Consider the following 109651-nt stretch of genomic DNA (forward strand, 5'->3'; position numbering starts at 1 on the left):
GAAGCTTGCCCGAAAAAAGCATGGCCGGGCACCATGCCGCCAGCAGCACGCCGAGAAACAGCTTGAACAGCTGAACGTCAAGTTGCGGCAACAACAAAAGACCCAGCGGAAGCCCGAGCAGGCCGCCGGCCAGGAAGGGCAGCAGTCGCTTCCAGTCGGTCACGCGGCTGACCGTGAAAGCCGCCATGACCTGGCCCACAAGCCCGCCGAACACCGCCATGACGGCCGCCAGCTTCGGGTCTATGGCCCAGGCCCAGAAAGACATGGCCACCAGGCTGAAGCCAAAACCCGACAGGCCCTGGACAAAGCCCGCCGCCGCCGCGCCCACAATGATCAGGACGAGCGTGGCGTCCATGCGGCGGGCAAAGTGGCGTGGAGCAAGAGAAGCGTTTTAAGCGTAGTCGCTCACCGGCACGCAGCTGCAGAACAGGTTGCGGTCGCCGTAAACGTTGTCGACCCGGCCCACGGGCGGCCAGTACTTCACCAGCTTGAGCGAAGCCAGCGGGAAGGCACCGGTCTCGCGCGAGTAAGGCCTGTCCCAGTCGGCGCCCAGCAGGCTGGCCGCGGTGTGCGGTGCGTGCTTGAGCGGGTTGTTGTCCTGCGGCCACTGGCCGGCTTCGATCTTGCGGATCTCGTCGCGGATGGCGATCATCGCGTCGATGAAGCGGTCCAGTTCTGCCAGGGTTTCGCTTTCGGTCGGTTCGACCATCAGCGTGCCGGGCACGGGGAAGCTCAGCGTGGGCGCGTGAAAGCCGTAGTCCATCAGGCGCTTGGCCACGTCCTCGGCGCTGACGCCGCTGGTTTCTTTCAGTGGGCGCAAATCGAGAATGCACTCGTGGGCCACATGGCCGTTTTCGCTGGCGTACAGCGTGGGGTAGTGGTCTTTGAGGCGCGAGCTGATGTAGTTGGCGCTCAGGATGGCGACCTCGGTGGCTTGCGTCAGGCCCTCGGGGCCCATCATGCGGCAGTACATCCAGCTGATGGGCAGCACCGCGGCATTGCCCAGCGGAGCGGCCGAGACGGCCCCCACACCGTTGACGGGGATGCCGGCCGTCGCATGGCCGGGCAGGTAAGGCACCAGGTCGGCCACCACGCAGACCGGGCCCACACCCGGGCCGCCGCCGCCGTGCGGAATGCAGAAGGTCTTGTGCAGGTTCAGGTGGCTCACATCGCCGCCGAACTCGCCCGGTGCGGCCACGCCGACCAGCGCGTTCATGTTGGCGCCATCCACGTAGACGCGGCCGCCGTGGCTGTGCACCATGGCGCAGAGTTCTTTCACCTGCGTTTCAAACACGCCGTGCGTGCTGGGGTAGGTGATCATCACGCAGGCCAGGTTGTCGCTGTGCTTTTCGCACTTGGCCTTGAGGTCGACCATGTCGACGTTACCCTGCGCGTCGCAGGCGGTCACGACCACGGTCATTCCGACCATCTGCGCGCTGGCCGGGTTGGTGCCGTGGGCCGAGGAGGGAATCAGGCAGATGTTGCGATGGCCCTGGCCCTTGGCTTCATGGAAGGCCTTGATGACCAGCAGGCCCGCGTATTCGCCCTGCGAGCCGGCGTTGGGCTGCAGGCTGATGCCGGCATAACCCGTGGCCTGGCACAGCCAGTCGCGCAACTGCTTGTCGAGTTCGGCATAGCCCTGCAACTGTTCGGCGGGTGCGAAGGGATGGATGTTGGCGAACTCGGGCCAGGTGATGGGAATCATCTCGCTGGTCGCGTTGAGCTTCATGGTGCAGCTGCCCAGCGGGATCATGCTGCGGTCCAGCGCCAGGTCCTTGTCGCTCAGCATGCGGATGTAGCGCAGCATGCCGGTTTCGGAGTGGTGGGTGTTGAACACCGGGTGTGTGAGGAAAGGCGTGGTGCGGCGCAGGTCGGCGGGAATCAGCGACTCCACGCCTTTTTCGAAGGCGCTGACCACGGGAATCGTCTGGCCGGGTTTGGCGAAGAAGGACCAGAGCAGCTCGATGTCCTTGCGGCTGGTGGTTTCGTCCAGCGACACGCCCAGGTGGTTGTTCAGGCGAAAGCGCAGGTTGGCACCGGCCTTGCGCGCGCGCTCGGCGATTGCATTGGTCGCCTCGCCGGTCTTCACCGTCACGGAATCAAAAGCGCCGGTGTTGGTGATTTCATAGCCGAGTTCCTGCAGGCCGCGCACGAAGACGGCGGTGTAGGCGGCCACACGTTCGGCGATGCGCTTGAGGCCTTGCGGGCCGTGGTAGACCGCGTACATGCTGGCAATGACGGCCGGCAGCACCTGCGCGGTGCAGATGTTGGAGGTGGCTTTTTCGCGGCGTATGTGCTGCTCGCGTGTCTGCAGCGCGAGGCGGTAGGTCGGGTTGCCGTGGCTGTCGACGCTGACGCCGACCAGGCGGCCCGGCAGCGAGCGCTTGAACTCGTCGCGGCAGGCCAGGTAAGCCGCGTGCGGCCCGCCGTTGCCCATGGGCATGCCGAAACGCTGGGTGTTGCCCAGCACGATGTCGGCGTCCCATTCGCCCGGCGGCGTCAGCAAGGTGAGCGCCAGCAGGTCGGCCGCGACGCACAAGGCCGCGCCGTCGACATGGGCCTGGCCCGCGAGCGGACGCAGGTCGTGGATGCTGCCGGTGGTGGCCGGGTACTGGGCCAGCACGCCGAAGTAGTCGCCCTCGGCCATGAGCAGGGGCAGGGTGGCCGAGGCCGTGCTGACCTTGACTTCAATGCCCAGCGGTTTGGCGCGGGTCTGGATCACTTCGATGGTTTGCGGATGGCAGTCACCGGCCACGATGAAGACATTGCTCTTGCTTTTGACGCTGCGCTTGGCCAGGGTCATGGCTTCGGCGGCGGCGGTGGCCTCGTCGAGCATGGAGGCGTTGGCGATCGGCATGCCGGTCAGGTCGCAGACCATGGTCTGGAAGTTGATCAGCGCCTCCATGCGGCCCTGTGAAATCTCGGCCTGGTAGGGCGTGTAGGCCGTGTACCAGGCGGGGTTCTCGAGGATGTTGCGCAGGATCACGCCCGGCGTGCAGGTACCGTAATAGCCCTGGCCGATGAAGTTCTTGAACACCTGGTTCTTGGCCGCGATGGCCTTGAGCTGCTTGAGCGCGGCGGCTTCCGTGACCGGGGCCGGGATGGCCATGGGCGTGCTGCGCGCGATGGAGCGCGGAACGATCCCCTCGACCAGCTCGCGGCGCGAGGCCGAGCCCACGATGCTGAGCATGTGGACTTCGTCGGTCTCGTCAATGCCGATGTGGCGCGCGATGAATTCGGAGGGGTTTTCAAGGTCGCCCAGGGGCTTGGCGGTTTGCATCAACATGTCGGGTCCCGTGTCAGGCTTGGCAGCCAGGAGTCAGAAAACAGAGAAAAGGATAGTAAAAAATCAGGCCGAGAAAGCCGTGTAGCGGGTCTCGTCCATCAGCGCGTCAAGCTGCGATGGGTCGGACAGCTTGATCTTGAAGAACCAGCCGGCGCCCATGGGGTCGCTGTTGGCCAGCGACGGGTCGTCCTTCAGGGCTTCATTGATGGCCGTCACTTCGCCGCTCACGGGCATGTAGACGTCGGCGGCGGCTTTCACCGACTCGACGACGCCGGCGGTTTCCTTCTGCGCGAAGGTCGTGCCCACGGCGGGGAGGTCCACAAACACCACGTCGCCCAGCGCATCCTGTGCATGCACGGTGATGCCGACGGTGGCGATGTCGCCTTCAATCTTGAGCCATTCGTGGTCTTCGGTGTATTTGACGGTCATGAGAATCTCCAGGGGTTAAGGGGTGGGGACGGCAGGGGTCAGCCGCGGAAGTAGCGGTTGGGGACAAAAGGCATGGCCGCGACTTCCATGGGCACGGGTTTGCCGCGCACGATGGCGTTCACGCGGGTGCCCAGGGCGGCGAATTCGGGTTTCACATAGCCCATGGCGACCGGCTGGTTGATCGTGGGGCCCAGCAGGCCGCTGGTGACTTCACCGATTGAAGCGCCGTCGGTGCTTTGCAGTTCGGTGTGGTCACGCACGGGCACGCGCTCCAGCGCCACCAGGCCCACGCGCTTGCGGGCCAGCGTGGCGGGGTCGGCCAGTTGCGCCAGGATTTTGTCCGCGCCCGGGAAGCCGCCGGCGCGCGCGCCGCCCGTGCGCCGCACTTTTTGCATGGCCCAGTTGAGGCTGGCTTCGACCGGGGTGGTCGTTGTGTCGATGTCGTTGCCGTAGAGGCACAGGCCCGCTTCCAGGCGCAGCGAGTTGCGCGCGCCCAGGCCTATGGGCTTGACCTCGGGCTGGGCCAGCAGCGCGCGCGCCAGCGTCTCGGCTTGCGAGGCGTGCACCGAAATTTCAAAGCCGTCTTCGCCGGTGTAGCCGCTGCGCGTGAGGAAGCAGTCGCAGCCCGCGACGCTGAAGCGCCCGCCGGTCATGAACACCAGCTTTTCAACACCTGGGGCCAGGCGCTGCAACGCGTTGACGGCCTGTGGGCCCTGCAGTGCCAGCAGCGCCATCTCGGGCATGGGGATGACCTGGCAGCGCGAGCCGATTTTGGCCTGGATGTGCGCGATGTCGCCTACCTTGCAGGCACCGTTGACAATGACGAAGATGTCGCCGCCATTCGCGTAGTCGCGGTTGAAGAACATCAGGTCGTCGATGATGCCGCCTTCGTCGTTGAGCAGCAGGCCGTAGCGCTGCTTGCCGGCGGGCAGGTCGATCACGTCGACCGGGATCAGTGATTCGAGCGCCGCCGCGGCGTCGGCACCCACCAGGCGCAGCTGGCCCATGTGCGACACGTCAAAGAGGCCGGCGGCCTGGCGCGTATGAAGGTGTTCGGCCATCAGCCCTGCGGGGTATTGCACCGGCATGGAATAGCCCGCGAAGGGCACCATGCGCGCGCCAAGCTCCACATGCAGGTCGTGCAGCGGCGTTTTCAGCAGGGTTTCAGGTACGGCGGAAGAGGTGGACGAATCGGACAAGACATTCTCCGGGGGGGGCAAACAGGTTCATGGCCCTGAGAACCTGAACAGGTTCTCATCCCATGGGCTGCCCCTGCTGTCCACTTTACCTGAGAGATTCACCCGGCGATGCGGATTTGCTCCTTCGGTGGGTCGTCTTGAAAACGGCCTCTCTCCAGTAGGGAACGCCTTGCCGCGTGGTGCGCCGCAGGGCGGTTGCCAGTCCTTTTGCCTGAGCGTTCAGTGCACCAAAAAGGGTTGCCCCGGGGTGTACGTGCGCCTTCGGCGGTTTTCGCTGGGAAAACTCTCTCCTGACCCCGCCGAGTGTAACTTAGGCCGCCCCCAAGACCCTCCCGGCGATGCTGGCCAAGTCTTGCGTCCTGTTCTTCTGGGAGAGGCGGGGTGAGGGCCGCAGCCTTCAACACGCGCAGCGAAATATCAGGCGCCGACAGCCCCCATCCCTGCCTTCCCCCAGCGGGGGAAGGAGCAAAACCAAAAGACACGACTGCAGCGCACCGTTTCTTTCTTACTCCCTCTCCCTCTGGGAGAGGGCAGGGGTGAGGGCCGCGGCTCATGCATGAAAACTTGGGGTATTTGCGCCGCCGGCCCTCACCCCAACCCTCTCCCCAGGGGGAGAGGGGGTAAAACCTCAGGGGTTTGGTCGCGGCTCTCAGGTCGCTACGCCACGATGTCTATGTGCTGCGGCAGCAGCATGGCGATGCGCTCGCTGATGGAGTCGGCACGCTCGTGGCCCGCGATTTTTTCGATTTCTTCGATCATTTCGCGCGAGGCGGCCAGCATGCTGTCGCGGTCCTTGGCGTTGCGCAGCGCTTCGCGAAAGCGCTCGGCCATCACCGGGTCGCGCCGGGCGAACATGCGCTCGCAGATGTCGAACAGGAACATGCGGGTGGTGGCGAGCGAGCGCTTGCCCTCAAACTGGTCGGCCGACACCTGGATGGCCTGCGTGGTTTCGGGGCTCGGGAAGTTCTGCAGCTGGGCGGGTGTGGGTTTGGGAGCGGGCGCCGGTGCGGACGTTTTGCCCGGGTGCGCTTCCAGAAAGCCATCGCGCAGCAGGCGCAGGGCGATAGCCTCGCCGTCGCCGTCAAACAACGGGCGGAAGTCCTGGGCGGACTTGCTGCCGTCGGCCATCAACAGCAGGGTGCGCTCGCGCTGGCCTAGCGTTCTCACGCCGGGCTTGAGCTCGGCGCGGGCACGGTCGGTTTTGTGGAGCTGCATGGGATTTCATCCTGAAATGAAAACCCGAGCATGCCGGCCCGGCGTGACAGCTTCGTGAATCCCCTTCGGGACCGGGCTATTTGGCGTAAACCAGGTCGCGCAGGCCCAGCGAGAGTTGCGGGACGTAAGTGATCACCATCAGGCAAGCCAATATGACCGCTACAAAGGGCAGCAGGTGCGTCACGATGCGGTCCAGCGAAATTCTGGCGACGGTGCAGGCCGCGAACAGGTTTACGCCGAAAGGCGGCGTGATCATGCCGAGTGCGAGGTTGACCACCATCACCAGCCCGAAGTGCACCGGGTCTATGCCGAAATGCACCGCCACCGGCGCCAGGATGGGCGCCAGCACGATGATGGCGGCGCTGGTCTCGATGAACATGCCGATGATGAACAGCGCGGCGTTGACGCCCAACAGGAAGAGGGCGGGCGACTTCAGCACCTCCTGCAGCCAGTGGCCTATGGCGTCCGGCACGCCGGCGCGGGTGATCAGGAAGGCGAACAGCCCGGCGTTGGCGATGATGAACATGATCACGGCGCTGGAAATCACCGACTTGCGCAGGATGACGTAGAGGTCCGCCAGCTTGATCTCGCGGTAGATCACGATGCCGACGACCAGCGCGTAAAACACCGCCACCGCCGAGGCCTCGGTCGGCGTGAAGATGCCGCCGTAAATGCCGCCCAGAATGATGACCGGCATCAGCAGCGCCCAGCCGGCCTGCCAGGTGGCCTTGCCGAAGCTCAAGCGGCCGTCGCCGTCCTGTTTGCCCCAGCCCTTCCAGCGGCAGTACAGGTGCACAAACAGCATCAGTGCAAAGCCGATCAGCAGGCCCGGGCCGAAGCCGGCGATGAACAGTTCACCGATGGAGACCTCGGCGCTCACGCCGTAGAGGATCATGGGGATGGACGGCGGGATGATCACGCCCAGCTCCGCGCTGGTGGCCTGCAGGGCCGCGGCATAGGCCGTGGGGTAGCCGTGCTTGATGAGCGCCGGGATCAGGATGGCGCCTATGGCGAAGGTGGTGGCCACGGACGAGCCGGAGACGGCCGCGAAAATCATGCAGGTCAGCACGCAGGTCATGGGCAGGCCGCCCTGGACGCCTCCCACGATGCTTTTGGCGAACTCCACCAGTCGGCGCGAGATGCCGCCGGTTTCCATCAGGTTGCCGGCCAGGATGAAGAAGGGAATCGCGGCCAGCGGAAATTTGTTGATCGAGGAGAACATCTCCTTGACGGAGATCAGCATGTTGGCGTTGGATGCCTGGATGCCGAAGATGGATGCCAGGCCTATGGACACGGCCACCGAGACGGTGAGCGCAAAGCACAGCACCATCGTTGAAATCATCACCGCGGTCATACCGGGCCCCCACGGTCACTCACTTCGTGTGTTCCCTGCCCCCCGAGGGGGCCGTTGCGCCTGCGGCCCGGCAAAGCCGGTTCCGCGGCCCATGCTTGAAGGTGAAATCCAGCTTCTGTTTTCATTGTGCGGTTTCCAGTTCGTTGCGCTGCGGATCCAGCAGGTTGCCGATGATGCCGATCACGCAGAACATGCCGCCCACGGGCATGGCCACATAGCCCCAGAACATCGAGACCGACTCCAGCCCCGCCATCGACTGCACCTGGCCGCGCAGCGAATAGTCCCAGCCCCACCAGACAATCACGGCGACCAGCGCCAGGGCGGCCAGGCAGACAAACCAGTCCAGCACGCGCCGGATGCGCGGCGGGCTCCAGCGGTAAAGCACGTCCACGCTGACCATGGCGCCCTGCCGGAAGGCCATGGGGATGCCCATGAAGACCATCCAGATCAGGCTCAGGCGGATCAGGATTTCGCTCCATTCGGCGGGCTGTTCCAGGACGAAGCGGGTCACGATCTGGAACATGCCGAGCGCCGAGGCGATGACCAGCATCAGGCAGGCCACCAGCATCGAGAAGCCGGTGGTCCACCGTTCAAATGTGAGGAAGGCTTGTTTCATGGGGGGCCATGGATAAGAGGGATATGGAAAACGCCCGCGAGTGCTATGCCTGCGGGCGCCTTCGGTGGCAAATGGGCGCAGCCGGGCCAGGTCGAAACCGGCCGGCCGTGTACCTTATTTGTAGTTGCGGATCGCGTCGATGTTCGCCTTGCCGAACTGCTTCTCGAACTCGGCATTGACGGGTGCCAGCATGGCGACGAATTTGGCCTTGTCGACGTTCTCGATCACGGTCATGCCCTTGGCGCGCAACTCGGCCACGCCGTTGGCATCGTCCTGGTCGACGCGCGCGCGGTTGGCCTTGGTGGCCTCCTTGGCCGCATCGACGAAGGCCGTCTTGTCGGCGGCGCTGAGCTTGTCGAAGGCTGCCTTGTTCATCACGAAGATGCAGGGCGAATAAACGTGGCCGGTCAGCGACAGGTGCTTCTGCACCTGGTCGAACTTGGCGGACATGATCACGGACAGCGGATTTTCCTGGCCGTCGACCGTGCCTTGCTGCAGCGCGGTGAATACCTCAGGAAAGGCCATGGGCGTGGTGATGATGCCCAGGCCTTTGTAGGCCGCGATATGCACCGGGTTTTCCATGGTGCGCATCTTCAGGCCCTTGAGGTCTTCCGGCAGCTTCACGTCGCGCTTGCTGTTGGTCATGTGGCGAAAGCCGTTTTCGGCCCAGGCCAGCGCCTTGAAGCCCTTGGCGTCGAACTTGGTCAGCAGGTTCTGGCCGATGGGGCCGTCGAGCACCGCGCGTGCATGCGCCTTGTCGCGGAACAGGAAGGGCACGTCGAGGATCTTGGTCTCGGGCACGAAGTTGGGTATGGGGCCGGTGGACGAGAAAGCCAGTTCCTGGGTGCCCAGCTGCACGGCTTCAATCGATTCGCGCTCGCCGCCCAGTGCGCCGTTGTAGAAGGTCTGGACCTTGTAGCGGCCTGCGGTGCGCTTTTCGACCTCCTTGGCAAAGGTGTCGATGGCCACGCCCTGGTGCGAATTCTGCGCCGTGGAAATGCTGATCCGCATGGTTGTCTGTGCGTTTGCCGCCGCGATGAAACCCAGGCCCAAAGCCATGCCGAGCAGCAGTTTTGAAATTTTCATGATGTCTCCAAAATAATCGTTGTTCAGAAAATCCGCGACTACGGCATGCAGCCGTATGCACACCTATTATTGCGCCGACGCCTTGGACACGGTGCGCGGGTTTTCGCTTAAGTAAGCCGCAATAATGCTGTCGAAGTCGGGGTCAGGCAAGAGGCCCAAGCCCCGGGCGCGGGCGGCGTCTATGACCGCCGGCCAGTTGGCCACGATATTGGCGATGGCAGGGTCCGGCGTCCAGTCGATGAGGCCGGCGGCCTCTTTACCGGCCACGCGCTCCAGCGCCGCGGCCATCTCGCCGACCGTGGTCTTCAGCGCCGGCAGGTTGATCGCCGTACGCGCACCCCACTCGGCATCATTGGCCTCCGCCGCGCGCACCAGCCCTTCAATCGTTCGTGCCGGAGAGGCCAAAGCCACGGCCGTTTCGCGCGGCACCGGGCATGCGGCGCGCTGGCCCGCCAGCGGCTCGCGGATCATGCCGCTCAAGAAGCTGGAGGCCGCGCCGTTCGGTTTGCCGGGCCGCACGCTGACGGTCATCAGCCGCACGTTGCGCCCGCGTATAAAACCCTTGCGCGCGTAATCCGCCACCAACTGCTCGCCAATGAATTTCTGGATGCCATAGCTGTTCTGCGGCGTCGGCAGCGTCCTGTCGTCGATCACCGGCGGCAGGGGCTGCGCAGGCGAATTGCCGAACACCGCGAGCGAACTCGCGAACACCACGGTGGGAGAGCTGCCCAGCTTGCGGCAGGCCTGCAGCAGCGCGCGCGTGGCGTCGACGTTGCTGCGCATGCCGAGGTCGAAGTCGGCTTCGCACTCGCCGCTGACGGCCGCGGCCAGGTGAAACACCAGCGCGTCGTCGGCGCGTACGACCTGCGATGCCGTATCGCTGCTTTCGAGGAGTTCGTTAAGGTCGCCGACCACCGCGCGAATCCGAGGGTCTGCTGCCAGGGCTGCGGGCGGTGCTACTCGGTCGACCAGTGTGATGGTCTGTATGGTTTGCGGCGCGGCGCCTGCAAGGGAAAGTTTTCCCTGTTCGAGTAGCTGGCGGGCCAGCCTCGCACCCAGGAATCCGGCGCCGCCGGTGATGACAATATTCATGTGTGTTTTGTCTCCGTCATGACTGTTCTTGGTCTCCGCAGCTTGGCGCCCGGCGTGCCGCACAGTTTAAGCCAGGCCATGTTTCCACGAAGGCGGAGAGTCGGCTCCCGTGACGACGGTCATGAATGCGATGCTCAAACAAACCGAATGGGTTGATTGGTTGCACTCGTCCGTATTGAGGAGGCGGTAAGCAGACTGTCCGCCTAGAATCGGTTTGCAGAGGCTTGGTCCTTTTCATCGACCTGAGAAAAACTCAAAATGAACAACAAGTCTTTCCTTCGCGGACTGCCGACTCTTCTCTTTGTCATTGGTGCAACGCTTGCCATTCCAGTTGAGGCCAAGCAGTGCACACCATCTGGCATTTTCTTTCGTTCGCACGGCGACCAACTGAAGATCGAGTCTGTTGATTCAACGGGAAATCCGAACACCGCGGGCTTTCGCCTCATCGTCCTGGGTAACATGTTTCAAGACGCACCAATACAAGCAAAGGCAGAGGGAGAGATAGCCCTAACCGAAGATCACTGTCTTGGTGTCTATAGCGGGGGAAATTACTGTACGCTGATCTTTGAGTTCTTGCCAAAGTCAGCAAAGATTCACCAAATTGGCACCTGCTTGACTGGCGCGGGAGTAGACCCAGATGGAACATTCCACAGAACGTCCAAGCCCGAACGCTACTTGCCGTAGCCTCGCAGGTCAAACCTTATGACTACAGTTGGTAGCTCGCCCATCGGATTTGGAGACCTCGTACGAGTTCGTGACACGGACGAGACGAGGGCCGTCGGAATCGCTGGCGTTCTCGGTTCCGTTTACGGAGAGACCACACCCTCCGTGACAGAAGTGGATGTAATCGGAACCTCGACTGATGACTTTGCTTTGAATGTTCAACCCCAAGAGGGGAGCGCATTTTGGATTGTCTTGGACTTGCTGGAGTTTATTGATCACGGTGCTGATACTGAGATCGTCGTTGGCAATGTACGGGCGGTGCGCCGCGCGGATGGCGAGTGGGACGAATCGACGATCAAGCCGGGCACACCATGGTGGAAGTTTTGGTAGCACGCGACAACAGATCAATCGACACGAACTTGTCCGTAGGTATTTAGGGGCTGTGCAATGCGGTCCAACCCCCATCAAGCCGGTGCAGCCTTCGCCTCTTTCGCCTTAGCCCTCGAACCAGTCGTGCCCAGCAGCCACAGGTTGAGCCCCGCATGCCGGCTGATCAGCAGCGCCGAGATGATAGGGCCGGCAAGGCCCGCAGCCAGGCCGGCCATCATCAGGACATAAATATCCGTGACACCTATCTTCTTCAAAACAATGCGGCTTGCCGCGGTGAAGAACACATGCAGCAGGTAGATCGCGAATGAATAGGAGCCGATGTAGGCCATGCGCGGCGAACTCCATCCGCTGCGCAGCAACAAAAAGGCGCTGCACACGCCGAGCCCGAGCGCGGGTAGGGAGGTGCCCTGTTCGGAGAACTGCGGCAGCAGCATGGCCACGGTGGCGGCGCAGATGAAGACGGCTGCCGCGATGCCGCGCGCGGCAGGGCCGCCTATTTCAAAGCGCTTGCAGGCCAGGCCTGCGAGGAAAAACGGCAGCAGGTAGACAGCGCCCTGGGCGGCAAAATAATTCGGCGGGCTGAAGTAGTCGAAGAGCACGGCTGCCAAGGCCCAGGTCAGCGCAAAGCCGGCCGGCGTCGCCAGTGCTTTCAGGTGCTCCAGCAGGATGACGACCAGGAAGACGATGAACAAGGCTTCCAGAAACCAGAAGTGGCCCACGGGCACGATGTGCAGCAGCCACCAGTGGTCCACTGCGTTGTTGGTGCCCGGCGTGAATGCCTGCACGACGGCAAAAAGGGTTCCCACCGTGACCAGCGGAAGCAGCAGCCTGCGCACCTTGCCCTTGATGAAGCCCAGCGGGCGGCTCTGGTAGGGACGAAAGCCGTAGACGTAGCCCGAGATGAAGGAGAACAGCGGCATGCGGATGTAGGCCAGCGCTTCATTGAAGACCTGCAGCCAGTGCCCTTCGGGGATTCTCAATCCGGTGGTGGGGGTGTCTCCCACCACATGGAACAAGACCAGCAAGACGCAGGCAATGCCTCTCAAGGTGTCCACTTCAAGGCTGCGTTTCATTTTCTGGCCGGTCATCGGATGCGGGTTCCTTTCTGATGCTGCGCGAAATATCCTGACGCCCGGCTTGCGGGGTCGTGTGAGTGCGTGTCTCTGCGCACGTGTCTGCGTTGGAATGCCTAGAGCGTAATCAAGCAAGGCACCAAGCGCGGGCATGAAAAAAGCAAACTGTTGCAAGCCGTATCGTTTTATGCGGCATCCCTCATCAAGCGAACAGCTGTTACGTTGTTGCAACGAATGCGCAGACGTTTCGTCAAATGAATCAATCGGGAAAACCCTAAACTGAGTCCGTCTCCTACATCAACTTTCTCGCTTGGCGCATGGCGCCTCCCGGCGATTTGTTCGATCCTCAATCAGCCGTTCCGGGGCGCCCCTACACAGGCTTACAGGCGCGCTCACGGAAACAAAAACTCAGGAAGTGATCCCCAGACATGAATTTTCAGACTCCGCTTTCCAGCGAAGACTCCTCGCGCTATGCCGCATTGGTCGGGCAAAGTGCGGCCATCACACGGCATGCCGAACTGCTGGCCTGGCTGCAGGGCGACATGCAGCAATGCCTTCCCCACGACATCCTGCTGGCGGGCTGGGGGAATTTCCAGGAAGGCACCGTGCAGCACGACGTGGTGTCCAGCCTGCCCGGCGCGCGGTCCTATGCCCCGGGCACGGACGGCCTGCCTTTTCTTCTGGGAAAGTTCCACGAGCGCTGGCTGGCCGCCGGCCGGCAGCCCTGCAGCCTGGACTTCAGTGAATTCGACTACCTGCTGGGCCAGGCGAGCCTGCCGGGCTCATTCAGCGACAGCCTGCGCGGCATGCGCTCTGTGCTGATCCATGGGCTGCAGGACGAGCGGGCGCAGCAGGACTGCCTGTATGTCCTGATGTGCGCCCAGCCGATTCCGCTGGAGCCGGCACGCACCGCCATGCGCATGCTGATGCCCAGCATGGATGCCGTGCTGCGCCAGCTGGCGCCCCTGCCGCAGCAGCGCCGCAATGCGCCGGCCGCGCGCGGCGCCGCCGAGGACGCCTGCGGCCTCAGCGAACGCGAGACGCAGATCATGGCCTGGGTGGCCATGGGGAAAACCAACTCCGAGATAGGCGCCATCCTGAACATCAGCGGCTTCACCGTGAAGAACCACATGCAGCGCATCTTCCAGAAGCTCAATGTGTTTAACCGCGCGCAGGCGGTTTCCAAAGTGACGAGGGTCAGTATCTATGGCTGAAGCAAACCAGCTCCAATCCGCGTCCGCCTGGCTCAACCAGCGCGAACCCCGCTCCATGGGCCTGGGGCGCAGCCACCTGTTCACCGCCGTCGAAGCCGGGCTGGACCCGCTGGTGCTGGTGTTCTCTCTGTGGGCGCTGGCGTTTTATTTTGAGGGTTCGGTGCGGCCCGCCTACCTGATCCTGTCGGTCATCGTGTTCTCTCTGACCTTTCCGGGCACGTCCCAGTTGCGTCTGCCGGTGTGGAAGGTGTTCTCGACCATCGCCTTCCACTGGATATGGATAGCCGGCCTGCTGCTGCTGACCGGCTATGTGACGGAGTACTTCCACAAATTTTCCATGACCGTGCTGATGCACTGGTTGTGGGTGGCGCCCGTGGCCCAGGCCGGCGCGCACCTGGCGCTCAGGGCCGCGGCGCCGCAGCTGCTGAAACTGCAGGGGCCGCCACACGGCGCGGTGATCGTCGGCATGAACGAGCAGGGCGTTTCGCTGGCCAGGCACATTGCCGGATCGGCCTATTCGGGCATTGAACTCAAGGGCTTTTTCGACGACCGCGGCGAGGAGCGCCGGGAAGCCCAGGACGAGCACCGGCTGGTCGGAAAGATCGACGACCTGCCGGCCTACGTCAAGCAGCACCGCATCCAGTTCATCTACCTGTCGCTGCCCATGGCCTCGCGGCCGCGCATCCTGCAGGTGCTCGACGGCCTCAAGGACACCACCGCCTCGATCTACTTCGTGCCGGACATGTTCATCACCGACCTGATCCAGGGCCGCAGCGACACGGTGTGCGGCGTCACGGTGATCTCGGTCTGCGACACGCCCTTCCGCGGCGTCAACGGTTTCCTCAAGCGGGCCAGCGACATCGTGCTGTCGCTGCTGATCCTGCTGCTGATCTTTCCCGTGATGGGGGTCATCGCCCTGCTGGTGAAGCTGGACTCGCCGGGCCCGGTCATCTTCAAGCAGCGCCGCTACGGCCTGGACGGTGAGCAGATCCTGGTCTACAAATTCCGCTCCATGGCCGTCACCGAGGACGGCGCCGCGATACGCCAGGCCAGCAAGAACGACATGCGCGTCACCCGCCTGGGCGCCATCCTGCGCAAGACCTCGCTCGACGAGTTGCCGCAGTTCATCAACGTGCTGCAGGGCCGCATGAGCATCGTCGGCCCTCGCCCGCACGCCGTGGCGCACAACGAGATGTACCGCTCGCTGATCAAGGGCTACATGGTGCGCCACAAGGTCAGGCCCGGTATCACGGGCTGGGCCCAGGTCAACGGCCAGCGCGGCGAGACCGACACGCTGGACAAGATGCAGTCGCGCATCGACTGCGACCTGGATTACCTGCGCAACTGGTCGCTGCAGCTGGACTTTTTCATCATCCTGAAAACCATCCGCCTGGTCTTCAAGGATGGCGCGGCTTATTGAGACCCGATATTTTGAGGTCAGCTTCGTTGAAGTTTGTTGTTTGTTGAAACCGGAATAACCAAAAAAAAAGAAAGGAAAAAAGGCGCAGGCCTGCCGCCCATTAGGACGAAAGGACTATCGCCTCCCCACCATGAATCCGCTATCTTCATTTCATCCCCTCGCGGCTGCCGCCCCACGCGGCGACCGCGGCCACCTCACGATTCCCCGTCTTGCCGTTTCCGGCGCGAAGGCCCCCCATTTCTTGAGTTCCCATCGCAAACTCCTCCCGATTCCTTTCCTGCTGCTGGGCCTGTTTCCGCTCGCCGCGCAGGCCGACGACCTGGACACGCTGCAGTTCCGGCTGGGGCAAAGCATCACGCACGACAGCAATGTCTTTCGGCTGTCCGACTCCGCCAACACGCAGGCCCTGCTCGGAAGGCCGGAGCGCGACGACAACGTGTCGGTGACGACGGCGGGCTTCAAGATCAACAAACCCTTTGGGCTGCAGCGTTTTGAGTTCGACGCCAATATTGAAGACCACCACTACAGCCGCTTTTCTTACCTGGATTTCACGGCGGTGAACTACGCGGCCGCCTGGCGCTGGAGCTTCACACCGGCACTGCACGGCAACCTGACGAGCGACAGCCGCGAGTATGTCGATACCTATGCCGACGTGCAGGGCACGGGCCAGATCAACCGCCGGACCAACCGCTCCACGATTTTTGACGCGGAATACGAACTCGACGGCGCTTGGCGCCTGGTGGGCGGGCTGTTCGAGCGCACCAGCACCAACAGCCAGCCCAACACCTTCGAGGGCGACACCAAGATCCACGGCGCCGAGGGCGGCGTGCGTTATGTCTACCCGTCCGGCACCTCCATGGCCTACCGCTTCAGGGAAGGCAAGGGCGAGTACCCGGGCCGCTTCCTGTCGCCGGGCTTCGCCGGCAACTTCACCGACCGCGAGCATGAGTTCCGTTTTGACTGGGCGCCCACTGCCAAGACCACGCTGCGGGCCAAGGTGGCGCACCTGGACCGCAACCACGACGGCCTGGGGGCGCGCGACTTCTCGGGCGTGACCGGCCAGCTTGACGCCGCCTGGTTCATCACGCCCAAAACCACGCTGGCCGGCGGCCTGGTGCGCGAGCTGGCGAGCTACCAGACCACCACCGCCAGCTACTACGAGGGCTACCGCTTCTTCATCGCCCCGACCTGGAAGCCCACCGAAAAAACCGCGGTGCGCCTGCGTTACGACCATGGCGCGCGCGACTTCAAGGGCCCCCTGCCGGGCTTCGCGGCAAGCAGCCGCCGCGACACCACCAACCTGCTGTCGCTGGCGCTGGAATGGCAGGCGATGCGCGCGCTCAAGCTGACAGCGTCGATGCAGAGCGACAGGCGCAAGTCGAATGAACCGGGTTTTGACTACAAGAGCAATTCCTTCGGTCTGTCGGCCGACGCCAGCTTTTGATGAGAGCTTCCCATGGCCGGCCCTTTTTGTTTTTGAATTTTCCTGAATCCACGCTTTCCCGAGAGGCCACAAGATGAACCCGTTGATGCTCAAACCCCTGACCCGATACCTTCTGGCCCCGTTGTGGTGCGCGTTGCTGGCCGCGCCGCTGTGGGCGCAAACCGCCCCGGCGGCACCGCCGCCGCCCGCGGCGCCTCCTTCCGTGCAGGCCGCGGCAACGGCGACGCCGGTGGCGCCGCCTTCGGTGGCGGCCACGCCCGCCTTGCCCAACAGCCAGGACTACCGGCTGGGCGCCGGCGACGCGATCGGCGTGCAGGTCTACCAGAGCCCGGACCTTTCCATCGACGCGCGGGTGTCCGAAAGCGGCGTGATCAGCTACCCGCTGGTGGGCAGCGTGCAGCTCGGCGGGCTGACCATCGCCGAGGCCGAAAAGAAGATCGGCGACGCGCTGCGCAGCGGCGGCTTCGTCAAGGTGCCGCAGGTCAACATCGTGCTGCGCCAGGTGCGCGGCAACCAGGTGGCGGTGCTGGGGCAGGTGAGCCGGCCCGGCCGCTTCCCGCTGGAGACCTTCAACACCCGCGTCAGCGACATGCTGGCCGCCGCCGGCGGCACCACCGCGACCGGCGACGACGTGCTGATCCTCACCGGCCAGCGCGACGGCAAGCCCTTCCGCAAGGTCATCGACATCCCGGGGCTGTTTCTTAACGCCAAGTCGGACGAGGACATTGTGGTGACCGGCGGGGACACCCTGTACGTCAACAAGGCGCCCATGTTCTACATCTACGGCGAGGCGCAGCGCCCCGGCCCCTACCGCATCGAGCGCGGCATGACGGTGATGCAGGCGCTGGCCCAGGGCGGCGGCCCCACGGTGCGCGGCAGCCAGAACCGCCTGAAGCTGCATCGCCGCGACGCCTCGGGCAAGGTCGTGGAAATCACGCCGAACCTGAACGACCCGATACGCCCCGAGGACGTGATCTACGTCCGTGAAAGCCTTTTCTAACAGCCATGACTGGAAAGCCATGACACTCCATCAATTTTTACTGATCCTGCGCGCCCGCTACGCCGTGGCCCTGCTGGTGATCCTGCTGGCCATTTCGGCGGCGCTGGCGATCAGCCTGGTGCTGCCGAAAAAATACACGGCGCAGACCGCCGTGCTTGTCGACATTCGTACGCCCGACCCGGTGGCCGGCGGCGCGCCCTTGCAGGGCGTGGTAGCGCCCAGCTACATGGCCACGCAGGTGGACATCATCGGCGGCGACCGCGTGGCGCAGCGCGTCGTGAAGATGCTCAAGCTCGACGAAAACCCGCGCACCAAGGAGCGCTGGCTGGAAGCAACGGAGGGCCGCGGCACGCTGGAAGGCTGGATCGCGGATTCGCTGCAGAAGCGGCTGGACGTGCGGCCCGCGCGTGAAAGCAATGTGATCAACATCACCTACAAGGGCAGCGAGCCCGAAGAGTCCGCCAACGTCGCCAACGCCTTTGCCCAGGCCTACCTGGACATCAACCTGGCGCTGAAGACCGAACCCGCCCGCATCTACGCGGAATGGTTTGACGAGCAGACCAAGGCCTCGCGCGCCAAGCTCGAGGAAGCCCAGGCCCGCCTGTCCGAATACCAGCAAAAGGCCGGCATCGTCAGCAGCGACGAGCGAGTGGACTATGAAACCACCAAGCTGGCGGAGCTGTCCTCGCAGCTCACGACCGTGCAGGGCGACACCACCGACAGCCAGAGCAAGCGCGGCTCGCGCGGCGACACCATCGCCGAGGTGATGCAAAGCCCGCTGATCAACGGCCTGAAGGCCGACGTGGCGCGGCAGGAAGCCAAGGTGCAGGAGATCGGCGTGCGCCTCGGGGAGAACCATCCCGAGCGCCAGCGCGCCGAGTCTGAACTGGCCGCGCTCAAGAGCCGGCTGGCCAGCGAAACCGCGCGCATCAACGCTTCCATCGAAACCACCTACCGCGTCGGCAAGGACCGCGAACGCGAACTGCAGGGAGCCGTCGGCGCGCAGAAAGCCCGCGTGCTGGCCATCAACAAGCAGCGCGACGAACTCAACGTCTACCGCCGCGACGTCGAGTCGGCACAGCGCGCTTACGAAACCGTGAGCCAGAGCGCCTCGCAGACGCGCCTGCAAAGCCTGACCAACCAGACCAATGTGGTGCGCCTCAACGTGGCGACACCGCCGGTGACGCCGTCCAGCCCCCGCTTGCTGGTTAACCTGCTGGTCGCCGCGTTTGGCGGGACGCTATTGGGCATCGCCTGCGCCTTGCTGCTGGAGCTCACCAACCGCCGCGTGCGCTCCGCCGAGGACCTGGTCCAGATGCTGGACCTGCCGGTGCTGGCCAGCATTTCTTCGAGCACGGGCAACACCCGGCTCAGTGGTCCGCGCCGGCTGGCGCTGGGTTTGGGAGGATAGACATGAACCGAAACAACAACCAGGCGGTGGCGCGCCCCGTTCCCCTGACGGTGCCCAGCAAGCCGGCCACCGGTTCTGCGCGCTCCATAGGCGCCATCCTGGTCGATGCCGGCCGGCTCTCGCCGCTCGACGCCGAGCGCATCGTGCATTTCCAGAAGGACCGCGGCGCCCGCTTCGGTGACTCCGGCAAGGCGCTGGGGCTGCTGACCGACGATGACGTGCGTTATGCGCTGTCGGTGCAGTTCGACTATCCCTACCTGGCCCGCGAAAGCAATCTGAGCCGCGAACTCGTGGCGGCCCACCACCCGAACAGCCAGCCCGTGGAGCAGCTGCGGGCGCTGCGCAGCCAGCTGATGTTGCGCTGGTTCGACACCGGCCCGGACCGCCGCGGCCTGGCCATCGTCAGCGCAGGCTCACGGGAAGGGCGCAGCTACATCTCGGCCAACCTGGCCATCGTGTTTTCGCAGCTAGGCCTGCGCACCTTGCTGATCGACGCCGACATGCGGGCGCCGCGCCAGCACCTGCTGTTCAACCTCGGCAAGGGTGCGGGCCTGTCGGACATGCTGGCCGGCCGCGCCGGCCTGGAGGCCGTGGTCAGCGTCGCGGCGCTGCAGGACCTGTCGGTGCTGCCGGCCGGCGTCATTCCGCCGAATCCGCAGGAGTTGCTGGGCCGGCAGGAGTTTTCCAGGCTGCTGCAATCACTGGGACAGGACTTCGACATCATCATCATCGACACGCCCCCGGCCAGCGAGTGCGCCGACGCCCACACCGTGGCGGTGCGCGCGGGCGCCGCGCTGGTGGTGGCGCGGCAGAACACCAGCTCGGTGCCGCAGATGACGCGCTTCACGCACAGCCTGCGCGAGTTCGGCGTCGCGATGGTGGGCTCGGTGCTTAATGATGCTTGAGGCGATGCAGGAGGCGTCCGCCCGAGAGGCGGTCCGCCGCAGCCAGCACCGCCGCGCCGAGCAGGCCGCCTGCCGCGTCGGCGGCCAGGTCGGCCCAGCTCGCGGTACGGCCCGGCAGGAAGGCCTGGTGCACCTCATCCATGCCGCCGACAAGCAGGGCGCCTGCGAGGCAGCACAAGGCCATGCGCCAGCCGCGCATGCCGCCGGCCAGGCCGGCGGCCATGCCGACCACGGCAAAGGTCAGCAGGTGGGCCAGCTTGTCCCAGGGCGCGGGAAAGAGGCCCACCGCCACCGGCTGGGCGCCGCCCACGTACAGCACCGCGGCGCTCATGGCGACCGTCAGCGCCGCGAGGATGCGAATGGTGCGCTGGAAATTTTCAAGGGAAAGTGCTTTGGCCATGGGCCTGATTTTCTCACGGCGCGGTCCCGCGAACGGAGAGTTTCATGCTGAATCCCGCCGCTGGCAGGCCGACCGACTGGCGTGGGCGCTGGTCGCTGCTGCTGGAGAAGATAGAGCGGGTGCAAAGCCCCGCCCAGGGACAGGCCTTGCTGGCCGAGTTAAGCCAGCCCCGCGCGCCGTCGGTGCTGGCGTTCGCGAATGCGCACGCGATGAATTCCATGGCGGTGTCGGCGCCTTTTTTTGACGCGATGCAGTCGGCCGACAGGGTGCTCAGGGACGGTTCGGGCATGGCCACGCTGTTCAAGCTGCTGCGCATGGAGCCCGGCCTCAACCTCAACGGTACCGACCTGATTCCGCAGCTGATACGCGCGTTCGACGGTCGCGGCATCGCGCTGTTCGGCACGCGCGAGCCTTACCTCGAAAAAGCCTCGCAGCGTGTGCGCGAGGAGCTTGCCCCGCACAGCGAAGTCATACAGGCCCACGGTTTTCTCGACGTGCATGCCTACGCCCTGCTGGCAGCGGAGCACCGTCCGGCGCTGATCGTGCTCGGCATGGGCATGCCGCGGCAGGAGGAAGTCGCGGCCCAGCTGCGCAGCGTGCTGGGCTTTCCCTGCCTGATCGTCTGCGGCGGCGCCATCATTGATTTCCTGGGCGGCAAGACGCCGCGCGCGCCGCTGTGGATGCGCCGGGCCGGGCTGGAGTGGGTGTTCCGCCTCGCGCTTGAGCCGCGCCGGCTGTTCCAGCGCTACGTGGTCGGCAACCCCTTGTTTCTCACAAGGGCACTGCGGCTGGCATCCAACAGTCGACGTTGATCAACCGGCGTTGATGTGGGTGTCGGCCACCGCCGCCGAATGGGCGGCCTGGGCCACGGGAATGTCTTCCTCGTCATACCGGTTGTCCACATCAGGCGTGCAGTCGCGCCTGACGATTTTCCCGGGATTGCCCAGCACCACCGAATAGGGCGGCACGTCTTCGAACACGTAGGCGCCGCCGGCAACGCGGCTGCCTTTTCCCACTGTGACACCGCCCACGATGATGGCGTGCGGGCCTATCCAGACCTCGTCTTCGATCACCGGGTACAGGGTGTGCCTGCGGCCCTGCGCATCAATATGGTCGCGCTGGCCCAGTGTGACGCCGTGGAACAGCGTGACGTTGCGGCCTATGCGGGCGCCGGCGTTGACGACGATGCCGCGCCCGTGGGTGAGTGCCAACCCCGGGGCGATCTGGGTGCGCCAGGGAATTTCGATGCCGGCCAGCTGGCTCACCAGGCGATAAAGCAGCCGCGCGGGCAGCACGGCCAGCCAGCGCCAGCTGGACGGGAGTTGCTGCGCGGCCTGGCATAAGCGCAGGCAGGCGAGCGCGCGAAACGCCGGGTCCAGCAGCGCGGCCTTGAGGGTGGACTGGGTGTCGGTTTTCCCGAACTTTCGGTAGGTGTCGGCTTTCAGGGCGTGCATATCATGTTGTCCATCGTGGCTTGGCTGGCGGCGGGTGCGCAAAACCACAAGGCGGAATCGCGCAGGCCGTCGGCGTAAGGGGTCCATTGCACGCCCAGCTGCTCCGTGGCCGCCTGCGTGTCCAGGTGTATGTGTTGCGACCACAGGCCCAGCAGGCCGGGCGGCAGGGCGTCGGGCAGCTTCAGGCCGTGGCCGCCCAGCCGCCTCAGGGTCAGCTCGGCCGCCTTGAGCGGAGGGCCGCAAAGCCAGGCGTCAAGCTGGAGCCGACGCCGGCCCAGGCGGCGCACGGGTGTTGCCTTGATTGCCAGGGCCAGGTCCACAAAGTACTCGTTCCAGCGCGGGCTGTCGGGTGCCGCCAGGTTGAACACCGGCATCTCGCCCGGCACTGCCGGCAGTTGCAGCGCCATCAGCAGGGCCTGGCAGACGTCGTCGACGTGGACCAGGTTGGCCCAGCCGTCGCCCGCAATGCCGAGGTCGCCCAGGCGGCCGGCCTGCAGCCACCGGCCTATGCGCCCCACCCACAGCTGGCTGCCGGGGCCGAAGACGCAGCCGGGCCGAAGCAACACCGCCTCGCCGCCGTGCTGCACGAAGTCGTGCATGGCGGCCTCTGCTTCGCATTTGGCCTTGCCATACCAGCCCAGGCCTGGATCCAGCGGCGCGTCTTCGCGCACCTTGCCCTCGGCAGGGCCGTAGACCGACATGGTGCTCAGGTGCACGATGCGCCGGCAGTCGGCTTGCAGCGCGGCCTGCACCAGCGCGCGCGCGCCGCCGGCGATGGAGGCCGCATCGCCCGCGACGCAATTGACCACGGCATCAAAACCTTTGAGCGCCGATGCCAGCTCGCGCGGGTCGCGGCTGTCGAGTTCGAGCCAGCTTGCGGTGTTCTTCATGTGGCGGGATGCCCCTGTGGCCACGGCCCAGGGCGTGGCCTGCAGCATCTCGAGCAGGCGCGCGCCGATGTGGCCGGAGGCGCCCAGTACCAGGACTTTCATGCGGCCTCCTTCATCTGCAGGGGCGAGCGTTCGGCGCGCAACTGCCGCGACAGGAAGTCGCCCAGCCGCAGCGACAGCGCGATCAGCGTCAGGGTCGGGTTGGCCTGGCTCGAAGTCGGGAAGGCCGCGCTGCCGGCGACAAACAGGTTGCGCACCGAATGCACGCGGCAATCCGCGTCGACCACGCTGGTGCGCGGGTCGGTGCCCATGCGCGCCGTGCCGACGTGGTGGCCGCCGTAGGCGCCGAAGCGCATCAGGTCTTCTTCCAGCGTGTGGCGGTTGTAGTCAAAGCGGGCCTTGCCGCTGCGCTCGAATTCCTGGGCCATCACGTCCAGGGTCGCGCCTACGGAGTCGATGTCGGCGCGGCTGTAGCGCCAGTCGACCTTGATGCGAGGCATGCCCAGCGCATCGACGCTGCCGGCCAGCGTGACCCGGCTGTGGGCCTGGGGAATCTGCTCGCCGTGCACTTCCAGGCTGAAGCGGTTGCTGCGGTTGCGCAGGATCACAGAGGGGAATTTACGGTCCGCCAGGGTGCGTTTTGTCAGCCAGTGCGCCAGGAAGGCGGTGGTGTCCAGCGGGTCGGCAACGACGTTGAGCAGGTGGCGTGCATAGACACCGGCCGTCGGTGGCGCACCATCTTTGAGGCGTTTGCTGTATTCGTAGCTGATCATCTTGCGCGCCAGGAACAGGCCCGACAGCACGCCGCTGCGGTGCGCCGGGTCGGTGATGCGCGGGAAGTGCAGGCGCGCCACCGCATTGGCCAGGCCCAGGCGCCGCTGCTCGCTGGCCGCGACCGAGAGGCGGCGCCGGCAGTAAATGCCTTCAGGTGAGATTTCATAGCCGTGCCGCACATCGCGCGTCGGCCCGTGCACAGTGAGCATGCCGACGTTGCCGGCGATGTGGCACATGTAATAACGGCCGACCACGTCATGCGCGTTGCCCACGCCCTGCGGCGCCACGTCGCGCGAGGCCAGTAACAGCCGTGCGGTCTCAAGCCCGCCCGTGGCCAGCACCGTGTTGCGCGCGGCGACGGTAAATTGCGTGCCGGCCAGCGTGCGCACTTCGATTTCGCGCAGCGCCTGGCCATCGGTTTGCAGCCGCAGCGCGGTGCAGTTGGCGCCCGTCAGCACCTCGAGCGTGGGCGCCAGCGCCAGCCGCTTGGCATAACGGCTGCCGAAATGCGTGGGGCAGGAAAAGCGCTCCAGGCCGTTGCTGAGCACGCGCGGGCTGTCGAAGCCGGCGATCAGGGGACCGGTCCCCGGCTCGAGTGCCTCATTCGCGTCATACAGAAAACGCCCGGCCTCGGCCAGGGCGTTGGCGCGCGGGTAGTAAGGCAGCAGGTCGGCGTAAGACAGCGGCCAGCCGCTGTGCGGAATGTGTGCGCGGGTTTCAAAATCGATGGGGTCGAAAGGCATGCAGCGCCCGCCCCAGATCGCCGAGGAGCCGCCCAGCCGCCGCTGCCGGTACTTGCCGGGCGGGCTGTGCAGCTGCTCATCAGCCACCTCGCCTTCGTACAGGTCCTGCGTGGGGGCATGCGCCTGCAACTGGCCCGACTCGAGCAGCAGCACGGCATGTCCCTGGTCGCTGAGCGAGAGTGCCAGCGCAATGCCCGCCGGGCCGCTGCCGACCACGCAGACGTCCGCCTCCAGGCGGCTGCCGTTGGGAATGGTGCCAGCGTCGCGAATCATGCCACGCCTTCCTGTGAAGCCGCGGCGGGGCGCAGCGGCCGACCGGCCACGCCGAAATCGCGCTGGTGGATATGGGCCACGCTGGCGAAAAAATGCGCGATGGAAAAGGTCTGCTCATACAGCGCCCGGCCGTTGCGCTCCAGCGCGGCGCGCAGTTCCGCATCCTGCAGCACGCGGCGCAGGCCGGCGGCGATGCCTGCCACGTCGCCGGGTTGCACAAATAAGGCATTGGCGCCGTCGCTGAGCACCGACGGTATTTCACCGACGGGACTGCACACCACCGCGACGCCGTTGGCCAGCGCCTCCAGGATCACCAGTGGCAGGCCTTCGTCATAGGACGGCAAAACCAGCACGTCGGCGCGTGCCATCAGGCGTGCCACCTGCTGCTGGTCCGACCATCCGGCAAAACGCGCAAAGCTGTCTATGCCCAACTGCCGGGCCTTGGCTTCATAGGCCTCGACGTCGCCGCCGCCGGCCAGGGTCACCTCCAGGCGGGCCGTGTCAAGGCCGGGCAGGGCCAGCGCCTGCAGCAGGTCGGTCACGCCCTTGCGCTCCGACAGATTGCCCACGAACAGCACACGCTGCATGGCCGAGTCACCGGCGACGCGGCGCGCATGGGTGGGTTCGGGCACGCCGTTGATGACGATGTCCACGCGCTCGGGCGCCACGCCCAGCTCCTCGATGACAAAGCGCCGGGCGGCCGAGCCCAGCACCACGACACTGGCCGGCAGCGAGAACACCCAGCGTGTCAGCGCCCGCAGCGGGCGCGGCAGCGACTGGTAAAAATGGTGCAGCTGCGCGGCATGCAGGTGCAGTACCACCGGCACGCCCAGGGCGCGGCAGGCGGCGATGACGGCGCCCTTGCGGAACAGGCTCAGCCGCTCGGCCATGTTGACGTGCACGCCGGCCAGCCGGCCGCTGAGCCTGCCGCGCGCGATGCGGGCCAGCGCGGTGGCGAGCACCCAGAAGGAATACAGGGCGTTGGCGCCGCCGCGCGTGTCCAGCGGCCGCAGTTCGGCGGCTTCCGCCGAGGCGAGGCTGGCCGAAGAGGCCTGGGCCTGGATCAGGTAATCCGCCACCTTGAACATGCCGCCGCCCAGCGGCGTCCAAGGGCAGGCGATGTAGATGTAGCGGCCTTCCCGTTCGCGGATGGCGGTACGTGGCAGCGATTCGGTTCGCATGGAGATGATTTACTTTCCGGGAGTTTGGTAAGAGAGCTTGGGCGCACCGAACAGGGCGCGCTTGAAGAAGGCGGTCATGGGCCGCTCCAGCCACACATAGGAGAGGCAACCCGCCACGACCACGGCCAGGCCGACGGCCAGCATGATGGCCAGGCTGTCCTGCACGCCCAGGCGTTTGAGCGCCTGCACGCCGGCCGGCACCACAAAGGTGTGCGACAGGTAGATCGAATACGAGGCGTCGCCCAGGAAGGACAGGCGCGAAGCCAGCGGCGCGCGCACGGTCCAGGGTTCCATCCAGACGGCGCCCAGCACGATGAGCGCGGCGCCGCAACCCCAGGTGGCGAAGCGGTCGGCCGAGTGGCCCCAGTCCGGCGCGAACATGTACAGCGCGCCGGCCGCCATCGCCAGCAGGCCCGCCAGCGGGCCGGGGCGGCGGAAATGCAAAAAGGCATGGGCGATGCAGGCGCCGAGGATGAACTCGAACACGATGGTCTGGGCGTAGAAGTTCAGCGCGACCGACTCCGGCAGCAGCAGCCCCGCCGCAAAGATCAGCCCAAAGGCCGCCAGGCAGAACCGGATGCGCGGCGCGCCCAGGGCGATGGCCACGGCGAACACCGCATAAAACAGCATTTCAAAATTCAGGGTCCAGCCGACCGGCAGCGTGGGCTGCACCAGGCCCCAGGGACTCATGCCGGGGATGAAGAACAGCGAAGCGGCGAGGTGACCGGGCTCCACCGAGGAGCGCGCGGCCAGCGCCGGCATGGCCAGCAACAAGGCCACCTTGAGCAGGGTGTAGAACCAGTAAAGCGGCGCGATCCTGACCAGGCGGCGGCGCATGAAGACCCAGGCCGCGTCCATTCGCGCCGGCCCGTCCGCCGGCAGCGAGGCGGTCGACATGGCCATGACGAAGCCGCTGATCACAAAAAAGATGTCCACCCCGGCGGAACCCGCCCCCCAGTAGTGGCTGGGCCCTGTGCCGCTGATGTGCATGGAGATGGCCTGGGTGATGTGCATCACCACGACCAGCATGGCCGCGGCAAAGCGCAGGATCTGCACACCGGCAAATTGCTGGGTTTCGCCTTTCAATGGGCAGCCCCCTGGATTGCATGGTGATGCGTCATGACCGAGTCCTTGACAATCCGGCTTGCGATGGCCTCGCGGGCCGGCCGCTGCGGGCGAAGCAGGCCGCGTATGAGACCCGCGGCATTGAAGCACCAGGAAACCACTGAATAAAGTGCCTTGGTGGCGGACCGTTTTCGCCAGGTCATCAGCAACACCGGCGCCGTGGCGATGATGCAGAAAAATGCCAGGCGCAGGGAGGCGGAAACCGGCCAGAACACCAGGCTCGCCATGACAGCCCACCAGCCGAGCACTGCCAGGTACAGGCGCAATTCCCGCAATCCCTCCAAGGCCAGATGCAGGCGCGGCTTGCCCGCTGCCGCGCGGACAAGTTCACCCAGTCCGCAGATATACCGGGTACTCCAGCGCCGCATCAAAAGGCGATAGGGTGGTGCGTCGTGCCCGAAGTGACTGACAGCATCCACCGGCAAACGCCAGAGGCGCCAGCCGAGGGCGCGCAGCCTGATGGCCAGGTCAAATTCTTCGTAGCTGTGAAGGTTTCGGTCGGAAAGATAGCCTGCCGCCTCGATGGCGCTGCGGCGGTAAAGCCCGCCGCCGTCGAGCCTGTCCACGTTGCCCGGCCGCAGGTGCGGGGAGTCCCGTTCTCCACGCGCCATGTACTCGAGGCTCTCGGTGTTTTGCTCCACCACGCGTCCGCCCACGCCTGCAACATCCTCATGCGCCTCCAGGAAGGCGAGGGCTTTCTCCAGAAAGCCCTCCTGCATCTGCATGTCGCCATCGAGGATGTAAATGAAGTCGCCATGCGAATGCTGGTAGCCGAGCTGCGGACCGACGCCGCAGCAGCGCTCATTGGGATTGGCCAGCTGGACGATGCGTATGGGATACGTGCAGGCCAGCTCCACCGTGCGATCCGTCGAACAGGAGTCGGCCAGGATGACCTCTCCGCCAACGGCAGAGACGGCGCGCAGCGCACTTTCGATGGTCGCCCGGATGCGTTGTTCCTCGTTCAGGGCCTTGATGACCACCGAAACCCGGCACGAATGCCAGAGCGGTGTTATTTTGCGAGGTAATTTCTGGTTCATTTTTTATCCTGCCTCGGCGGGGCTGGCTGGATGGACGGTGCGGCGCACGCGCCAGCGCTGCCAATTCCTGACCAGCGGGCCCGGCATGAAGAGCGCCATGGCAGCCGTCAGCCACCAGCGCTTTCCACCGGCGGCGCGGCGCGCCTTGATCAGCCAGGCCCAGCCTTCGCGACGATTGCCGGCGGCCAGCGCCTGCCGCGCCAGCGTGAGCTGGTACTGGGCCACCAGCCACAGTGCCGAACCGCGCCGCGCGGGCGGCATGGCGCCGGAAAGCGCGCGCTGCTCCATGCGCTCGAGAAAAGGCGGCATGGCCAGCGGCGCATGCCCACTGCTGAGGCTGCCTTCCACGGCGAGCCGGTAAGCCATGAGCGGCGTGTGGGCCAGCGCCACCGGCGCCTGCTCGGCCAGGCGGAACCACAGATCCACGTCTTCGCCATGCGATTCACCGGGAGGAAAGCAGGGCTGCATCCCCAGCAGCCGTGTGCGCCGTACCGAAACGGCGCTGGTGCACAGCGTGGGCGAGGCCATCCAGCGCCGCGGCAGGTCGGTGACGACTTCAATGTCCGGGCTGCCTTCCATGACGGGCCAGCGCGGCGGCCACATGTCCAGGGTGTCGGGCACCGGCAGGTAGTCGGTGGCCACGGTGTCGGCCTGGGGGCAGCGCGCCTGTGTCCACACCAGCGTGGCGAGGTAGTCCGGGTGGTGCCAGTCGTCGGCGTCGAGAAACGCCACCCACTCGCCGCGCGCCAGCGCGATGCCGTGGTTGCGGGCCATCGAGACGCCGGCGTTGGCCTGGCGCACCAGGCGCACGCGCGGGTCGGTGATGAAACTCACGAGCTCCGCGCCGCCGTCGGTGGAGCCGTCGTCCACCACGATCACCTCAAAATCGGTGAAGGTCTGCGCGAGCACCGACTCTAGCGTGCCGCTGATGTAAGGCGCCTTGTTGTAAAGCGGGATGACGATGGAAAATTTCATGGCTTCATCGGTGCAGCCGCGCGGCGGCCAAGGGAGGTTGGGGGGCTCTGGGGCCCGGGGGAAAAGCCGATGCGGCGCGCGGCACCGGCGGCGTGTTCGCCGGCCGGCGTTTGCGCTCGCGGGCTTCGCGCACGGCGGCGGCCAGCGTCATCAGCAGCAGTACGTGGGCAATCAATTCAGGGCCGTAGCCGAAGAGCAGCAGCGGCACCTCGCTGATGGCGCGCAGCACCAGCGCCACAAACAGCGCCAGCGTGAGGCCGCCGCTGGCGCGGGCGTAGCGGATCGACAGCACCAGCAGCACCAGCGCGTACAGCACCAGTGCAGCAGCGCCCACCGTTCCCGAGCGCGACAGCGTGTCCATGAACTGGTTGTGCGCGTGGGTCGCGTTGGGCATGCCGATGGCTTCGCGGAAGGTCGCGTCCCACAAGGTCGGCCCATAACCGAAGACCGGGCTGCGCTGCCATTCGTCATAGGCGATGGCCCAGATCTGGTCGCGTCCCGTCATGGACGCCAGCTGCGCGCCCTGGGCGCTGTCAAAGAAACTGCTCAAGCGGGCATCGATGTCGCCGAACATCAGCAGGGCGGCAAAGCCCACGACGGCGGCCATGAATACCAGCAGCGAGACGATGCCGAACTCCGGCCGCACCGGGTCGCCCACGCGGCGCATGAAGCTGGGCCCCTGGCGCACGATGAGAATGCAGGCGGAGCACAGCGTGAAGGAAATCCACGCCGTCTTGGATTGCGCGAGGAACAGCACGAACAGGCCCATGACCCAGGCCAGGCGGTTGAGCCACACGCGCTGCAGGGGGCGCGCGAGAAGGCATAGCAGGCCCAGTTGCGCCAGCATGCCCAGCGACACGGCATGCGGTGCCAGGCCCGCCAGGCGCGGCACGCCCGGCAGCAGGCCCTGGGTGTAAGAGGCATCCAGCACCAGGCTGGGCTTGAAGGGAATCAGCAACAGGCCTGCGGCGATGAAAAGCAGCAGGGCATTGCGCGCAGCACTGAACGCAAGGTCGCGTTCAGTGGCGGTTGCCAGCACGGCCGCGAAGCCTATGACCAGCGGGTACACGTAGTCGTGCGACAGATGCGGGTGCGCGCCCAACAGGGCCGGCGCGGCCACGGTGCCCAGCCAGAAGAGCAGGAAGGCCACCAGCAGCGCGGAGGGCGCCTGCGCGGACTTGTCGCGGCGTATCCAGTGCGTGATGACGCGCTCGCCGGCCAGCGTGAGCAGCAGCAGCGAGGCGATGGGCTGCATCAGCGACACCAGCGGATGGCGCACGAACACGGCCACTTCGTCGAACTTCATGTTGCTGCTCGAGAGGTCGCGGCCCGAAAGCAGGTTGGCCATGGCCACCATCAGCAGGATGGCGTAGAAGATGAAGTGCATGTAACCCTGCGCCCGGCGCGAGGTCACGTGGACCGCGCCCGCCATGCCCAGCGCGGCGACGAGCGCCGCCAGGATGGCGCCGGCGACGAGGACTGAAATGACGATGGGCTGGTCCATGGTGAGCGGCCTTAAGGATGCTGTTCGCCCAGGGACGCAGGCATGGCGGAGTCGGCCCCGGGGCGGCGCAGGAACTTCGCGGCACCGGGCAGGAAGCGGATCACCATGTCGGAGGCGTCCGGGCCCAGTACTTGCGGGCGCAGCAGCAGCAGCAGCGCCGGCAGCACACCGGCCGCGAGTGCGCCGGCGGCCAGAGACAGCAAGGGGATGCCGAATTTCGCGACCACATGTTGCCCGGCCAGCGCGCCGCCCGCGCAGAGCGCACTCAGCAGCAGGCCGCGCCAGGCGTGCGGCAGCAGGGCGCCGGCGGGAAGGCCCAGCGCGCGAAAGGCCGCGGTGGCTATGACGGCCGCGCGCAGCACCAGCAGCCCGCCCGCCACGGCCGCGGCGATATGGATGCCCTGGCCGGCCAGCAGGTAAAAGCCCAGCGCGCCGGCGACGACCAGCGGCAGCTGCAGCATGAACTCAAAGTGTTTGCGCCCGGTATTCCACAGCACCGGCGTCGACAGGCCCCAGATGACGTAAGCCGGCATGCACAGGAACAACGCGCCCAGCACCCAGGCCGCGTCGCTCCAGGCCGGCCCGTAGAGCACGCGCACGATGTCGCGCGAAATAACCGCCAGGGTCACAAAGGCCGGCAGGCCCAGCACCACGATGGTGGCCAGCATCTGCAGGTAGGCGCGGCCAAGCCGCGGCAAGTCGTTTTGCAGGCGCGCGCCGGCCGCCAGGAAAGCCGGCTGCAGCGCGCCCAGCAGCAAGGTGTTGGGCATGGTGGCCAGGTTGTAGGCGACGTTGTAGAGACCCAGCGCTTGCGCATTGAGCAGGCGCCCGATCAGCACGCGGTCCAGGTTGTTGAGCACCCAGTTGACGATGTTGGTGAAGAACACCGTGTGCCCGGTGCCCACGGCCGAGCGCGCATCGGCATACCAGAACAGCGGGCGTATCGCGTGGGGCTTGAGCGCATAGCTGGCCACCAGCTGCACCGCCACTTGGACGAGCCAGGCCGCCACCAGCGAGGCTTCGCCCTGGCCCATCAGCGCCATCGGCAGGCCCACCGCGATATAACCCGCCGCGTAGCTGCCCACCTGTACCATGCCCACGGCGCGGAAGTTGAGGTCGCGCTGCAGCAGGTAGGTGGCCGGCTGCGCGGCTGCGCCCAGCAGGCAGGCGAGCGACAGCCATTCAATGACGGCCAGTGCGCGCGGTTCGCGGAAATAAAGGGCCAGCAAGGGCGCCAGCAGGTAGACGGCCAGTGTTGTCACCAGGCCCACGATGAGCTGCCAGGTCCAGGCAAAGCGCACGTCTTCGTCGCTGAGCGTTTCGCGTTGCAGCAGGCTCCAGCTGAAACCGAAGCCGGACACAAAGGTGGCAAAGGTCAGCACCACCATGCCGATGGCGAACACACCGAAGATGTCCGGGCCCAGCGTGCGGGCCAGGACGACCTGGGCCATCAACTGCAGCGCGAAGCGGGCGACCGTGGACGCCGCACTCCATTTGACCGCCGCGACGCCGGGCCGGCCGAGTCCGCTCACGCTCACGCTCAATGCCTTCCCGCCTTGAAGCGCCGCACGGCGATCACGCCCATCAGCGCCAGCGTGGCCAGCAGCATGCCGTAAGAGCGCCAGCCGGACTCGCCGGCCTCCGGCCCATCATCGGCCGCGAAGGCCTGCGGCGGGTTGGGGCGTATGTCTGGGCTGTAGACGGCGCGGACCTTGACCGAGTCGGCGCCGGCCTGCAGTTTCATGTGCGTGCTTTTGGCGGCGCTTGCCTTGGCGGCGAGCGGCTGCGGCGGCGGCTGGTCGGAAGAGTCGGAGTAGGCCGATGCTGAAGCCATGCAGGTGGCCAGCAAAGCGGCGGTAATGAGGGCTTTAGGCATGAATTTCTCCTCTGTCAAAGCAGGAGATGAGTTTGTTGTGCAGTGCAGCAATCGGCAATAGTCCGAATGGCTCATGGCCCGGTTTGTGCTGGTGAAAGCAGATGTGTTTTGTGTGCATGGAGTACCTGTTCTGCGCCGCGGCGTATTACACGCTGACCGCTGGGCGGATGGGCCCGTTCGGGCTATTGCGCACAGGCGCCGGGGCATGCATGGCGGGGCTGCCGGAAGGCAAGGTCCGGTAGCCGTCGGGGTTGCGTTGCTGCCAGTGCCAGGAATCGCGGCACATGTCGTCGATGCTGCACGTGGCGCGCCAGCCCAGCAGCTTGCGGGCCAGCGACACGTCGGCAAAATACTGCGCCACGTCGCCCGCGCGCCGCGGCGCGAATTCAAACGGGATGGGCCGGCCGCTGGCGCGCTCAAAGGCGCGCACCACGCCCAGCACGCTGGTGCCTTCACCGGTGCCCAGGTTCACGGTGAAGCTCTCGCCCTTGGCCAGCAGGGCCTGCACGGCGGCCACGTGGCCGGCGGCCAGGTCGGACACGTGCAGGTAGTCGCGCACGCCGGTGCCGTCGGGCGTCGGGTAGTCGCTGCCGAAGACTTGCAGGCGCGCGCGTTTTCCCACGGCCACCTGGGTCACAAAAGGCATCAGGTTGTTGGGAATGCCGTTCGGGTCTTCGCCGATCAGGCCGCTGGGATGCGCACCCACCGGGTTGAAGTAGCGCAGCACGCCGGTGCGCCAGGAGGGGTCCGACGCGCGCAGCGAAGCCAGGATGTTTTCACACATGAGTTTGCTCTGCGCGTAGGGGCTCTCGGGTGCGCAGGGAAAGCGCTCGTCAATCGGCACGCTGGCCGGGTCTCCATAGACCGTGGCGCTCGAGGAAAACACCACAGAGCGGCATGCCGGGGTGGCGGCCATGGCCTCCAGCAGGCTGAGCAGGCCGCTCACGTTGTTGCGGTAGTACATCAGGGGCTGCTGCACGCTTTCGCCGACCGCCTTGAAGCCTGCGAAGTGCACGGCGGCGACACAGTGATGGCGCCGCAGCACATCGGCCACGAAGGCGGTGTCCAGCACATTGCCTTTTTCGCAGGGCACGCGCTGGCCCGTGAGTTGCTCAAGGCGCTCCAGCACCGCGGGGTGGCTGTTCGAAAAATCGTCGAGGATGACCGGTTGGTAACCGGCCTCCACCAGGGCCACAAAAGTGTGGCTTCCGATATAACCTGCGCCGCCGGTCAGCAGCACGCTGGGGGTGTTTTTTGTCATTGGATCAACGAATAAGAAGCTGCAGGGCAGCGGGTGGATGCGCCAAAAAAACGCTGGCACATGGCGGCTGGCCGCCGGTGAATTGGCGCGGCCGCATCCGCAACTGCACAATCCCAGTGTCTTTGTGGCGAGGGTGGAAGGCGTGTCAGCGTAAGCCGCAAGCGCGCGTCGGATGCCGGGACGCAGGCCTTAAAGCGTGTCGAATCGTTCGGTAAGCACTTGTGAATGGCGCGCGCAAATCGCCGGTGGACGGGGGCGTATGCCGTGCGCTCGCTGAAGTGCGCGCCTTGTCGCGCCGACAGAAAGTCACAAAGGTTTCCAGGCTTTGTGCCGCGTATCTGTGGCTTGCACGCGACTGAAAGACGAAGGCCGCATGCGGGATGCGGCCTTTGGAAAATCGTGCGGGCTCTTCCGGCTTCTTCTGCTTTGGCGGAAAGCCGGAAGAAGACCTGTCAGACCTATTGCATCTCGAGAGAAAGATGCGTGGGGCACAGCGATGCCAGGAAGTCCCGCGCATCGAAGGCTTCACCCGCGGTCAGGACACCGGTGCTTGTGACCTGGCCGCCGAGGACACGCGCCATGGCCTCGACCACCAGGGGTGCGGTGAAGCCGTAGATGTCCCGTCCGCGGGCGATGGCGCGGCGTTCCTCGCCGCCACGGCGCGCGAGCACTTCGACCATAAAGGTTTGCGGCGACAGCCCGCTGTCGTCACTGGCCACGGGCGCCTGCGGGTTCGGGTCGGTCAGGTCCCTGACGGCCGTGGCCGTCATGTAGGAACGTATCTCGGGCACCTTGAGGTGGCGCGAGATCGTCACCGTGTCCGCCATGGTGAATTCCGCGACGACCGGTTGTTTTCCCAGCGGCTCGGAAAAGGTCCATTCAGCGGTCGGTGCTGCTGCTGTGGTGTAGCCGATTTTTCCGTTCGCGAAAACGACCCGGCGGCCGTCCCGGCGCTGTTTTGACACCTGCCCGGCGACCAGGGTCCCCGGCGTCGGGCGCCAGCTGTCAAGCCCGTAGGCTATGGAGATTTCATCCGCTGAAGTCCAGTCGCCCATGGCCGCGGTTGCCAGCAGGTCACCGAGGCCGCCGTAGAAGGCCATCGCGTGCACGACGACGATGCCGGCTTCACGTGCGCGATCCGCGAAGAGGGTGAAGGTGTCGATGTTGGCTTCGATTTCCGCCGCGACGTCCAGGTAGGGAATCCGCGCGCGCATGGCCGCTTCAATCAGTGGGGCTGAAGTGCTGGCAAAGGGGCCGGCGCAGTTGATGACGGCTGCCGCGCCCGCCAGTGCGCGGTCTAGCGAAGCCTGATCATCAACCGATGCGGGGCGCACCTCAAGCCTGGGGTGATCCGCCGCAAAGGCGTTCAGCTTCACCGCATCGCGTCCGGAGAGGATGGGCGTCCAGCCGCGCCGGCGTAATTCTGAAACCACGAAACGCCCGGTGTGTCCATAGGCGCCGTAGACGGCCACTGTCTTGTTGGATGTCATCACGAATTCCCCTTGTTGAAGTTGTTGTCAAAAACGCTACAGATCTGTATCGTTTTGGATAATGTAAAGTACAGATCTGTAGCGTGTCAAGCGGAGCCGTCCAAAAAATCCCTCCTGGCGTTGTTGCGCCGCCTTGCCGTGCTGGTGCACTGTCTGCGGCGACGCGCCTAGCCAGGACCGCTTCGCTGGGTTTTGTGAACGGCTCTTAAAGGAAATATCGTGAAAAAAAGTCTTTCGGTAGCCAATAAAGTGGGTAACGAACAGAGTGGTCTGAGCGTGCGCGACCGTGTGCTGGAGACGGCGGCAACGCTGTTCTACCGGGAGGGCGTCAGGGCTGTCGGCGTCGACCTGGTGGTCGAGCGCTCCGGCGTCGCCAAGACCAGCTTGTACCGGCACTTCGCAACCAAGGATGATCTTGTGGTGGCATTTCTCGAGCGCGAGGACGCCGAATACTGGGAGGACTGGGACCGCGTCGCGGCGAAGGAGCCGGAGGACGCCGAGGCGGAACTGAAGGCGCATCTGCGCTGGATCGCCGAGCACATCGCCGCACCCAAATACCGCGGCTGCCCCTTCCTCAATGTAGCGACCGAGTTCCCGGAACCAAGCCATCCCGCCCGCGCGGTTTCCATGCGCAACAAGACGGAACTGCTGCGCCGCCTGGCCGTGATGGCAAAAAAGATGGGGGTTCGCAAGCCCGACGATCTGGCCAGCCAGTTGGTGCTGCTGATCGACGGCGCTTATATGAACGGCCCGCTGCTCGGCAAGAAGGGGCCGGCGAACTCACTTGTTGCGGCGGGACAGGCCTTGATGGCTGCCGCGCCGCGCCGCTGATATCCGGAGCAAAAAAAAAGCCCTTCTCAAGTTGAGAAGGGCTTTTCGATGAAGCGCTCCGGTTGGTTTACATGCCCGCGTAGTTGGGCCCGCCGCCGCCTTCGGGCGTAACCCAGACGATGTTTTGCGTCGGATCCTTGATGTCACAGGTCTTGCAGTGCACGCAGTTCTGCGCATTGATCTGCAGGCGGTCGGAGTTGTCGGGGTTCTTCACGAACTCGTAGACGCCGGCCGGGCAGTAGCGGCTTTCCGGGCCGGCGTATTTGGCCAGGTTGATGTTGACCGGCACGCTCGCGTCCTTGAGCGTCAGGTGCGCGGGCTGGTGTTCTTCGTGGTTGGTGTTGGACACAAAGACCGAACTCAGGCGATCGAAGGTGATCTTGTTGTCGGGCTTGGGGTACACGATGGGCGTGCACTCGGCGGCCGGCTTGAGTTTGGCGTAGTCGGGAATGCTGTTGTGGATGGTCCAGGGCGGGCTCTTGAAGCCCAGCTTGGGCAGCAGCCAATGTTCGATGCCGGTCATGAAGGCGCCGACGTAAAGTCCCTTCTTGAACCAGGACTTGAAGTTGCGCGACTGGTCGAGTTCCGCGGCGAGCCAGCTCTTGGCATAGGCCTCGGGGTAGGCGGCCAGTTCGTCGTGCTGGCGGCCGGTGGTGACGGCGTCATAGGCGGCTTCTGCGGCCAGCATGCCGGACTTGATGGCCGCGTGGCTGCCCTTGATACGGGCCGCATTGAGGTAGCCGGCTTCGCAGCCGATCAGCGCGCCGCCCGGGAACACGGTCTTGGGCAGGCTCAGCGCGCCGCCCGCGGTGATGGCACGCGCGCCGTAGCTGATGCGTTTGCCGCCTTCAAGGTACTGCTTGATGCTGGGGTGGGTCTTCCAGCGCTGCATTTCTTCAAATGGGCTCAGGTAGGGGTTGCTGTAATCCAGGCCGGTGACCATGCCCAGCGTGACCTTGTTGTCCTCAAGGTGGTACATGAAACCGCCGCCGTAGGTCTGGCTGTCCATGGGCCAGCCGGCGGTGTGGATGACCAGGCCCGGCTTGTGTTTGGCCGGGTCGATTTCCCACAGCTCTTTGACGCCGAGCGCGTAGCCTTGCGGGTCCCGGCCTTCGTCAAGCTTGAAGCGGTTGATCAGCTGGCGGCCCAGGTGGCCGCGCGCACCTTCGGCGAACACGGTGTACTTGCCGTGCAGTTCCATGCCGAGCTGGAAGTTGTCGGTGGGCTGGCCGTCCTTGCCGATGCCGAGGTTGCCGGTGGCCACGCCCTTGACCGAGCCGTCCTCGTTGTAGAGCACTTCGGCGGCCGCGAAGCCCGGGAAGATTTCAACGCCCAGCGCCTCGGCCTGCTGCGCCAGCCAGCGCACCACATTGCCCAGGCTGATGACGTAGTTGCCTTCGTTGTGAAAGCAGTCGGGTACAAAAAAGTCGGGCGTCTTGATGGTGCCTTTCTCGGTCAGGAAAAGCACCTCGTCAGCGGTGACGGGCTGGTTCAGCGGCGCGCCCTGGGCTTTCCAGTCGGGCAGCAGTTCGGTCAGCGCCTTCGGATCCATCACCGCGCCCGAGAGGATGTGGGCGCCGGGCTCGGAGCCCTTTTCGAGCACCACGACGGAAATGTCCTTGCCTTTTTCGGCCGCGAGCTGCTTGAGCCGAATGGCGGTGGCCAGGCCGCCGGGGCCGCCGCCCACCACGACCACGTCGTATTCCATCGCCTCACGGGGGCCGAACTGGGCCAGAATTTCTTGGGTATTCATCGGGGACTCGCTGATAATGATTTTCAGGAAGGATTGTCGGTCTCGCGTTGGATTTTATGTCGCGAATGCCGCGATGCGAACGGTCGTTCTCTTTTGTGCGGTTTAAATTGAGAGAGGAGCCTCTAATGGCTTACAGCATTGATTTGTCGGGGCGTGTCGCCCTCGTGACCGGCGCCTCGGGCGGGCTGGGTGCCCAGTTCGCCAAAACGCTGAGCCGCGCCGGTGCGGCGGTGGTGCTGGCCAGCCGCAGGCTGGACAAACTCAAGGACCTGCGCGCGCAGATCGAGGCGGCCGGCGGCGACGCGCACGTGGTCGAACTCGACGTGACCGACCACGCCAGCATCAAGGCCGGCGTGGCCCATGCCGAAACCGAAGTCGGCCCCATCGACATCCTGGTCAACAACTCGGGCGTGAGCAATACGCAGCGCATCCAGGACGTGGATGAGGAAGACTACGACTTCGTCTTCAACACCAATGTGAAGGGCGCCTTCTTCGTGGCGCAGGAGGTCGGCAAGCGCATGCTGGCCCGTTCGCGCGGCGCCGGGCCCGGCAACTATGCCGGCGGGCGCATCATCAACATCGCCTCCATGGCCGGGCTGCGTGTGCTGCCGCAGATCGGCGTGTACTGCATGAGCAAGGCCGCCGTGGTGCAGATGACCAAAGCCATGGCGCTGGAGTGGGGCAAGTTCGGCATCAACGTCAACGCAATCTGCCCCGGCTATATTGACACCGAGATCAACCACCACCACTGGGAGACCGAACAGGGCAAGAAGCTGGTGCAGATGCTGCCGCGCAAGCGCATCGGCAAGCCGCAGGACCTGGACGCGCTGCTGGTGATGCTGGCGAGCGGTGAGAGTCATTTCCTGAACGGCGCAGTGATTGCGGCTGACGACGGCTTTGGCGTCTGAATCGATTCACAACATCAATCAATTCGCGGAGAGAGAAGAACATGATGGATTCCGTCGTCCCCTACCTCGGCCCCATAGGCCTGATCTTCCTGGCCTTGCTCGCGGGCGTTGTCAGCCCCGGCCCCAGCTTTGTGCAGGTCGCGCGCATCGCGGTCTCGCGTTCGCGCGCCGACGGGCTGGCCGCCGCGCTGGGCATGGGACTGGGCGCGCTGGTGTTTGCCGCACTGGCGCTGGCCGGGCTGCAGGCGCTGCTGGCCGCCTTGCCCGGTGTCTACACCGCGCTCAAGGTCGTCGGCGGCCTGTACCTGATGTGGATCGCCTTCAACATCTGGCGCGGCGCGCGCCAGCCGCTGGAGATGGGCGGCGGCGACACGGGCGCCGGGCGTCGCACGGTGCTGCAATCGTTTCGCCAGGGGCTGGTGACGCAGCTGAGCAATCCCAAGATCGTGGTGGTCTACAGCAGCGTCTTCGCGGCGCTGCTGCCCGCGCAGTTTCCCCTGGCCGCGGCCATGGTGGTGCTGGCCGGCGTGCTCGTGATGGAGACCGGCTGGTATGCCGTGGTGGCGGTGGTGCTGTCTTCGTCGGTGCCGCGCGCCGCTTATTTGCGCAGCAAGGCCGTGGTGGACCGCACGGCCGCCGGCGCCATGGGCTTGCTCGGGCTGCGCCTGGTGGCCACCGCGCACACCGCCTGATAGATGCTGACGGGCATTCTGGCCGGGCTCGCGGCGGGCGCGCTGTGGGGCCTGGTGTTTGTGGCGCCGCGCATGCTCGAAATGGGCGCGGGTGCTTATTCCTCGATTGACCTGACAGCCGGGCGCTTCGCCGTCTACGGCGTGCTGGCCGCGGCGGTGATGCTGGTGGGCCTGCGTAGCCGCCGCCTGCCCACGCTGCGGCAAGCCTGGGCCGCACTGGTCATGAGCATCCTCGGCTTCAGCGGCTACTACCTGCTGCTGGTGCTGGCCATACGCGACGCGGGCACCGAAGTGCCTTCGCTCATTATCGGCACCATCCCGATCTGGGTCATGCTGCTGGGCAAGCCGCAGGGCCTGCGCTGGGCCGCGCTGCTGCCGGGGTTGGCGCTCACGCTGGCCGGGCTGGCGATCATGATGGGCTCCACCCACGAAGCCGGGCAGGGCACGGCTGCGCATTTCTGGCGCGGCATGCTCTTCGTGACGGCTTCGCTGGTGTGCTGGACGGCTTTCGCCATCCTCAACTCCGCCTGGCTCAAGCGCCACCCTGAAGTCAACGCCACCGACTGGGCCAACTGGCTGGGCGTGGCCACCGGCCTGGGCGCGCTGCTGATGTGGGGCGTGGCGGGCTCGGACGCCGGTGTGCTGGCCGGGCGTGAAGACCGATGGATGTTTGTGCTGTTGTGCGTGGTCGCGGGCGTGGGCTCGACCTGGCTGGCCACCATTCTCTGGAACATGGCCAGCCAGCGGCTCAGCGCCAGCCTGTGCGGGCAGCTCATCGTCAGCGAAACGATTTTTGCGCTGCTGTATTCCTTTGCCTGGGACGGCCGCTGGCCCACCCTGGTGCAGCTCACCGCCTGCGTGCTGTTCACGCTGGGTATTCTTGCCTCCATACGGGCGCACCGCTAGGTGCGATGGCCATCATGAAGATTGAAATCCCCGAGAAGAAAAAACTGGTCCATGAGATGGTCATCCCGATTCGCTGGGGTGACATGGACGCCATGGGCCACCTCAACAACGGCAGCTACTTCCGTTACCTGGAAACCATACGCATAGACTGGATGTACGGCATCGGCTGCAAACCCGATCCCTTGGGCGAAGGTCCCGTCATCGTTAACGCCTTCTGCAACTTCTACAAACAGCTCGAATACCCGGGCGACGTGCTGATGAAGATGTATGTCAGCGACCCGGGCCGCAGCACCTTTGAAAGCTGGGCCACCATGGAACGCAGCGATGCGCCGGGCGTGATCTGCGCCGCAGGCGGCGCCACCACCATCTGGGTGGATTTTCCGGCGCAGAAGTCGAGGCCGCTGCCGGACTGGATGCGCAAGATCGTCGAGTAGGACCGCCAAAAGACTTCTTACTCCTTCTCCCAGGGGAAGAGGGGGAAAACAGTCAACGCACAACGCGAAAACTTTCCTCATTCTCTTTAAGCCAGCGCTGGGCCAGGGTTCGCGTCTGCTGCCCGGGCTCCGCAAACGCTTCCTGGTCCGGGTGGAAGTCGCGCCTCAAGTAGGCCAGCAGCGGGCCGATGGCGTACCACATCGCACCCTTGCGGCCCCAGAAGAATTTGAGTGCGCTCCACCAGGTGCCGGGCTTGAACAGTGTGCCGTCGTGCCAGAGGTTGAGCACCGTCTGCCGTCCTGAATCGAAGCTGAACACCAGCACTGCGTAGATATACCAGCGTATGCGCCAGGCATAGTTGCCCCGCAGCGCCTGGTAAAGGTCGTAGGCCACGGCGCGGTGCTCGGTTTCCTCGGCCGCGTGCCAGCGCCAGAGCGTCTGCATTCTCGGGTCGGCGCTGTCCAGCGTGTCGTTGTGGCGCAGCAGGTAGTCAGCCAGCACGGCGGTGAGGTGTTCGTACGCTGCCGTCACCGCGAGGAAGTGAATGGGCTGCGCACCTCTTTTTTCCGCGTAGGCTATGCGCGCCGTGGCCCAGTGCTGCCAATGGTTGACCAGGCCCTGCGTTTCCAGGTGTGCGTTGTAGAGCGCGTGGATGTGGCGGTGCGTGGCCTCCTGGCCTATGAACTGCGCCGTGGCTTCGTGCAGCAGGGCATGCTCGGGCGTCTGGGGCAGCTGCTTCGCGCAGTCGCGCACCGCGTCGATGAAGGATTGCTCTCCGACCGGAAAGCTCATCGACAAGGCGTTGTGGTACTGGCTCAGGAAGGCGTCGCCGCCATACCAGTGGCGGTCAAAGCCCTGGCCCAGGTCGATCTCGAGTTTGCGCACGGTCAGGCCGGAGGGGCTGGCCGATGCGGGATTGGGCACGGCAGGGGCGACGGGGGAAGCGGTGGCGGTCGAAGTCATGAAATCCTGTTCCAAATCAAACCCTGCACAAATGATTCTCAGGCCGGCTTGGGCGGCTTGGGCACGCGGCCCATCAGGTAGAACTCGGGGTTCGGCTGCATGTCGCTGAAGCTGGCCATGCGGTTCGAGAGCCCGAAGAAAGCCGTGATCGCCGCGATGTCCCAGGCGTCTTCGTCATCAAAGCCGTGGCCGTACAGCGCCTCGAAGTCGGCGTCCTCAATCCGGTCGGCCTGCAGGCAGACCTTCATCGCGAAGTCCAGCATGGCGCGCTGGCGCGGCGTGATGTCGGCCTTGCGGTAGTTGACCGCCACCTGGTCTGCGACCAGCGGTTTCTTTTCATAAATCCGCAGGATGGCCCCATGCGCCACCACGCAGTACAGGCAGTTGTTGGCCGCGCTGGTGGTGGTGACGATCATCTCGCGTTCGCCCTTGGTCAGCGTGCCGCTGGGGTTGGAACCTTCTTCCTTGAGCATCAGCGCATCGTGGTACGCGAAGAAGGCGCGCCACTCGGCGGGGCGGCGCGCCAGTGCCAGGAAGACATTGGGCACAAAGCCGGCTTTTTCCTGCACTTCCAGGATTTTGGCCTGGATGTCCTGCGGCAGGTCTTTCAGTTCGGGCGCGGGGTAACGGGGTGCCGCGCCGGAGGTTTTGGGGCTGGTCATCAGGGTCTCCTTCAAGGGCTTTATAAGTGGCTCGGCTTCAAGCGTAAAGCAAGGGGGCCGCTTCGGTCACGCGGGAGCCGGGGAGGATGTGTAATTAATAAAAACTATGAGATAAATATTTTTAATTGCCTTTGATTATTTTGCTGCGAAACCTAGACTGTGCTTCACAGGCCACGCGCCTGGCAAGCCCAAGCCCTCCAAGCCCTTACACGGCACCACTTATTCATAGAAGGTAACCCATCATGGCTGATCACAACACGCAAAGCGAGGCCTCCTGCCCATTCTCGGGCGGTGCCCGCAAACACGCACTGGCCGGCGCTGCAACCAATGCCGCCTGGTGGCCCAACCAGCTCAACCTCAAAATCCTTCACCAGAACTCCCCGCTGTCCGACCCTATGGGCCAGGCGTTCAACTACGCCGAGGAGTTCAAGACCCTGGACCTGCATGCCGTCGTCAAGGACCTCCATGCGCTGATGACGGACTCGCAAGACTGGTGGCCCGCGGACTATGGCCATTACGGCCCGTTTTTCATCCGCATGGCCTGGCACAGCGCGGGCACTTACCGCATCGCCGATGGCCGCGGCGGCGCGGGTTCCGGCACGCAGCGCTTCGCGCCGCTGAACAGCTGGCCCGACAACGGAAACCTCGACAAGGCGCGCCGCCTGTTGTGGCCGATCAAGCAGAAGTACGGCCGGAAAATCTCCTGGGCCGACCTGATGGTCCTGGCCGGCACCGTGGCCATGGACTCGATGGGCTTGAAGACTTTCGGTTTTGCCGGCGGGCGCCCCGACGTCTGGGAGCCGGAAGAGATTTACTGGGGACCTGAATCCGAGTGGATGGGCGACAAGCGCTACAGCGGCGACCGTGAACTCGAAAACCCCCTGGGCGCGGTCCAGATGGGCCTGATCTACGTGAACCCCGAGGGCCCGAACGGCAAGCCGGACCCGCTGGGCTCGGCACGCGACATCCGCGAGACCTTCGCCCGCATGGCCATGAACGACGAGGAGACCGTTGCGCTGACCGCCGGCGGGCACACCTTCGGCAAAGCCCATGGCGCTGCCAATCCGGGCGAGCATGTCGGCCCCGAGCCCGAGGGCGGCGGCATCGAGGACCAGGGCTTCGGCTGGATCAACAAGTTCGGCGGCGGCCATGGCGTCCACACCATCACCAGCGGCATCGAAGGGGCCTGGACCAAGAACCCCACCAAGTGGGACAACGGCTACTTCGAGAACCTGTTCGGCTACGAGTGGGAGCTGACCAAGAGTCCGGCCGGCGCGCACCAGTGGAAGCCCAAGGACCCGGCTGCCGCGACCACCGTGCCCGATGCCCACGACCCCGCACTGCGCCATGCCCCGATGATGACCACGGCCGACATGGCCATGCGCATGGACCCGGCCTACGAGAAGATCTCGCGGCGCTTCATGGCCAACCCGCAGGAGTTCGCGGATGCCTTCGCCCGAGCCTGGTACAAGCTGACGCACCGCGACATGGGCCCGGCCGCGCGCTACCTGGGCCCGCTGGTGCCGAAGGAAGAACTGATCTGGCAGGACCCGCTTCCCGCTGTCGACCACCCGCTGGTCAATGAGCAGGACGTCGCGGCCCTCAAGGCCATGGTCCTGGCCTCCGGGCTCTCCGTCTCCCAGCTCGTCACCACGGCCTGGGCGTCCGCCGCGACCTTCCGCGGCAGCGATAAGCGCGGCGGCGCGAACGGAGCGCGCATCCGCCTTGCGCCGCAAAAGGACTGGGAGGCCAACCAGCCGGCGGAGCTGGCGAAAGTCCTGAAAGTGCTGGAGTCCATCCAGGCCGGTTTTAATGGCGCGCAGTCCGGCGGCAAGAAGGTGTCGCTGGCCGACCTGATCGTTCTCGGCGGCTGCGCGGCCGTCGAGGCGGCCGCCAAAAAGGCCGGCCACGACGTGAAAGTGCCTTTTTCGCCGGGCCGCACCGACGCCTCGCAGGAACAGACCGATGCGGCGTCGTTCGCCGTGCTGGAGCCGACGGCGGACGGCTTTCGCAACTACGGCCGCAAGGGGCAGGAACAGCGTGCCGCCGAGCAGTTGGTCGATCGCGCCAACCTGATGACGCTGACCGCCCCCGAGATGACGGTGCTGGTCGGCGGCATGCGCGCCCTGAATGCCAACACCGGGCAGGCCCAACAGGGTGTGTTCACCAAACGGCCCGGCACATTGAGCAACGACTTCTTCGTGAACCTGCTCGACATGCGCACCAAGTGGCAAAAGTCGGCCGAATCCGAAGGCGTGCTCGAGGGGCGTGACCGGACCACAGGCAAGCTCAAGTGGACGGCGACGGTGACCGACCTCGTCTTTGGCTCGAACTCCCAGTTGCGCGCCATCGCTGAAGTTTATGGCTGCAGCGATTCGCAGCAGGTGTTTGTGCGCGATTTTGTCGCCGCCTGGACCAAGGTCATGAACCTGGACCGTTACGACCTGGCCTGAACGCAGCTAGTCCCAGCCCGCTCCGGTGAAAGCCTGGGCGGGCTTTTTTGTTTTCCACTACGCTTGGGCTTTGAGAATTTTTTCCAAGGAGCTCACGTGACCGAACCATCTTCCAGCGACTTCGACAAGGGCCTGGCCACCCGCAAACAGGTGATGGGTGAAGACTTCGTGGCCAATGCCTTCGGCAAGGCGACCGACTTTTCCCTGCCCATCCAGCACTACATCACCCGCAACGCCTGGGGCGACGTGTGGCAGCGGCCTGGGCTGGATTTGAAGACCCGCAGCCTGATCACCGTGGCCATGCTGACCGCCCTGGGCAAGCAGCATGAACTCAAGGGCCATGTGCGCGGCGCCTTGAACAACGGCGTGACGCCGGAGCAGCTTCAGGAGGTGCTGCTGCACGCCAGCATCTACTGCGGCCTGCCGGCGGCCGTCGAGGCCTTCCGCACGGCCGCCGAAGTGGTGGACGCGCCCAAGCCATGAGCCAGATACAGATTCGCCGCTGCGAAGAAGCCGACTGGCCGGCCGTCTGGCCGCTGCTGCGCGCCACCTTCGAAGCCGGCGACACCTACGCTTTTTCGCCGGACAGCACCGAAGCCGAAATCCATGCCGCGTGGATGGAGGCGCCCCGCGCCACCTACGTGGTGCGTGACGGTGAAGGGCCCGTGCTAGGCACCTATTTCATCAAGGCCAACCAGCCCGGCCTGGGTTCGCATGTCTGCAACTGCGGTTATGTGGTCGCACCCGAGGCCCAGGGGCAAGGCCTGGCGTCGGCGATGTGCGAACACTCGCAGCGCGAGGCGCTGGCCATGGGGTTTCTGGCGATGCAGTTCAACCTTGTGGTGTCGACCAACGAACGGGCGGTTCGGTTATGGCAAAGATTGGGGTTTGAGGTGGTGGCGACTTTGCCGAGGGCTTTTCGGCATTTGAGGTTGGGGTTGGTGGATGCTTTTGTGATGTTCAAGACTTTGGGTTGAGCCTGTTCTTGTCCCTACGGCGTGCCCCCTGCTGAGTTCTGCTGGCCGGGAGTGGCCCGGCGGCCAGTAACTTTCTTTTGCTTCGCCAAAAGAAAGTCACCAAAGAAAAGGCGACCCGCAGTCTGGGTCCCTACGCTTCGCTACGGGCAACCTGCGGTGCTCGAGCCAAGCGGGGTCCGGCTAAACTCGCTTCGCTCAGACAACGCCGGCCCTGATCCGCTTGTCTCTGCGCTCCTCGGCCCAGCCAGGACGGGGCAAGCGGGAGCGGGAACCAAAGACAAAAATATCAAGAAGACAAATACAACAAGGACTCGCCACGGCGAGTCCTTGTTTCTTCAGGTATTGGTATTCCTTTCCCCACCCCTTGTGGATGCGCCGAGGAGCGCAGGTTCAGGCGGATCAGGGATCGCGTTGTTTGAGCCGAAGGCGAGTTTAGCGAGACCCCGCCTGAACCGAGCACCGCAGGTTGCCCGTAGCGAAGCGGAGGGACGCAGCAACCAGGGTCGCCTTTTCTTTTGCTTACTTTTCTTTTGGCGAAGCAAAAGAAAAGTAAGTTGCCGCCGGGCAACCCCCGGCCAGCCATCCTCAGCAGAGAGCACAGAGGAGAGGAAGCGCGCGGCCGGCGCAAGACCCGGCCTCAAGACCCGGCCTCAAGAAGGAACATTCACTACCCGCTCATCGTCCGGAATGAGGGGCGTCCCCTCATCCGGCTCCACCGGCAACTCCAGCGCATCGTCATCATCCGGCGCCTCTTCGGGCGGGCCGTGGCGCGGCTGGCCGTTATTGGCCGAGCCGGTTCTCAATGCGGGTCTGGCTATCCTGGTGGGCATGATCTTCTCCTTGGCTCTGGTTGGGCGACGCCTCTAGACGCTTGGACGATGATGCGCGAGCGGGTAGCGTGGCCCGCCAAGCCAAGCGGCTGTTTCTCTGTCAGTGCAGGCCGACAAGCCAGCAAGCTTTCGCAACACTCTGTTGTCCTACACCCGGCCTGTCTTCCGGCGCACAGCTTGTTGCCGCGCGCCTGCCTACAGTCAAAAGAGACGGCGATGGTCCGAGCGCATGGCCTTATCAACCAAGCAATCCCTCTGGCCTCCTGCCTATTGTGTGGAATTTTTTTGAAAGAAGCATCATGGACAAAACCACAGCATCGCCCGCCAACGGCAATCCCATCCAACGCGGCGTCGAGTCCGCCGGCGCGGCCCTCCACAGCGGCATCGACAAGGTGACCGATCCGGCGCGCAGCGCGGTGGAACGTGCTTCCTCGGCGGCGCATCAAGGCGTCGACAAGCTCGCGGGCACCGCCAGCAGCGTGGCCGACCGCTTCGCCGACCAGACGCGCCGCATCAGCGAAGCGCCCGCGCATGCGCTGGAAACTTCGAAATCCTGGGTGCAGGAGCGGCCGCTGGAAGCCGTGGGCGCGGCCCTGGCGATCGGCTTTATCCTGGGGCGGCTGACTGCGCGCTGAACTGGTGTCTTCTCTCCGGAAAAGCCGCCTGCGGGCGGCTTTTTCTTTTGCGTAGCGGAATTTGGGTACAGTAGGCGGCTCTTCCTCGGTGCGCCATAGCTACAACACCATGCGCCGGATGCCTCTGACACCCACTGCGGCTCATCGCCGCGGCCCTGACGAAAAAGAATACCTATGGCCAGCAGCCTGCTTGCATTGATCGACGATATCGCCACCGTGCTGGACGACGTGGCGCTGCTTTCCAAAGTTGCCGCCAAAAAGACCGCCGGCGTGCTGGGCGACGACCTGGCGCTCAACGCCCAGCAGGTCTCGGGCGTCAAGGCGGATCGCGAACTGCCGGTGGTCTGGGCCGTGGCCCGGGGTTCTTTCATCAACAAGGCCATCCTGGTGCCGGCGGCGCTGGCCATCAGCGCTTTCGCGCCCTGGGCGGTGACGCCGCTGCTGATGGTGGGCGGCGCCTTTCTCTGCTACGAGGGTTTTGAAAAACTCGCGCACAAATTCATGCACAGCGCGCACGAGCAGGCGGCCGAGCACGAAGCGCTCACGGCCGCGCTGTCCAATCCCGCGGTGGACCTGGTGGCGCTGGAAAAAGACAAGATCAAGGGCGCGGTGCGCACCGACTTCATCCTCTCGGCCGAGATCATCGCGATCACGCTGGGAACGGTGCAGGCCAGCCCTTTCATCACGCAGGTCGCGGTGCTGTGCGGCATCGCGCTGCTCATGACGGTGGGGGTGTACGGCCTGGTGGCCGGCATCGTCAAGCTCGACGACGGCGGGCTCTACCTGAACCAGCGCGCGGGCGAAGGCGCCTGGCCTGCTTTTCAGCGCGGCCTGGGCCGGGCCATCCTGTGGGCCGCACCCTGGCTCATGAAGGGGCTGTCGGTGGCCGGCACGGCCGCGATGTTCCTGGTGGGCGGGGGCATACTCACGCACGGCATCGCGCCCCTGCACAACTTCATTGAATCGCTCACGCAGCAGGTGGCGGCCGGTGCGGGCGCTTTTCTGGCCGCGCTCACGCCGCTGTTGATGGACGCGGTGGTGGGCCTGGTGGCGGGCGCGCTGGTGCTGCTGCTGGTCAGCCTGGCCAAGCGGCTGCGGCCGCGCGCTTAAGAAGCGTCCGACTTGCCCGGGCGGGCAGGTTTTTCCGGTGATTCGTCCTTGTGCTCCCGGGCTTCCCCGGCGGGCTGGTCGTCCGGCACGGGAAACGGCCATCGCCCTTTCTGCTGGGGCGGCGAGGGCAGGGCGGCTTCCCGGGCCCGCTGCTCCAGCGCCCTGCGGCTTTCGGCATCGGGCGCGGGTGCTTTCAATCTTGGCATGGAGGCTCTTTCGCAAACAGGATGAAGGACGGCATCAGGCAGGTCTCGACCTTAATCCTCTTGTGCCGCACACCCTGTAGGCTGTCAGTGACGCTGACTGTAGGAGATGCCGAGGGACGCCGCTACTCGACGAGTGCTTCGGCCGTGGGCTGCGCGCGCGTGATGCGGCCCGGCAGCGTGCTTTTGCGCTGGATCAGGTCGTGCTTGGCGAACAGCTCCGCGATCCAGTCGACAAAGACGCGCACCTTGTTGCTCAGGTGGCGGTTCGGCGGGTAGACCACGTGGATGGGCTTGGCCTCTGAGCACCAGCCGTTGAACAGCGGCTCCAGCGCTCCGCTGCTGATGTGGTGCTGGACCAGGAAGGTCAAGGTCTGCAGCACGCCCAGGCCGGCCAGCGCCGCCGCCACGCCGGCATTTGAGTCATTGACCGAGAGCTGGTGGTGGCCGTCGATTTCTACCGCCTGCCCGTCCTTGTGCAGCGTGACGGTATAGAGCTTGCCGTCGCGCGGCGACGTATAACGAATCAGCCTGTGCCCATGTGCGAGTTCCTGCGGATGCTGGGGCACGCCGTGGCGTTTGAGGTAGGCGGGCGAGGCGCAGGACATCAAATAGAACTCGCCGATGCGGCGCGCCACCAGCGACTGGTCGGTGATCTCGCCGCCGCGGATCACGCAGTCCACGTTCTCGGCCAGGATGTCGATGGGCCGGTCGCTCACGCCCAGCTCCAGCTGGATGTCGGGGTAGCGCGCATAAAAATCCGGCAGGGCCGGAATGACCACCGCCATGCCCAGGGAAGAAGGGATGTCCACCTTGAGCCGGCCGCGCGGGCTGGCCTTGGCGCGCGACATGCTCGATTCGAGCTCTTCCATCTCGCCCAGCAGGCGGCCGGCGCGTTCGTAATAAGCCGCGCCGTCGGCCGTGACCGTGACCTTGCGCGTGGTGCGGTTGAGCAGCTTGGTGTCCAGCGACTGCTCCAGTGTCTGGATCAGCCGCGTCACGGTCGGCTTGGGCATGCCCATGGAATCGGCGGCCTTGGTGAAAGTGCCGGCTTCCACGACCCGTACAAAGGCCTGCATTGCGGAAAACTTGTCCATGAGAAGTCCTGTCCTGTGGTCCTGGTAAGGGTCTGTCAATGCACTGGAGGCGTGGCAAGCGGGTGGGCCTGCTGCCTCGTTCCCCGGCGGCGGGTGGCCGCTGGGGTCCTGGGGAAAGTCGTGGAGATCCGCGAACGGCGGCTTATGGGGGAGATGCGAGGGGCGATTGTGACCATCATGGCGGCTTCCTGCGGACGGGCCCAAATAGCCCTTGGCGGTGTCCGGGTTTTCCCTTGCTCCTTTGACCTTGCCACGGAGGCAAGGCTGACACTTCGCGCCCATAGGCAGAAAAGCGGGCAATGAAGCAGGCAGGGGCTTGTGCGGCAATTTGCCCGGTACCGGGGCGTGAGCGGCTTGGCCATCCCCCCGATTGTTGCATTGGTGAAATAAAGAATAAACGGAATGGCTATTTATTAAGTGATGCCCCGCGCGTATCTTCTGCTGCATTGCAACAAACCGGAGGCCCTACGCGGTCACGACGATGAAAAGCCAGCAGCCCGCCCTCACAGGCGCCGACAAAACCAGCCCCCCGTGGGTCGAAAAGCAGATCCAGCTCGCGCTGAAAAAGCCGCTGGATGTGCGTTTCTACGGGCGCCGCAGCGGCACGGGCGTGTCGCCGCTGGTGGTGCACTTCCATGCGGGCGCCTTTGTGGGCGGCTCGCTGGAAGGCGGTTCCTGCGTGGCCGGGCTGCTGGCCGACGCCGGCGCGGTGGTGATGTCGCTGGACTATCCGCTGGCCCCGGAAAACCCGTTTCCGAGCGCCGTTGAAATGGGCTACGCCGCCCTGGAGTGGGCGTTCAAGGCCCGCCACAAGCTGGCCGGCGCGGGTGCGCCGGTGTTTGTGGCCGGCGAGGAAGCCGGCGGCAATATCGCCGCGGCTGTGGCGCTGATGGCGCGCGACCTGCAGGAACCGGCCCTGGCCGGGCAAATCCTGCTGTCGCCCATGCTGGACCCTTGCCTGGCCACCGCTTCATTGCGCGACGCCGAAGCCGGCCCGGTGGGTTGCACCTGGGCCGACGGCTGGCACAACTACCTGCCGCGCCTGGAAGACGCCAGCCACCCCTATGCCGCGCCCGGCTCGGCCTTTCGCCTGGCCGGCCTGCCGCCCACGCTGCTGATCACGGCGCAGGACGACCCGCTGCGCGACGAGACGCTGGCTTATGCCGCGCGCCTGCGCGCCGCCGGCCTGGTCGCGATCGACACGGTGCTGCCGGTTCCCACGGGCTGGCCCTGCAGCTACCTGGAGCCGGCGAACCATAAGGAAGCTTGGGCGCCGCTGATCCATGAGCGCTTCAGCCGTTTTTTCGCCACCGCGCTGGATGCGCGGACCGCCGCGCAGAGCGCGCTGTCCTGAAGTTTTAGACGTTCAATTTTTTCTTTGAGGGAGTCCACCATGCCACTGATTCATCCAGGTACCGACCAGCGCCGCGCGGCAACGCCGCGGCGGGCTGATAGCCCTTGCGGCGCACCGTGTTTGCGCGCCATGCGCTTGACCTCAACTTAAGTTGAGGTTCTACAGTCGCCGGTTCGCCTCATTCATCCCATCCTTTTCCAATTTCATCAGTTTCATCCATCCAATCATCGAGAGAATTGACATGCCATCCATACAACTGCATACCCCCAAACGCCGCCTGCTGGCCGTGGCCCTTGCCGTGCTCGCCGTGACCGGCATCGCCGCCGCCGTGTTCGGCGTCTCCAGCACCAGTGCCCAGTCCGGTCCCGCCGCGCCGCAAGCCACCCCTGTCTCGGTGGCCACCGTTGTGCAGAGCGACGTTTCCGCCTGGGACGAATTTTCCGGCCGGCTGGAAGCCGTCGAGCGCGTGGACATCCGCTCGCGCGTGGCCGGCACCATTCAGTCCGTGCACTTCCGCGAAGGCGCGCTCGTCAAGAAGGGTGACCTGCTGCTGACCATAGACCCGGCCCCGTATGCCGCCGATGTGGAGCGCGCCGATGCGCAGGTCGCGGCCGCCCAGGCCCGCGTCACCCAGGCCAAGGGTGAGCAGGAGCGCTCGCAGCGCCTGTGGAGCGAGCAGGCCATCTCCAAGCGTGAATTCGACGAGCGCACCAACGGCAAGGGCGAAGCCGACGCCAACCTGCGCGCCGCGCAAGCGGCCCTGCAGACGGCGCAGCTGAGCCTGGGCTATACCCAGGTGCGCGCGCCGGTATCCGGCCGCGTCGGCAAGCTCGAAGTGACGGTGGGCAACCTGGTCGCCGCCGGCCCCGGCGCGCCGGTGCTGACCACGCTGGTGTCGGTGAGCCCCATCTACGCAAGCTTTGATGCCGACGAGCAGGTCGTGGCCAAGGCCCTCAAAGACGTGGGCGGCAACGGCGGCCCGGCCAGCCGCAGCCTGGAGCGCATCCCCGTGCAGATGGGCACCGCCGCCAGCACCGACACGCCGTTTGAAGGCAAGCTGCAGCTCGTCGACAACCAGGTCGACGCCCGCAGCGGCACCGTGCGCGCCCGCGCCGTGTTCGACAACAAGGACGGCCAGCTGATGCCCGGCCAGTTCGCGCGCATCCGCATGGGCCAGGCCACCAAGGGCACGGCGCTGCTGATCAATGAACGCGCTGTCGGCACCGACCAGAACAAAAAATTTGTGCTGGTGGTGGGCGCCGATAACAAGGCGGTCTACCGAGAAGTCACGCTGGGCGCCTCCGTCAACGGCCTGCGGGTGGTCAAGGGCGGCCTGGCCGCCAACGAACGCATTGTCGTCAACGGCCTGCAGCGCATTCGCCCCGGTGCGCTGGTCGCGCCGCAAGCGGTGGAAATGTCCGCCAAGGCTGAACTCACCGAAAAAGCCGTGAAGGTCGCGGCCAAATCCTGAGCCCGCCTTGACACCTGAACAAGAAGAATCGCCATGAATCTATCCAAGTTTTTTATTGACCGGCCCATCTTTGCCGGCGTGCTGTCGCTGCTGATGTTCATCGCCGGACTGATCGCGCTGCGCTCGCTGCCGATCGCCGAGTATCCCGACGTGGTGCCTCCCACCGTGGTGGTGCGCGCCAACTACCCGGGCGCCAACCCCAAGGTGATTGCCGAAACGGTTGCCACGCCGCTGGAGGAATCCATCAACGGCGTGGACGGCATGCTCTACATGAGCAGCCAGGCCACGACGGACGGCCTGATGACGCTCAACGTCACCTTCAAGCTGGGCACCGACCCCGACAAGGCCCAGCAGCTGGTGCAAAACCGTGTCTCGCAAGCCGAGCCGCGCCTTCCTGAAGAAGTGCGCCGCCTGGGCATCACGACCATCAAGAGCTCGCCCGACCTCACGATGGTGGTGCACTTGCTCTCGCCCAACGACCGCTATGACATGACCTACCTGCGCAACTACGCGGTGCTCAACGTCAAGGACCGTCTGGCGCGCATCAACGGCGTGGGCCAGGTGCAGCTCTTCGGTTCGGGTGACTATTCAATGCGCGTCTGGCTGGATCCGCAGAAGGTGGCCGAGCGCGGCTTGTCCGCCGGCGACGTGGTGCGCGCCATCCGTGAGCAGAACATCCAGGCCGCCGCCGGCGTGGTGGGCGCTTCGCCCGGCCTGCCCGGCGTGGACATGCAGTTGTCCATCAACGCCCAGGGCCGCCTGCAGAGCGAGGAAGAATTCGGCGACATCATCGTCAAGACCGACAAGGGCGGCGCCGTGACGCGCCTGCGCGACATTTCCCGCCTGGAGCTGGGCGCCTCCGACTACGCGCTGCGCTCGCTGCTGGACAACAAGCAGGCCGTGGCCGTGCCGGTGTTCGCCGCGCCGGGCTCCAACGCCATCCAGATTTCGGACGACGTGCAGGCCGTGATGAAAGAGCTCAAAAAGAACATGCCCGAGGGCGTGGACTACGAGATCGTCTATGACACCACGCAGTTCGTGCGCTCGTCCATCGAGGCCGTGGTGCACACGCTGCTCGAGGCCGTGGCCCTGGTGGTGCTGGTCGTGATCATCTTCCTGCAGACCTGGCGCGCTTCGGTCATCCCGCTGCTGGCCGTGCCCATTTCCGTCATCGGCACCTTCGCAGTGATGCACCTCTTCGGCTTTTCGATCAACGCGCTCAGCCTGTTCGGGCTGGTGCTGGCCATCGGCATCGTGGTCGACGACGCCATCGTGGTGGTGGAAAACGTCGAGCGCAACATCGAGGCGGGCCTGAGTCCGCGCGACGCCACCTACCGCGCCATGCGCGAAGTGTCCGGGCCCATCATCGCGATTGCCCTGGTGCTGATCGCCGTGTTCGTGCCGCTGGCCTTCATCACCGGCCTGTCGGGCCAGTTCTACAAGCAGTTCGCGCTGACCATCGCCATCTCGACCGTGATCTCGGCGATCAACTCGCTGACGCTGTCGCCCGCGCTGGCCGCCTTGCTGCTCAAGGGCCACGACGCACCCAAGGACGCGCTGACCCGCGGCATGGATAAAATCTTCGGCCGTTTCTTCGGCGCCTTCAACAAGGCCTTCAGCCGCGGCTCCGAGAACTACAGCCGCGGTGTCAAGGGCGCGATCTCGCGCAAGGCCGTGATGCTGGGCGTCTACCTGGTGCTGGTGCTGGCCACCACGGGCCTGTTCAAGGCCGTGCCCAGTGGCTTTGTGCCCGGCCAGGACAAGCAGTACCTGATCGGTTTTGCGCAGTTGCCTGACGGCGCCACGCTGGATCGCACCGAAGACGTGATCCGCAAGATCAGCGACATCGCCATGAAACAACCCGGCGTGGAACACGCGATTGCCTTCCCGGGCCTGTCGATCAACGGCTTCACCAACAGCTCCAACTCGGGCATCGTGTTTCTTTCGCTGAAACCGTTTGACCAGCGCAAGAGCGCGGACCTGAGTGCCGGTGCCATCGCCGGCCAGCTGAACGGCAAGTTCGGCGGCATCCAGGAAGCCTTTATCGCGATGTTCCCGCCGCCGCCCGTGCAGGGCCTGGGCACCACCGGCGGTTTCAAGCTGCAGCTGGAAGACCGCGGCTCGCTCGGTTATGCCGCGCTCGACAAAGCCACCAAGGACTTCATGGCCAAGGCCTACCAGACGCCTGAACTGGCGGGTATGTTCTCGAGCTTCCAGGTCAACGTGCCGCAGCTGTATGCCGACATCGACCGCACCAAGGCGCGCCAGCTCGGCGTGCCGGTGACCGACGTGTTCGACACCATGCAGATCTACCTGGGCAGCCTGTACGCCAACGACTTCAACAAGTTCGGCCGCACCTACTCGGTGCGGGTCCAGGCCGACGCGCCTTACCGCGCCCGCGCCGAGGACATCGGCCTGCTCAAGGTGCGCTCGGCCACCGGCGAAATGGTGCCGCTGTCGGCGCTGATGAAGGTCACGCCCAGCTTCGGCCCGGAACGCGCCATGCGCTACAACGGCTTCCTGTCGGCCGACATCAACGGCGGCGCCGCCCCCGGCTATTCGTCGGGCCAGGCGCAGGACGCGGTCGCCCGCATCGCGGCCGAAACCCTGCCGCCCGGCATCAGCTATGAGTGGACCGACCTGACCTACCAGGAAATCATCGCCGGCAACTCGGCCATGTGGGTGTTCCCGCTGGCGCTGCTGCTGGTCTTCCTGGTGCTGGCCGCGCAGTATGAAAGCCTGACCCTGCCGATCGCCATCGTGCTGATCGTGCCCATGGGCCTGCTGGCCGCCATGCTGGGCGTCAAGCTCACCGGCGGCGACAACAACATCTTCACGCAGATCGGCTTGATCGTGCTGGTGGGGTTGTCGGCGAAGAACGCCATCCTGATCGTGGAGTTCGCGCGCGAGCTCGAGTTTGCCGGGCGCACGCCGCTGCAGGCCGCGATCGAAGCCAGCCGCCTGCGCCTGCGCCCCATCCTGATGACCTCGCTGGCCTTCATCATGGGTGTGCTGCCCCTGGTGCTGTCGACCGGCGCCGGTGCAGAGATGCGCCATGCCATGGGTGTGGCGGTGTTCTCGGGAATGATTGGCGTGACGGCTTTCGGCCTGTTCCTCACGCCGGTGTTCTACGTCACCCTGCGTCGCCTCACGGGCAACCGCCCGCTCAAGCTGCACGGCGAAGTGCCGCACATCGAGGCCTTCGCGGGCAGCGGCGGCGCGGGTACGCATGCGCAGCCGGCGGCACCCGTCAAGCTTCACGAATAACAACAAGCATCACGTCAAGGAGTTCAACATGAACCACACATCGTCAAAACTGCGCACCGCGCTGCTGCCCCTGCTGGCCGCCCTGGTGCTGGCCGGCTGCGCCACCAGCGCGTCGGTGGATCCGGCCAGCATTCCCGCCGCGCCCGCGGCTTATAAAGAGAATGTAGGCACGGCAAGCACCGCAACCGCCACGGCCCCGCAATCGCAGGGCGCCTGGTGGAAGGTGTTCGCCGATCCGGTGCTGGACCAACTGGTCGAGCAGGCCGCCGCCAACAACAACAGCGTCAAGGTGGCCGCGGGCCGGCTGGCTCAGGCGCGCGCCATCCTGCGCAACACCGATGCCGACCGCCTGCCGCAAGTGGGCTTGAGCGGCGGCGCCGTGCGCCAGAGCAACATCACCACCAATCGCGTCGCGCAGACCACGGTCACGGCCGCCGCCAATTTTTCGTATGAAGTTGATTTGATCGGCAAGCTCTCGCTGAATTCGGACGCCGCCTCGCTCGACGCCCAGTCACGCGAAGCCCTGCTGCGCAGCACCCAGCTGCTGGTGCAGGCCGATGTGGCGCAGGCCTACCTCAACCTGCGCGCGCTGGACAGCGAGCGCACGCTGGTGCGCGACACGCTGAAGGCTTACGGCAACACGCTGCGCCTGACGGAAGTGCGCTTCCGCGAGGGCGACGTGGCCGAGCTCGACGTCGCCCGCGTGCGCGCCGAGGTCGCCGCTACCGAGTCCGAAGCACTGGCGCTGGACCAGCGCCGCGCCGCGCTGGAGCATGCGCTGGCCGTCCTGGTCGGACAGGTGGCTTCGAATTTTGCCGTCGCACCCACCGAGTGGTCGACCGCCTTGCCCGTGATCCCGGCCGGCGTGCCCAGCACGGTGCTGGAGCGCCGTCCGGACGTCTCCGCCGCGCAGAGCAGCATGCAGGCCGCGCAGGCCCGCGTGGGTGTGGCCAAGGCCGCCTGGTTCCCGACCTTCTCGCTGACGGCCAACGGCGGTTATGCCGCGCCCGAGATCAAGGACCTGTTCAAGGTCTCGACCCAGGCCTGGGGTGTGGGCGCGCTGCTGTCGCTGCCGCTTTTTGACGGCGGCCGCCGCCAGGCCGGTGTGCAGAACGCGAATGCCGAACTCGACATCGCGCTGGCCAACTACCGTGAGCAGATCCTCGTCGCCTTCAAGGACGTGGAAGATCAGCTCTCGGCCCTGCGCCTGCTGGCCGAGCAGTCCGAAGCGCAGTCGCGCTCGGTGGCCTCGGCCACGCGCGCCACGGTGCTGTCGGATTCACGTTACCGCAACGGCTTTGTCAGCCAGCTCGAGCTGCTGGACGCCCAGCGCAGCGAACTGCGCAACCGCCGCCAGGCGCTGCAGGTCAAGACTGCGCAGTACCTGGCCACGGTGGGCCTGATCCGGGCTTTGGGTGGCGGCTGGACAGTGTGAACACCCCTGTTGAGGCTCACTTCGTGTAGCCTCCTCTCCCCTTGCAGGGGACGGGCGCCTGTGGGCCGGCAAAGCCGGACCCCGGCCCCCGCTTGGTGGGTAGGCACACCCCTATCGGCACTCACTTCGTGTAGTGCCTTTTCCCCTTGCAGAGGACGGCGCCTGCGGCCTGGCGAAGCCAGTTCCGCGGCCCCTGCTGTGGAAGAGAGTGGGGCTGGCTACGCGCTTATTCCGCCTTGCGCGTTTTGCGTGTGATGAATTCCGCGCGGGGGACGGCGTTGATGTTGGGCAGGTTCATGCCGAAGCAGGAGGGCGGGTCGTAGCAGCCGTCCAGGAAGACCCCGCCCACACGCAGCGCTTCGGCGACCAGCGCCTTGACCTCGTCGAGCCGGAAAAAAAAGCCCGTGGAGACTTTCACGAAGGAGTAGTGAAAGTGGTCTTCCGTCCGGAGCAGGGCAAATTCGCCGTTCTGGATCAGCACATAGCTGAAAGCCCAGTCCATGCGGTCGGCAAGGCTGGTTTCCAGGAAGTAGATGTCCCGGGCCTGGTCGGTCATCCAGCGCCGGCGGCTCAAGTCGAACCAGTCCCGGGTCGGGTGAATGAAACCGTTCAGTTGATTGGTGAGCTTTGGCGTGTAGACCGCGTCAAAAGTGTGTTGGTCAATGGGTTTGATTTCAAATGGCATGTTTTTTTGACACGCCTGACAGCGGCGTAGTCCCTCCAGAAACCGCACCATAGGTTCTTTTGCGGCAGTCATTCGCACCGAATGTCCGCTTGCGGAACATTGAAGGTGGATTTCTGAAAATAGGTGCGAATGTTGTGAAGCATTGCGATGAGGCCGGGGATTCGGGCACCCCTGGCAGGTCGTGATAGCCTTCGCGCGCTGGCCCCTGGTCTCTTGGTCCTTTGACCGGTGTTTCACCGGAAAAGCGGCGATTTCCAGCTTTGGCGGGCCGTTTTAAGGCGATTCAGCCCAAACGGGTGGCCGCATCTGTTAAAACACTTGGCTCCCTTTGCTGTGTTTGCCCCTGATGCCTGTTTCACCTGCCGTTCCCGTTTCTTCTTCTACCGAGCCCGTCCTTATCCACTGGACAGAGGGCGGCGAAGCCCGTTCCGCGCGCTGGCGTTCCGAGCGCGGCGCCGCGCCGCCCAAACGTGTGGTCATCGCCGACGACAGCCTGAGCGCCGACGCGGCCTATCGCCTGGCCTGCGAAGGCACCGGCCTGCTGTGGCGCGGCGACTTCCAGAATGCCCGCATGCTGGTGCAAGCCCTGGCGCGCCGTGTCGACAAACCGGCCAAGCCCAAGCGCGACAAACGCGTCAAGGCCCAGAAGGCCGGTGAGGCCGCGCAGGCCGCTGCCCCGGTCCAAGCACCGGCGCCGGTGTTTCCCGAAGCTTTCCACCTGCACCGCCAGGCCCAGGCGCAGCGCGCCCGTGTGCTGTCCATGGTGCTGATCCCGTTTGACGCGGACTACAGCATCCCGCTGCGCCGAGCGCCCGACGCCAAGAAAGCCTGTGCGGAGGCTTGGGGCCCAGCCAAAGAGGGTAACGGTCCCTCGGTGGCATCGCTGCGCGAACTCATGGGTTTTATCAGCGCGCATGAATGGCGCCGCAAGGGTGTGCCGGTTCCCGCGCTGGGCGAAGACGGGCCGCACAACCGCATCCACCCGCACTACGGGGTTTTCTCGCCGGTGCGCGGCGAGTACATAGACCTGGTGGCCCAGGCGCCTGTGCCCGAAGGCACGGCCGACCTGCTGGGCTTTGACATCGGCACCGGCACCGGTGTGCTGGCCGCCGTGCTGGCCCTGCGCAGCGGCGTGCAGCGCGTGGTCGCGACCGACCAGGACCCGCGTGCACTGGCCTGCGCGCGCGACAACCTCAAGCGCCTGGGCTTTCCGCAGATCGAGGTGCGCGAAGCCAACCTGTTTCCCGAAGGCCGCGCCCACATCATTGTCTGCAACCCGCCCTGGCTGCCCGCGCGCCCCGGCTCACCGGTCGAACATGCGGTCTATGACGAAGACAGCCGCATGCTGCTGGGTTTCCTCAACGGCCTGGCCGCGCACCTGGAGCCCAAGGGCGAGGGCTGGCTGATCCTGTCGGACTTTGCCGAGCACCTGGGCCTGCGCACGCGCGCCTGGCTGCTGGCCGCCGTCGATGCCGCGGGGCTCAAGGTCATAGACCGCCTCGATGCGCAGCCGCAGCATCCCAAAGCCTCGGACGCCGGCGATGCGCTGCATGCGGCGCGCGCGGCCGAAGTGACCTCGCTGTGGCGATTGGGCGCCAAATAGTCTCTGGATACGATGAAGGCTGAAGCACACGCTACCGTCCTGCTGGCCCCCATGGAAGGGCTGCTGGACTTTGTGCTGCGTGACATCCTCACGCGGGTCGGCGGCATAGACCGCTGTGTCTCCGAGTTCATCCGCATCACCGACCAACTGCTGCCCGAGCGCGTGTTTTTGCGCATCGTGCCCGAGCTGCATAACGGCGGCCGCACGCTGGCCGGCGTACCGGTGCGCGCGCAGCTGCTGGGCTCTGATCCCCACTGCATGGCAGAGAATGCCGCGCGGCTCGCGGGCCTGGGGCCCGACGGCATAGACCTCAACTTCGGCTGCCCGGCGGCCGTCGTCAACCGCCACGGCGGCGGGGCCTCGCTGCTCAGGGAGCCTGAAACCCTGACGGCCGTGGTCGCTGCCGTGCGCCGCGCGGTGCCGGCCCGCATGCCGGTGTCAGCCAAGATGCGCCTGGGTTATGACGACGATGCGCGCGCCGTCGAATGCGCGCTTGCGATCGAATCGGGCGGCGCCGGCGAACTGGTGGTGCATGGCCGCACCAAGGCCCAGGCCTACAGGCCGCCGGCTTACTGGGAGCGCATCGCCGACATACGCGCGGCGGTGAAAATCCCGGTCGTCGCCAACGGCGAGATATGGACAGTCGAAGACGCACGGCGCTGCCGCGAGCTCTCGGGCTGCGACACCTTGATGATTGGCCGCGGCGCGGTGCGCGACCCGGGCCTGGGCCTGGCAATCAAGGCGGACCGGCGAGGCGCGCAGGCGGATGTCGGCTGGTCCGCCTTGCTGCCGCTGATTGAAGATTTCTGGCGCATCGTGTGTTCTCGGATTGACACGCGCGCCCGGGCCGGGCGGCTCAAGCAGTGGCTGAATTTTTTGCGGCGGCGCTTTCCCGAGGCAGAAGTGGCCTACCAGGCGATCAAGACGGTGAACGACCCGGTGCTGGTCGAGGCCTGGCTGACCCAGGCGCTGCGTGGCGAAGGATTTGAACAGCATGCGGCGCATCTACGGGTGCCCGAAACGGCCTGAGCCACAAGCCTGCAAATCCCGCACACATTGCAACCAGGCTTTACACAAACACTCCTGCGGCTTTGCAACCCCTACACGGCAGGGGAACACCATGAAGACTCAGCAACCCCAAGGAGTCGACATGAAATCAACCGCCATTGTGTGTGCCATCGCCGCAGCCTCGCTGGGCTTTGCCTCGCTGTCGTTTGCGCAGGGCTATGACGGACGCGGCCCGCGGGGCGAGCCGCCGCGTGTCGAGCATCGCGGCCCCGCAGGCCATGGCCCCGGCTATCGCGCTGTAGACGACCATCGCCGCGGCGTCGAGCATCGCTATATCCGCGACGACCGCAACGACCGTCACTTCAACGGCCACGGCCGGCAGTTTTACCGCGGCGGCCACATCCCGAACGAGTACCGCGGCCGGCAGTATGTGGTGAACGACTGGCGCGGCCGCCACCTGCATGCGCCGCCGCGCGGCCAGCAATGGGTGCAGGTCGGCACGGACTACGCGCTGATCGCCATTGCCACCGGCGTGATCGCGCAACTGGTGCTCAGCAACTGATCACCATGCGCCACAGAAGAGCCTGCCCGGTCAAACGGGCGGGCTTTTTTCGGCATCCGCAGGCTTAAAAGGCCTTGCAGCCGGCGGGCGCAAAATGGGCTTCATGAAAACACCCCCGAGATTGCAGTCCCTGCTCGAAGAAGGCCTGATCGACAGCGTCGTGCGCCAGCTCATGAGCGGCAAGGAAGCCATGGTCTATGTGGTGCGCTGCGGCGACGACACGCGCTGCGCCAAGGTCTACAAGGACGCGACTGAGCGCAGCTTCCGCCAGGCGGTGGACTACACCGAAAACCGCAAGGTCAAGAACACGCGCCAGGCGCGCGCCATGGCCAAAGGCACGCGCTTCGGGCGGCAGGCGACCGAAGCGGCCTGGCAAAGCGCCGAAGTCGATGCGCTTTACCGGTTGGCGGCGGCCGGTGTGCGTGTGCCCAAACCGCATAACTTTTGCGACGGCGTGCTGCTGATGGAACTGGTCACCGACGAGCACGGGGACGCCGCCCCGCGTTTGAACGACGTCGAATTCACGGCCGAAGACGCACGCCTGCACCACGCGACCCTGCTCACGGAAGTGGTGCGCATGCTGTGCGCCGGCGTGGTGCATGGTGACTTGTCGGAATTCAACATCCTGCTGGGCGTGACGGACGGCCGGCCCGGCCCGGTCATCATCGATTTGCCGCAGGCGGTGGACGCTGCCGGCAACAACCACGCGGGCCGCATGTTGCTACGTGACGTGGGCAACCTGCGCGGCTTTTTCGGCCGCTTCGCGCCCGAGCTGCTGCAGACGGATTACGGCAGCGAGATCTGGGATTTGTACCAGCGCGGCGTGCTGCAGCCCGAGACGGCGCTGACCGGCCGCTTCGCGCACAAGACCGGCCCGGTCAACCTGGGGGCGGTGATGGGTGAAATCGACGACGCGCGTGCAGAGGAAGCGGCGCGCCGTCTGCGCATGCAGGCTTAGCGGACAGGAACTGCAGTGCGCGCACCACCCAGCGTGCCGCGCGACATCGCATACGCCAGCAGCGCGCAGCCCGCGATGCCGGCGACCATGGGCAGGGCGGTGCCGTCGGCAAACACGCCGACTGTCGCCATCACCACCGCGCCGGTCACGAACTGCAGGGTGCCCATCAGGGCCGAAGCCGTGCCGGCAATCGCGCCATGCTCTTCGAGCGCGAGCACGGCGGTGGTCGGCACCACCAGGCCCAGAAAGCCGTAGCCCACCAGCAGCAGTGCGATCATCACGTCCAGGCGTTCGATGCCGGCCAGGTTGACGACGAGCAGCAAGGCCATCACGGCCGCATAGCCCGTGACCGCCACTTTCACGATGGGCACCAGGCCGAAGCGCGCGGCCAGCTTGCCGGTGAACTGCGAGACGCCGATGAAAGACGCCGCATTGACCGCGAAGGCGATGCTGTACTGGCGCGGCGTGAGGCCGTAGTGGTCTATCAGCACAAAGGAAGAGTTGGCCAGGTAGGCGAAGAAGCTCGAGATGCCGAAGGCGCCTATGAAGACCAGGCCCATGAAGTGGCGGTCGCGCAGCAGCACGCCGTAGGCCTTGATCGCGCTGCCGAAGCTGCTGTCCACACGCTGCTCGGGCGGCCGCGTTTCGGGCAGCGTGAAGCCGACCAGCAGCAGCCCGGCAGCGGCGGCCACCGTGACGGCCCAGAACACGCTGCGCCAGCCGAAGGATTCAATCAGGATGCTGCCGGCCAATGGCGCCAGGATGGGCGAGACGCTGAAGACCAGCATCAGCAGCGACATCAGCCGCGCCGCGTCGTGGCCGGTGTGCAGGTCGCGCACGATGGCGCGCGGCACCACCATGCCGGCGCAGGCGCCCAGGCCCTGGATGAAGCGCAGCACCACCAGCGTGTGGATGTCCGGCGCCAGCGCGCAGCCTATGCTGCCCGCGGCGAATAGCAGCAGGCCGAAGTAGAGCGGCGCCTTGCGGCCCACCATGTCGGACACCGGGCCGTAAACAATCTGCCCTATGCCCAGCGAGATGAAGAAGGCCATCAGGCTGGCCTGCACCGCGCCCATGGAGGCGCCCAGGCTCTGCCCGATGGAGGGCAGGGCGGGCAGGTACATGTCGATGGCGAAGGGGCCGATGGCGGACAGCAAACCCAGCACCAGGGCTGCCCGGAAGAAACTTTTGGTCATGAATGGAAATGGATCAGGCCGTTCGTGCTATTGACAGCGGGCTCTTGGCCTTCGCACGAAACCGGTGTTGTGAAAGCTGCCAGGGTAGGGCCGTGGCGGCAAAAAATACCTGGCGCTATTGTCACCGACCTCGCGTTTTCGCGCTGGTGCCGCCCAAACCTGTCAGCCTTGACAGGGGCCAAATGTAAGCGAGGCATTGTGTTGCTTCAAACTGTAATGAAGCGGAAATACCGGGCTTAACCTGAGTCTTTGAATGACATACCGCAACAGGAGAAGCCTTCCGATGCAAAGACGTGAATTTTCACAGGCCGCTTTGGCCGCCGGCGCCCTGGCGGCTCTTCCCTTCACCGTGAGCCGGCAGGCACAAGCCGCCGTCGCGCGCGCCGCGGCCGGCATGCCCGCCATGGGCACCAATCTCTCGGGCATGGAATGGGCCAAGCCCGGCCTGCGGGCCAACACGAGCTCGGCGCCCAACCTGCATTTCACCGTGCCGCGCAAGGCCGACGTGGCCTACTTGGCCGCTTGCGGTTTCATGAAGAACCGGCTACCCATCCAGTGGGAGCTGCTGCAGCCCATGCTGCACGACACCGTGGCCAATGCAGCCGCAAAAGCGGCCATCGGCAACCCGGGCGCCTTCCATGCGGGCTATGAGGCTTTCATCACCGGCGTGCTCGACGCCCACGCGGCCGCCGGCACACGCTGCATCATCGACAACCACAACTACGGCCGCTACCAGGATTTCAGATTCCAGGCCGACGGCTCGGTGATAGGCCTGACTGTGCCGCCAGGCGGCGTGCTCAGACCCTACACCACCGATGCGGTGCAAATCCAGTCGCGGATTTTTTCACTCGTGCCGGGCGCAACACTCAAGATCGCGCACTTCACCGATTTCTGGACACGCGCGGCGACGAAGTGGAAGAACCACCCGGGCTTTGGCGGCTACGGCCTCATGAACGAGCCGCACGACATGCCCAAGCCGGGCGGCGTCATCGCCTCCAACGAAGAAGCCGTAAAGGGCGGCGAAGACCTCACGATCTGGCCCACGTTTGCGCAGGCGGCTATCCAGGCGATACGCGCGGTCGACACCGTCAACCCTATCTATGTGGCGGGCAACCAGTACGACTCGGCCATGGCCATAGGCACCAAGAACCCCGGCTTCCCGCTGTCAGGCACCAACCTGATTTACGAAGTGCACGTGTACCTGGATGCCTTCAGCAACGGCGCGTTCTTTGACTACGACACCGAGGTCGCCAAGAACTACAGCGCCGGTTTCGGTACCGGCCCCATCAAGGTCTCCACCGGCGCGGACCGGCTCAAGATCGCGGTCGACTGGGCCAAGGCCAAGGGTGTGAAGCTGGCGCTCACCGAGGTCGGCATGCCGATTGACGATCCGCGTTGGGAAGCGATGTTCGCGCAAACGGCGGTGTATGCGGCCCAGTCGGGTTGTGAGGTCTACACCTGGATGGGCGGCAACCACTGGCCTATCCGCAACTACGCCATCAACCACGTGCCCGGCTGGCACCAGAACAAGACGCTGGAGTCGTCGGTTTCGGGCGTGCTCAAGGCCGCGGCGGGCATTGTGCAAGCGACTTTGTTCGATGACGGGCCCGGCTATGCGCCGGCGGGAACACCGATCACGATTACCGTCTACGCGCGCGGCAACCTGGCCCAGCCGGTGGTGCTCACGGTGGCGTCCAACAAGGGCGGCACCCTGAGCAAGTCGCGCCTGACCATTCCCGCGGGCGCCAACGGGCAGGACAGCTTCACTTACACGCCCGCGGCCAACCAGATCGCGACGCTCACTTACACCAGCGACGGGCAGCTGGCTGGCCAGGTGCCGCCGCCGCGCAAGGTGTTTTCGCTGACGGACCCGGCAGGCTATGCCGCCACCAACCTGGCCGACGCCGCGCTGGCCATCGTCGCCAAATACGGCGCCTGCAAGTGGGGGCTGGCCGACGGCTACACCGACTACCTGCTGGGCGCGCCGGCCGCGGCGGGCCAGGTGGTGCGCGCCGTGTCGGATTCAGGTTATGGATCCAGCCCGGGCAATGCCTTGGAGATGATCAACTGGATGAACAAGGACAGCGGCGCCTCGGGGCCGATGTCTGTGCCCGTGATGCGCGTGACCAACGGCAAAAAGAATTCCGACCACAGCGTGCCCGAGTCCTTCGGCTTCTGGTGCAAAAAATCCAGCCGCATGGCCGGGGTGCAACCCAACCCGCGCAACCGCGTGCCTTACAACCTGGAGGATGCGCACTTCGCCATCGCGGCCCTCAGCGTTCCGGCGGCCACCAACACCGGCGTGGTGTTCCAGGCCTCCAAGACGGAAGACCCGCAAACCTCGGAGCTGGGCTTTCTGAACGGCCAGCCGCGCGCCCGGTGGATTGACTCAAAAGGCCTGACGGTGCAACTGCTGGCCCCGGCCAGGCTCGCCGTCAACACGCCGGCGGTGCTGGCGCTGGCATCGGTGGCCGGCGCGCAAAAACTGCGCCTCAATTCCGCCGAGATCGGCAGCGCCGCTGCGACCTTCGCGCCCAGCGCCTTCACCCAGATGCTGATGGGCTGCGGCTACATCAGCTACTACCCGCGCGAAGGTTTCCGCGGCAACCTGTACGCGGTCATCGCGGGCAAGGGCGCGCCGACGGTGGCCGAGCTGGCCGTGCTGGAGCGTTACCTGGGCAGCACGGCCGGCATGACGCTCTAGTGAGCTTTACCAGGCGGCGATGGATCCGTCTGCGCGCGGCTCAGTCCCGCCGCAGAGCACACCCTCGGCATTGCGCCAGATGATCTGCCCGCGGCCAAAGCCCATGCGGTTGCCCGACCAGGCGACCTGATGGCCCAGGCCCGCGAGGCCGTGGAAGAGGTGTTCGGGTGTGGAGCGTTCTATGCTCACGCGCTTGCCGCTCTCCCATTCCCAGCGCGGCGCGTCCAGCGAAGCCTGCGGGTTCAGGCCGAAGTCCACGGTGTTCATCACCATCTGCACATGGCCCTGCGGCTGCATGAAGCCGCCCATCACGCCGAAGGGGCCGATGGCCCGGCCGCCTTGGGTCAGGAAGCCCGGGATGATGGTGTGGTAGGGCCGCTTGCCGGGCGCCAGGCAGTTGGGGTGCTGGGCGTCCAGCGAAAAGTTGTTGCCGCGGTTGTGCAGCGCGATGCCGGTGCCCGGCACCACCATGCCCGAGCCGAAGCCCATGTAGTTGCTCTGGATCAGCGAGACCATATTGCCCTCGCCGTCGGCCGTGCTCAGGTACACCGTGCCGCCGCGGGAGGGCTGGCCCGGCATGGGCTGCAGGGCGCGCTCGCCTATGAGCGCTCGGCGCTCAGCCGCATAGGCGTCCGACAGCAGCTCGGCCACGGACACGCGCATGTGGGCCGGGTCGGCGATGTGCGCCAGGCCGTCGGCAAAAGCCAGCTTCATGGCCTCGATCTGCAGGTGGTGGGTTCGCAGGCTGTCGCGTTCGCTGAAGTCAAAACCCTTGAGGATGTTGAGCGCCATCAAGGCCACCAGGCCGTGGCCGTTGGGCGGGATCTCCCAGACGTCATAGCCGCGGTAGTTCACGCTGATCGGGTCGCACCAGTCGACCTGGAAGGCGGCCAGGTCTTCCTGGGCCAGGTAACCGCCGGCCGACTGCACAAAGGCCGCGATCCGTTCGGCCAGCGGGCCGCGGTAAAAACTTTCGGCGGCCGTGTCGGCAATCGACTGCAGGGTGTCGGCATGGGCGGCGGAGCGCCAGATCTCGCCCGGCTGCGGCGCGCGCTCGGGTGCGAAGGTGTCGAACCAGGCTTTGAAATACGGCTCCTTGAATTTCTCGCGGAACAGCGCCGTGGCCTGCTGCCAGGCGGAGGCCACCGTGGGCGAGACCGGAAAACCTTCACGCGCCAGTTCAATGGAACGCGCCATCGAGGTCTTGAGCGGCAGTTTGCCGAAGCGCTGCGCCAATGCGGCCCAGGCGGCGGGCGTGCCCGGCACCGTCACGGGCAGCGGGCCGTACTTGGGCACTTCGGTCAGGCCCTGGCGGGTGAGTTTGTCGAGGGTGATGGCGCGCGGCGCCGGGCCGCTGGCGTTCAGGCCGTGCAGCTTGCCGCCATGCCAGACCAGCGCGAAGGCATCACCGCCTATGCCGTTGGCGTTGGGCTCAACCACCGTGAGCGCGGCGGCCGTGGCAATCGCCGCGTCAATCGCGTTGCCGCCGGCCTGCAGCACCTGCAGGCCCGCCTGCGCGGCCAGCGGCTGCGAGGTGGCGACCATGCCCTTGTTGGCATAGACCACGTTGCGGCGGGAAGCATAGGGATAGTGAAGGGCGTCGAAAGTAGGCATGGTCAAACGGTGGTGGGCGCCTTTCGGCGGGAATTATTTGTGCTTGGGGTCCAGCGCATCGCGCAGTCCGTCGCCCAGCAGGTTGAAGGACAGCACCAGCAGGAAGATGGACAGGCCGGGCCAGATCGCCATCCAGGGTGCATTGTCGACGTAATTCTTGGCGGTGTTGAGCATGCTGCCCCAGCTGGGCGCCGGCGGCTGCTGGCCCAGGCCCAGAAAGGACAGGCTGGCCTCGGCGATGATGGCCGCTGCAATCGCCAGCGAGGCCTGCACGATCAGCGGCGGCAGCACATTGGGCAGGATGTGGCGCAGCGCGATGCGCCAGTGCGGGTTGCCCACGGCGCGCGCCGCCTCGACGAAGTCTTCCACCTTCATGGCCAGCACCTGGGCGCGCGTCAGGCGTATGAAGATGGGCGTGGCCGAGACGCCGATGGCGATCATCGCGTTGCTGAGGCTGGGGCCCAGGAAGGCGGCCAGGGCGATGGCCAGGATCAAAAAGGGCACAGCCAGCATGGCGTCGGTGAAGCGCGAGATCAGGCTGTCCGTCCAGCCGCCCACGTAGGCGGCCAGCAGGCCTACGGGCACACCCAGCGCCATCGAGATGCAGACCGACACCAGGCCCGCCATCAGAGAGGCGCGCGCCCCCCACACCACGCGCGAGAGCACGTCGCGGCCTATCTCGTCGGTGCCGAACAGGTATTGCAAGCTGGGTGGTTTTCGCACCGCGCTCCAGCTGGTGGCGATCGGGTCATAGGGTGCGATCCACGGGGCGAACAGCGCCAGCACCACAAAAATCACGACGATGGCCAGGCCCAGCATGGCGCCACGGCGGCGCATCAGGCGGCGCAGCGCGCGGCGGGCCGGTGTGGCCTCGCGTGGGACGATGGCGGGAAGGACAGCGCTCATGCCTCAGCCCCTCAGCCGTGGGTTGACCACAAAATACGCCAGGTCGGCCAGCAGGTTCAGCAGGATGTAGACGCTGGAGGTGAACAGCACCACACCCTGCACGACCGCGTAATCGCGGTTGAACACCGCGTCCACGATCAGCTTGCCGAAACCGGGAATCGAAAACACCTGCTCGGTCAGCACCGCGCCCGACAGCAGCGTGCCGAACTCCAGCGCGCCCAGCGTGATGATGGGCGTGAGCGCATTGCGCAGCGCGTGTTTCAGCACCACGCGCCGCTCGGTCAGGCCCTTGGCGCGCGCGGTGCGAACATAGTCGGCGTTGAGCACCTGCAGCATGGCGCTGCGCGTGTGGCGCATCAGCACGGCGGCAATCGCGTTGCCCAGCACAAAGGCCGGCATGATCATGGCGGCCAGGTTGGCCCGCAGGTCTTCAAAGGGGCTGACATAACCTGACGCCGGCAACCAGCCCAGCTGCACCGAGAACACCAGGATCATCAAAATGCCCAGCCAGAAATTGGGCGTGGACAGGCCCCATAGCGCGATCACATTGGCCAGGTAGTCCCAGGCCGAGTCCTTGCCGACGGCCGAGACGATGCCGGCCGGGATGCCGATCAGCAGTGCGATGACCATGGCCATGGCCGCCAGCTGCAGCGTGACCGGCAGCTTTTCCTTGATCAGGTCCAGCACCGGCTGCTGGATTCGCATCGATTCGCCCAGGTCGCCGTGGAACACGCCGGAAATCCAGTAGGCGTAGCGCATGGGCAGCGGCTCGTCGAGGTGCATCTTCTTTTGCAGGTAGGCGATCACCTCGGGGTCCTGGTTTTCCCCGGCCAGGACCGACGCGGCATCACCGGGCAGCAGTTGCTGCAGCCCGAAGATGATGACCGTGACAAAGAACACGGTCGGGATGATCGCGGCAAGCCGCTTGAGGAGGTACTGGAGCATGTGAGTTGGGCGCGGCCTGCTTTTACATCCTCAAACCCTGGATGCGGACCAGCCCGTCAGGCACGGTGCGCATGCCGGTGATTTTCTTGTTGTAGGCCCAAAGCCAGTTGCGGTGGAAAAGGTAAACAACAGGCTTGACCTTGTCGGCTTCAGCGGCCAGCGTGGCAAACACCTTGATGCGCCCGGCGGTGTCCAGCGTGTTGCGCGAACGGTTCAGCAATTCGTCCCACTGCGGGCGGCATTCGCCGCTGTAGTTCAGCGGCTGCTTGCAGCCGTAGAAGCTGAACAGGTTGCCGTCCGGGTCGGCGCGGCCGCTCCAGGCCAGCACATAGGCGTCGAACTGGCCCTTGTCGGCCAGGTTCAGCGAGGTGGCGAATTCGGTGGACTGGATCTTCACGTCAAAGCCCGCCTCCTTGGCCATGGCCTGCACCACCTGTGCCACGCGCTGGGCATCAGAAGTGGTGGGCGTCATCAGCGTGAAAACGGGGTTGGGCACACCGGCTTCTTTCAGCAGCTGTTTGGCGCGTGTGATGTCACGCTTGGGAATGGGGACGTTCTTGGCGTAGAAGCTGTTGGCGGGTGGCACCCACTGGTTGCCCGGCGTGGCTTCGCCGTCCATCGCGACCTGCACGATGCCGGCACGGTCCAGCGAGAGCTCAAAAGCCTCGCGCACGCGCGGGTCGCGGCCCAGCGGATTCTTTTGCGCCTGGTCGCTCTTGCCGGTGTTGATGGTGATGCCCTGATAGCCCAGCTCGGTGATGCGGGAGAAGCCGAGCTTTTTGTCGGCCTTGATGGAGGCGATGTCGGAGGGCGCCACGCGTTCAATGAAGTCGAGCTGGCCGGAGCGCAGGTTGGCCAGGCGCACGGTGGCGTCCACGATGGGCTGGAACACGACCTTGTCGAAGTGGATGTTGGCCTTGTCCCAGTAGCCGGCGTAGCGTTCCAGCACGATGCGGTCCTGCGCCACGCGTTCGGTGAACTTGAAGGGGCCAGAGCACACCGGCCTGGTGCCGAAATTGGTGGGCGCGGCCTGCGCGGCCTTGGGTGAAACCATCATGCCGGCGCGGTCGGCCAGCACACTGAGCAGCGGAGAGAAAGGTGCGCTCAGGTTGATCTTGACCGTGGAGTCGTCGATCACGTCCACCGTGGTCACGGGCGCCAGTTCGCCGCGGCGGTTCGAGCCCGCGAGGGTTTTATGGCGGTCTATGTTGAACTTCACGGCGGCGGCGTCGAATTTTTCGCCGTCATGGAAGGTCACGCCGCTGCGCAGCTTCAGGGTCAGCGCCTTGTTGTCGGCCGACCAGCTGTAGGAGGTGGCCAGCTGCGGCACGATGTTGAGTTTTTCATCGATGTCGACCAGCTTGTCGCACAGTGAGGAAAACACGATGCGGCTCACGAAGCTGCGCGCCAGCGTCGGGTCCAGCACGTCCGGGTCTTCGGCCAGGCCTATGCGCAGGGTTTGGGCCTGTGTGGCGCAGGCGGTGGCGGCCAATGTCAGGGCCAGCAGGATTTTGGTGCTCATGGTTCTTCCTTTGCGGTTGTCGGTTGCGATGACGGATGGCTGTCTTGCGCCGGGGATAGCTGGAGGTGTATGGACATCGTGGTCTCCATCAGGCCGCTTGCGCGTGAAAGGCTGCCTGGAGCCGGAGCAGCCTCTCGTTCACGACGGCACCGCCGGTGATGCCGGCCGGCGCCTTGATCTCTTCCCAGAAGTGGCAGGCCACGGCGTGGCCGCCTTGCGAACGCAATGCGGGAACTTCCTCGGCGCAACGCTCGCGCGCATGCGGGCAGCGCGTCCTGAAGCGGCAGCCCGAAGGCGGGGTGATGGGGTTGGGCACGTCGCCCTGCAGCAGGGTGCGCTCACGCTTGAGGCCCGGCTCGGGCACCGGAATCGCCGACAGCAGGGCCTGCGTGTACGGGTGTCGCGGCTGGGAGAACAGGCTTTGCTTGTCGGCGTATTCGACGATCTGCCCGAGGTACATCACCGCGACATGCGAGGCGATGTGCTTGACCACCGCAAGGTCGTGCGCGATGAACACATAGGCCAGGCCCAGGCGGCGCTGCAAGTCCTGCAGCAGGTTGACGACCTGCGCCTGGATGGAGACGTCCAGCGCCGACACCGCTTCATCGCAGACGATGAGCCGCGGCTCCACGGCGAGCGCCCGGGCAATTCCGATACGTTGGCGCTGGCCGCCCGAAAACTCATGCGGGTAGCGCTGCAGGTATTGCGGCGCCAGGCCGACGAGGTCCAGCAACTCGGCGGCGCGTTCGCGGTGCCGGCCGCGCGCCAGGCCGTGCAGGGCCAGCGGCTCGGTCAGCGCCTGCTCCACCGTCATGCGCGGATTCAGCGAGGAATACGGATCCTGGAAAATCATCTGCAGCTCGCGGCGCTTGGCGCGCAGGCGGCCGGCGGGCAGCGCCATCAGGTCCTCGCCGTCAAACCAGACCTGGCCCGAGGTCGCGTCCAGCAGGCGCAGCACCAGCCGCCCCACGGTGGATTTGCCGCAGCCCGACTCGCCGACCAGCGCCATGGTCTCGCCGGTGTTCAACTCGAAGTTCAACCCGTCGACCGCATGCACGACCGCCTTGGAGCGGCTGAACAGGTGCGGGCGCACCGGGAAATGCTTGACCAGGTTTTCGACCTTCAGCAGCGCGCTCACGGTGCCACCTCGCTGGCTACAGCGGCGGTGTCGCGGCGGGTCGCCATACCGGCCTCCAGCGGTGCACGCCAGCAGGCTGCTTCGTGGCCTTCGCCCATGTCCATCAGCGGCGGCGCTTCCTGCCGGCATTTATCGACGGCAAAGGGGCAGCGCGGCGCGAAGCGGCAGCCGTCCATGCGTGTCATGGGTGTGGGCACCTGGCCCTCAATCGCGTTGAGCCGGTCCTGCGCCAGGTGCAGCTTGGGGATGGAGCCCAGCAATCCTATGGTGTAGGGATGCTGCGGCTCGACAAACAGGCGCCCCACGGGCGCGCGCTCCACGATCCTGCCGGAATACATCACGGCGACCTCATCGGCCAGCTCGGCGATCACGCCCAGGTCGTGCGTGATCAGGATGATGGCGGTGCCGGTTTCCTCGCGCAGCGTGCGCATCAGGTCCAGCACCTGGGCCTGGATGGTGACGTCCAGCGCGGTGGTGGGTTCGTCGGCGATCAGCAACTGCGGCTCGCAGGCCAGGGCCATGGCGATCATCACGCGCTGGCGCATGCCGCCCGAAAGCTTGTGCGGGTATTCGTCGATGCGCTGCTCGGGCGAGGGAATGCGCACGCGGCGCAGCATGGCGATGGCATGCTCCCTGGCCTGCGCCGCGCCGATGTCGCGGTGGCAGCGTATGCCTTCAATCAGCTGGTCGCCTATGGTGAAGGCCGGGTTCAGCGAGGTCATGGGTTCCTGGAAGATCATGGCCATGCGGTTGCCGCGCAGCGCGCGCATGGCGTCCGGGCCCAGCGTGGCCAGGTCGGTGCCTTCAAAGCGGATGGAACCGGCGGAAACACGGCCCTGGCCCTTGGGCAGCAGGCCCATGATGGACAGCGAAGTCACGCTTTTGCCGCAGCCCGATTCGCCGACGATGCCCAGTGTGCGGCCGGACTCCACCGAAAAGCTGATGCCGTCCACCGCGGCGAATTCACCGCCGCCTTCGAGCTTGAAGCTGGTGCGCAGGCCACTCACCTCCAGCAAAGCCGTCATTCGGCGGCTCCGCTGCGCCGGGCGTGAAAGCGTGTGATCTCGGCCTCGATCACCGCGCGATCGGTGATGCCCGCCGGGCTGTGGCGCGAGGGCAGGCAGGTGCTGAAGGGCTGGTAGCGCTCCAGGCTTTTGTCGTAAAGGCGGCGCAGTTCCTGCAGGGGCTCGGCATGGTCGTCCACGCGGAGGTCCAGTGCGCAGTAGTCTTCCGTGGTGTAAATCAAAAGTGCGGCGGCCTGCTTGCCGCGCTTGTCGCCGCCCGCGGCCTCACCGGCCGCCAGCGCGGTGATCAGGCGCTCGGCAAACGGGAGCCCGGCATTGGCCTCATAGGCCACGGCGGTGGCTTCAATCACCTGCGGGCCGGCCAGCATGTTGCCGGCGACGGAGTAGCCAACGCCCGCCCTGTGGCCGCACCAGTCTATGCAGGCGCTGCCGGTGTGGGCCGCGGCCTGGCCGCTTGCGCCTATCAGGTGAAGCTGGCGATGGTCACGGCCTTCGTCAGCGGCGGTTAAACGTTTGATGATGTCGGCGGGCGACTGGCCGAGGGCCAGGGCGTCCAATGCCGGTGCGGCATACAGCGGGTTGACCAGCGCCTGCGTTGCGAGCGCGCCCACGCCGCTGCGCGCGTGCGGGCACAGTGCGCCCGCAGCAAAAAATTTGCTGGCAACCGCCACGCCAAACGCGCCCGATGAATCGCGCGCGATGAGGGACCAGGTCATGTATCAAAACTTTCGTCAGCAGCTGCGCCCTTGATGAGGCGTCTGGCTTGCTCCCCGAAACAAAAACCGCTTTCGTGCGACTTCCGTCTTGCAAAGGATGATGCATGAATCATGCCATGCACCGGCGGGTCCGTGTCTCCGCGGACCCGCCGGCCAAGCGGAGTCTATTCCATCTTGGGCGGCCGTGCTCGGCCGTGCGCGGGGCTTAACCCGCCGCGGCTTTCGCGGCCGCTTCGCGCTTGCGGACCGTGGTCACGTTCTCGCTCGCGACGCCCCAGTTGTCGGTGTCGACCTCGTCGATGATGACAAAGGTGGTGGCCGGGTTTTTGTTGAGCACACGGACCAGCAGGTCGGTCGCGCCCTGGATCAGCTGCAGTTTTTGCGCGGGCGTTGCGCCTTCGCGGGTGATACGGATATTGACGTAAGGCATTTCGAAAACTCCTGGGGTTGGGTGAAAGAAAGCGGGGAGGCTTACCAGGTGCCGGCCGACGCACCGCCGTCGACTGCCAACACGACGCCGCTGGTGTATTGCGCGTCGGTCAGGTAGAGCACGGCGTCGACGACGTCCTGGGTCGCGCCTATGCGGGCCGAAGGCGACAGGGTCTTGAGGAAGGACTGCGTGCCTTCGTCGGGGCTGTGCATGGGGGTGGCGATGATGCCGGGCGCCACGGCCGAGACCTTCACATTGGACGAGGCCAGTTCCAGCGCGAGCGCGCGGGTCGCATCATTGAGGCCGCCCTTGATCAGCACGGGCAGCAGCGCCGGCACTTTCATGCTGGGCTGTATCGCGATGCTGGCGGTGATGGTCACGATGTGGCCCTGCCTGTTTTTCGCCATGTGCGCGGCGGCCTGCTGCGAGGGATAAAAGAAGCCCTTGAGGTTGGTGCCGACGATGCTGTCCAGCTCCTCTTCGGTGTAGTCGACGATTGGCTTGGCATTGAAGATGCCGGCGTTGTTGACCAGGATGTCGACCTTGCCGAAGCTGGCGATCGCATGGGCAAACAGTTTTTTGGCGGTGGCCGCCTCTGCGATGTCGCCTTCGACGCCCACAAAGTTGGCAGGGTTGCCGAGCTTGGCGGCGGCTGCTTCCAGCCGCGCGCTGCTGCGCGCATTGCCGACCACGTTGTAGCCGCGTTTTAAGTACGCTTCCGCCAGGGCAAAGCCGATGCCGCTCGAGGCGCCGGTGATCACGACGGTTTTGTTGTTGCTGTTGCTGTTGCTCATTGCAATCGTCCTTCAGTGGGTTGGATGGGCGGCGCGGTGGTCCCGTGCCGGCCGGGTGAATTGCTTGTTCCTTCCCGGTGAGATGAACTATATTTATGCTGTCCATGAAGATAAATATGGATTTTCACAAATTACTTGATACATGGCGTAATCAATGCGCCACTGAGGGGATGCCGTGAAGCGCAAATTCGATGATTTATTGCTGGGCAGCATCGAGCTGTTTTGCCTGGCGGCCGAGCTCAGCAGCTTTACCGCCGCCGCCGCGGCGGCCGGTGTGACGCCGGCGGCGGTCAGCCGTTCCGTGTCGCGGCTGGAGGAGCGGCTGGGCGTGCGCCTCTTTGTGCGCACCACAAGGCAAATCCGGCTGACAGACGACGGCCGCGTGTATTTCGAGCAGTGCCGCCAGGCCTTGTCGCAGCTCGTGGATGCCGAGCGCCAGGTGACGGGCGGGCAGGCCGCGCCGGCCGGGCTGTTGCGCATCAGCATGCCGACGCCTTATGCACATTACCGCGTGCTGCCCTTGCTGCCGCTGTTTCGCAAACGTTATCCGCAGGTCCAGCTCGACGTGCACCTGAGCAACCGCAACATCGATTTCGCGGACGAGGGCTATGACCTCGCGATACGCGGGCGCGCGCCGGACGACTCCAGCCTGATCGCGCGCAAGCTCGAAGACGCCGAACTGGTGCTGGCGGCTACACCCTCATACCTCAAGCGCGCGGGGAAACCCAAAACGCTGGAAGACCTGCAAAAGCACGAGTGCATCCAGTTTGAATTGCCCAGCACGGGCCGCAGGATTCCCTGGACTTTCCAGGTTGACGGCAAAGACCTCGACCTCGCGACGCCTGGCAGTTATTGCTGCACGGAAGACGTGCTGGGCGTGGCAACCCTGGCGCGCAGCGGCGCCGGCCTGGTGCAGACCTACCGCTACATCCTCGAGAAGGACTTGAAGAGCGGTGAACTGGTCGAGCTGCTGCCGCAGTTCGGCGGCAGCTCTCGGCCCTTCATCCTGCTGTACCCGCATGCGCGCCATTTGTCCTTGCGCGTGCGGACTTTTGTGGATTTTCTGGTCGAGCAGCTGGCGATCGCCGGGCGCTGAGGCCCTAGAGCCGTTCATAAAGCCCAGCGAAGCGGTCCTGGCAAGGCGACGCAACAACGCCAGGAGGGTTTTGTGGACGGCTCTTATTCGACTTTGGCGCCTGAGGCTCTTACGACTTCAGCCATGCGTTTGTAATCGACCGCCAGCAGCTTCGCGAAGTCGGCGTTGTTCATCGCCAGCGGCTCGATGCCCTGCTTGTCCAGGCGCTCCAGCACCACGGGGTCCTTGAGCACCTTGGCCATGGCCGCGTTGACACGGTTGACCTCGGCCGCCGGTGTGGCGGCGGGGCCCAGCAGGCCGAACCAGGAGTCGAACTGGTAGCCGGGCAGGCCGCTTTCGGCGATGGTGGGGACATCAGGAAGGTATTTGGAGCGCTTGGGCGAGGTCACGCCGATCAGGCGTATGCGGCTGTCTTTGGCAAAGGCCAGCGCGCCTATGCTGGCGGCGATCACCGCCTGCGCGCGGCCCGAGATCACTTCGTTGATCGCCTCGCCGGTGGCCTTGAGCGGCACGTGCACCACATCGATGCCGGCCAGGCCGTTGAAGTAGGCCATGGACAGGTGCGTGGCGCTGCCGACGCCGGCGGTGGCGTAGTTGAGCTTGCCGGGGTTGGCCTTGGCGTAGCGGATGTACTCGGCGGCGGTTTTGGCCGGCACGTCGGGGTGGATCATCAGCACGTAGTCGGCTGTGCCTATGTGCGCCATGGGGGCGAAGTCTTTTTGCGGGTCGTAGCTGAGTTTGGTGTAAAGCGTGCCGGCGATGTTGTGGCTGGCCGCGCCCAGCACCATGGTGCCGCTGTCGGGCGCCGACTTGGCGACATAGCCCGTTCCCACGGTGCCGCCGGCACCGGGCCGGTTCTCGATGATGACGGTCTGGCCCAGGGCCTGGCCGAGTTCGGTGGACATGGCGCGTGCCAGCAAGTCCTGGACGCCGCCCGGTGCGAAAGGCACCACGATGCGCGCGATTTTGGTGTTGGACTGGGCCAGGGTGCTGCCTGCGGCAAGGGCCAGGCCGGAGCCCAGGAAATCTCGGCGTTGCATCATGGAATGGTTTCTTTCGGTAGGTGGTGGTTGCGGTTGCGATCAGGTTTTCAGTTCACGCAGACCTCGTCGGCCAGGCGGCGCATGAAGCGCTCGCACCAGGCGAGTTGGTCGAGTGTGACCCATTCATTGGGCTGGTGTGCCTGCGCGATGTGGCCGGGGCCGCACACGATGGTCGGCACACCGACCTGGTGGAACAATGCAGCTTCCGTGCCAAAGGACACCTTGCCGGCGCCCGAACTGGCATCGACGTCGGCGCACTTGAAACACAGCTGGGCAATCTCGCTGTCGGCCTCCGTCGCGAAGCCGGGCAGCACCGAATTGAGCTTGTGGCTGATGCCGGTATCGGCGGCCACGGCCTGCATGGCCGGGACCAGGCTGTCGGCGAAAGCCTTGGCTTCGTTGAACAGCTCAACCGGCGAATTCATGTGGTGGTGGCGAATCTCCCAGGTCACGTCGCAGTCGCGCGGGATGATGTTGAGCGCGGTGCCGCCGGCGATCACGCCGGTGTGGATGGTGGTGTGCGGCACGTCGTAAATCGCATCGAACGGGCCCTCGGCCACCAGGCGGCGGTGCATGGACTTGAGGTGGGCGACGAATTCGCAGGCGATCTCCACAGCATTGACCCCCAGCGGCGTGAGCGAGGAGTGCGCCTCGAATCCGCGCACCGAGGTCTTGTAGGCGTGTTTGCCCTTGTGCGCGATCACCACCTGCATGCCGGTGGGCTCACCGACGATGCAGCCGGCGGGCTTGTAGCCCTGGTCCACCATGTCGGCAATCATGCGGCGCACGCCTATGCAGCCGACTTCCTCGTCGTAGCTGAACGCAAGGTGCACCGGGCGCTTGAGTTTGCGCTTGAGCAGCTCGGGCACCATCATGAGCGCGGTCGCGCCATAGCTCTTCATGTCGGTCACACCGCGGCCGTAGAGCTTGTCGCCAATGACCTGCGCCGCGAAAGGGTCGGTGTCCCAGGGCTGGCCGTCGACCGGCACCACGTCGGTGTGGCCCGACAGCACCAGGCCGCCAACTTTGGTCTCGCCGTTCTCGGCGGGCAGGGTGGCCCAGAGGTTGGCCTTCTTGCCGCTGTCGTCATAGGTGCGGCGGCATTCAATGCCCAGGGCTTCAAGCCGCGCCTGGGTCCAGTCGAGCAGCGGCAGGTTGCTGTCGCGCGAGACGGAGGCAAAGGACACCCATTTTTCAATCAGCGGCAGGGCGGCGAGGTCGGCGGCCTGCACGGCGCTGCGGGTGGCGTTGGGAAGAGGGGCATTCATGGTGGGCCTTTGTGGTACGGCGCGATGCCGTGGTTTTCAGGGCGGCGGCGGAGGCCGGGAAGACATGGAGGGCGTTGCCGGAAAATTGTATGACAGCATACTATTTTGCGCGCGGGCCTGATTTCGTCCGGACCTCGGTAGCGGCCCGGGCAAAAAAAACCGCCGGATCGAATGATCTCGGCGGTGTTTGACAGCCACAGGGGCCGGACGGTTGACGATCGCGGCAGCCTTACTTTTTCCCGCCACCACCACCGCCACCGTTTCCACCTCCGTTGCCTCCGCCATTACCTCCGCCATTGCCGCCGCCGTTACCGTTGCCCTTGCCGCCACCATGGCCGGCATCTTTGCCGGCGCCCAGGCCCTTGCCCGCGATGTCGGCCTTGGCGACGCTCTCTGCCTTGGCGGAATGGGTGGATGGCTTGCCGCTCTTGTCGGTATGCGAAGCGCTGACGACCGAGCCCAGGGTCACGCCCATGCCTTTGGCGATCTGCCCCCAGCCCATGCCCTCGCTTCTTTGCCCGAGCACGCCGCCCAAAGCGGCCGAGAGCTGTCCCGGTGTCGGATTGCTGATGCCTTGCTGGGCCAGCGAGGTTTTAGCCAGCGAGATGGCGATGTTGATGTTGCCGTAGCCCATCTTGCCCGTGGACGGCGACAGGCTGGCGGCGGGCGCCGTGGCGTTGGGGCCGGTCAGGCTGGGCCCGAGGGTGATGGTGGTGCCGGTACGCAGCCCGTCAACCATGGACCGGGCGTTTTCCGGTGAACCGGCGAAGGCGCTGTAGCTGGAAGCCAGCCTGGCGCCTTCCGGGTTGGAGGTGGTTTGCGCGAAGGCGGGGCCGCCGCACAACACGACGGCGCAGCCGGCCGCCAGGGCGAAAAGTTTTTTGGGGAGAGTGAACATGATGGGTACCTCACGCTGGTAGCGCCGGCCGCAGGCTGCGGCCATGGCTTCTTGATATTAGGAGTTCCTGCGCGCGCGAAGTGCGTGTTGCGGTGGCGTCCTACGGCGTCATCAGCGTAAAAGCGGGAGATGGTGCCTGGATGTAAAACCACGCGCAAAACGTTGGCGTCATAAACGGGTACCGGGCGCCTGGAAAGCGGCTGCGGCTGAACCCGGCGAGAATGCGACTCGCGGCATTGCGCTGCCCCGGCCATTCACTCCTCACAGAAAGCATTTCCCCATGACCAGCAGCATCTACACCACCTCCATTCCCGTTTTCAAGCAGATGCTGGGCGGCCTCAAGGGCGTCCTGGCCAAGGCCGAGGCCCACGCGGCCGCCAAGAACATCGACCCCAACGCGCTGCTGCAGGCGCGCCTTTTTCCCGACATGTTTCCCCTGCTGCGCCAGGTGCAGGTGGCCAGCGACTTCGCCAAGAGCGTGTCGGCCCGGCTGGCCGGCGTGGAAGTGCCCAAGATTGAAGACAAGGAAACCACGTTTGCCGAACTGCAGGCGCGCATAGACACGATTCTTGCCTTCGTCGAGGGACTGGATGTGGCGAAATTTGACGAAGCCGCCACGCGCGAGATCGTCACGCAAGCAGGAACGCCCAAGGAAAAGCGCTTCACGGGCCAGTCCTACCTGCTCAACTACGGCCTGCCGCATTTCTTCTTTCACACCACCACGGCATACGCCATCCTGCGCCACAACGGCGTGGAAGTGGGCAAGAAGGACTACATCGGAAGCTACTGAGCTTTGCCGGCGCCCGTTGCTGGGTGCCGCTTGCCCGCCTGGCTAGTGCCGTGCGGGGCTTTGGGCCTGCGCAAGCGTCTCGGGCGCTGCCGGGTTGCGCGGCATCTCGGCGGCGGACTGCCACGCGGGGGCTTGTGCCCACACGCTGGGGTGGGGCAGTTTCTGGTGGGGGCAGCTGGCGCCTCCGTCCAGCTGCCATGAAATGCCATGCAGCCAGTCATCGGCATGCGGCTCAAAACGCTTGAGGTCGGCCATCAGGGCTTTTTCGAAAGCCGCCGCGTAGGTCAGCAGGCGCAGGTCCCAGTGTTTCATGATGATGCGCACGTGCATGCCCTCGCCGTGGCGGCTGGAGGTCAGCAATATATGGCAGTCCAGCCAGTGCGACGGGATGCCCGCCCGCCGGGCGGTGTCGCGCAACAGTACCTGGATCAGCTGCTGCCGCAAGCCAAGGGCGGAATTTTCTTCGCCAGGAAGAGAGCGCTCCGATTCAGGAAGGCTGGTTCCCGCGGTCCTTGCAGGTTCGCTTTTGGTCCCAAAGAGCTGGTTGAGTTTCATGATGTGCGCGCATCGTGTTGTGGCGCCAGCCGTCTGGGCAGGGGGCGTATTTCACGCTGGCCCCGAGGCTGACACCATATGTTACAAGGTGTTAACAATGTCCGCGAACCCGGCCTTCAAGTCAAGCGGGGTGCTCTTGTAAAACCGGAACTTTTTCATGAAAACGTGAATTGGACGATGCGTTTCTGTGGGCATCAAGTCTGAATTTTCAGAGGGGAAAGCTCCGCATCTCCCGAAGTGCGGTCCCAGCGTTCCGGTTAGGGCCGAAGGCCTCGCACCGTGTTTGTGCCCAGGTATGCTGGCCTCCTGATTGTTTCTGTATGTAACTAAAACAAGTCTAAGCCCGCACGAAATACACGAAGGTGGTCTGCGGGAAGACGTGCCGGTAGAGGGGGCGTGCGAGCACCCGCGCCAGGTTTTTGGGTTGCAGCATGCCCGAGGCGCTGTTGTAGAGCCGGTAAAAGCTGGGGTGCAGCGGCTTGAGGCCGAACTCCTTGCCGAAGGCCACCAGCGAATCGTGGCTGAACGCGTTGATGTGCTCCAGCGGGGCGATCGGCATCTGGTCACCGGCCGACAGTGCGCCGAAATTTTTCCCCTGGCCGATTTTTTTCAGCGCGGCTGCCGCATCGGGAACGCTGATCTTGATGACCCCGTCGCCCGACAGCGCGTTGCGCAGCTTTTCGAGCACCAGCCGGGGCTCCGTCAGGTGTTCGAAGACCTGCTCGGTATTGATGAAACGGAACCTCCTGGCCGGCAGGTCGTCCAGGCCGACGACCCGCAGCCCCACGGACCTGCCATGGCGGGCGCGCTCCTCGGACAGCTCCACCCCCCACACATTGCAGCCGAATCCCATGGCCATCTTCGACCAGTGCGCCCAGCCGAAACCGAAGTCCAGCATGTCGAGCTCGCCCGGCGGCAGCCCGAAGTGCTGGATGATGAACTGGACCTGCTCGGCGAGGTAACGGTATTCGTCCAGGCTGTAGTTGCGGTGTTCACGCTCCAGCTCGGTGCCCGGGACCCAGTCGTTGTAGATTTCGCCGAGCAAGGGATCGTTGGGCACCTGCTGCTGGAAGACCAGGCCGCAATGGTCGCAGCGGGCCAGGGCATAGACGCCCGCGTCGGCCGTGGCGGACGCATGGCCTTCGTAGTGTCTTGCCAGGTAGGCCTGGATGCCCGCGCCGGTGTACGGCTCCTGGTACACCACGGAGAGGGAGCCTGAAAGGCAGCCGGGGCAGCGGGTCCTGACTTTGAGCGGCGATTCTCCCGGCAGCGTGTCGCCCTGAAGCGGCGCCTGGCGCGGCGTTGGCAGGCCTTCCCTGCGGGACGGTGAGGCCGGTTCAACCGGCAGGCGCGGGAGTTCAAGTGAGCTGGCAGGCATGTTCATGGTGGGTTCCGAAGCGCCGCAACGCAGCAGTACCGGCCACCTTAGCCGCTGGTGAGGCCCGCGCGGGTAACCCGCTGTAAGCCATGTATCGGCTCCCTCGCGCCAGTGCTGCACGCGCCGGGGCGCCGGCATGGAACCGGCACCCCGTGCATCAGGCCATGCGGTTCCGGTTTTCGACCACCGCGCAGCCGGTGATGCGCCACGCTTTGTTTCGTTGCCGCTCCAGGCTGTAGACCGCCAGCCACGAAGTGCCGCCGGCATCGGTCATCTGCACGCGCTGGATGGCCTGGTCGTCCTTGCCCTCGGCTTTCAGGAATGCCACGGAGCCCGGGCGGTAGACCACCGGGTAGTCCTTGCGCACCATCGCCATGAAGCCGGCGGCGTTGCCGACGGCTTCGCGCACATTGGGCGCGGCGAATGAAAAGGCCCTGGCCGCGTCGTCTTTGGCAAATGCGGCCAGCTGGCTTTCGATCACGCTGCGCACGCTTTTTTCGTCGGCCGCCGTGAACGGTGCGGCTTGCGCCGGCGCGGTGCCCAGCAGCAGCGCCAGTGCTGCGGCCCCTGCGGCGAGCAGGCCACGCAATTGCGCCGAAGCAAGGTGTATGCGGATGTTCATGTTTTTTCCTCCTGGGGCAGCTCTTGTCGCGGTGCCGGCAGCGCCATCATGCCGCAACTTGCCTGGAGTACGCAGCAAGCGGCGCGGCGGATGCGCCTCCTGGACTTAGAGCCGCTCTTAAAGAAGCTGGCCGCGCGCCAGCACCACCACGCCACCGCTGACGAGAATTTCACCGACCGTATTCGCCTGCACCGTGATCTTGCTGGGACGTCCGACGAAGCGGCCCTGTTTCAGCGTGATGACTTCGCCCGGCGTTGCCGCGCCGTGCTGCAGCAGGTAGGCGCCCACAGGGCCGGCCGCGCTGCCGGTGGCGATGTCTTCCACCAGCCCGGCGTTGTCCCAGGTGCGGCCCTCGCGCGCCGCCACGTCCACCACGTAGGCGAACTTGGCGCCCACGGTGGCCAGCAATGCCTCGAAGGCCGGGGGCACGATGCGCGCGCGGTCCAGGCCGCCCGCGGCGGGCACCAGCAGGTAGGGCAGGCCGGTCGACACGACCTGCAGTGGAAAGCGGATGTCCAACTGCGAGGCCTCGAGGTTGAGCGCGGCCAGAAAGGGCAGGCTTTCAGCGTGGCCCAGCGGGGCCTGCAGTGTGGCCTTGCCCTGGTTCATGCGGGCGTTGTAGGTGGCAGCGGTGCCTTCCAGCCGTGTGGTGCTCAGCGCGACCGCGCGCGTGCCCAGCATCAGGGTCCAGTCGGCGGCCGGCTGCCCGGCGGCATGTAGGTGGTGCAGCAGGCCGGCTGCGCCCAGCAGCGGGTGGCCGGCGAAATCGAGCTCTTCCTCCATCGTGAAGATGCGCGCTTCGAAGCGGCTGCCGGGGCCGTCGGGTGTGATGAAAATGCTTTCGAACTGCCGCATCTCCACCGCCAGGCGCTGCATTGCGCGCGCCGGCAGCGGGCTCTCGGGCAGGAAGACCGACAGGCCGTTGCCGGCCAGCGCCTCATGGGTGAACACGTCGACCTGGTAGTAGCCCAGGCCCGGGAAGGATGTCATGCTGGTTTCTCCTGGAGACCGCCCGGGGATGGCGGTCGGCAGGGAATTATCGGGGGGCGCCGATGTGGCTTTAGATACCGAGAATCTTCTTGGCGCCGCCCAGTGCCTTCATGGAGTCGTCGTGCTTGCCTTCCTTGTGGAATTTTTCGCCATCGGCGCGCAGTTCCTTGACCTTGCTCATGTCGGCGGGCGACAGTTTGGGGTTGGTCATCAGCTTGGCGTCTATGGCCTTCATCTCGTTGGGGCAGTTGTGGGCAAAGGCCAGTGAGGATGTGGCAAGCGCCACGGCGGCAATGATGAGCTTCATGCGAATCTCCAGGCTGCGTCAGAAGATGCTGACGCCAAATACTAGCAAGCCGTGGGACTGCTCACAAGGGCGGTTGCCCGCAGCGCCGGCTAGCCAATCTGCAGCTGGGAATCACCGATGAAGTGGTAGTCCGGAATCTCCAGGTTGGTCGGTGCCGGCACGTTTTTCACGACGCGGCCGGCCAGGTCGAAGCGGGAGCCGTGGCAGGGGCAAAAGAACCCGCCGGGCGCATGCAGCTCGGCGTTCAGCGCGCTGTCGTCCAGGCGCAGGCTCGGGGAGCAGCCCAGGTGCGTGCATACCCCGATCGCCACCAGAAGTTCCGGGCGCTCGGAGCGGGTCGGGTTGGCGCACGACTTCGGTTGCTCGGAGCGCTTGGACTGCGGGTCCGCCAACACCGGGTTGGGCTGCCGCAGCGCGCGCACCATGTCCTCGCTGCGCCGCATCAGCCAGACCGGCTTGCCGCGCCAGGCGACGGTGCGCAGTTCGCCCGTCGCCAAGTTGGAAATATCCACCAGCACCGGGCCGCCTTCGGCGCGCGCCGCTTCAGAGGGGGCGAGGCTGGCGGCGAAGGGGTAGGCCGCGGCCAGCAGGCCGGCACCGGCGGCGATGCCGGTTGCCGCCGCCAGCAGGTGCCGCTTGTCGGCATCCTGCAGGGTGCCGTCGTCTATAGCGCGTACCAGTTCGGTGAGGGTGCGCATGGTTGCTTTCAGGGCCTTCGGTCCGGTGCGTTCACGGTGTGGTTTTATCCGCGCCGGCGGGCCAGAGGAAGATCGCCCTGGCGGATTGCCCCGCCTTCACGTCCACCTTGCGTTGCAGGGTCTGGCCGGCCAGTGTGGCCTCCACGGCATAACTGCCCGGTGCCAGCCGCGCCAGCAGGAAGGGGCCTTCCGACGTGGCTTGGAGAACTTCCTGGCCCCGGGCGTCGCGTATCCGCACCTTCACGTCGGCGGCGAAATCGGCGCGCTGCCTGTCCTGGATGGCGAATTCGAGCGCCAGCGGCCACTGCGCGCTGGCCTTGCGCATCGCCGCGGATTCGTCGGCGCCTATGCCGCCGCTCAGGTATTCAATCGGGCCGCTGGTGCGCACGGGCGGCAAGGGTGCGTCGGCCTGGGCCAGTGCAGCACTCGTTATCAGGGCTGTTAGCGCACCGAGGACGGCCGCAGAGGCGGCCTTGCGTGTCGGGGTTTTCATTTCGAGATGCTCCTTCCGCAAAGAGGGATTTCACACCGTATCAGGCTTTGCGCGCCGGGTGTTCAAGGCCGCTGGAAACCATTGTTCGCGGGTCAGCTTAGGCCGGCCTTAAGTGAAATAAAGGGCGCGGGAAGACACGCCTAAAATCCCGACTGGCTTGTTTGCCGCTGCAAGCCCGCCGTGTTCAAACGCCCTGTTACCTACATCACCCGGATCCGCCACCCATGTCCCTCGAAGTCCTTGAAGCCCAGACCGGCGACAACCCCACCGCCACCATCCTCATCATGCACGGCCTGGGGGCCGATGGGCGCGACTTTGTGCCGATCGCCGAGCAGCTCAACCTCTCCAGCGTGGGTGACGTGCGTTTTCTGTTCCCGAGCGCGCCGTCCATCCCCGTCACCATCAACGGCGGCTACGTCATGCCGGCCTGGTACGACCTGCTGGGCGCCGACCTGGTGAGCCGGCAGGACGAGGTCGGGCTGCGCAAGTCGCAGGCCGACATCGAGGCGCTGATTGCCCATGAAACATCGCGCGGCATTCCCGCCAGCCGCATCGTGATCGCGGGTTTCTCGCAAGGCTGTGCCATGGCCTTGATGACGGGCCTGCGCCACAGTGAGCGCCTCGCCGGCATCGCGGGGCTGTCGGGTTACCTGCCGCTGGCCGACAAGACCGTTGGTGAGCGCAGTGCCGCCAACCAGGATGTGCCGATTTTCCTGGCCCACGGCACGCGCGACGGCGTGGTCGTGCTGCCGCGCGCCACCGCCACGCGCGATGCGCTCACGGCCATGGGCTACCCGGTCGAATGGCATGAGTACGCGATGGAGCACTCGGTGTGCCCGCAGGAGATCGTCGACCTTGAGAAGTGGTTGCTGAAAGTCCTTGCCTGAGGACAAGCGTTCAGGCAGGCTGAGCGCCTCGCGCATCCCGTGCCATGCGCCGCACGCGCCACAGCAGGAAAAATGCGATGCTGAAGTTCAGCAGGTTCCAGGCCACGCCGTTCAGAAAGGCCGCGTGGTAGGAGCCGGTCAGGTCGAAGATCTTGCCCGACATCCAGCCGCCCAGCGCCATGCCCAGCAGGGACGCCATGATCACCGTGCCCACGCGCGCGCCGGCTTCGGCGGGTTCGAAGTATTCGCGCACGATGATGGCGTAAGCCGGCACGAGGCCGCCCTGGAACAGGCCGAACAGCGCGGCAATAACGTAGAGCGACACCAGCCCGTCAAAAGGCAGGAACAGCAGCAGCGCGATGCCCTGCAGCACCGAGCCCAGCATCAGCGTGCGCAGCCCGCCTATGCGGTCGCAGATCACGCCTGACACCAGGCGGCTCACCACGCCGCAGGCCAGCATCAGCGACAGCATCTCGGCGCCGCGCGCCGCGCCGTAGCCCAGGTCGGTGCAGTAAGACACGATGTGCACCTGCGGCATGGCCATGGCCACGCAGCAGGCCACGCTGGCCACGCACAGCAGTGTTTGCGCCGCGCCCGGCGTCAAGCCGAAAGGCATGCTGCTCGTCGTCGCCTTCAGGCCGCTGCTGCCCACGCTGGAGGCCACGGCCACCGGCGGGCGCTTGCGCATCAGCAGGGCCAGCGAGGCCATGGCCACAAAGCTGAAAATGCCCAGGCCCAGGTAAGTCTGCCGCCAGCCCACGCTTTCCACGAAGTGCTGCACGATGGGCGGCCAGATCGCGCCGCCCAGGTAGTTGCCGCTGGCGCAGACCGCCACCGCGAAGCCGCGGCGGCGCACAAACCACAGGGAGGTGTCGGCCAGCAGCGGCGCGAAGGTGGAAGCCGAGCCGAGAAAGCCTATCAGCAGGCCGTGCGCCAGCGAGAACATCCATATGTTGCCCGCCATGGCCGCCAGCGCAAAACCCAGGCCCAGCCCGCACGCGCCAATCAGCAGCGGCACCATCACGCCGAAGCGGTCGGCCAGGCGGCCCATCATCACGCCGCCCACGCCGAAACCTATCATCAGCAAGGTATAGGGAATGGACGCATCGGCGCGCGAGACGCCGAACTCGGCCTGCACCGCCGGCAGCACCACGGCCACCACATACATGCCGCAAGCGCCCACCGTCATCAGGGCCAGCGTGACCATGAGGCGCATCACGGCATAGCGCGAATCGACGAGGGAAGAGGGGTCTTGGGAGGCCTTGCTTGTGGAGGCGGTGGATGGGGAGGGAGGGCTCATCGGCGCTAGGGTACACCAGTCACCGCCGCGTTGCAGGAGCCTCTAGGCGCAGGCGGCTTCCCCTGCCTGTACGCGCACCCGGCCCACCATGTTCATGCACAGGGTGCGGGTGTAGCGGCTGTTCTTGGCCAGGGCGCCCGGCGCCTGCACCAGCCACCGGCTTTGCAGGCCCACGGCGCGGCCGGTGGCGTCGTAGCTGATGTGGTTGCGGTTGTTGACGGGGTTGCCCGCATTGTTGACCGCCAGAAAATTGCCGATGTTCGCAAAGGCTTCCTGCACCCGGACCACGGTGTCGGCGCCGCTGTCGAACGCACCGTCGCCGTCTTCGTCCCAAAAAACGACCCAGCCTTCCTTCCAGCCGCCGGCGGCCAGGCCGGTCCCGGTGGAGCATTTGGGCGGATGTGCGGCCGGATCGGCGCTTCTGCAAATGGTGACGGTTTTCCCGCGCCGCATGGCTTCGCCGCGGGCATAGCGGGTGTCGGAGACGAAGGCGTTGACGGTCCAGGAGACACGGGTGCTGGCGACCAATCCCAGGAAGGAGGGAATCGCAAAGCCCGCAACAATCGCGATGATGGCCAGGACCACCAGCAGTTCGATCAAGGTGATGCCGCGCGGCCGCGGGCGGGCTGGCAGGCGGCGTGTGCAGGCGCTCGCCGGGGTGGTTTGTGAAGCGGTGTTACGGGAGGTTTGAGGCGGGGGCGCGACGGGGGCGGCCACAGCCTGGTGCTGCAAATTCATGGCGGCGGATCTGGATGTTTTTGGGGAACATCTGGACCGTACTGGAGGCCGCTGCGCTTGCGCGGCTCAATTGTCCGCCGCCGGACTTTGATTGCTGGAAATAGTGCGCGATATCATGGCGCCGCGGGACGGCGACGGTTTCGCGCGGGTTTTGGGGGCGCGCCGCAGGCCTGCGGCGGCCGGGATGCTCTTAGAGCGGCGAAGGCCGCGTGGCTTCGTAGCCGACCGGCGCGGGATTGCTTTCGCCCCGCATGCCCAGTTCCTGGTCGCGGATGCGGAAGAGGCGCTCAAGGTCCTTCATGGCGTCGCTGTCGGGGGCTACCGGTGCGCGCGGGGCGGCCGCTTCGACGGACACCGCCGGCGCCGGCTGCTCGGCTTGCGCGGCCTGGGCCTGGCCCAGCGACGCGAGGATGGGGGCTGCGGCGGCTGCGGCAGTGGCCGCGCTCATGGGTTCGAACAATGGCGCGATGGGCTGGACAAGGGGCTGGGCGGGGCGGACCGGCCGGACGGGGGGGGCGACCGGGTCGGCCCAAAAGGATTTGTCGGGCATGCTGCGATGCGGGCAGGTTTGCGCCACGTCCAGCTGCCATGAAATGCCGTGCAGCCACTGGCTGGCCTGGGGCTCAAAGCGGGTGATCTCGACCATGAGCGCGTTCTGGAACGCGAAGGCGTAGTTCATCAGGCGGTCGTCCCATTCGCGCACGACCAGGCGCACATACATGCCTTGCCCCCTGCTGCGGCTGTTCACCAGCAGCATCTGGCAGTCGATCCAGCGCGGCGGGATGCCGTACTTGCGCAGCGCGTCGCGCAGCAGCACCTGCACCAACTGGCGGCGCGTGGCGTTGTCCGAACCGTCCTCAATGGTCAGCGGGTTGTCCCGGTTCGAAGCGGGCGCGCGTTTGGCCGTGGTCCCGGCAGGCGACCCGCCAAACAGGGTGGCTATCAATTTTTTCATTTTTGGTGCGGCTCCTCGCAGTTTCACTTCAACTTTCCCCCGGCAAAACCGACGGGTTTGGAAGCTTATAAAGTGAAAACAGAGGTGTTACTGAATGTTTTTTTATCGTCGTCCAGCTTGCGCCACAAGTCAAGGAAGTTTCAACAGCTTGGCGCGAAGGCGTCGCTCGCTTTCCACATCCAAATGGCTAAAGTGTGGATTTATGCCTGAAACAGGAGATGCATGGCCGAAATCCGGCCGGCCTGCCGGACTGGCCGCCAGACCCACCCGGCCTGTGCTGGCAAGCCCGTCCGTGCCAGCGTAAAGCGGCGGGCTGTGATAACTTCCACGCCAATTCAAGAACCTGGGGGAATGACGATATGACCAAGTTGCAGGCGCCTGCGGGCGCGCTACAGGGCCGCCTGAAAGCGCTCACCCCGGCCCGGCTCAAGGGCATGCGCCGCGGCATCGAGAAGGAAAGCCTGCGCGCCCAGCCCGGCGGCGGGCTGGCCCTCACGCCGCATCCCGCCGCCCTGGGTTCGGCCCTCACGCATCCGAGCATCACCACCGACTTCAGCGAGTCGCAGGTGGAGCTGGTCACCGGCGCGCACAAAAGCCCTGAAGCCGCGCTGCAGGAACTCACGCAGCTGCACCAGTTCACCTACAGCACCATGAAGGCGCTGGGCGACGAAATGCTGTGGGTTTCCAGCATGCCCTGCGGCCTGCCGACCGACGAAACCATCCCGATCGCGCGTTTCGGCTCTTCCAACGTCGGGCGCGCCAAAAGCGTCTACCGCATGGGCCTGTCGCACCGCTACGGGCGGCGCATGCAGACGATTTCGGGCATCCACTACAACTGGTCGCTGCCCGACGTGAGCAGTGAGCAATACTTCGCGCTGATCCGCAACTTCCGGCGCCAGGCGTTTTTGCTGCTCTACCTGTTCGGTGCCTCGCCGGCCGTCTGTTCGACCTTTGTCGCCGGCCGCCAGCACGAGCTGCAGACCCTGAGCGACAGCACCATGTACATGCCCCACGGCACCTCGCTGCGCATGGGCCGGCTGGGTTACCAGAGCGATGCGCAGGCCTCGCTGGCCGTCAGCTACAACAGCCTGGACGGCTACGGCGCCTCGCTGCAGGACGCGCTGACCCGGCCTTACCCGGCCTACGAAGCCGTCGGCATCCGCAACCCGGGCGGCGATTACAACCAGTTGGCCACCACGCTGCTGCAGATCGAAAACGAGTTCTACGGCACCATACGCCCCAAGCGCGTGATTTATCCCGGTGAGCGCCCGCTGCATGCGCTGCGCGAACGCGGCGTCGAATACATCGAAGTGCGCCTGATGGACCTGGATCCTTTCGAGCCGGTCGGCATCAACGCGCAGACCATGCGCTTCCTCGACGTGTTCCTGCTGCACTGCCTGCTCAGCGACAGCCCGAAGGACACGCCGCAGGAGATCGCCGAACTCAAGCACAACCAGCACCAGACGGCCGCGCGCGGCCGCGAACCCGGGCTCAAGCTCAAGCGCGGCGGGCAGGAAGTCACGCTGACGGGCTGGGGTGCCGAGGTGCTGGCCCAGTGCGCGCCCATCGCCGCCGCCCTGGATGCCGCGCACGGCGGCACGCAATACAGCGACACATTGACCGCCGCCAGCGCCGCCTTGCTGGACTCGTCGACCTTGCCCTCGGCCCGCGTGCTGGCGGCCATGGCCGGCAAGCACGGCAACTCCTTCGTCAAGTTCGCGCGCGAGCAATCCCTGCAGACGCAGGCCCTTCTGCAGGCCCAGCCCTTGGGCGCGGATGAGCTTGCCCACTTTGCCGCGCTGACCGAGGAGTCCCTCCAGGCGCAAAAGAAGATCGAAGCCTCGGACACCATGCCCTTCGAGATTTACCGGCAGCAGTATGTGTCGGCCGAGCGCCTGGGCATGCCGGGCCGCGAGGCCGTGGCGATTTGATGACGCTTAGGAGCGGCGCAGCCGGATGACGTCCATGGTGACCCTGAGAAACCGCCTTTGCGAAGGGGGTTGCCATGTTTCAGCTTAGACAGTTAAGGACATTCGTCGCTGCGGCCGAAACGCTGAGCTTCACGCGCGCGGCGGAACGGGTGCACCTGACGCAGCCCAGCGTGACTGAGCAGATCCGCGCGCTTGAAGATGCTGTCGGGCGCCCCCTGTTCGCCAGGCATCGCAACGCGCTGGCGCTGACGGATGCCGGCGGCAAGCTTCTGACGCGGGCGCGCGACCTGCTGGCCATGGCGGATGACACCCTTCACGCGGTGAAGGGTGATGCAGCGGCCACCGCGGCGAGCCTCACACTGGTCGCGCCGGAGACGCTCACCCTCACGGTTTTTACACCGGTCATGGCCGATTACGCACAACGCTACCCCGATGTCAGCTTGACACTCCTGACCCGGAACTCGGCGGACACCCTGTCAACAGTCAAGGACGGTTCGGCGGACCTTGGCCTGCTCCATGGGTTGCCCGCGCATGCCCCCTCATTGACCAGCGAGGTTCTCAGCCACGACGAGCCGGTGCTGGTCGTGCCGTCGGGGAGCCCCTTGTCTGGGCGCCAAAGCGTCTCCGTCCGCGATTTCGCTGAAGAGAGGCTGGGTGCGACAGCGCCGGGTTGTACCTACCGTGCTTACTTGGAAGCGCTTGTGCAACCAGGCCGGGACATGCCCGGTATCAGCTTTGAAGCGGAAAGCGTTCGGGGCCTGATCGGCATGGTGGCCGCCGGTCTCGGCGTTTGCGTGCTGCCGCGGCTGGCCTTCAGAAGCGCCTTGCCCGGCCCTGGTGTCAGGGCTGTACGCCTGGACGGCGCCATGCGGAACCTGCCGGTGTGTCTGGTCAGGCCCGCCGGGACGCACCGGCGCGAGCCTCTTCACGTGTCGGCCTTCGCCGGGATGCTGCGTGAGCGAATCCCGGGGCTAGACCAGGCGATGCCCACCGTCGATGTGCAGGACGGTCCCCGTGGTGTAGCCGTTACCCAGCAGGAAGACCATGGCGTGGGCGATGTCCTGGGGCGTGCCGACGCGGCCCACAAGTAGGCGCTGCGCCATCGCGGCCAGCATGTGGTCGGCGTCGGGGCCGGCAACGTCTTCCCAGATCGGCGTTCGAACCCACCCCGGCGAGACCGCATTGACCCGGATGGGCGCGAGTTCAACCGCCATCGCGCGCACAACGCCTTCAAGGGCCGCGTTGATCGCCGCAACTGCAACGCCTTTGGGCCTGGGGCGGTAAGCCGCGATGCCGGACACAAAAGTTATCGATCCCTGCGGCGGCATCCGGGGTGACGCGTATTTGGCCAGCAGGATAGGAGCCAGGATTTTTGAATTCATGGCGCGCTCCAGCGCACTTCGCTCCAGCGATTGCAGCATGACATAAGAGCCGCCGATATCGGCGGCGGTGCAGACCAGGTGGTCCAGGCTGCCGATCCGCTCGAACAGGGCTTGCACCTCCTGCTCGGAGGTCACGTCGGCCTGGTGAAACTGCGGCGTTCCGCGTGCCTGCAGGTGCTCGCGCGCCGCTTCCAGCTTGGCAGGCGATCTCCCGACTACCGTGACCGCCGCGCCCTGGGCCAGGAGCTCCTGCGCCAGGGCCAGACCCATGCCCGAGTTGCCCCCGACGACCACGATATGACTGCGCCTCAATGATGTATCCACTTTGATCCTGTAAAAGGTGGTTGAACAGGATGCCGATGGTGCGGGCGACCCGCAGCCGGCTCAAGCAGGAAGTTTCGATGAGGGTATTGGAATCTCCTATGCGGGGGCACTTTGGAGGGGCGCTCGCGAAGAGCCCCGCCAGGAACTGTCAGGTTTCAGCCTGGTCTGCCAGCTTTAACAGCGTCTCTTCGCGCCAGTAGTCCACGGCCTCATACCAGCCTTCCCATACGCAGCCGTTGCAGCCGCGGCCGCAACAGCTGTCGGGCTCGGAAGGTGGTTGGCGCAGCGTGACGCCGACGGCGGCCGCGCGCTGCTGTAAAGCAGCAAACATCGCCAGCGCGGCGTCGCGGTCGGTGGTGTCCGGCATCGGCCCGGGGGAATGTCAGGCCCTGGGTCAGGCCTTGGCGGGCGCCGCCATGCGCCGGCGCGCGTAGAGGCCGATGAAGGCGCAGCCCAGCACCAGCGCGAACCAGCCCACCAGCGAGGACTTGGCGACGATGCCCTGCATGCCCGGTGAGCTGATGAAGTAAGGCGAGACCAGCACGGCCAGGCCTATCAGCACACAGAGGATGCCTTTGATCATCAGTTCGTTGTTGGCCTTGAGGGTGGAGGCCGCCAGGCGGCGGGCGGGAATCACGGGTTTCTGGTCGGGGGCGGCGGGCAGGGGCATTAGGGGCTCGATAGAGGGATGGGTTGCAGGGCGCCTGGGATGGCCCTGGTGTGCGTTACGGCGGGCGGCGCCGCGATACCCCGATTGTCCTTCATCGCGCCGGGCGTGGATGTAACAGGGCCATGACCCCCGCGGCGAGGCCGGCTTGCCGGACCAGTGGCCATGTTTAATGATTTCTTAATAGCGCTAAGAAGTCCTTAAATTCGCATCGGCATGATCCGCTTCAGCTTAACCACCCTGGAGAAACTGAAGATGACCTCTCGCCTATCGCGTCCCGCCGCCAAATCCGCACCGACCAGCGCCAAGCCCGCCGTGAAGCCAAGCACCGCCCGGCCCGGCGCGGCAGCGGCCAAAGCCTCGATCCCGCTGTTTTCGCTGTTCCTGCTGGCCGCCTTCGCGCAGCCGGCCGCAGCCCAGCAGCAAGCCGCACAGGGTCAGGCCGAGGAGCCCTCTTCCTGGGGCCTGGGTGTGGGCGTCGGCGTGGAGCGCAAGCCCTACCGCGACTTCGACAACAAGACCAGGCTGCTCCCGCTGCTCACCTATGAAAGCAAATGGATCAGCCTCTCCGGCCTCTCCGCCGACCTGAAGCTGCCCTCGGCCGGCCCGGTGTCCTTCCGCCTGCGCGCGCGCTACTCGATGGAAGGCTATGAGGCTTCCGATTCCCCTTTCCTGGCCGGCATGGACGAACGCAAGGACGGCATCTGGCTGGGCGGCGCGGCGATCTGGCGCAACGACGTCGCCAACCTCTCGGCCGAGCTGCTGGGCGATGCCTCGGGCAACAGCAAGGGTTCGAAGTTCAGGCTGACCGTGGACCGCCGCTTCCAGGCCGGCAGCTTCGACATCACGCCGCGCCTGTCCGCGACCCGGCTCGACGACAAATACGTGTCTTATTACTACGGCGTGAACGCCGCCGAGGTGCGCGCCGGCCGGCCCTTCTACCAGGGTAGCTCGGCCGTCAACCTGGAGGCCGGGCTGCGTGTGGGTTATGCCATTGCGCCTCGGCAAAGTGTCTTCCTTGACCTGAGCACCACAAAGCTTGGTTCTAGCATCAAGGACAGCCCGCTGGTCGACAAATCCAGCCAGACGGGTGTGCGCGTGGGTTATCTCTACCGGTTCTAAGTAGAGCAGGGTAGAGCAGAACTCGCAGGGCCTTTATCGGGCCGAGGCCCTGCAACTCAACTTGGCGGTCCGCAATACGAAGGAGTCATGAAGCATGCAAACGGACTTTAATCCGTTTGCGCAGACGTCGCGTCCAGCACGGTTGAGCCTGGCGTTACCGGCAGCGGAAACAAAATCCTCACGCTGAAGCCCTTGCCGTCCAGCCCGGTCCCGGTCTCGATGGCGGCCTCGTGCAGTTGCGCGATGCCGGCCACCAGCGACAGGCCTATGCCGCTGCCGCGCCCGCCGTTGCCCGCGACGCGGTGAAAGCGCCGGAAGATCGCCTGGTGCTCGGCTTCGGGCACGCCCGGGCCGTCGTCGGCGACCTCCAGGCAGATCCGCTCCCGGCCGGCCGCTTCGCGGTAGCCGCAGCTGATTTTCACGCGCCCGCCCTCGGGCGTGTAGCGCAGTGCGTTGTCCAGCAGGTTGCGCAGCAGGATGCCGATCTCGTCGACGTCGCATTCAATCGGGCAGGGCGTGAGCGCCAGGATGATGGCGCGGCGCTGCTGCTGCGCCTGCATGTCGAACTCCTGGCTCACGTACAGGATGAGCTCGCTGAGGTCGGCCAGGCTTTTCTGCGGCGCGTTCGCACCCGCGTCCATGCGCGCCAGGTCCAGCAACTGGTCCGACAGGCGCGTGCTGCGCTCGGCCACGGCCAGCAGCTTGACGAGGGCTGCGTCCTTCTCAGCCAGTGTGGCGGCGCGCAAGGCCACCTGGGCCTGCGCCTGCAGCGCCGACAGCGGCGTGCGCAGCTCGTGCGCCGCGTCGCCGATAAAACGCCTTTCGCCTTGCATGGCCTGGTCCAGCTGGTCCAGCAGGTGGTTGAAAGACTCGACCAGCGGCCGGATCTCGCTGGGCAGCTGTGCCACCGGCAGCGGCGTGAGGTCGAACTTGCGGCGGCTGCGCACCGCCGCCTGGATGGCCGTCAGGGGCTGCAGCGACTTGCCCATGGCAAACCACATCAGCAGGCCGGCCATTCCCAGCAGGCCGGTCACCAGGCCTAGCGCCACAAAGGTCTTGTGCCGGATTTCCTGATCGATCACGCTGTGCCGCATGGCCACCTGCACGCTGACCTCCCCGGTGCTGTCGGACACCGCGAAGACGCGCCAGCGCTCGCCGGCGATGGTGGAGCTGGTAAAGCCGTCGTTGAAGGCCGGCAGCAGCGGCGTGGCCGGCGAGTCCGGCGCCCGCACGATCAGGTTCTTGCGCTCCGTCCACACCTGGAAGGTCAGGTTGACGTCGCGCGGAATCGAATCGTCGCGCAACTGCAGGCTGTGGCCGAAAGAGGGTTTCAGATGCCGGCCGCTCGGGATCGACATCAAAATCTTGGTGCCTATGGCCTGCAGCTTGCTGTCCCAATGGCTTCCCTGGCCGCGCAGGGTGTACACCAGCAGCACGGCGAGCGCGCCGGCCCAGCACAGCGTGATGGTCACGCCCAGCACCGCCAGCACGCGGCCCTTGAGCGACCGGGCGAACAGGCACTTCACGGCTTGGCCTCGCCGATCATGTAGCCTTGGCCGTGCACGGTGGTGATCAGGTGTTCGCCCAGCTTGCGGCGCAGCTGGTGGATGAACACCGCGATCGTGTTGCTTTCAATCGCCGAGGTGCTGCCGTAGACCACGTCTTCCAGGTGGTCGCGCGTGACCACGTGGCCGGGGCGTTCCAGCAGCGCCAGCAGCGTGCGGTATTCGTGCGCGCTCAGGGCCACGCGCGCGCCGGCCCGCGTCACCGCGCGCTTGCTGCGGTCCAGGCTGATGTCGCCATAGGTGTGCACCGGCACCACCTTGCCCTGGCTGCGGCGTATCACGGCGCGCACCCGCGCCCAGAGTTCGTCGACCTGGAAGGGCTTGACGAGGTAGTCGTCGGCGCCCGCGTCCAGCCCCAGGATGCGCTCGCTGAGCTGGCCGCGCGCCGTCAGGATCAGCACCGGCGTCACGTCGTAGCGCCCGCGCAGGGCCCGCAGCACCGTCAGGCCCGAATCGCCGGGCAGTCCCAGGTCCAGCAGCACGGCTTCATAGACATGGTCGACCAGCGCCAGCCGGGCGGACATGGCGTCGCCGACGTGGTCCACCGTCCAGGCGATCTGGCGCGCGGCGTCGCATACCGCTTCGGCCAGCATCGCGTCGTCTTCTACCAGCAGCAGGTGCACGGAAAATCCTCTATCGGGGGTTCGCTTGGGGGTGGGGCAGGGCCGTGTGGCGCCAGGCACTGATCGTGCCGGGCGCCGATTAATCACTTATTAATAAGCAAGGTACACCCCCGTCCAGGCTCACTGCGTGTAGCCTGTTCCCCCTTGAGGGGGCGGCGCCTGCGGCCCGGCAAAGCCGGTTCCGCGGCCCCCACTGATTTTGCCAGCCGAAGTCTTAAACCGGCAGGAGGGTATTTTGCGGCATGGCGGCACTGGAGCCGCAGCGGCGACAATAGGGACATCGCCGCGGCGCTCATGCCCGCCAACCCCCGAACCCAAGAAAGAAACGATCCAGATGGCCATCCAGTGGTTTCCCGGTCACATGCACCTGACCAAAAAAGCCATCAGCGAGCGCATCAAGGAAATTGATGTGGTCATAGAGCTGCTGGACGCGCGCCTGCCCGGCTCCAGCGCCAACCCCATGCTGGCCGAACTCACCAGCGGAAAGCCCGCGCTCAAGGTGCTCAACAAGCGCGACCTGGCCGACCCCACGCGCACGCCGCTCTGGCTGGACCACTACAACAGCCTGCCCGCCACCCGCGCCATCGAGCTGGACGCCAGCGAGACCACGCCTGCGCGCCGCCTCATCGACGCCTGCCACGCCTTGGCGCCCACGCGCGGCACCATGGTCAAGCCCATGCGTGTGCTGATCTGCGGCATTCCCAACGTCGGAAAGTCCACACTCATCAACACCCTGACCGGCAAGCGCGCCACCAAGACCGGCGACGAGGCCGGCATCACCAAGGTCGAGCAGCGCCTGGTGTTGGCCGACGGTTTTTATTTGTGGGACACGCCCGGCATGCTGTGGCCGCGCATCATCGTCGCCAAGAGCGGCTACAACCTGGCCGCCAGCGGTGCGATAGGCCGCAACGCTTTTGACGAGGAAGAGGTGGCGCTCGAGCTGCTCGACTATCTCATCAAGCACTACCCCGGCCTGCTGGAGGCGCGCTACAAGGTGGAAGTGACGCCCGGCATCACCGATGAACAGCTGCTCGAAGAGATAGGCCGCAAGCGCGGCGCGGTGCTGTCCAAGGGCCGCGTCAACCTGCAAAAAGCCGCCGAAATCGTGATCTATGAATTCCGCGGCGCGACCCTGGGCCGCATCACGCTGGAGACACCCGCCGAGTACGCCGAATGGCTGGCCGCCGGCCGGCTGCTGGACGCCGAGCGGCAGGTGAAAAAAGACAAGATTGAGACCAACCGGCTGATCAAGTTCAAGAAGATCCCCCGGCCGGATAAATCAGGCGAGCCAGGTGAATCCTGAACCCGGCCTTCGGGCCCCTGCGCGCGGGGGCTCACTTGAGGCTGGTTTTGCAGGTGCGTATGCCCAGCAGCGTGTATGCCGGGCACCAGCCTAGCAAGCCCGTCAGCAGTGGCACCAGCCCCAGCAATGCCCACCAGCGATAGGCGGGTTCCGCCACAAAATACAGGCTCAGGATGGCGAGTCCCGCCACGATGCGCACCGCGCGGTCGGCGGTGCCTGCGTTTTTGTTCATGATGATTTCCTTCTTTTGAAAATGGGTTGCTAGTGCAGCACCAGCACCGGCTTTTTGCTGTGCGACAGCACTTTCTGGGTTTCACTGCCCAGCAGGAAGCCGGCGATGCCCTTGCGGCCGTGCGAAGCCATCACGATGAGGTCGCAGGCCTTGCCCTCCGCCATGCGGACAATGGCTTCGTAAGGCTGGTTGCCGGTGACGCAGATGGTTTCGCAAGGCACACCCGCCTTGTCGGCGGCATCTTTCAGTGCGGCCAGGAAAGTGTCCGCCTGTGCCTGGCACTCCTTGGTGAATTGGTTTTGCATGTCTTCCAGCGTCTGCAACTGATAGGTCAGCAGCCGGTAGTCCTGCATCACGTGCAGGCCGGTGATCCTCGCCTGGGCGTCTTTGGCGAAGGCCACGGCCTGCGTGATCGCGCGTTCCGACGCGGGTGAGCCGTCGGTTGGTAACAGGATATGTTTGAACATGAAAATCTCCTTGGGGCCTCGGGGCGGTTGGCCGCCGGCGCGGCGGCCTTCGCCGTGAAGTACTTCCAGTCTAGGTTCGAGGCCGCCCCGGAACTTGATGTATGTCAAGCGGTTGCCTGAAGGAGGCGTGTCACGGGCCGGGCATTCGTTGCGCGGCGGTTTGCCGGAGGCGGATGCGCAAGCCTTGACATTCGTCAAGTCTGCGGCCGCGCTTGCTGGCATTCTTGGCACGACCCATCACTCGCCGGAGGCCGCCATTCACAAACATGCCAGCGTGCAAATCATCCTCGATGAGCACGCCTCCCTTTCTGCCATGCTGCGGTCCATGCAGATGATGGTGGCGCGCGGCCCGGGTGACCGCGCGCAGCAGTTCTTCGACGTCCTGCGGGCCATGCTGTTTTATATCGATGAGTTTCCCGAGCGACTGCACCACCCGAAAGAGTCCGACCTGCTGTTTCCGCGCGTGGTGCGCGGCTCGCCATCGGTCATGGCCACGGTGGAGCAGTTGGAGCGCGACCACATGAGCGGCGAGAAGGCCGTGCGCGAACTGCAGCACCTGCTGCTGGCCTGGGAACTGCTGGGTGAGCAGCGCAAGCCCGAGTTCGAGGCGCAGTGCCAGCGGTACGTCCAGTTCTACCTGGAGCACATGCGGCTGGAAGAGAGCGTCATCCTGCCCGAGGCTGAAAGGGTGCTGACCGAAGCGGACTGGACCGCGCTGGATGCGGCCTTCCTGCAGAACCGCGACCCCCTCACCGGTAAACACGCGGCCGACCCGGTGTATGACCGCCTGTTCACGCGCATCGTCATGGAGGCGCCGGCGCCCATAGGACTGGGCGACGGTTGAGGCCGTCCGGCGCTTGCGTGCATCGGCGCACATGGCGCCGCGCCCGAAAGCGCCTTCCGCTCGTCCGTTGACGCGAGATATGTACCGGCCGAATGTTCGATTGCCTTACACGGCGATGTCCCGCGCGGGTGAACACTCCATGCACTGAATCGCACAACAGCCTGAAAAAGCAGCGATTCAGCTGAGCAGCCCGACGGGCCGCTTGCCCGACCCTGGGATGGCACTTCGGCCACCGCAAGCAGCCCGCCGGGTTGCTGGCCATTCCATCCAGAAAGCAGGAGAACCCCATGAAATCAAAATTGTTGACCGCCTCTTTATTGGCGAGCGCCTTGCTGGCCGGCCTGGGCATGGCTCCGGCCATGGCGCAGGGCACCAACACGCCCGGCATCGACAACACGCAGCAAGCCATCAGCGCCCGCATCCAGCAGGGCATGCAGGCCGGCCGCATCACACCCTCCGAAGCGCAGGCGCTGTACGCGCGCGACCGCGAGATCTCCATGCGCGAGTTGCGCATCAAATCCGACGGCAACGCGACCCCCCAGGAGCGCCAGCAATTGCGCACCGACCTGTCCGCGCTGAGCGGCGACGTCGAACGCATGATCGCCAACAATGTCGTGGTCGCCCCGCCCGGTGCACCCGGCGGCCCGGGTAACACGCGCGGCATCGACAACCAGGAATACAACATCGGCCAACGCATTGACGAAGGTGTTCGCACCGGGCACATCAACCAGCGCGAAGAGCGCAACCTGCGCAGCCGCCAGCGCACCTATGAGCGCCATGAGGCCAGCTACAAGTCCGACGGCGTGGTGACCAAACAGGAACGCCGCCAGTTGCGGGCCGAGCTGTCCGGCTTGCGCGACCAGGTTGAGCGCATGATGCGGAATGATCGCCGGGGGCGCGGCTAGGCGCCGATAGAAGAGGCCGGGTCTTGCGCCGGCCTTCCGCGCTCTCCTGACTCTTTGCTGAGGGCGGTTGGCCGGGGGTAGCCCGGCAGCTACTCACTTTTCTTTTGCTTCGCCAAAAGAAAAGTAAGCAAAAGAAAAGGCGACCCTGGTTGCTGCGTCCCTCCGCTGCGCTACGGGTAACCTGCGGTGCTCGGTTCAGGCGGGGTCTCGCTAAACTCGCCTTCGGCTCAAACAACGCGATCCCTGATCCGCCTGAACCTGCGCTCCTCGGCGCATCCACAAGGGGTGGGGAAGGAATACCAATACCTAAGAAACAAGGACTCGCCGTGGCGAGTCCTTGTTTGTATTTGTCTTCTTGATATTTCTGTCTTCGGTTCCTGATCCCGATTGCCCCGTCCTGGCTCGAGCACCGCAGGTTGCCCGTAGCGCAGCGGAGGGACCCAGACTGCGGGTCGCCTTTTCTTTGGTGACTTTCTTTTGGCGAAGCAAAAGAAAGTTACTTGCTGCCGGGCAACCCCCGGCCAACAGAACTCAGCAAAGACAACCCCCGAAGAACAAGCAAATCCTACGAAAAGAACAGCCCGTCCAGCAAGGACAAAAAAAACCTAAACCCATCCCTCCAACACCACTTTCCCACGCGACTTCCCCGACTCGATCAACGCATGGGCGCGCCGCAAATTCGCGGCATTGATGCTGCCGAAGCGCTCTGTCAGCGTGGTGCGGATCAGGCCCGCATCGACGAGTTGCGCCATTTCGGTCAGCAGCCGGTGCTGCGCCGCCATGTCGGCCGTGCCGAACATGGAGCGGGTGAACATCGACTCCCAGTGGATCGAAATGCTTTTACGTTTGAATTTCGTGATGTCGACGTTTTTCGGGTCGTCGATCAGGCCGAACTTTCCTTGCGGTGCCAGCGCTTCCACAATCTGGTCCAGGTGCGAATCGGTCTGCGTGAGGCTCACCACGTAGTCGACTTCGGGAATGCCGATGCGTTTGAGCTCGGCGGTAATCGGCCGGCTGTGGTCGATGACGTGGTGGGCGCCGAGTTCTTTCACCCAGGCCTGGGTTTCGGGGCGTGATGCGCTGCCGATGACGGTCAGCGAGGTCAGGCGCGCGGCCAGCTGCGTCATGATGGAGCCGACACCGCCCGATGCGCCTATGACCAGCAGCTTTTTGTGCGTGGGCTTTTTGCCCGGCTGCAGGCCGAGGCGGTCGAACAGCATTTCCCAGGCGGTGATGCTGGTCAGCGGCAGCGCGGCGGCTTGCGCGAAGTCGAGCGAGGCCGGCATGCGGCCCACGATGCGCTCGTCCACCAGGTGCAGCTCGCTGTTGGTGCCGGCCCGCAGGATGGAGCCCGCATACCAGACCTTGTCGCCGGCCTTGAACAGTGTGACCTCAGGGCCGACGGCGCGCACGATGCCGCTGGCGTCATAGCCCAGCACCTTGTAGTCCTGGCCGGCGGCGGGCGAAACGCCGTTGCGCACCTTGGTGTCCACCGGGTTGACGGAAATCGCTTTCACCTCCACCAGCAGGTCGTGGCCGGTGGGTGTCGGGTCGGGCAGGGTGATGTCGGCAAGGCCGGCTGGGCCGGCCTGATCGAGGGTGTGGGCTTGGGTGTAGCCGATGGCTTTCATGGGATGTTCCTTGGGGGTGATAGATAAACGGGAGTCAGGCCTTGAACTGTATGGATTTTGAAAATAGAGATAAACAAGGTGGTGATTGAAGGTATTTGCAAATAAAATTTGTAAATGAAAGCCCTGCAAGACCTGGAGATCTTTGTCCGCACCGTGGATTCGGGCAGCCTGTCGGCCACTGCACGTGGGCTCGACCTGACACCGGCAGCCGCCAGCGCCGCGCTGAAGCGGCTTGAGGCGGAACTGCAGGCGCCGCTGTTTGTACGCTCCACCCGCAGCCTGCGCCTCACACGCGAGGGAGAGGTCTTCCTCGCGCATTGCCGGCCCGCGCTGGCCGCCTTGCGCGATGCGCGGCTGGAACTGGCCAGCGGCCGGCAGCAGGTCAGCGGCATGCTGCAGCTGGCCGCGCCCTCCGACTTCGGCCGCAACCTGCTGCTGCCCTGGCTGGAGGAATTTCAGCAACAACACCCCGGCATCCGCTACCGCCTGCATCTGTCGGACCGCGTCACCAATGTCTACAGCGATCTCGTCGATGCCGCTTTCCGCCAGGGCGAGCCGCCCGATTCCAGCATGCTGGCGCTGCCTGTGCACCTGACCAACCGCCGCGTGCTGTGCGCCTCGCCTGCCTACCTGCAGGCGCATGGCACGCCCGCCACGCCGCAAGCCCTGGCCCAGCACAGCTGCCTGTGCTTCATGCTCGGTGAAGAGGTGTATGACCGCTGGAGGTTCTGGCGTGATGGGGAAGAGCTCACCGTGCGCGCCGGCGGCGGCAACATCGCCAATGACGGCGACGTGGTGCGCCTGTGGGCGCTGGCCGGGCGCGGCATCATCTACAAATCGCGGCTGGACGTGGTGGCCGACCTGGCCGCGGGCCGGCTGGTGGCGCTGTGCACCGATTGGCAGACCGAGGCCTCGCCGATGTACATGGTGTTACCGGGGCGGCGGCAATTGACGCCGGGCCTGCGCCTGCTGCGGGAGTTTATCGAGCAACGCTGCGCGGAACTGACCAAGGCCTAGTTTGCAGGAGGGCGCCCGCATTGGCAAGCAAAGCGCCCAAACCCGCCTTGACTTGAGGGTTGCGTTCAGGACTACAGACCTGAGCGCCCATCGCGCGCACAATGAATTTTCCAGCCGCCATCTTGGCGGATCGGATCATCAGGCAGCCCGGCCCACGGGCCCGCGCGCTGCAACTCCCTGAAAGGAAAAACGCGCATGCAAATCCAGGTCAATTCCAATCGCAGTTTGAACACCGGTGAATCTTTCGAGCGCTGGGCCAGCGGCGAATTGCATCAATCGCTGGGCCGCTTCAAAGGCGACATCACACGTATCGAAGTGCACATGAGCGATGAGAACAGCGACAAAACGAGCCCGGACCAGAAGCGCTGCGTGATGGAGGCACGGCTGGCGCACCACGAGCCGCTGGCCGTCAACCACAACGCGCCCAACCAGGACCTGGCTTTCCGAGGCGCAAGCGACAAACTCAAGCGCATGCTGGACCACACGCTGGGCAAGCTGCGCGACCATCACCGCGACCGCGAAACCATACGGCACGAACCCGCGCCCGAATCCGGGACGCCTTAGCCGCGCTCAGAGCGCCTTGACCATGGCGAAGCGCCGGAACTGCGCGCCGCGCAGTTCGATGTGCTGCTCTTCCTTGATGGTGAATCCCTGGCGCGCGAAGAAAGGCTGGCCCAGCAGGCTGGCTTCGGTGTAAAGCTGCGCAACGCCGAGCCCGCGCAACGCGGCCTCGGCGCGGCCCAGCAATTGCGAGGCCACACCGCGGCGCGCCGCCAGCGGTGAACTGAACATCAGGTCGATGTGGCCGTCTTCTTCGTAGCCGACAAAACCCAGCAGCGCATCGCTGTTTTCAGCCTCCTGCGCCAGCAGCACCTTCAAGGGCTTCAGCCGCGCTTCCCAGATGCCCAGGTCGGGCGGCTGCGGCGCCCAGGCTTTGCGCTGCGCGGCGTCGTAGTGGCTCACGGCCAGGCCGTGAATCGCATCGGTGAACAGCTGGGCGACGGCGGCCAGGTCTGCGTTTGTGTAGGGTCGGATGTGCATTTCAGCGAGGAGTCTCGGACGGTTCCTGGTCTTCCGGGTCTTCGCGCGGCGACTCAGCCACCGGAACCATGCGGTGGGCAAATGCACCTGCCTTCACAATCAACACGATTGCCAGCAACAGTTCAAAGAGGGCGACGGAGATATCCAGCTTGGCGTCCGGTGTGATCGATGAGAAGGCTGCACTGGATTCCATGAACAGAAAACTGCGGAAAATAAGCCACACCAGGGTTGGCGCCGCCTTGGTGATCAGCCATAGGCCCAGCAGCGCCGAGCCGACCTTGGCAAGCTCATGGGGTTCGGCGGACAAGCTGTTCTGGTAGTGCGTGCGGGGCAACAGCTTGTGGGCAATCGCCATGGGGAAAAACCAGAACAGCAGCGCTGCGGCAACGTAAGCCACCCCGATGGCGTAGGAAACGATGCCTGGGGTTTTGCCTAGATTGTTTGCGGCAAGCGCTGCAGGGATGGACACCCAGTAGGCCACGCTGGCGATGCCAAGCCAGATGGCGAACAAACGAACACCCAGGCCAACGAGTTGTTGAGGAGTCATGGAAATTCCTGTTGTAGGGCGGGGTGTCATCCCGCCGGTCCGGCCACTGCGGCCGGGAGGGCTGGTTTTACCATGCGTTACCCGGAATTCAAAAACTCCCCAGGTAATCCATCTTGCCCAGCGGCACGCCCTGGTGGCGCAGGATGTCATACGCAGTGGTCAGGTGGAAGAAGAGGTTGGGCAGCACGAAGTTCAGCAGGTAGGGCTCGCACTCGAAATTCATTTCCTTGCCGCGTACCTTGAGCGTCACGCTACCGCCGGCGCGCGCATTGATTTGCGCTTCGTCCACGGTCTTGAGGAAATCCAGCGTCTTGGCGATGCGGGCCTGCAGTTCCTCAAACGTGGTTTCGGTGTCGGCAAAGCTGGGCGGGGTGACACCTGCCAGGCGCGCCGCGCCGAATTTGGCGGCGTCGCTTGCGCCCTGGACCTGGCCGGAGAGCGGGTACATGTCGGGCGCCAGGCGGGCGTTGACGTAGGTGGAAAGGTCCACCTTGTTGGCCTCGGCATGGGTCTTGGCTTTTTCAAGCACGGCCGACAGGTTGGTGAAGCCGCGGATGAAGACGGGAATGGAAGCCTGGTAGAGGGTCAGTGCCATGGGAATTCTCGAGGGTTGGTTTCGGCGGGATGGCCGTGGCGGAAACGCCGGAGCCGATTTTGTTCCCGTTGCGGAAATTTTGCTGGCATGGTGCAAACTTGCCGGAAAGCCGTGTTTCACGCTGAATTAAAAACTGCCGCCTGATCCAATGAAAATCGCTCTGCTGTCGGATATCCACGCCAACCTGCGCGCGCTGGAAGCCTGCCTGGCCCATGCCGCCGCGCAGGGCACAGGCCGGCTGGCCGTGCTGGGCGACCTGGTGGGCTACGGCGCGCAACCGGTGGAGGTGGTGCAGCGCATTCGCGGCCTGGCGGGCGAGGGTGCCATTGTGCTCAAGGGCAATCACGACGAATGCGCCGTGGCGCCACCCGCGCAGGCCCGTTCACTCGACCAGAGCGGCGCCGCCTGGACCCATGAACAGCTAGACCAGGCTGCGCTGGACTTCCTTTCGGCGCTGCCTCTGACGGCCACCGTCGATGCGGCGCTGCTGGTGCATGCCAGCGCCGACGCACCCGGGCGCTGGCTTTATGTCGACAACGAACGCCGCGCCGAAACCAGCCTTGATGCGGCGTGCCTCAACCCCGCGGTGCGCTATGTGTTCTGCGGCCATGTGCACGAGCAGAGGCTTTATTTCCGCGGCGCGGGGCAGGGATTGATGCGCTTTGAGCCCACGCCGGGTGTGCCCATCCCGGTGCCGCCGCACCGGCGCTGGATCGCCACCGTGGGTTCGGTGGGCCAGCCTCGCGACGGCAACACCCGGGCCATGTATGCGCTGTTCGACGCCGACCGCGCCGAGCTGACGTTTCACCGTGTGGTTTATGACCACCTGGCCGCCGCTGCCGACATACGCGCGGCGGGTTTGCCCGCCTATTTCGCCGAGCGGCTGGAGGCGGGCTTGTGAAGCTGATGGCGCCCGGCACCGTGGTCGACGGGTTTGTCGTCGGCGAATGCCTGCATGCCGGCGGCATGGCGCACATCTACCAGGTCGGGTATGCCGACCCGTCGCGGGCCGTGCCTTTTCCCATGGCCATGAAGGTGCCGCGCATGACGGCCGGCGACGGCGCCGAAAACATCGTGGGTTTCGAGGTCGAGCTGCAGTTGCTGTCGGCGTTGACGGGGCCGCATGTACCGCGGCTGGTGGCGGCGGGAGACCTGGAAAAACTACCCTACCTGGTGATGGAGTACGTACCCGGCCGTACCCTGCAACAACTGCTGGACGACACCGCGGGGCCGCTGCCCGCGCAGGAGATTGCCCGGCTGGGTGTGGCCGTGGCCCAGGCGGTGCACAGCCTGCATCTGCAGGATGCCTGCCACCTGGACCTGAAACCGGCCAACGTGCTGATGCGCCCCGACGGCAGCGCGGTGCTGCTGGATTTCGGGCTGTCCTGCCATGCGCATTACCCGGACCTGCTGGCCGAAGAATTGCGTCCCGCCGTCGGTTCGCCCGCCTGGATGGCGCCTGAACAGGTGGTGGGCGTGCGGGGCGACCCGCGCAGCGACATCTTTGCCATCGGTGTCATGCTGTATGAGCTGGCCACGCGCGAGCTGCCCTTCGGCAACCCGCAAACCCGCGGCGGCCTGCGGCAACGCCTGTGGATGGACCCGGTGCCGCCGCGCGCCCTGCGGCCGGAACTGCCCGAATGGCTGCAGGAGGTGATCCTGCATTGCCTGCAGAGCGAAGCCGGCCGGCGTTATGCGTCGGCCGCGCATCTGGCGCTGGACCTGTCGGACCCGGCGCAGATCGCCGTGACGGAACTGGGGCGGCGCCTGCGGGCCACGGGCTTCTGGGCTCATTTCAAGCGCTGGCTGCGCGCTGCGGGCAAGGACTACAAGCCCAGCGCGCTGCCTTCGCGGCAGATTGACGCGGCGCCCATCATCATGGCGGCCGTGCCGCATCGGGACGTGAGCGACGCCACGCTGTATTCGCTGCGGCGTGCCGTGATGCGGGTGCTGGGCACGGCGCCCGGCGCGCGGCTGGCCTGCGTGACCGTGATAGACCCGGCGGAAGCGGACGGCCACGACACCGGGACCAGCGAAACCACGGTGCACCGGCGCTACCTGGGCATGCTCAGGCAGTGGGCCCAGCCCTTGGGCCTGGACAACCGGACGCTGTCCTTTCACGTCATCGAATCGGGCGACGTCGCGCAGGCACTGCTGCACTATGCCCGGGGCAACCAGGCCGGCATCATTGTGATGGGGGCCGCGACGCACGGCCTGCAGATGCAGCGCCTGCTGGCGACCGTGCCGATCAAGGTCGCCATGGCGGCGCCCTGCACGGTGATCCTGGTCAAGCAGGTGTTGCCGTTTGACCGGCTGGCGGGGGAAGAGGGCTAGGCTTCAGGAGCCGGCCATCAGCTTGTGTACGAGGTCGGCCGTCGTCGATGCCTTGTACTTGCGCATTAGTCGCGCGCGGTAGATTTCGACGGTGCGGTGGCTGATGACCAGCGCGCGGCCTATCTCCTTGGAGGTCATGCCGTCCATCAGGTGGGCGGCCACTTCGCGCTCGCGCGCGGTGAGTTCGGCCGTGACCGGTCGGCGCGAGCTGAGGTCTTCGAAAGTCCAGATGCCGGCCTCGTGCGGCGCGCTGCGGTTGAGGGCGCGGCCGGTGACGTGGCACCAGAAGGTCTCGCCCTTGTTGCGGCCGTCCACGCGTTTCATGATGCGGTCGTCGGCGTACAGGCCCTTGGCGTTCAGGATGGGAAGCATGCGCGCGCCTATGCGCTCATACTCGTCCGCGCTGGGGTAGAGGATCTGGAAGGACTGGCCGGCGAGCTGCTCGCGCGTGGCGCCGAACATCTCGCATAAATGCTGGTTGCAGTCCACAATCGAGCGGTTGCGGGACAGCACCAGTCCCACCGGCGCCAGATCGAATGCGAGCTGGTAATCCACTTCCACAGTACTAACCTTTACGGAAAACTACGTAACTTAATAAGTAGTATCGTAATGGATTGCCCGGACATCGAACGACTCAAGGAGACGATTTGTGAAGAAACTTTTTCCCTCAGCCGCGGAAGCCCTCAAAGGCGTGGTCAAGGACGGCCAGTTGCTGGCCGTGGGCGGCTTCGGCCTGTGCGGCATTCCCGAGGCGCTGATTGACGCCTTGCGCGACAGCCATGTGAAGAACCTGACGGTGATTTCCAACAACGCGGGCGTCGACGGCTTCGGCCTGGGCAAGCTGCTGGAGACCCGGCAGATCAAAAAAATGATCTCCAGCTATGTGGGCGAGAACAAGGAGTTCGAGCGCCAGTACCTGGCCGGCGAACTCGAGCTCGAATTCACGCCCCAGGGCACGCTGGCCGAAAAGCTGCGCGCCGGCGGCGCCGGCATCCCGGCTTTTTTCACCAAGACCGGCGTGGGCACACAAGTCGCCGAGGGCAAGGAGTTGCGCGACTTCGACGGCGAGACCTATGTGATGGAGCGTTCGCTGGTGCCCGACGTGGCCCTGGTCAAGGCGCATGTGGCCGACAAGTCGGGCAACCTTCGCTTCAACCTGACGGCCCGCAATTTCAACCCGGCCGCCGCGATGGCCGGCAAGGTCTGCATCGTCGAGGTCGAGAAGATCGTCGAAGTCGGCGAGCTGGCGCCCGATGACATCCACCTGCCGGGCATTTATGTGCACCGCATCGTGCTCAATGCGAATCCTGAAAAACGCATCGAGAAAAGAACCATCACCGAGAAAGCGGGAGTTTGATATGCCCTGGACCCAAGACCAGATGGCGGCGCGTGCCGCCCAGGAACTCGAAGACGGTTTTTACGTGAACCTCGGCATCGGCATCCCGACGCTGGTGGCCAATTTCACCGGCGACAAGGAAGTGTGGCTGCAGTCGGAAAACGGCATGCTGGGCATAGGCCCTTTCCCGACCGCAGACCAGGTCGACGCCGACCTGATCAACGCCGGCAAGCAGACCGTCACCACCATCAAGGGCTCGTCCATCTTCGGCAGCCATGACAGCTTCGCGATGATCCGCGGCGGCAAGGTCAACCTGTCCATCCTGGGCGCGATGCAGGTCAGCGAAAAAGGCGACCTGGCCAACTGGATGATCCCGGGCAAGATGGTCAAGGGCATGGGCGGCGCGATGGACCTGGTGGCCGGCGTCAAGCGCGTCATCATCCTGATGGAACACGTCGCCAAAAAGAAGGACGGCACCGAGGACATGAAAATCCTGTCCAAGTGCACCTTGCCGCTCACCGGTGTGGGCGTGGTGGACCGCATCATCACCGACCTGGCCGTGATGGACGTGACGCCCGAAGGCCTCAAGGTGGTGGAACTGGCGCCCGGCGTGACGCGCGAAGCGCTGCAGGCCAAGACCGGCGTGACGCTGATTTGACGCGCAGCTGAAAAGCAAAAAGCCGCCGGCCTTTTCAGGCGGCGGCTTTGGCGCCACGGGGTTCTCCCTGGGGCTTATTTTTTTGCCGGCCTCGTTCTTTCGGTGCTTTTCGCGGGTTCTGCCTTCCCATGCCGCCCGCCTTCGGTGGCTGCCGCGGCCCTGCGCCTGGCCGGCGTGGCCTTGTCCTGCAGCAGCTCGTCCCTGGCCAGGTTTTCGATCATGGCCAGCAGCACCGTGCGTGTCATCTTGATGTGCTCGGGCTCTATGCCTTCGATGCTCACGTTGTTGGTCTCTTCGGCCAGGGGCACCAGCAGCTTCTTGAGCGCGCGGCCCTTGTCGCTCAGGTGCACATACATATTCTTTTTGTTGGTGGGCAGCTGCTTGCGCTCGATGTAACCCAACGACTCCATGGCCTTCATGGCGGTGAAGGTGGTGGGTTCCATCACGCCGGCGCGCTCGCTGAGCTCTTTTTGCGTCAGGCCGTCGGATTCCCAGAGGATGCGCAGGAAAGTCCAGTGGCCAAAAGGCACCCCGTGCTGCG

109 protein-coding genes and 2 riboswitches (2 of these 111 running past the window's edge) are annotated in these 109651 nt (G+C 65.4%); of the genes, 43 read left to right on the forward strand and 66 right to left on the reverse strand.

What is annotated here, in order from left to right; translation table 11 throughout:
* The 9 genes from ACSQ27_RS01860 to denD form a co-directional block, all read right to left on the reverse strand.
* Nucleotides 1–355, reverse strand: partial view of a sulfite exporter TauE/SafE family protein gene (locus ACSQ27_RS01860; RefSeq protein WP_436153781.1) — the 5' end (the start) only. The gene continues 401 nt to the left of window position 1, outside the view; 355 of the gene's 756 nt are visible here — the first part of the coding sequence; the start codon lies at nt 353–355; its stop codon lies off the left edge, out of view.
* Nucleotides 356–391: 36 nt separating this feature from the next.
* On the reverse strand, nt 392–3286 hold the full coding sequence (gene gcvP, locus ACSQ27_RS01865) for an aminomethyl-transferring glycine dehydrogenase (RefSeq protein ID WP_436153782.1): 2895 nt from the start codon (nt 3284–3286) through the stop codon (nt 392–394).
* A 63-nt stretch (nt 3287–3349) separates the two neighbouring features.
* The gene (gcvH, locus tag ACSQ27_RS01870) at nt 3350–3715 is read right to left on the reverse strand and encodes a glycine cleavage system protein GcvH (protein WP_436153783.1); all 366 of its coding nucleotides are present in this window, start codon (nt 3713–3715) and stop codon (nt 3350–3352) included.
* 38 nt (nt 3716–3753) lie between these two features.
* Entirely contained in the window at nt 3754–4914 is a 1161-nt protein-coding gene (gcvT, locus tag ACSQ27_RS01875) for a glycine cleavage system aminomethyltransferase GcvT (RefSeq protein ID WP_436153784.1), read from the reverse strand.
* A gap of 66 nt (nt 4915–4980) precedes the next feature.
* Nucleotides 4981–5082: riboswitch (glycine riboswitch) on the reverse strand.
* Between the two features lie 21 nt (nt 5083–5103).
* A riboswitch (glycine riboswitch) is annotated at nt 5104–5217 on the reverse strand.
* A gap of 354 nt (nt 5218–5571) precedes the next feature.
* Nucleotides 5572–6129, reverse strand: a complete 558-nt coding sequence (locus ACSQ27_RS01880; RefSeq protein ID WP_436153785.1) for a hypothetical protein — start codon at nt 6127–6129, stop codon at nt 5572–5574.
* A 76-nt stretch (nt 6130–6205) separates the two neighbouring features.
* Nucleotides 6206–7483 (reverse strand): TRAP transporter large permease, encoded by a 1278-nt coding sequence (locus ACSQ27_RS01885; protein ID WP_436153786.1) that lies wholly within the window; start codon nt 7481–7483, stop codon nt 6206–6208.
* A gap of 121 nt (nt 7484–7604) precedes the next feature.
* Entirely contained in the window at nt 7605–8099 is a 495-nt protein-coding gene (locus ACSQ27_RS01890; RefSeq protein WP_436153787.1) for a TRAP transporter small permease, read from the reverse strand.
* Nucleotides 8100–8213: 114 nt separating this feature from the next.
* Nucleotides 8214–9185: a TRAP transporter substrate-binding protein gene (locus tag ACSQ27_RS01895; protein ID WP_436153788.1), complete on the reverse strand. Its 972-nt coding sequence runs from the start codon at nt 9183–9185 to the stop codon at nt 8214–8216.
* A 66-nt stretch (nt 9186–9251) separates the two neighbouring features.
* On the reverse strand, nt 9252–10277 hold the full coding sequence (gene denD / locus ACSQ27_RS01900; RefSeq protein ID WP_436153789.1) for a D-erythronate dehydrogenase: 1026 nt from the start codon (nt 10275–10277) through the stop codon (nt 9252–9254).
* Between the two features lie 258 nt (nt 10278–10535).
* Between denD and ACSQ27_RS01905 the strand changes: the two genes are divergently transcribed.
* Nucleotides 10536–10961, forward strand: a complete 426-nt coding sequence (locus ACSQ27_RS01905) for a hypothetical protein (protein WP_436153790.1) — start codon at nt 10536–10538, stop codon at nt 10959–10961.
* 144 nt (nt 10962–11105) lie between these two features.
* Nucleotides 11106–11330 carry a hypothetical protein gene (locus ACSQ27_RS01910; RefSeq protein ID WP_436153791.1) on the forward strand — a complete coding sequence of 75 codons (225 nt, stop codon included), beginning with the start codon at nt 11106–11108 and terminating at the stop codon, nt 11328–11330.
* Between the two features lie 74 nt (nt 11331–11404).
* Here ACSQ27_RS01910 and ACSQ27_RS01915 read toward each other — a convergent pair whose 3' ends face one another.
* Complete coding sequence (locus ACSQ27_RS01915) at nt 11405–12418, reverse strand: acyltransferase family protein (RefSeq protein ID WP_436153792.1); 1014 nt, start codon at nt 12416–12418, stop codon at nt 11405–11407.
* A 413-nt stretch (nt 12419–12831) separates the two neighbouring features.
* On the opposite strand from ACSQ27_RS01915, the gene epsA reads away from it, so the two are divergent.
* The 6 genes from epsA (at nt 12832) to epsG (ending at nt 19797) form a co-directional block, all read left to right on the forward strand.
* Nucleotides 12832–13617 carry an XrtB/PEP-CTERM-associated transcriptional regulator EpsA gene (gene epsA, locus ACSQ27_RS01920; protein ID WP_436153793.1) on the forward strand — a complete coding sequence of 262 codons (786 nt, stop codon included), beginning with the start codon at nt 12832–12834 and terminating at the stop codon, nt 13615–13617.
* Nucleotides 13610–15037, forward strand: a complete 1428-nt coding sequence (locus ACSQ27_RS01925; RefSeq protein ID WP_436153794.1) for an undecaprenyl-phosphate glucose phosphotransferase — start codon at nt 13610–13612, stop codon at nt 15035–15037. Before epsA ends, ACSQ27_RS01925 begins: the two co-directional genes overlap by 8 nt.
* A 241-nt stretch (nt 15038–15278) precedes the next feature.
* Nucleotides 15279–16481, forward strand: a complete 1203-nt coding sequence (gene epsL, locus ACSQ27_RS01930; protein ID WP_436153795.1) for an XrtB/PEP-CTERM-associated polysaccharide biosynthesis outer membrane protein EpsL — start codon at nt 15279–15281, stop codon at nt 16479–16481.
* A 73-nt stretch (nt 16482–16554) separates the two neighbouring features.
* The gene (gene epsE / locus ACSQ27_RS01935; protein ID WP_436153796.1) at nt 16555–17481 is read left to right on the forward strand and encodes a polysaccharide export protein EpsE; all 927 of its coding nucleotides are present in this window, start codon (nt 16555–16557) and stop codon (nt 17479–17481) included.
* Between the two features lie 19 nt (nt 17482–17500).
* On the forward strand, nt 17501–18892 hold the full coding sequence (epsF, locus tag ACSQ27_RS01940; protein ID WP_436153797.1) for a chain length determinant protein EpsF: 1392 nt from the start codon (nt 17501–17503) through the stop codon (nt 18890–18892).
* A 2-nt stretch (nt 18893–18894) separates the two neighbouring features.
* A complete protein-coding gene (epsG, locus tag ACSQ27_RS01945) occupies nt 18895–19797 on the forward strand; it encodes a chain length determinant protein tyrosine kinase EpsG (RefSeq protein WP_436153798.1) in 903 nt (300 codons plus the stop codon).
* Here epsG and ACSQ27_RS01950 read toward each other — a convergent pair.
* Nucleotides 19784–20197, reverse strand: coding sequence for a VanZ family protein (locus ACSQ27_RS01950; protein ID WP_436153799.1), 414 nt, complete (start codon nt 20195–20197; stop codon nt 19784–19786). The genes epsG and ACSQ27_RS01950 overlap by 14 nt on opposite strands.
* Before the next feature lie 44 nt (nt 20198–20241).
* On the opposite strand from ACSQ27_RS01950, the gene ACSQ27_RS01955 reads away from it, so the two are divergent.
* On the forward strand, nt 20242–21009 hold the full coding sequence (locus ACSQ27_RS01955) for a WecB/TagA/CpsF family glycosyltransferase (RefSeq protein WP_436153800.1): 768 nt from the start codon (nt 20242–20244) through the stop codon (nt 21007–21009).
* On the opposite strand, the gene ACSQ27_RS01960 is transcribed toward ACSQ27_RS01955, so the two are convergent.
* The 12 genes from ACSQ27_RS01960 to ACSQ27_RS02015 all read right to left on the reverse strand — a co-directional run bounded on the left by ACSQ27_RS01960 (nt 21010) and on the right by ACSQ27_RS02015 (nt 34780).
* Entirely contained in the window at nt 21010–21651 is a 642-nt protein-coding gene (locus tag ACSQ27_RS01960; protein ID WP_436153801.1) for a serine O-acetyltransferase, read from the reverse strand.
* Nucleotides 21639–22643 (reverse strand): NAD-dependent epimerase/dehydratase family protein, encoded by a 1005-nt coding sequence (locus ACSQ27_RS01965; RefSeq protein ID WP_436153802.1) that lies wholly within the window; start codon nt 22641–22643, stop codon nt 21639–21641. The genes ACSQ27_RS01960 and ACSQ27_RS01965 overlap by 13 nt, the downstream gene beginning before the upstream one ends.
* Nucleotides 22640–24331 (reverse strand): FAD-dependent oxidoreductase, encoded by a 1692-nt coding sequence (locus ACSQ27_RS01970; protein WP_436153803.1) that lies wholly within the window; start codon nt 24329–24331, stop codon nt 22640–22642. The genes ACSQ27_RS01965 and ACSQ27_RS01970 overlap by 4 nt, the downstream gene beginning before the upstream one ends.
* Nucleotides 24328–25512, reverse strand: coding sequence for a glycosyltransferase family 4 protein (locus ACSQ27_RS01975; protein WP_436153804.1), 1185 nt, complete (start codon nt 25510–25512; stop codon nt 24328–24330). Before ACSQ27_RS01975 ends, ACSQ27_RS01970 begins: the two co-directional genes overlap by 4 nt.
* Before the next feature lie 9 nt (nt 25513–25521).
* On the reverse strand, nt 25522–26598 hold the full coding sequence (locus tag ACSQ27_RS01980; protein ID WP_436153805.1) for an acyltransferase family protein: 1077 nt from the start codon (nt 26596–26598) through the stop codon (nt 25522–25524).
* Nucleotides 26595–27674: a glycosyltransferase family 2 protein gene (locus ACSQ27_RS01985; protein WP_436153806.1), complete on the reverse strand. Its 1080-nt coding sequence runs from the start codon at nt 27672–27674 to the stop codon at nt 26595–26597. Before ACSQ27_RS01985 ends, ACSQ27_RS01980 begins: the two co-directional genes overlap by 4 nt.
* 3 nt (nt 27675–27677) lie before the next feature.
* Nucleotides 27678–28649 carry a glycosyltransferase family 2 protein gene (locus ACSQ27_RS01990; protein WP_436153807.1) on the reverse strand — a complete coding sequence of 324 codons (972 nt, stop codon included), beginning with the start codon at nt 28647–28649 and terminating at the stop codon, nt 27678–27680.
* Nucleotides 28650–28653: 4 nt separating this feature from the next.
* Nucleotides 28654–30153, reverse strand: a complete 1500-nt coding sequence (locus ACSQ27_RS01995; protein WP_436153808.1) for an O-antigen ligase family protein — start codon at nt 30151–30153, stop codon at nt 28654–28656.
* A gap of 11 nt (nt 30154–30164) precedes the next feature.
* Nucleotides 30165–31691: a lipopolysaccharide biosynthesis protein gene (locus ACSQ27_RS02000; RefSeq protein WP_436153809.1), complete on the reverse strand. Its 1527-nt coding sequence runs from the start codon at nt 31689–31691 to the stop codon at nt 30165–30167.
* 2 nt (nt 31692–31693) lie between these two features.
* Nucleotides 31694–32029: a hypothetical protein gene (locus ACSQ27_RS02005; RefSeq protein WP_436153810.1), complete on the reverse strand. Its 336-nt coding sequence runs from the start codon at nt 32027–32029 to the stop codon at nt 31694–31696.
* Nucleotides 32030–32174: 145 nt separating this feature from the next.
* On the reverse strand, nt 32175–33290 hold the full coding sequence (gene galE / locus ACSQ27_RS02010) for a UDP-glucose 4-epimerase GalE (protein ID WP_436153811.1): 1116 nt from the start codon (nt 33288–33290) through the stop codon (nt 32175–32177).
* 458 nt (nt 33291–33748) lie between these two features.
* Complete coding sequence (locus ACSQ27_RS02015) at nt 33749–34780, reverse strand: saccharopine dehydrogenase family protein (protein ID WP_436153812.1); 1032 nt, start codon at nt 34778–34780, stop codon at nt 33749–33751.
* A gap of 219 nt (nt 34781–34999) precedes the next feature.
* On the opposite strand from ACSQ27_RS02015, the gene ACSQ27_RS02020 reads away from it, so the two are divergent.
* Nucleotides 35000–35611, forward strand: coding sequence for a TetR/AcrR family transcriptional regulator (locus ACSQ27_RS02020; RefSeq protein WP_436153813.1), 612 nt, complete (start codon nt 35000–35002; stop codon nt 35609–35611).
* 67 nt (nt 35612–35678) lie between these two features.
* On the opposite strand, the gene ACSQ27_RS02025 is transcribed toward ACSQ27_RS02020, so the two are convergent.
* On the reverse strand, nt 35679–37364 hold the full coding sequence (locus ACSQ27_RS02025) for an electron transfer flavoprotein-ubiquinone oxidoreductase (RefSeq protein WP_436153814.1): 1686 nt from the start codon (nt 37362–37364) through the stop codon (nt 35679–35681).
* 125 nt (nt 37365–37489) lie between these two features.
* Between ACSQ27_RS02025 and ACSQ27_RS02030 the strand changes: the two genes are divergently transcribed.
* Genes ACSQ27_RS02030 through ACSQ27_RS02045 form a run of 4 tightly spaced genes read left to right on the forward strand, consistent with a single transcriptional unit; the run spans nt 37490 to nt 40304 of the window.
* A complete protein-coding gene (locus tag ACSQ27_RS02030) occupies nt 37490–38272 on the forward strand; it encodes an SDR family oxidoreductase (RefSeq protein WP_436153815.1) in 783 nt (260 codons plus the stop codon).
* A gap of 41 nt (nt 38273–38313) precedes the next feature.
* Complete coding sequence (locus ACSQ27_RS02035; RefSeq protein WP_436153816.1) at nt 38314–38964, forward strand: LysE family translocator; 651 nt, start codon at nt 38314–38316, stop codon at nt 38962–38964.
* 3 nt (nt 38965–38967) lie between these two features.
* A complete protein-coding gene (locus tag ACSQ27_RS02040) occupies nt 38968–39870 on the forward strand; it encodes a DMT family transporter (RefSeq protein ID WP_436153817.1) in 903 nt (300 codons plus the stop codon).
* A gap of 14 nt (nt 39871–39884) precedes the next feature.
* Nucleotides 39885–40304 (forward strand): acyl-CoA thioesterase, encoded by a 420-nt coding sequence (locus ACSQ27_RS02045; protein ID WP_436153818.1) that lies wholly within the window; start codon nt 39885–39887, stop codon nt 40302–40304.
* Nucleotides 40305–40356: 52 nt separating this feature from the next.
* Here ACSQ27_RS02045 and ACSQ27_RS02050 read toward each other — a convergent pair whose 3' ends face one another.
* Together ACSQ27_RS02050 and ACSQ27_RS02055 are read right to left on the reverse strand one after the other, a co-directional pair.
* A complete protein-coding gene (locus ACSQ27_RS02050) occupies nt 40357–41268 on the reverse strand; it encodes a metal-dependent hydrolase (RefSeq protein WP_436153819.1) in 912 nt (303 codons plus the stop codon).
* A gap of 38 nt (nt 41269–41306) precedes the next feature.
* On the reverse strand, nt 41307–41930 hold the full coding sequence (locus tag ACSQ27_RS02055; protein WP_436153820.1) for a peroxidase-related enzyme: 624 nt from the start codon (nt 41928–41930) through the stop codon (nt 41307–41309).
* Nucleotides 41931–42172: 242 nt separating this feature from the next.
* On the opposite strand from ACSQ27_RS02055, the gene katG reads away from it, so the two are divergent.
* The 3 genes from katG (at nt 42173) to ACSQ27_RS02070 (ending at nt 45360) form a co-directional block, all read left to right on the forward strand.
* A complete protein-coding gene (gene katG, locus ACSQ27_RS02060; protein WP_436153821.1) occupies nt 42173–44383 on the forward strand; it encodes a catalase/peroxidase HPI in 2211 nt (736 codons plus the stop codon).
* A gap of 153 nt (nt 44384–44536) precedes the next feature.
* Entirely contained in the window at nt 44537–44866 is a 330-nt protein-coding gene (locus tag ACSQ27_RS02065) for a carboxymuconolactone decarboxylase family protein (RefSeq protein WP_436155385.1), read from the forward strand.
* A complete protein-coding gene (locus ACSQ27_RS02070) occupies nt 44863–45360 on the forward strand; it encodes an N-acetyltransferase family protein (protein WP_436153822.1) in 498 nt (165 codons plus the stop codon). The genes ACSQ27_RS02065 and ACSQ27_RS02070 overlap by 4 nt, the downstream gene beginning before the upstream one ends.
* A 650-nt stretch (nt 45361–46010) precedes the next feature.
* Here the strand turns inward: ACSQ27_RS02070 and ACSQ27_RS02075 are convergent.
* Nucleotides 46011–46190 (reverse strand): hypothetical protein, encoded by a 180-nt coding sequence (locus tag ACSQ27_RS02075; protein ID WP_436153823.1) that lies wholly within the window; start codon nt 46188–46190, stop codon nt 46011–46013.
* 299 nt (nt 46191–46489) lie between these two features.
* On the opposite strand from ACSQ27_RS02075, the gene ACSQ27_RS02080 reads away from it, so the two are divergent.
* Nucleotides 46490–46825 carry a DUF883 family protein gene (locus ACSQ27_RS02080; RefSeq protein WP_436153824.1) on the forward strand — a complete coding sequence of 112 codons (336 nt, stop codon included), beginning with the start codon at nt 46490–46492 and terminating at the stop codon, nt 46823–46825.
* 174 nt (nt 46826–46999) lie between these two features.
* Nucleotides 47000–47935, forward strand: a complete 936-nt coding sequence (locus ACSQ27_RS02085) for a DUF808 domain-containing protein (RefSeq protein ID WP_436153825.1) — start codon at nt 47000–47002, stop codon at nt 47933–47935.
* On the opposite strand, the gene ACSQ27_RS02090 is transcribed toward ACSQ27_RS02085, so the two are convergent.
* Both ACSQ27_RS02090 and ACSQ27_RS02095 read right to left on the reverse strand, forming a co-directional pair.
* A complete protein-coding gene (locus ACSQ27_RS02090; protein WP_436153826.1) occupies nt 47932–48141 on the reverse strand; it encodes a hypothetical protein in 210 nt (69 codons plus the stop codon). The two genes, ACSQ27_RS02085 and ACSQ27_RS02090, sit on opposite strands and share 4 nt — an antisense overlap.
* Before the next feature lie 122 nt (nt 48142–48263).
* Nucleotides 48264–49235 (reverse strand): LysR substrate-binding domain-containing protein, encoded by a 972-nt coding sequence (locus ACSQ27_RS02095; protein WP_436153827.1) that lies wholly within the window; start codon nt 49233–49235, stop codon nt 48264–48266.
* 481 nt (nt 49236–49716) lie between these two features.
* On the opposite strand from ACSQ27_RS02095, the gene ACSQ27_RS02100 reads away from it, so the two are divergent.
* The 4 genes from ACSQ27_RS02100 (at nt 49717) to ACSQ27_RS02115 (ending at nt 56762) form a co-directional block, all read left to right on the forward strand.
* On the forward strand, nt 49717–50589 hold the full coding sequence (locus ACSQ27_RS02100) for an alpha/beta hydrolase (RefSeq protein WP_436153828.1): 873 nt from the start codon (nt 49717–49719) through the stop codon (nt 50587–50589).
* A 241-nt stretch (nt 50590–50830) separates the two neighbouring features.
* Nucleotides 50831–52060: an efflux RND transporter periplasmic adaptor subunit gene (locus tag ACSQ27_RS02105; protein WP_436153829.1), complete on the forward strand. Its 1230-nt coding sequence runs from the start codon at nt 50831–50833 to the stop codon at nt 52058–52060.
* A 33-nt stretch (nt 52061–52093) separates the two neighbouring features.
* The gene (locus tag ACSQ27_RS02110; protein ID WP_436153830.1) at nt 52094–55327 is read left to right on the forward strand and encodes an efflux RND transporter permease subunit; all 3234 of its coding nucleotides are present in this window, start codon (nt 52094–52096) and stop codon (nt 55325–55327) included.
* Between the two features lie 28 nt (nt 55328–55355).
* Nucleotides 55356–56762 (forward strand): efflux transporter outer membrane subunit, encoded by a 1407-nt coding sequence (locus ACSQ27_RS02115; RefSeq protein WP_436153831.1) that lies wholly within the window; start codon nt 55356–55358, stop codon nt 56760–56762.
* Between the two features lie 226 nt (nt 56763–56988).
* On the opposite strand, the gene ACSQ27_RS02120 is transcribed toward ACSQ27_RS02115, so the two are convergent.
* The gene (locus ACSQ27_RS02120; protein WP_436153832.1) at nt 56989–57447 is read right to left on the reverse strand and encodes a hypothetical protein; all 459 of its coding nucleotides are present in this window, start codon (nt 57445–57447) and stop codon (nt 56989–56991) included.
* Nucleotides 57448–57793: 346 nt separating this feature from the next.
* Between ACSQ27_RS02120 and ACSQ27_RS02125 the strand changes: the two genes are divergently transcribed.
* From ACSQ27_RS02125 to ACSQ27_RS02140, 4 genes are all read left to right on the forward strand, one after another.
* The gene (locus ACSQ27_RS02125; RefSeq protein ID WP_436153833.1) at nt 57794–59050 is read left to right on the forward strand and encodes a methyltransferase; all 1257 of its coding nucleotides are present in this window, start codon (nt 57794–57796) and stop codon (nt 59048–59050) included.
* 12 nt (nt 59051–59062) lie between these two features.
* Complete coding sequence (locus ACSQ27_RS02130; protein WP_436153834.1) at nt 59063–60079, forward strand: tRNA dihydrouridine synthase; 1017 nt, start codon at nt 59063–59065, stop codon at nt 60077–60079.
* Between the two features lie 121 nt (nt 60080–60200).
* The gene (locus ACSQ27_RS02135) at nt 60201–60620 is read left to right on the forward strand and encodes an RcnB family protein (protein WP_436153835.1); all 420 of its coding nucleotides are present in this window, start codon (nt 60201–60203) and stop codon (nt 60618–60620) included.
* A 103-nt stretch (nt 60621–60723) separates the two neighbouring features.
* Nucleotides 60724–61578, forward strand: coding sequence for a PA4780 family RIO1-like protein kinase (locus tag ACSQ27_RS02140; RefSeq protein WP_436153836.1), 855 nt, complete (start codon nt 60724–60726; stop codon nt 61576–61578).
* On the opposite strand, the gene ACSQ27_RS02145 is transcribed toward ACSQ27_RS02140, so the two are convergent.
* Nucleotides 61575–62774, reverse strand: coding sequence for a multidrug effflux MFS transporter (locus tag ACSQ27_RS02145; RefSeq protein ID WP_436153837.1), 1200 nt, complete (start codon nt 62772–62774; stop codon nt 61575–61577). The genes ACSQ27_RS02140 and ACSQ27_RS02145 overlap by 4 nt on opposite strands.
* Nucleotides 62775–63057: 283 nt before the next feature.
* Between ACSQ27_RS02145 and ACSQ27_RS02150 the strand changes: the two genes are divergently transcribed.
* Complete coding sequence (locus tag ACSQ27_RS02150; protein ID WP_436153838.1) at nt 63058–65478, forward strand: cellulase family glycosylhydrolase; 2421 nt, start codon at nt 63058–63060, stop codon at nt 65476–65478.
* Nucleotides 65479–65484: 6 nt separating this feature from the next.
* Here ACSQ27_RS02150 and ACSQ27_RS02155 read toward each other — a convergent pair whose 3' ends face one another.
* From ACSQ27_RS02155 to ACSQ27_RS02195, 9 genes are all read right to left on the reverse strand, one after another.
* On the reverse strand, nt 65485–67092 hold the full coding sequence (locus tag ACSQ27_RS02155) for a gamma-glutamyltransferase family protein (protein WP_436153839.1): 1608 nt from the start codon (nt 67090–67092) through the stop codon (nt 65485–65487).
* A gap of 33 nt (nt 67093–67125) precedes the next feature.
* Entirely contained in the window at nt 67126–67998 is an 873-nt protein-coding gene (locus tag ACSQ27_RS02160; RefSeq protein ID WP_436153840.1) for an ABC transporter permease, read from the reverse strand.
* Between the two features lie 3 nt (nt 67999–68001).
* Complete coding sequence (locus tag ACSQ27_RS02165; protein ID WP_436153841.1) at nt 68002–68943, reverse strand: ABC transporter permease; 942 nt, start codon at nt 68941–68943, stop codon at nt 68002–68004.
* Nucleotides 68944–68965: 22 nt separating this feature from the next.
* Nucleotides 68966–70465: an ABC transporter substrate-binding protein gene (locus tag ACSQ27_RS02170; RefSeq protein ID WP_436153842.1), complete on the reverse strand. Its 1500-nt coding sequence runs from the start codon at nt 70463–70465 to the stop codon at nt 68966–68968.
* An 88-nt stretch (nt 70466–70553) separates the two neighbouring features.
* Nucleotides 70554–71603 carry an ABC transporter ATP-binding protein gene (locus ACSQ27_RS02175; RefSeq protein ID WP_436153843.1) on the reverse strand — a complete coding sequence of 350 codons (1050 nt, stop codon included), beginning with the start codon at nt 71601–71603 and terminating at the stop codon, nt 70554–70556.
* Nucleotides 71600–72628: an ABC transporter ATP-binding protein gene (locus ACSQ27_RS02180; protein ID WP_436153844.1), complete on the reverse strand. Its 1029-nt coding sequence runs from the start codon at nt 72626–72628 to the stop codon at nt 71600–71602. The genes ACSQ27_RS02175 and ACSQ27_RS02180 overlap by 4 nt, the downstream gene beginning before the upstream one ends.
* Nucleotides 72625–73344 carry a DUF1028 domain-containing protein gene (locus ACSQ27_RS02185; RefSeq protein WP_436153845.1) on the reverse strand — a complete coding sequence of 240 codons (720 nt, stop codon included), beginning with the start codon at nt 73342–73344 and terminating at the stop codon, nt 72625–72627. The genes ACSQ27_RS02180 and ACSQ27_RS02185 overlap by 4 nt, the downstream gene beginning before the upstream one ends.
* A gap of 205 nt (nt 73345–73549) precedes the next feature.
* Nucleotides 73550–73774 carry a 2-hydroxymuconate tautomerase family protein gene (locus ACSQ27_RS02190; RefSeq protein WP_436153846.1) on the reverse strand — a complete coding sequence of 75 codons (225 nt, stop codon included), beginning with the start codon at nt 73772–73774 and terminating at the stop codon, nt 73550–73552.
* A 41-nt stretch (nt 73775–73815) separates the two neighbouring features.
* Complete coding sequence (locus ACSQ27_RS02195; protein ID WP_436153847.1) at nt 73816–74568, reverse strand: SDR family NAD(P)-dependent oxidoreductase; 753 nt, start codon at nt 74566–74568, stop codon at nt 73816–73818.
* A gap of 175 nt (nt 74569–74743) precedes the next feature.
* Here ACSQ27_RS02195 and ACSQ27_RS02200 point away from each other — a divergent pair, with 175 nt between their 5' ends.
* On the forward strand, nt 74744–75664 hold the full coding sequence (locus tag ACSQ27_RS02200; protein ID WP_436153848.1) for a LysR substrate-binding domain-containing protein: 921 nt from the start codon (nt 74744–74746) through the stop codon (nt 75662–75664).
* 83 nt (nt 75665–75747) lie between these two features.
* Here ACSQ27_RS02200 and ACSQ27_RS02205 read toward each other — a convergent pair whose 3' ends face one another.
* From ACSQ27_RS02205 to ACSQ27_RS02215, 3 genes are all read right to left on the reverse strand, one after another.
* Complete coding sequence (locus ACSQ27_RS02205) at nt 75748–76707, reverse strand: tripartite tricarboxylate transporter substrate binding protein (protein WP_436153849.1); 960 nt, start codon at nt 76705–76707, stop codon at nt 75748–75750.
* 47 nt (nt 76708–76754) lie between these two features.
* On the reverse strand, nt 76755–77975 hold the full coding sequence (gene argE / locus ACSQ27_RS02210; protein ID WP_436153850.1) for an acetylornithine deacetylase: 1221 nt from the start codon (nt 77973–77975) through the stop codon (nt 76755–76757).
* Nucleotides 77976–78204: 229 nt separating this feature from the next.
* Complete coding sequence (locus ACSQ27_RS02215) at nt 78205–78918, reverse strand: hypothetical protein (protein ID WP_436153851.1); 714 nt, start codon at nt 78916–78918, stop codon at nt 78205–78207.
* Nucleotides 78919–79153: 235 nt separating this feature from the next.
* Here ACSQ27_RS02215 and ACSQ27_RS02220 point away from each other — a divergent pair, with 235 nt between their 5' ends.
* Complete coding sequence (locus ACSQ27_RS02220; RefSeq protein WP_436153852.1) at nt 79154–79663, forward strand: DUF1993 domain-containing protein; 510 nt, start codon at nt 79154–79156, stop codon at nt 79661–79663.
* 42 nt (nt 79664–79705) lie between these two features.
* On the opposite strand, the gene ACSQ27_RS02225 is transcribed toward ACSQ27_RS02220, so the two are convergent.
* The 7 genes from ACSQ27_RS02225 to ACSQ27_RS02255 form a co-directional block, all read right to left on the reverse strand.
* Nucleotides 79706–80107, reverse strand: coding sequence for a hypothetical protein (locus tag ACSQ27_RS02225; protein ID WP_436153853.1), 402 nt, complete (start codon nt 80105–80107; stop codon nt 79706–79708).
* Nucleotides 80108–80555: 448 nt separating this feature from the next.
* Complete coding sequence (locus ACSQ27_RS02230; RefSeq protein WP_436153854.1) at nt 80556–81602, reverse strand: class I SAM-dependent methyltransferase; 1047 nt, start codon at nt 81600–81602, stop codon at nt 80556–80558.
* Nucleotides 81603–81753: 151 nt separating this feature from the next.
* Entirely contained in the window at nt 81754–82218 is a 465-nt protein-coding gene (locus ACSQ27_RS02235) for a DUF4864 domain-containing protein (protein ID WP_436153855.1), read from the reverse strand.
* A 117-nt stretch (nt 82219–82335) separates the two neighbouring features.
* The gene (locus ACSQ27_RS02240; protein WP_436153856.1) at nt 82336–83208 is read right to left on the reverse strand and encodes a PhzF family phenazine biosynthesis protein; all 873 of its coding nucleotides are present in this window, start codon (nt 83206–83208) and stop codon (nt 82336–82338) included.
* Between the two features lie 70 nt (nt 83209–83278).
* Entirely contained in the window at nt 83279–83515 is a 237-nt protein-coding gene (locus ACSQ27_RS02245) for a hypothetical protein (protein WP_436153857.1), read from the reverse strand.
* A gap of 89 nt (nt 83516–83604) precedes the next feature.
* Complete coding sequence (gene petA / locus ACSQ27_RS02250; protein ID WP_436153858.1) at nt 83605–84213, reverse strand: ubiquinol-cytochrome c reductase iron-sulfur subunit; 609 nt, start codon at nt 84211–84213, stop codon at nt 83605–83607.
* A 31-nt stretch (nt 84214–84244) separates the two neighbouring features.
* Nucleotides 84245–84706, reverse strand: a complete 462-nt coding sequence (locus ACSQ27_RS02255) for a carboxypeptidase regulatory-like domain-containing protein (RefSeq protein ID WP_436153859.1) — start codon at nt 84704–84706, stop codon at nt 84245–84247.
* 224 nt (nt 84707–84930) lie between these two features.
* On the opposite strand from ACSQ27_RS02255, the gene ACSQ27_RS02260 reads away from it, so the two are divergent.
* Nucleotides 84931–85593 (forward strand): alpha/beta hydrolase, encoded by a 663-nt coding sequence (locus ACSQ27_RS02260; protein ID WP_436153860.1) that lies wholly within the window; start codon nt 84931–84933, stop codon nt 85591–85593.
* A gap of 10 nt (nt 85594–85603) precedes the next feature.
* Here ACSQ27_RS02260 and ACSQ27_RS02265 read toward each other — a convergent pair whose 3' ends face one another.
* The 3 genes from ACSQ27_RS02265 to ACSQ27_RS02275 all read right to left on the reverse strand — a co-directional run bounded on the left by ACSQ27_RS02265 (nt 85604) and on the right by ACSQ27_RS02275 (nt 88586).
* Nucleotides 85604–86893: an MFS transporter gene (locus ACSQ27_RS02265; protein WP_436153861.1), complete on the reverse strand. Its 1290-nt coding sequence runs from the start codon at nt 86891–86893 to the stop codon at nt 85604–85606.
* A gap of 42 nt (nt 86894–86935) precedes the next feature.
* Nucleotides 86936–87631, reverse strand: a complete 696-nt coding sequence (locus ACSQ27_RS02270; protein ID WP_436153862.1) for a GspH/FimT family pseudopilin — start codon at nt 87629–87631, stop codon at nt 86936–86938.
* 190 nt (nt 87632–87821) lie between these two features.
* On the reverse strand, nt 87822–88586 hold the full coding sequence (locus ACSQ27_RS02275; RefSeq protein ID WP_436153863.1) for a hypothetical protein: 765 nt from the start codon (nt 88584–88586) through the stop codon (nt 87822–87824).
* 359 nt (nt 88587–88945) lie between these two features.
* On the opposite strand from ACSQ27_RS02275, the gene gshA reads away from it, so the two are divergent.
* Both gshA and ACSQ27_RS02285 read left to right on the forward strand, forming a co-directional pair.
* Nucleotides 88946–90517, forward strand: coding sequence for a glutamate--cysteine ligase (gshA, locus tag ACSQ27_RS02280; RefSeq protein ID WP_436153864.1), 1572 nt, complete (start codon nt 88946–88948; stop codon nt 90515–90517).
* 74 nt (nt 90518–90591) lie between these two features.
* Entirely contained in the window at nt 90592–91608 is a 1017-nt protein-coding gene (locus tag ACSQ27_RS02285) for a LysR family transcriptional regulator (protein WP_436153865.1), read from the forward strand.
* Here ACSQ27_RS02285 and ACSQ27_RS02290 read toward each other — a convergent pair.
* From ACSQ27_RS02290 to ACSQ27_RS02300, 3 genes are all read right to left on the reverse strand, one after another.
* Nucleotides 91489–92223, reverse strand: a complete 735-nt coding sequence (locus ACSQ27_RS02290) for an SDR family oxidoreductase (protein ID WP_436153866.1) — start codon at nt 92221–92223, stop codon at nt 91489–91491. The genes ACSQ27_RS02285 and ACSQ27_RS02290 overlap by 120 nt on opposite strands.
* Before the next feature lie 148 nt (nt 92224–92371).
* A complete protein-coding gene (locus tag ACSQ27_RS02295; protein ID WP_436153867.1) occupies nt 92372–92590 on the reverse strand; it encodes an oxidoreductase-like domain-containing protein in 219 nt (72 codons plus the stop codon).
* A 27-nt stretch (nt 92591–92617) separates the two neighbouring features.
* Complete coding sequence (locus tag ACSQ27_RS02300) at nt 92618–92893, reverse strand: hypothetical protein (protein ID WP_436153868.1); 276 nt, start codon at nt 92891–92893, stop codon at nt 92618–92620.
* A 252-nt stretch (nt 92894–93145) separates the two neighbouring features.
* Here ACSQ27_RS02300 and ACSQ27_RS02305 point away from each other — a divergent pair, with 252 nt between their 5' ends.
* Nucleotides 93146–94012 (forward strand): MipA/OmpV family protein, encoded by an 867-nt coding sequence (locus tag ACSQ27_RS02305; RefSeq protein ID WP_436153869.1) that lies wholly within the window; start codon nt 93146–93148, stop codon nt 94010–94012.
* A gap of 107 nt (nt 94013–94119) precedes the next feature.
* On the opposite strand, the gene ACSQ27_RS02310 is transcribed toward ACSQ27_RS02305, so the two are convergent.
* Together ACSQ27_RS02310 and ACSQ27_RS02315 are read right to left on the reverse strand one after the other, a co-directional pair.
* Nucleotides 94120–95538, reverse strand: coding sequence for an ATP-binding protein (locus tag ACSQ27_RS02310; RefSeq protein ID WP_436153870.1), 1419 nt, complete (start codon nt 95536–95538; stop codon nt 94120–94122).
* Complete coding sequence (locus tag ACSQ27_RS02315; protein WP_436153871.1) at nt 95535–96200, reverse strand: response regulator transcription factor; 666 nt, start codon at nt 96198–96200, stop codon at nt 95535–95537. Before ACSQ27_RS02315 ends, ACSQ27_RS02310 begins: the two co-directional genes overlap by 4 nt.
* 334 nt (nt 96201–96534) lie before the next feature.
* Between ACSQ27_RS02315 and ylqF the strand changes: the two genes are divergently transcribed.
* Complete coding sequence (ylqF, locus tag ACSQ27_RS02320; protein WP_436153872.1) at nt 96535–97503, forward strand: ribosome biogenesis GTPase YlqF; 969 nt, start codon at nt 96535–96537, stop codon at nt 97501–97503.
* Nucleotides 97504–97534: 31 nt separating this feature from the next.
* Here the strand turns inward: ylqF and ACSQ27_RS02325 are convergent, their stop codons facing one another.
* Nucleotides 97535–97735: a YgaP family membrane protein gene (locus ACSQ27_RS02325; RefSeq protein ID WP_436153873.1), complete on the reverse strand. Its 201-nt coding sequence runs from the start codon at nt 97733–97735 to the stop codon at nt 97535–97537.
* Between the two features lie 29 nt (nt 97736–97764).
* Nucleotides 97765–98202 carry a universal stress protein gene (locus tag ACSQ27_RS02330; protein ID WP_436153874.1) on the reverse strand — a complete coding sequence of 146 codons (438 nt, stop codon included), beginning with the start codon at nt 98200–98202 and terminating at the stop codon, nt 97765–97767.
* A gap of 274 nt (nt 98203–98476) precedes the next feature.
* Between ACSQ27_RS02330 and ACSQ27_RS02335 the strand changes: the two genes are divergently transcribed.
* Both ACSQ27_RS02335 and ACSQ27_RS02340 read left to right on the forward strand, forming a co-directional pair.
* Complete coding sequence (locus tag ACSQ27_RS02335) at nt 98477–99046, forward strand: hemerythrin domain-containing protein (protein WP_436153875.1); 570 nt, start codon at nt 98477–98479, stop codon at nt 99044–99046.
* A 287-nt stretch (nt 99047–99333) separates the two neighbouring features.
* Entirely contained in the window at nt 99334–99951 is a 618-nt protein-coding gene (locus ACSQ27_RS02340; protein ID WP_436153876.1) for a hypothetical protein, read from the forward strand.
* Between the two features lie 605 nt (nt 99952–100556).
* Here the strand turns inward: ACSQ27_RS02340 and ACSQ27_RS02345 are convergent.
* The gene (locus ACSQ27_RS02345) at nt 100557–101582 is read right to left on the reverse strand and encodes a zinc-binding alcohol dehydrogenase family protein (RefSeq protein WP_436153877.1); all 1026 of its coding nucleotides are present in this window, start codon (nt 101580–101582) and stop codon (nt 100557–100559) included.
* 114 nt (nt 101583–101696) lie between these two features.
* On the opposite strand from ACSQ27_RS02345, the gene ACSQ27_RS02350 reads away from it, so the two are divergent.
* On the forward strand, nt 101697–102599 hold the full coding sequence (locus ACSQ27_RS02350) for a LysR family transcriptional regulator (protein ID WP_436153878.1): 903 nt from the start codon (nt 101697–101699) through the stop codon (nt 102597–102599).
* 195 nt (nt 102600–102794) lie between these two features.
* On the forward strand, nt 102795–103163 hold the full coding sequence (locus ACSQ27_RS02355) for an HPF/RaiA family ribosome-associated protein (protein ID WP_436153879.1): 369 nt from the start codon (nt 102795–102797) through the stop codon (nt 103161–103163).
* Nucleotides 103164–103169: 6 nt separating this feature from the next.
* Here ACSQ27_RS02355 and ACSQ27_RS02360 read toward each other — a convergent pair whose 3' ends face one another.
* From ACSQ27_RS02360 to ACSQ27_RS02370, 3 genes are all read right to left on the reverse strand, one after another.
* Nucleotides 103170–103640 carry a GNAT family N-acetyltransferase gene (locus tag ACSQ27_RS02360; RefSeq protein WP_436153880.1) on the reverse strand — a complete coding sequence of 157 codons (471 nt, stop codon included), beginning with the start codon at nt 103638–103640 and terminating at the stop codon, nt 103170–103172.
* 1 nt (nt 103641) lies between these two features.
* Nucleotides 103642–104187 (reverse strand): hypothetical protein, encoded by a 546-nt coding sequence (locus tag ACSQ27_RS02365; RefSeq protein ID WP_436153881.1) that lies wholly within the window; start codon nt 104185–104187, stop codon nt 103642–103644.
* An 88-nt stretch (nt 104188–104275) separates the two neighbouring features.
* Entirely contained in the window at nt 104276–104782 is a 507-nt protein-coding gene (locus ACSQ27_RS02370) for a DUF1993 domain-containing protein (protein WP_436153882.1), read from the reverse strand.
* A gap of 148 nt (nt 104783–104930) precedes the next feature.
* On the opposite strand from ACSQ27_RS02370, the gene ACSQ27_RS02375 reads away from it, so the two are divergent.
* Both ACSQ27_RS02375 and ACSQ27_RS02380 read left to right on the forward strand, forming a co-directional pair.
* Complete coding sequence (locus ACSQ27_RS02375) at nt 104931–105683, forward strand: metallophosphoesterase family protein (RefSeq protein ID WP_436153883.1); 753 nt, start codon at nt 104931–104933, stop codon at nt 105681–105683.
* Entirely contained in the window at nt 105680–107116 is a 1437-nt protein-coding gene (locus ACSQ27_RS02380) for a serine/threonine protein kinase (protein WP_436153884.1), read from the forward strand. Before ACSQ27_RS02375 ends, ACSQ27_RS02380 begins: the two co-directional genes overlap by 4 nt.
* A 3-nt stretch (nt 107117–107119) precedes the next feature.
* Here the strand turns inward: ACSQ27_RS02380 and ACSQ27_RS02385 are convergent, their stop codons facing one another.
* Nucleotides 107120–107677 carry a LuxR C-terminal-related transcriptional regulator gene (locus tag ACSQ27_RS02385; protein ID WP_436153885.1) on the reverse strand — a complete coding sequence of 186 codons (558 nt, stop codon included), beginning with the start codon at nt 107675–107677 and terminating at the stop codon, nt 107120–107122.
* An 88-nt stretch (nt 107678–107765) separates the two neighbouring features.
* On the opposite strand from ACSQ27_RS02385, the gene ACSQ27_RS02390 reads away from it, so the two are divergent.
* Both ACSQ27_RS02390 and ACSQ27_RS02395 read left to right on the forward strand, forming a co-directional pair.
* Complete coding sequence (locus ACSQ27_RS02390) at nt 107766–108473, forward strand: CoA transferase subunit A (RefSeq protein ID WP_436153886.1); 708 nt, start codon at nt 107766–107768, stop codon at nt 108471–108473.
* Nucleotide 108474: 1 nt separating this feature from the next.
* Entirely contained in the window at nt 108475–109110 is a 636-nt protein-coding gene (locus tag ACSQ27_RS02395; RefSeq protein ID WP_436153887.1) for a 3-oxoacid CoA-transferase subunit B, read from the forward strand.
* A 74-nt stretch (nt 109111–109184) separates the two neighbouring features.
* Here ACSQ27_RS02395 and ACSQ27_RS02400 read toward each other — a convergent pair whose 3' ends face one another.
* Nucleotides 109185–109651 carry the 3' portion of a MarR family winged helix-turn-helix transcriptional regulator gene (locus ACSQ27_RS02400; RefSeq protein WP_436153888.1) on the reverse strand. The gene runs 121 nt beyond the window's last position, so 467 of the gene's 588 nt are visible here — the last part of the coding sequence; the start codon falls outside the window, past its right edge; the stop codon is at nt 109185–109187.

This window comes from Polaromonas sp. LjRoot131 (genome assembly GCF_964252805.1).
GTDB lineage: Bacteria > Pseudomonadota > Gammaproteobacteria > Burkholderiales > Burkholderiaceae_C > Polaromonas.

Bases quoted from the DNA above. Each gene is read 5' to 3' on its own strand.
- ACSQ27_RS02375 (WP_436153883.1), top strand. From the start codon at position 104,931: ATGAAAATCGCTCTGCTGTCGGATATCCACGCCAACCTGCGCGCGCTG.
- ACSQ27_RS02180 (WP_436153844.1), bottom strand. From the start codon at position 72,628: ATGACGGCTTTGCTGGAGGTGAGTGGCCTGCGCACCAGCTTCAAGCTC.
- ACSQ27_RS02260 (WP_436153860.1), top strand. From the start codon at position 84,931: ATGTCCCTCGAAGTCCTTGAAGCCCAGACCGGCGACAACCCCACCGCC.
- ACSQ27_RS02170 (WP_436153842.1), bottom strand. From the start codon at position 70,465: ATGAGCACCAAAATCCTGCTGGCCCTGACATTGGCCGCCACCGCCTGC.
- ACSQ27_RS02220 (WP_436153852.1), top strand. From the start codon at position 79,154: ATGACCAGCAGCATCTACACCACCTCCATTCCCGTTTTCAAGCAGATG.
- gcvH (WP_436153783.1), bottom strand. From the start codon at position 3,715: ATGACCGTCAAATACACCGAAGACCACGAATGGCTCAAGATTGAAGGC.
- ACSQ27_RS02055 (WP_436153820.1), bottom strand. From the start codon at position 41,930: ATGACCAGCCCCAAAACCTCCGGCGCGGCACCCCGTTACCCCGCGCCC.
- ACSQ27_RS01965 (WP_436153802.1), bottom strand. From the start codon at position 22,643: ATGAAAGTCCTGGTACTGGGCGCCTCCGGCCACATCGGCGCGCGCCTG.
- argE (WP_436153850.1), bottom strand. From the start codon at position 77,975: ATGAATGCCCCTCTTCCCAACGCCACCCGCAGCGCCGTGCAGGCCGCC.
- ACSQ27_RS01995 (WP_436153808.1), bottom strand. From the start codon at position 30,153: ATGGACCAGCCCATCGTCATTTCAGTCCTCGTCGCCGGCGCCATCCTG.
- ACSQ27_RS02090 (WP_436153826.1), bottom strand. From the start codon at position 48,141: ATGCCAAGATTGAAAGCACCCGCGCCCGATGCCGAAAGCCGCAGGGCG.
- ACSQ27_RS02040 (WP_436153817.1), top strand. From the start codon at position 38,968: ATGCTGACGGGCATTCTGGCCGGGCTCGCGGCGGGCGCGCTGTGGGGC.
- ylqF (WP_436153872.1), top strand. From the start codon at position 96,535: ATGGCCATCCAGTGGTTTCCCGGTCACATGCACCTGACCAAAAAAGCC.
- petA (WP_436153858.1), bottom strand. From the start codon at position 84,213: ATGCGCACCCTCACCGAACTGGTACGCGCTATAGACGACGGCACCCTG.
- ACSQ27_RS01890 (WP_436153787.1), bottom strand. From the start codon at position 8,099: ATGAAACAAGCCTTCCTCACATTTGAACGGTGGACCACCGGCTTCTCG.
- ACSQ27_RS02245 (WP_436153857.1), bottom strand. From the start codon at position 83,515: ATGAAGCTCATCATTGCCGCCGTGGCGCTTGCCACATCCTCACTGGCC.
- galE (WP_436153811.1), bottom strand. From the start codon at position 33,290: ATGACAAAAAACACCCCCAGCGTGCTGCTGACCGGCGGCGCAGGTTAT.
- ACSQ27_RS02110 (WP_436153830.1), top strand. From the start codon at position 52,094: ATGAATCTATCCAAGTTTTTTATTGACCGGCCCATCTTTGCCGGCGTG.
- epsA (WP_436153793.1), top strand. From the start codon at position 12,832: ATGAATTTTCAGACTCCGCTTTCCAGCGAAGACTCCTCGCGCTATGCC.
- ACSQ27_RS02230 (WP_436153854.1), bottom strand. From the start codon at position 81,602: ATGAACATGCCTGCCAGCTCACTTGAACTCCCGCGCCTGCCGGTTGAA.
- ACSQ27_RS02145 (WP_436153837.1), bottom strand. From the start codon at position 62,774: ATGACCAAAAGTTTCTTCCGGGCAGCCCTGGTGCTGGGTTTGCTGTCC.
- ACSQ27_RS02365 (WP_436153881.1), bottom strand. From the start codon at position 104,187: ATGACTCCTCAACAACTCGTTGGCCTGGGTGTTCGTTTGTTCGCCATC.
- ACSQ27_RS02105 (WP_436153829.1), top strand. From the start codon at position 50,831: ATGCCATCCATACAACTGCATACCCCCAAACGCCGCCTGCTGGCCGTG.
- ACSQ27_RS02065 (WP_436155385.1), top strand. From the start codon at position 44,537: ATGGGTGAAGACTTCGTGGCCAATGCCTTCGGCAAGGCGACCGACTTT.
- ACSQ27_RS01895 (WP_436153788.1), bottom strand. From the start codon at position 9,185: ATGAAAATTTCAAAACTGCTGCTCGGCATGGCTTTGGGCCTGGGTTTC.
- ACSQ27_RS02100 (WP_436153828.1), top strand. From the start codon at position 49,717: ATGAAAAGCCAGCAGCCCGCCCTCACAGGCGCCGACAAAACCAGCCCC.
- ACSQ27_RS02345 (WP_436153877.1), bottom strand. From the start codon at position 101,582: ATGAAAGCCATCGGCTACACCCAAGCCCACACCCTCGATCAGGCCGGC.
- gshA (WP_436153864.1), top strand. From the start codon at position 88,946: ATGACCAAGTTGCAGGCGCCTGCGGGCGCGCTACAGGGCCGCCTGAAA.
- ACSQ27_RS02300 (WP_436153868.1), bottom strand. From the start codon at position 92,893: ATGCCCCTGCCCGCCGCCCCCGACCAGAAACCCGTGATTCCCGCCCGC.
- ACSQ27_RS02165 (WP_436153841.1), bottom strand. From the start codon at position 68,943: ATGCTCCAGTACCTCCTCAAGCGGCTTGCCGCGATCATCCCGACCGTG.
- ACSQ27_RS02115 (WP_436153831.1), top strand. From the start codon at position 55,356: ATGAACCACACATCGTCAAAACTGCGCACCGCGCTGCTGCCCCTGCTG.
- epsE (WP_436153796.1), top strand. From the start codon at position 16,555: ATGAACCCGTTGATGCTCAAACCCCTGACCCGATACCTTCTGGCCCCG.
- katG (WP_436153821.1), top strand. From the start codon at position 42,173: ATGGCTGATCACAACACGCAAAGCGAGGCCTCCTGCCCATTCTCGGGC.
- ACSQ27_RS02270 (WP_436153862.1), bottom strand. From the start codon at position 87,631: ATGAATTTGCAGCACCAGGCTGTGGCCGCCCCCGTCGCGCCCCCGCCT.
- ACSQ27_RS01990 (WP_436153807.1), bottom strand. From the start codon at position 28,649: ATGAAATTTTCCATCGTCATCCCGCTTTACAACAAGGCGCCTTACATC.
- ACSQ27_RS02350 (WP_436153878.1), top strand. From the start codon at position 101,697: ATGAAAGCCCTGCAAGACCTGGAGATCTTTGTCCGCACCGTGGATTCG.
- ACSQ27_RS02135 (WP_436153835.1), top strand. From the start codon at position 60,201: ATGAAATCAACCGCCATTGTGTGTGCCATCGCCGCAGCCTCGCTGGGC.
- ACSQ27_RS02050 (WP_436153819.1), bottom strand. From the start codon at position 41,268: ATGACTTCGACCGCCACCGCTTCCCCCGTCGCCCCTGCCGTGCCCAAT.
- ACSQ27_RS01985 (WP_436153806.1), bottom strand. From the start codon at position 27,674: ATGAACCAGAAATTACCTCGCAAAATAACACCGCTCTGGCATTCGTGC.
- ACSQ27_RS02370 (WP_436153882.1), bottom strand. From the start codon at position 104,782: ATGGCACTGACCCTCTACCAGGCTTCCATTCCCGTCTTCATCCGCGGC.
- ACSQ27_RS02240 (WP_436153856.1), bottom strand. From the start codon at position 83,208: ATGACATCCTTCCCGGGCCTGGGCTACTACCAGGTCGACGTGTTCACC.
- denD (WP_436153789.1), bottom strand. From the start codon at position 10,277: ATGAATATTGTCATCACCGGCGGCGCCGGATTCCTGGGTGCGAGGCTG.
- ACSQ27_RS02130 (WP_436153834.1), top strand. From the start codon at position 59,063: ATGAAGGCTGAAGCACACGCTACCGTCCTGCTGGCCCCCATGGAAGGG.
- ACSQ27_RS02190 (WP_436153846.1), bottom strand. From the start codon at position 73,774: ATGCCTTACGTCAATATCCGTATCACCCGCGAAGGCGCAACGCCCGCG.
- ACSQ27_RS02140 (WP_436153836.1), top strand. From the start codon at position 60,724: ATGAAAACACCCCCGAGATTGCAGTCCCTGCTCGAAGAAGGCCTGATC.
- ACSQ27_RS01905 (WP_436153790.1), top strand. From the start codon at position 10,536: ATGAACAACAAGTCTTTCCTTCGCGGACTGCCGACTCTTCTCTTTGTC.
- ACSQ27_RS02340 (WP_436153876.1), top strand. From the start codon at position 99,334: ATGAAATCAAAATTGTTGACCGCCTCTTTATTGGCGAGCGCCTTGCTG.
- ACSQ27_RS02330 (WP_436153874.1), bottom strand. From the start codon at position 98,202: ATGTTCAAACATATCCTGTTACCAACCGACGGCTCACCCGCGTCGGAA.
- ACSQ27_RS02095 (WP_436153827.1), bottom strand. From the start codon at position 49,235: ATGGACAAGTTTTCCGCAATGCAGGCCTTTGTACGGGTCGTGGAAGCC.
- ACSQ27_RS02025 (WP_436153814.1), bottom strand. From the start codon at position 37,364: ATGAATACCCAAGAAATTCTGGCCCAGTTCGGCCCCCGTGAGGCGATG.
- ACSQ27_RS02120 (WP_436153832.1), bottom strand. From the start codon at position 57,447: ATGCCATTTGAAATCAAACCCATTGACCAACACACTTTTGACGCGGTC.
- ACSQ27_RS02360 (WP_436153880.1), bottom strand. From the start codon at position 103,640: ATGCACATCCGACCCTACACAAACGCAGACCTGGCCGCCGTCGCCCAG.
- ACSQ27_RS02205 (WP_436153849.1), bottom strand. From the start codon at position 76,707: ATGATGCAACGCCGAGATTTCCTGGGCTCCGGCCTGGCCCTTGCCGCA.
- ACSQ27_RS02295 (WP_436153867.1), bottom strand. From the start codon at position 92,590: ATGCCGGACACCACCGACCGCGACGCCGCGCTGGCGATGTTTGCTGCT.
- ACSQ27_RS02355 (WP_436153879.1), top strand. From the start codon at position 102,795: ATGCAAATCCAGGTCAATTCCAATCGCAGTTTGAACACCGGTGAATCT.
- ACSQ27_RS02235 (WP_436153855.1), bottom strand. From the start codon at position 82,218: ATGAACATCCGCATACACCTTGCTTCGGCGCAATTGCGTGGCCTGCTC.
- ACSQ27_RS02305 (WP_436153869.1), top strand. From the start codon at position 93,146: ATGACCTCTCGCCTATCGCGTCCCGCCGCCAAATCCGCACCGACCAGC.
- epsF (WP_436153797.1), top strand. From the start codon at position 17,501: ATGACACTCCATCAATTTTTACTGATCCTGCGCGCCCGCTACGCCGTG.
- ACSQ27_RS02275 (WP_436153863.1), bottom strand. From the start codon at position 88,586: ATGAAAAAATTGATAGCCACCCTGTTTGGCGGGTCGCCTGCCGGGACC.
- ACSQ27_RS02125 (WP_436153833.1), top strand. From the start codon at position 57,794: ATGCCTGTTTCACCTGCCGTTCCCGTTTCTTCTTCTACCGAGCCCGTC.
- ACSQ27_RS02215 (WP_436153851.1), bottom strand. From the start codon at position 78,918: ATGGCCGCAGCCTGCGGCCGGCGCTACCAGCGTGAGGTACCCATCATG.
- ACSQ27_RS02185 (WP_436153845.1), bottom strand. From the start codon at position 73,344: ATGACCTGGTCCCTCATCGCGCGCGATTCATCGGGCGCGTTTGGCGTG.
- ACSQ27_RS01925 (WP_436153794.1), top strand. From the start codon at position 13,610: ATGGCTGAAGCAAACCAGCTCCAATCCGCGTCCGCCTGGCTCAACCAG.
- ACSQ27_RS02030 (WP_436153815.1), top strand. From the start codon at position 37,490: ATGGCTTACAGCATTGATTTGTCGGGGCGTGTCGCCCTCGTGACCGGC.
- ACSQ27_RS02035 (WP_436153816.1), top strand. From the start codon at position 38,314: ATGATGGATTCCGTCGTCCCCTACCTCGGCCCCATAGGCCTGATCTTC.
- ACSQ27_RS02075 (WP_436153823.1), bottom strand. From the start codon at position 46,190: ATGCCCACCAGGATAGCCAGACCCGCATTGAGAACCGGCTCGGCCAAT.
- ACSQ27_RS02325 (WP_436153873.1), bottom strand. From the start codon at position 97,735: ATGAACAAAAACGCAGGCACCGCCGACCGCGCGGTGCGCATCGTGGCG.
- ACSQ27_RS01970 (WP_436153803.1), bottom strand. From the start codon at position 24,331: ATGATTCGCGACGCTGGCACCATTCCCAACGGCAGCCGCCTGGAGGCG.
- ACSQ27_RS02070 (WP_436153822.1), top strand. From the start codon at position 44,863: ATGAGCCAGATACAGATTCGCCGCTGCGAAGAAGCCGACTGGCCGGCC.
- ACSQ27_RS01880 (WP_436153785.1), bottom strand. From the start codon at position 6,129: ATGCAGCTCCACAAAACCGACCGTGCCCGCGCCGAGCTCAAGCCCGGC.
- ACSQ27_RS01955 (WP_436153800.1), top strand. From the start codon at position 20,242: ATGCTGAATCCCGCCGCTGGCAGGCCGACCGACTGGCGTGGGCGCTGG.
- ACSQ27_RS02085 (WP_436153825.1), top strand. From the start codon at position 47,000: ATGGCCAGCAGCCTGCTTGCATTGATCGACGATATCGCCACCGTGCTG.
- ACSQ27_RS02195 (WP_436153847.1), bottom strand. From the start codon at position 74,568: ATGAGCAACAGCAACAGCAACAACAAAACCGTCGTGATCACCGGCGCC.
- ACSQ27_RS02155 (WP_436153839.1), bottom strand. From the start codon at position 67,092: ATGCCTACTTTCGACGCCCTTCACTATCCCTATGCTTCCCGCCGCAAC.
- ACSQ27_RS02150 (WP_436153838.1), top strand. From the start codon at position 63,058: ATGCAAAGACGTGAATTTTCACAGGCCGCTTTGGCCGCCGGCGCCCTG.
- ACSQ27_RS02395 (WP_436153887.1), top strand. From the start codon at position 108,475: ATGCCCTGGACCCAAGACCAGATGGCGGCGCGTGCCGCCCAGGAACTC.
- ACSQ27_RS01915 (WP_436153792.1), bottom strand. From the start codon at position 12,418: ATGACCGGCCAGAAAATGAAACGCAGCCTTGAAGTGGACACCTTGAGA.
- ACSQ27_RS01885 (WP_436153786.1), bottom strand. From the start codon at position 7,483: ATGACCGCGGTGATGATTTCAACGATGGTGCTGTGCTTTGCGCTCACC.
- ACSQ27_RS01950 (WP_436153799.1), bottom strand. From the start codon at position 20,197: ATGGCCAAAGCACTTTCCCTTGAAAATTTCCAGCGCACCATTCGCATC.
- ACSQ27_RS02265 (WP_436153861.1), bottom strand. From the start codon at position 86,893: ATGAGCCCTCCCTCCCCATCCACCGCCTCCACAAGCAAGGCCTCCCAA.
- ACSQ27_RS02015 (WP_436153812.1), bottom strand. From the start codon at position 34,780: ATGACATCCAACAAGACAGTGGCCGTCTACGGCGCCTATGGACACACC.
- gcvP (WP_436153782.1), bottom strand. From the start codon at position 3,286: ATGTTGATGCAAACCGCCAAGCCCCTGGGCGACCTTGAAAACCCCTCC.
- ACSQ27_RS02080 (WP_436153824.1), top strand. From the start codon at position 46,490: ATGGACAAAACCACAGCATCGCCCGCCAACGGCAATCCCATCCAACGC.
- ACSQ27_RS02005 (WP_436153810.1), bottom strand. From the start codon at position 32,029: ATGCCTAAAGCCCTCATTACCGCCGCTTTGCTGGCCACCTGCATGGCT.
- ACSQ27_RS02255 (WP_436153859.1), bottom strand. From the start codon at position 84,706: ATGAAAACCCCGACACGCAAGGCCGCCTCTGCGGCCGTCCTCGGTGCG.
- ACSQ27_RS01975 (WP_436153804.1), bottom strand. From the start codon at position 25,512: ATGCGAACCGAATCGCTGCCACGTACCGCCATCCGCGAACGGGAAGGC.
- epsG (WP_436153798.1), top strand. From the start codon at position 18,895: ATGAACCGAAACAACAACCAGGCGGTGGCGCGCCCCGTTCCCCTGACG.
- ACSQ27_RS01960 (WP_436153801.1), bottom strand. From the start codon at position 21,651: ATGCACGCCCTGAAAGCCGACACCTACCGAAAGTTCGGGAAAACCGAC.
- ACSQ27_RS02045 (WP_436153818.1), top strand. From the start codon at position 39,885: ATGAAGATTGAAATCCCCGAGAAGAAAAAACTGGTCCATGAGATGGTC.
- ACSQ27_RS02285 (WP_436153865.1), top strand. From the start codon at position 90,592: ATGTTTCAGCTTAGACAGTTAAGGACATTCGTCGCTGCGGCCGAAACG.
- ACSQ27_RS02160 (WP_436153840.1), bottom strand. From the start codon at position 67,998: ATGAGCGCTGTCCTTCCCGCCATCGTCCCACGCGAGGCCACACCGGCC.